This window comes from Kitasatospora sp. NPDC091207 (assembly GCF_044768625.1).
Taxonomy (GTDB): Bacteria; Actinomycetota; Actinomycetes; order Streptomycetales; family Streptomycetaceae; genus Kitasatospora.
Window position 1 is genome coordinate 31,255 of record NZ_JBIVVS010000021.1, and the last position, 112,709, is coordinate 143,963.

101 protein-coding genes and 1 pseudogene (1 of these 102 running past the window's edge) are annotated in these 112,709 nt (G+C 75.0%); 45 read left to right on the top strand and 57 right to left on the bottom strand.

The annotated features are described in order from the left end of the window. The first annotated feature begins 221 nt into the window (after nucleotides 1-221). The 4 genes from ACIQTO_RS28510 (at nucleotide 222) to ACIQTO_RS28525 (ending at nucleotide 4,781) form a co-directional block, all read left to right on the top strand. Nucleotides 222-1,115, top strand: a complete 894-nt coding sequence (locus ACIQTO_RS28510) for a hypothetical protein (protein WP_402393732.1) — start codon at nucleotides 222-224, stop codon at nucleotides 1,113-1,115. Beyond that, the gene (locus tag ACIQTO_RS28515) at nucleotides 1,112-1,918 is read left to right on the top strand and encodes a response regulator (protein WP_402393735.1); all 807 of its coding nucleotides are present in this window, start codon (nucleotides 1,112-1,114) and stop codon (nucleotides 1,916-1,918) included. Before ACIQTO_RS28510 ends, ACIQTO_RS28515 begins: the two co-directional genes overlap by 4 nt. Then, a complete protein-coding gene (locus tag ACIQTO_RS28520; RefSeq protein WP_402393738.1) occupies nucleotides 1,915-3,231 on the top strand; it encodes a sensor histidine kinase in 1,317 nt (438 codons plus the stop codon). The genes ACIQTO_RS28515 and ACIQTO_RS28520 overlap by 4 nt, the downstream gene beginning before the upstream one ends. Before the next feature lie 107 nt (nucleotides 3,232-3,338). After that, nucleotides 3,339-4,781: a hypothetical protein gene (locus tag ACIQTO_RS28525; protein ID WP_402393741.1), complete on the top strand. Its 1,443-nt coding sequence runs from the start codon at nucleotides 3,339-3,341 to the stop codon at nucleotides 4,779-4,781. A 202-nt stretch (nucleotides 4,782-4,983) separates the two neighbouring features. On the opposite strand, the gene ACIQTO_RS28530 is transcribed toward ACIQTO_RS28525, so the two are convergent. Further along, nucleotides 4,984-5,190: a hypothetical protein gene (locus ACIQTO_RS28530; RefSeq protein ID WP_380577901.1), complete on the bottom strand. Its 207-nt coding sequence runs from the start codon at nucleotides 5,188-5,190 to the stop codon at nucleotides 4,984-4,986. A 468-nt stretch (nucleotides 5,191-5,658) separates the two neighbouring features. On the opposite strand from ACIQTO_RS28530, the gene ACIQTO_RS28535 reads away from it, so the two are divergent. Next, nucleotides 5,659-6,528 (top strand): alpha/beta fold hydrolase, encoded by an 870-nt coding sequence (locus tag ACIQTO_RS28535; RefSeq protein ID WP_402394019.1) that lies wholly within the window; start codon nucleotides 5,659-5,661, stop codon nucleotides 6,526-6,528. An 82-nt stretch (nucleotides 6,529-6,610) separates the two neighbouring features. Here the strand turns inward: ACIQTO_RS28535 and ACIQTO_RS28540 are convergent, their stop codons facing one another. Further along, complete coding sequence (locus ACIQTO_RS28540; RefSeq protein ID WP_402393743.1) at nucleotides 6,611-7,042, bottom strand: hypothetical protein; 432 nt, start codon at nucleotides 7,040-7,042, stop codon at nucleotides 6,611-6,613. Between the two features lie 863 nt (nucleotides 7,043-7,905). Between ACIQTO_RS28540 and ACIQTO_RS28545 the strand changes: the two genes are divergently transcribed. The 10 genes from ACIQTO_RS28545 to ACIQTO_RS28590 all read left to right on the top strand — a co-directional run bounded on the left by ACIQTO_RS28545 (nucleotide 7,906) and on the right by ACIQTO_RS28590 (nucleotide 20,398). Next, nucleotides 7,906-9,534 carry an AMP-binding protein gene (locus tag ACIQTO_RS28545; RefSeq protein ID WP_402393746.1) on the top strand — a complete coding sequence of 543 codons (1,629 nt, stop codon included), beginning with the start codon at nucleotides 7,906-7,908 and terminating at the stop codon, nucleotides 9,532-9,534. After that, the gene (locus ACIQTO_RS28550) at nucleotides 9,531-9,875 is read left to right on the top strand and encodes an acyl carrier protein (protein ID WP_402393748.1); all 345 of its coding nucleotides are present in this window, start codon (nucleotides 9,531-9,533) and stop codon (nucleotides 9,873-9,875) included. The genes ACIQTO_RS28545 and ACIQTO_RS28550 overlap by 4 nt, the downstream gene beginning before the upstream one ends. Further along, entirely contained in the window at nucleotides 9,872-11,266 is a 1,395-nt protein-coding gene (locus ACIQTO_RS28555; protein WP_402393751.1) for a flavin monoamine oxidase family protein, read from the top strand. Before ACIQTO_RS28550 ends, ACIQTO_RS28555 begins: the two co-directional genes overlap by 4 nt. A 188-nt stretch (nucleotides 11,267-11,454) precedes the next feature. Beyond that, on the top strand, nucleotides 11,455-13,161 hold the full coding sequence (locus ACIQTO_RS28560) for a class I adenylate-forming enzyme family protein (RefSeq protein ID WP_402393754.1): 1,707 nt from the start codon (nucleotides 11,455-11,457) through the stop codon (nucleotides 13,159-13,161). Nucleotides 13,162-13,167: 6 nt separating this feature from the next. Further along, nucleotides 13,168-14,586, top strand: a complete 1,419-nt coding sequence (locus tag ACIQTO_RS28565) for a KamA family radical SAM protein (RefSeq protein WP_402393756.1) — start codon at nucleotides 13,168-13,170, stop codon at nucleotides 14,584-14,586. Beyond that, nucleotides 14,583-15,653 carry a RimK family alpha-L-glutamate ligase gene (locus tag ACIQTO_RS28570; RefSeq protein ID WP_402393759.1) on the top strand — a complete coding sequence of 357 codons (1,071 nt, stop codon included), beginning with the start codon at nucleotides 14,583-14,585 and terminating at the stop codon, nucleotides 15,651-15,653. Before ACIQTO_RS28565 ends, ACIQTO_RS28570 begins: the two co-directional genes overlap by 4 nt. Continuing rightward, on the top strand, nucleotides 15,650-16,882 hold the full coding sequence (locus ACIQTO_RS28575) for an AMP-binding protein (protein WP_402393761.1): 1,233 nt from the start codon (nucleotides 15,650-15,652) through the stop codon (nucleotides 16,880-16,882). Before ACIQTO_RS28570 ends, ACIQTO_RS28575 begins: the two co-directional genes overlap by 4 nt. Beyond that, nucleotides 16,879-18,195 (top strand): MFS transporter, encoded by a 1,317-nt coding sequence (locus ACIQTO_RS28580; protein ID WP_402393764.1) that lies wholly within the window; start codon nucleotides 16,879-16,881, stop codon nucleotides 18,193-18,195. Before ACIQTO_RS28575 ends, ACIQTO_RS28580 begins: the two co-directional genes overlap by 4 nt. Next, nucleotides 18,192-19,058 carry an SDR family NAD(P)-dependent oxidoreductase gene (locus ACIQTO_RS28585; protein WP_402393768.1) on the top strand — a complete coding sequence of 289 codons (867 nt, stop codon included), beginning with the start codon at nucleotides 18,192-18,194 and terminating at the stop codon, nucleotides 19,056-19,058. The genes ACIQTO_RS28580 and ACIQTO_RS28585 overlap by 4 nt, the downstream gene beginning before the upstream one ends. Nucleotides 19,059-19,132: 74 nt before the next feature. Beyond that, complete coding sequence (locus ACIQTO_RS28590; protein ID WP_402393770.1) at nucleotides 19,133-20,398, top strand: phenylacetate--CoA ligase family protein; 1,266 nt, start codon at nucleotides 19,133-19,135, stop codon at nucleotides 20,396-20,398. Nucleotides 20,399-20,464: 66 nt separating this feature from the next. Here the strand turns inward: ACIQTO_RS28590 and paaI are convergent, their stop codons facing one another. Next, nucleotides 20,465-20,902, bottom strand: coding sequence for a hydroxyphenylacetyl-CoA thioesterase PaaI (paaI, locus tag ACIQTO_RS28595; RefSeq protein WP_402393773.1), 438 nt, complete (start codon nucleotides 20,900-20,902; stop codon nucleotides 20,465-20,467). A 267-nt stretch (nucleotides 20,903-21,169) separates the two neighbouring features. Between paaI and ACIQTO_RS28600 the strand changes: the two genes are divergently transcribed. From ACIQTO_RS28600 to ACIQTO_RS28610, 3 genes are all read left to right on the top strand, one after another. Then, on the top strand, nucleotides 21,170-21,544 hold the full coding sequence (locus ACIQTO_RS28600; RefSeq protein ID WP_402393776.1) for a hypothetical protein: 375 nt from the start codon (nucleotides 21,170-21,172) through the stop codon (nucleotides 21,542-21,544). A 495-nt stretch (nucleotides 21,545-22,039) separates the two neighbouring features. Next, on the top strand, nucleotides 22,040-22,894 hold the full coding sequence (locus ACIQTO_RS28605) for a chitosanase (protein ID WP_402393778.1): 855 nt from the start codon (nucleotides 22,040-22,042) through the stop codon (nucleotides 22,892-22,894). A 246-nt stretch (nucleotides 22,895-23,140) separates the two neighbouring features. Then, a complete protein-coding gene (locus ACIQTO_RS28610; RefSeq protein ID WP_402393781.1) occupies nucleotides 23,141-23,572 on the top strand; it encodes a hypothetical protein in 432 nt (143 codons plus the stop codon). Between the two features lie 58 nt (nucleotides 23,573-23,630). On the opposite strand, the gene ACIQTO_RS28615 is transcribed toward ACIQTO_RS28610, so the two are convergent. After that, the gene (locus ACIQTO_RS28615; RefSeq protein WP_402393784.1) at nucleotides 23,631-24,227 is read right to left on the bottom strand and encodes a hypothetical protein; all 597 of its coding nucleotides are present in this window, start codon (nucleotides 24,225-24,227) and stop codon (nucleotides 23,631-23,633) included. On the opposite strand from ACIQTO_RS28615, the gene ACIQTO_RS28620 reads away from it, so the two are divergent. Further along, a complete protein-coding gene (locus tag ACIQTO_RS28620) occupies nucleotides 24,226-24,489 on the top strand; it encodes a hypothetical protein (protein ID WP_402393787.1) in 264 nt (87 codons plus the stop codon). The genes ACIQTO_RS28615 and ACIQTO_RS28620 overlap by 2 nt on opposite strands. Nucleotides 24,490-24,580: 91 nt before the next feature. Here the strand turns inward: ACIQTO_RS28620 and ACIQTO_RS28625 are convergent, their stop codons facing one another. Then, nucleotides 24,581-24,748, bottom strand: a complete 168-nt coding sequence (locus ACIQTO_RS28625) for a hypothetical protein (RefSeq protein WP_402393790.1) — start codon at nucleotides 24,746-24,748, stop codon at nucleotides 24,581-24,583. A 222-nt stretch (nucleotides 24,749-24,970) separates the two neighbouring features. Here ACIQTO_RS28625 and ACIQTO_RS28630 point away from each other — a divergent pair, with 222 nt between their 5' ends. Continuing rightward, nucleotides 24,971-25,858 (top strand): MBL fold metallo-hydrolase, encoded by an 888-nt coding sequence (locus ACIQTO_RS28630; RefSeq protein WP_402393793.1) that lies wholly within the window; start codon nucleotides 24,971-24,973, stop codon nucleotides 25,856-25,858. Between the two features lie 65 nt (nucleotides 25,859-25,923). Here ACIQTO_RS28630 and ACIQTO_RS28635 read toward each other — a convergent pair whose 3' ends face one another. The 5 genes from ACIQTO_RS28635 to ACIQTO_RS28655 form a co-directional block, all read right to left on the bottom strand. Next, nucleotides 25,924-26,652, bottom strand: coding sequence for an AIM24 family protein (locus ACIQTO_RS28635; RefSeq protein ID WP_402393796.1), 729 nt, complete (start codon nucleotides 26,650-26,652; stop codon nucleotides 25,924-25,926). 30 nt (nucleotides 26,653-26,682) lie between these two features. Further along, nucleotides 26,683-27,375 (bottom strand): AIM24 family protein, encoded by a 693-nt coding sequence (locus ACIQTO_RS28640; protein WP_402393799.1) that lies wholly within the window; start codon nucleotides 27,373-27,375, stop codon nucleotides 26,683-26,685. A gap of 33 nt (nucleotides 27,376-27,408) precedes the next feature. Beyond that, nucleotides 27,409-28,713 carry a TerD family protein gene (locus ACIQTO_RS28645; protein ID WP_402393802.1) on the bottom strand — a complete coding sequence of 435 codons (1,305 nt, stop codon included), beginning with the start codon at nucleotides 28,711-28,713 and terminating at the stop codon, nucleotides 27,409-27,411. A 179-nt stretch (nucleotides 28,714-28,892) separates the two neighbouring features. Continuing rightward, complete coding sequence (locus ACIQTO_RS28650) at nucleotides 28,893-30,257, bottom strand: FAD-dependent oxidoreductase (RefSeq protein ID WP_402393805.1); 1,365 nt, start codon at nucleotides 30,255-30,257, stop codon at nucleotides 28,893-28,895. Nucleotides 30,258-30,458: 201 nt separating this feature from the next. Beyond that, nucleotides 30,459-30,950, bottom strand: coding sequence for a MarR family winged helix-turn-helix transcriptional regulator (locus tag ACIQTO_RS28655; protein ID WP_402393808.1), 492 nt, complete (start codon nucleotides 30,948-30,950; stop codon nucleotides 30,459-30,461). A 113-nt stretch (nucleotides 30,951-31,063) separates the two neighbouring features. On the opposite strand from ACIQTO_RS28655, the gene ACIQTO_RS28660 reads away from it, so the two are divergent. Continuing rightward, entirely contained in the window at nucleotides 31,064-32,305 is a 1,242-nt protein-coding gene (locus ACIQTO_RS28660; RefSeq protein WP_402393811.1) for an alpha/beta hydrolase, read from the top strand. A 66-nt stretch (nucleotides 32,306-32,371) separates the two neighbouring features. On the opposite strand, the gene ACIQTO_RS28665 is transcribed toward ACIQTO_RS28660, so the two are convergent. Then, a complete protein-coding gene (locus ACIQTO_RS28665; protein WP_402393813.1) occupies nucleotides 32,372-32,851 on the bottom strand; it encodes a hypothetical protein in 480 nt (159 codons plus the stop codon). Between the two features lie 305 nt (nucleotides 32,852-33,156). On the opposite strand from ACIQTO_RS28665, the gene ACIQTO_RS28670 reads away from it, so the two are divergent. The 3 genes from ACIQTO_RS28670 (at nucleotide 33,157) to ACIQTO_RS28680 (ending at nucleotide 37,830) form a co-directional block, all read left to right on the top strand. Beyond that, a complete protein-coding gene (locus tag ACIQTO_RS28670; protein WP_402393815.1) occupies nucleotides 33,157-33,687 on the top strand; it encodes a hypothetical protein in 531 nt (176 codons plus the stop codon). A 36-nt stretch (nucleotides 33,688-33,723) separates the two neighbouring features. Continuing rightward, nucleotides 33,724-34,989 (top strand): sensor histidine kinase, encoded by a 1,266-nt coding sequence (locus ACIQTO_RS28675; protein ID WP_402393817.1) that lies wholly within the window; start codon nucleotides 33,724-33,726, stop codon nucleotides 34,987-34,989. Between the two features lie 465 nt (nucleotides 34,990-35,454). Then, the gene (locus tag ACIQTO_RS28680; protein ID WP_402393820.1) at nucleotides 35,455-37,830 is read left to right on the top strand and encodes a HelD family protein; all 2,376 of its coding nucleotides are present in this window, start codon (nucleotides 35,455-35,457) and stop codon (nucleotides 37,828-37,830) included. Between the two features lie 80 nt (nucleotides 37,831-37,910). Here the strand turns inward: ACIQTO_RS28680 and ACIQTO_RS28685 are convergent, their stop codons facing one another. The 3 genes from ACIQTO_RS28685 to ACIQTO_RS28695 form a co-directional block, all read right to left on the bottom strand. Next, the gene (locus ACIQTO_RS28685) at nucleotides 37,911-38,894 is read right to left on the bottom strand and encodes an aldo/keto reductase (RefSeq protein WP_402393823.1); all 984 of its coding nucleotides are present in this window, start codon (nucleotides 38,892-38,894) and stop codon (nucleotides 37,911-37,913) included. Between the two features lie 78 nt (nucleotides 38,895-38,972). Beyond that, complete coding sequence (locus tag ACIQTO_RS28690) at nucleotides 38,973-39,314, bottom strand: WhiB family transcriptional regulator (RefSeq protein WP_402393826.1); 342 nt, start codon at nucleotides 39,312-39,314, stop codon at nucleotides 38,973-38,975. Between the two features lie 147 nt (nucleotides 39,315-39,461). After that, nucleotides 39,462-41,114: an AMP-binding protein gene (locus tag ACIQTO_RS28695; RefSeq protein WP_402393828.1), complete on the bottom strand. Its 1,653-nt coding sequence runs from the start codon at nucleotides 41,112-41,114 to the stop codon at nucleotides 39,462-39,464. Between the two features lie 124 nt (nucleotides 41,115-41,238). On the opposite strand from ACIQTO_RS28695, the gene ACIQTO_RS28700 reads away from it, so the two are divergent. Continuing rightward, the gene (locus ACIQTO_RS28700) at nucleotides 41,239-41,685 is read left to right on the top strand and encodes an SRPBCC family protein (RefSeq protein WP_402393831.1); all 447 of its coding nucleotides are present in this window, start codon (nucleotides 41,239-41,241) and stop codon (nucleotides 41,683-41,685) included. A 231-nt stretch (nucleotides 41,686-41,916) separates the two neighbouring features. Continuing rightward, nucleotides 41,917-43,074 (top strand): peptidoglycan recognition family protein, encoded by a 1,158-nt coding sequence (locus tag ACIQTO_RS28705; RefSeq protein WP_402393834.1) that lies wholly within the window; start codon nucleotides 41,917-41,919, stop codon nucleotides 43,072-43,074. Nucleotides 43,075-43,163: 89 nt separating this feature from the next. Here the strand turns inward: ACIQTO_RS28705 and ACIQTO_RS28710 are convergent. Both ACIQTO_RS28710 and ACIQTO_RS28715 read right to left on the bottom strand, forming a co-directional pair. Then, a pseudogene (locus ACIQTO_RS28710) lies at nucleotides 43,164-43,686 on the bottom strand (transposase); the annotation flags it as partial. 84 nt (nucleotides 43,687-43,770) lie between these two features. Beyond that, nucleotides 43,771-44,148: a nuclear transport factor 2 family protein gene (locus ACIQTO_RS28715; RefSeq protein WP_387895003.1), complete on the bottom strand. Its 378-nt coding sequence runs from the start codon at nucleotides 44,146-44,148 to the stop codon at nucleotides 43,771-43,773. A gap of 97 nt (nucleotides 44,149-44,245) precedes the next feature. Between ACIQTO_RS28715 and ACIQTO_RS28720 the strand changes: the two genes are divergently transcribed. Then, nucleotides 44,246-45,127 carry an NAD-dependent protein deacetylase gene (locus tag ACIQTO_RS28720; protein ID WP_402393838.1) on the top strand — a complete coding sequence of 294 codons (882 nt, stop codon included), beginning with the start codon at nucleotides 44,246-44,248 and terminating at the stop codon, nucleotides 45,125-45,127. A gap of 72 nt (nucleotides 45,128-45,199) precedes the next feature. On the opposite strand, the gene ACIQTO_RS28725 is transcribed toward ACIQTO_RS28720, so the two are convergent. After that, on the bottom strand, nucleotides 45,200-46,585 hold the full coding sequence (locus ACIQTO_RS28725; protein WP_402393841.1) for a M20/M25/M40 family metallo-hydrolase: 1,386 nt from the start codon (nucleotides 46,583-46,585) through the stop codon (nucleotides 45,200-45,202). Between the two features lie 204 nt (nucleotides 46,586-46,789). Further along, nucleotides 46,790-47,710 carry a glutaminase gene (locus tag ACIQTO_RS28730; protein ID WP_402393844.1) on the bottom strand — a complete coding sequence of 307 codons (921 nt, stop codon included), beginning with the start codon at nucleotides 47,708-47,710 and terminating at the stop codon, nucleotides 46,790-46,792. Between the two features lie 111 nt (nucleotides 47,711-47,821). Between ACIQTO_RS28730 and ACIQTO_RS28735 the strand changes: the two genes are divergently transcribed. Next, complete coding sequence (locus tag ACIQTO_RS28735) at nucleotides 47,822-48,658, top strand: DUF1963 domain-containing protein (protein WP_402393847.1); 837 nt, start codon at nucleotides 47,822-47,824, stop codon at nucleotides 48,656-48,658. Between the two features lie 33 nt (nucleotides 48,659-48,691). Here ACIQTO_RS28735 and ACIQTO_RS28740 read toward each other — a convergent pair whose 3' ends face one another. The 8 genes from ACIQTO_RS28740 to ACIQTO_RS28775 form a co-directional block, all read right to left on the bottom strand. Then, nucleotides 48,692-49,699, bottom strand: a complete 1,008-nt coding sequence (locus ACIQTO_RS28740; RefSeq protein WP_402393849.1) for an LLM class flavin-dependent oxidoreductase — start codon at nucleotides 49,697-49,699, stop codon at nucleotides 48,692-48,694. Between the two features lie 109 nt (nucleotides 49,700-49,808). After that, nucleotides 49,809-51,260 carry a GH1 family beta-glucosidase gene (locus ACIQTO_RS28745; protein WP_402393852.1) on the bottom strand — a complete coding sequence of 484 codons (1,452 nt, stop codon included), beginning with the start codon at nucleotides 51,258-51,260 and terminating at the stop codon, nucleotides 49,809-49,811. 28 nt (nucleotides 51,261-51,288) lie between these two features. Continuing rightward, entirely contained in the window at nucleotides 51,289-52,125 is an 837-nt protein-coding gene (locus tag ACIQTO_RS28750; RefSeq protein ID WP_402393855.1) for a carbohydrate ABC transporter permease, read from the bottom strand. 5 nt (nucleotides 52,126-52,130) lie between these two features. After that, a complete protein-coding gene (locus tag ACIQTO_RS28755) occupies nucleotides 52,131-53,075 on the bottom strand; it encodes a carbohydrate ABC transporter permease (RefSeq protein ID WP_402393857.1) in 945 nt (314 codons plus the stop codon). 24 nt (nucleotides 53,076-53,099) lie between these two features. After that, complete coding sequence (locus tag ACIQTO_RS28760) at nucleotides 53,100-54,386, bottom strand: extracellular solute-binding protein (RefSeq protein ID WP_402393860.1); 1,287 nt, start codon at nucleotides 54,384-54,386, stop codon at nucleotides 53,100-53,102. Nucleotides 54,387-54,650: 264 nt separating this feature from the next. Continuing rightward, a complete protein-coding gene (locus tag ACIQTO_RS28765) occupies nucleotides 54,651-55,730 on the bottom strand; it encodes a LacI family DNA-binding transcriptional regulator (protein WP_402393862.1) in 1,080 nt (359 codons plus the stop codon). 227 nt (nucleotides 55,731-55,957) lie between these two features. Then, nucleotides 55,958-57,427: a glycoside hydrolase family 16 protein gene (locus ACIQTO_RS28770; RefSeq protein ID WP_402393864.1), complete on the bottom strand. Its 1,470-nt coding sequence runs from the start codon at nucleotides 57,425-57,427 to the stop codon at nucleotides 55,958-55,960. A 75-nt stretch (nucleotides 57,428-57,502) separates the two neighbouring features. Next, nucleotides 57,503-57,703, bottom strand: coding sequence for a hypothetical protein (locus ACIQTO_RS28775; RefSeq protein ID WP_402393867.1), 201 nt, complete (start codon nucleotides 57,701-57,703; stop codon nucleotides 57,503-57,505). A 218-nt stretch (nucleotides 57,704-57,921) separates the two neighbouring features. Between ACIQTO_RS28775 and ACIQTO_RS28780 the strand changes: the two genes are divergently transcribed. Together ACIQTO_RS28780 and ACIQTO_RS28785 are read left to right on the top strand one after the other, a co-directional pair. Continuing rightward, a complete protein-coding gene (locus ACIQTO_RS28780; RefSeq protein ID WP_402393869.1) occupies nucleotides 57,922-58,284 on the top strand; it encodes a DUF1304 domain-containing protein in 363 nt (120 codons plus the stop codon). Continuing rightward, on the top strand, nucleotides 58,281-58,835 hold the full coding sequence (locus ACIQTO_RS28785) for a TetR/AcrR family transcriptional regulator (RefSeq protein WP_402393872.1): 555 nt from the start codon (nucleotides 58,281-58,283) through the stop codon (nucleotides 58,833-58,835). The genes ACIQTO_RS28780 and ACIQTO_RS28785 overlap by 4 nt, the downstream gene beginning before the upstream one ends. A gap of 85 nt (nucleotides 58,836-58,920) precedes the next feature. Here the strand turns inward: ACIQTO_RS28785 and ACIQTO_RS28790 are convergent, their stop codons facing one another. After that, on the bottom strand, nucleotides 58,921-59,883 hold the full coding sequence (locus ACIQTO_RS28790; protein ID WP_402393874.1) for a JmjC domain-containing protein: 963 nt from the start codon (nucleotides 59,881-59,883) through the stop codon (nucleotides 58,921-58,923). 140 nt (nucleotides 59,884-60,023) lie between these two features. Further along, entirely contained in the window at nucleotides 60,024-60,212 is a 189-nt protein-coding gene (locus tag ACIQTO_RS28795; RefSeq protein ID WP_402393877.1) for a hypothetical protein, read from the bottom strand. A 317-nt stretch (nucleotides 60,213-60,529) separates the two neighbouring features. Here ACIQTO_RS28795 and ACIQTO_RS28800 point away from each other — a divergent pair, with 317 nt between their 5' ends. After that, the gene (locus tag ACIQTO_RS28800) at nucleotides 60,530-62,299 is read left to right on the top strand and encodes a BTAD domain-containing putative transcriptional regulator (RefSeq protein ID WP_402393880.1); all 1,770 of its coding nucleotides are present in this window, start codon (nucleotides 60,530-60,532) and stop codon (nucleotides 62,297-62,299) included. 140 nt (nucleotides 62,300-62,439) lie between these two features. Here the strand turns inward: ACIQTO_RS28800 and ACIQTO_RS28805 are convergent, their stop codons facing one another. Genes ACIQTO_RS28805 through ACIQTO_RS28820 form a run of 4 tightly spaced genes read right to left on the bottom strand, consistent with a single transcriptional unit; the run spans nucleotide 62,440 to nucleotide 67,295 of the window. Further along, on the bottom strand, nucleotides 62,440-63,102 hold the full coding sequence (locus ACIQTO_RS28805) for a GAF domain-containing protein (protein ID WP_402393883.1): 663 nt from the start codon (nucleotides 63,100-63,102) through the stop codon (nucleotides 62,440-62,442). A gap of 5 nt (nucleotides 63,103-63,107) precedes the next feature. Further along, nucleotides 63,108-63,965, bottom strand: coding sequence for a S8 family peptidase (locus tag ACIQTO_RS28810; RefSeq protein WP_402393885.1), 858 nt, complete (start codon nucleotides 63,963-63,965; stop codon nucleotides 63,108-63,110). Continuing rightward, nucleotides 63,962-67,099 (bottom strand): adenylate/guanylate cyclase domain-containing protein, encoded by a 3,138-nt coding sequence (locus ACIQTO_RS28815; RefSeq protein WP_402393888.1) that lies wholly within the window; start codon nucleotides 67,097-67,099, stop codon nucleotides 63,962-63,964. Before ACIQTO_RS28815 ends, ACIQTO_RS28810 begins: the two co-directional genes overlap by 4 nt. 16 nt (nucleotides 67,100-67,115) lie before the next feature. Continuing rightward, entirely contained in the window at nucleotides 67,116-67,295 is a 180-nt protein-coding gene (locus tag ACIQTO_RS28820) for a hypothetical protein (RefSeq protein WP_402393891.1), read from the bottom strand. Between the two features lie 271 nt (nucleotides 67,296-67,566). On the opposite strand from ACIQTO_RS28820, the gene ACIQTO_RS28825 reads away from it, so the two are divergent. From ACIQTO_RS28825 to ACIQTO_RS28840, 4 genes are all read left to right on the top strand, one after another. Then, on the top strand, nucleotides 67,567-68,751 hold the full coding sequence (locus tag ACIQTO_RS28825) for a radical SAM protein (RefSeq protein WP_402393893.1): 1,185 nt from the start codon (nucleotides 67,567-67,569) through the stop codon (nucleotides 68,749-68,751). Nucleotides 68,752-68,768: 17 nt separating this feature from the next. Continuing rightward, a complete protein-coding gene (locus ACIQTO_RS28830) occupies nucleotides 68,769-70,145 on the top strand; it encodes an MFS transporter (protein WP_402393896.1) in 1,377 nt (458 codons plus the stop codon). Continuing rightward, nucleotides 70,138-72,207 (top strand): prolyl oligopeptidase family protein, encoded by a 2,070-nt coding sequence (locus tag ACIQTO_RS28835; RefSeq protein ID WP_402393899.1) that lies wholly within the window; start codon nucleotides 70,138-70,140, stop codon nucleotides 72,205-72,207. The genes ACIQTO_RS28830 and ACIQTO_RS28835 overlap by 8 nt, the downstream gene beginning before the upstream one ends. Nucleotides 72,208-72,330: 123 nt before the next feature. Continuing rightward, entirely contained in the window at nucleotides 72,331-72,729 is a 399-nt protein-coding gene (locus tag ACIQTO_RS28840; RefSeq protein WP_402393901.1) for a DUF1801 domain-containing protein, read from the top strand. 98 nt (nucleotides 72,730-72,827) lie between these two features. Here the strand turns inward: ACIQTO_RS28840 and ACIQTO_RS28845 are convergent, their stop codons facing one another. Next, nucleotides 72,828-73,220 carry a ribonuclease domain-containing protein gene (locus ACIQTO_RS28845; RefSeq protein WP_402393904.1) on the bottom strand — a complete coding sequence of 131 codons (393 nt, stop codon included), beginning with the start codon at nucleotides 73,218-73,220 and terminating at the stop codon, nucleotides 72,828-72,830. 187 nt (nucleotides 73,221-73,407) lie between these two features. Beyond that, complete coding sequence (locus tag ACIQTO_RS28850; RefSeq protein WP_402393907.1) at nucleotides 73,408-74,328, bottom strand: LysR family transcriptional regulator; 921 nt, start codon at nucleotides 74,326-74,328, stop codon at nucleotides 73,408-73,410. 87 nt (nucleotides 74,329-74,415) lie between these two features. Here ACIQTO_RS28850 and ACIQTO_RS28855 point away from each other — a divergent pair, with 87 nt between their 5' ends. Together ACIQTO_RS28855 and ACIQTO_RS28860 are read left to right on the top strand one after the other, a co-directional pair. Next, nucleotides 74,416-75,366, top strand: coding sequence for an NAD-dependent epimerase/dehydratase family protein (locus ACIQTO_RS28855; protein WP_402393910.1), 951 nt, complete (start codon nucleotides 74,416-74,418; stop codon nucleotides 75,364-75,366). 1 nt (nucleotide 75,367) lies between these two features. Further along, complete coding sequence (locus ACIQTO_RS28860; protein WP_402393913.1) at nucleotides 75,368-76,249, top strand: aldo/keto reductase; 882 nt, start codon at nucleotides 75,368-75,370, stop codon at nucleotides 76,247-76,249. Between the two features lie 112 nt (nucleotides 76,250-76,361). Here ACIQTO_RS28860 and ACIQTO_RS28865 read toward each other — a convergent pair whose 3' ends face one another. Further along, entirely contained in the window at nucleotides 76,362-76,586 is a 225-nt protein-coding gene (locus tag ACIQTO_RS28865; protein ID WP_402393916.1) for a hypothetical protein, read from the bottom strand. Between the two features lie 424 nt (nucleotides 76,587-77,010). On the opposite strand from ACIQTO_RS28865, the gene ACIQTO_RS28870 reads away from it, so the two are divergent. Next, on the top strand, nucleotides 77,011-79,173 hold the full coding sequence (locus tag ACIQTO_RS28870) for a glycoside hydrolase family 27 protein (RefSeq protein WP_402393918.1): 2,163 nt from the start codon (nucleotides 77,011-77,013) through the stop codon (nucleotides 79,171-79,173). Nucleotides 79,174-79,226: 53 nt separating this feature from the next. Here ACIQTO_RS28870 and ACIQTO_RS28875 read toward each other — a convergent pair whose 3' ends face one another. Next, nucleotides 79,227-80,105 carry a carbohydrate kinase family protein gene (locus ACIQTO_RS28875; RefSeq protein WP_402393921.1) on the bottom strand — a complete coding sequence of 293 codons (879 nt, stop codon included), beginning with the start codon at nucleotides 80,103-80,105 and terminating at the stop codon, nucleotides 79,227-79,229. Nucleotides 80,106-80,109: 4 nt separating this feature from the next. Continuing rightward, nucleotides 80,110-81,036: a pseudouridine-5'-phosphate glycosidase gene (locus ACIQTO_RS28880; RefSeq protein ID WP_402393924.1), complete on the bottom strand. Its 927-nt coding sequence runs from the start codon at nucleotides 81,034-81,036 to the stop codon at nucleotides 80,110-80,112. A 117-nt stretch (nucleotides 81,037-81,153) separates the two neighbouring features. Here ACIQTO_RS28880 and ACIQTO_RS28885 point away from each other — a divergent pair, with 117 nt between their 5' ends. Continuing rightward, nucleotides 81,154-82,059, top strand: a complete 906-nt coding sequence (locus ACIQTO_RS28885; protein WP_402393927.1) for a LysR family transcriptional regulator — start codon at nucleotides 81,154-81,156, stop codon at nucleotides 82,057-82,059. A 22-nt stretch (nucleotides 82,060-82,081) separates the two neighbouring features. On the opposite strand, the gene ACIQTO_RS28890 is transcribed toward ACIQTO_RS28885, so the two are convergent. Continuing rightward, nucleotides 82,082-83,617 (bottom strand): S8 family serine peptidase, encoded by a 1,536-nt coding sequence (locus ACIQTO_RS28890; protein WP_402393929.1) that lies wholly within the window; start codon nucleotides 83,615-83,617, stop codon nucleotides 82,082-82,084. A gap of 91 nt (nucleotides 83,618-83,708) precedes the next feature. Here ACIQTO_RS28890 and ACIQTO_RS28895 point away from each other — a divergent pair, with 91 nt between their 5' ends. Both ACIQTO_RS28895 and ACIQTO_RS28900 read left to right on the top strand, forming a co-directional pair. Beyond that, on the top strand, nucleotides 83,709-84,320 hold the full coding sequence (locus ACIQTO_RS28895; RefSeq protein WP_402393932.1) for a PPOX class F420-dependent oxidoreductase: 612 nt from the start codon (nucleotides 83,709-83,711) through the stop codon (nucleotides 84,318-84,320). A gap of 258 nt (nucleotides 84,321-84,578) precedes the next feature. Then, on the top strand, nucleotides 84,579-84,875 hold the full coding sequence (locus ACIQTO_RS28900) for a hypothetical protein (protein WP_402393935.1): 297 nt from the start codon (nucleotides 84,579-84,581) through the stop codon (nucleotides 84,873-84,875). A gap of 68 nt (nucleotides 84,876-84,943) precedes the next feature. On the opposite strand, the gene ACIQTO_RS28905 is transcribed toward ACIQTO_RS28900, so the two are convergent. Together ACIQTO_RS28905 and ACIQTO_RS28910 are read right to left on the bottom strand one after the other, a co-directional pair. Then, nucleotides 84,944-86,323 (bottom strand): phospholipase, encoded by a 1,380-nt coding sequence (locus tag ACIQTO_RS28905; RefSeq protein WP_402393938.1) that lies wholly within the window; start codon nucleotides 86,321-86,323, stop codon nucleotides 84,944-84,946. Further along, nucleotides 86,254-86,817 carry a hypothetical protein gene (locus ACIQTO_RS28910; protein WP_402393940.1) on the bottom strand — a complete coding sequence of 188 codons (564 nt, stop codon included), beginning with the start codon at nucleotides 86,815-86,817 and terminating at the stop codon, nucleotides 86,254-86,256. The genes ACIQTO_RS28905 and ACIQTO_RS28910 overlap by 70 nt, the downstream gene beginning before the upstream one ends. Nucleotides 86,818-87,139: 322 nt before the next feature. On the opposite strand from ACIQTO_RS28910, the gene ACIQTO_RS28915 reads away from it, so the two are divergent. Next, nucleotides 87,140-88,006: a hypothetical protein gene (locus ACIQTO_RS28915; protein WP_402393943.1), complete on the top strand. Its 867-nt coding sequence runs from the start codon at nucleotides 87,140-87,142 to the stop codon at nucleotides 88,004-88,006. Between the two features lie 265 nt (nucleotides 88,007-88,271). On the opposite strand, the gene pgm is transcribed toward ACIQTO_RS28915, so the two are convergent. The 13 genes from pgm to ACIQTO_RS28980 form a co-directional block, all read right to left on the bottom strand. Continuing rightward, nucleotides 88,272-89,921 (bottom strand): phosphoglucomutase (alpha-D-glucose-1,6-bisphosphate-dependent), encoded by a 1,650-nt coding sequence (pgm, locus tag ACIQTO_RS28920; protein ID WP_402393945.1) that lies wholly within the window; start codon nucleotides 89,919-89,921, stop codon nucleotides 88,272-88,274. Between the two features lie 185 nt (nucleotides 89,922-90,106). Next, complete coding sequence (locus ACIQTO_RS28925; protein WP_402393948.1) at nucleotides 90,107-90,703, bottom strand: hypothetical protein; 597 nt, start codon at nucleotides 90,701-90,703, stop codon at nucleotides 90,107-90,109. After that, nucleotides 90,703-92,307 (bottom strand): DUF58 domain-containing protein, encoded by a 1,605-nt coding sequence (locus tag ACIQTO_RS28930; RefSeq protein ID WP_402393951.1) that lies wholly within the window; start codon nucleotides 92,305-92,307, stop codon nucleotides 90,703-90,705. Before ACIQTO_RS28930 ends, ACIQTO_RS28925 begins: the two co-directional genes overlap by 1 nt. Beyond that, nucleotides 92,304-93,419, bottom strand: coding sequence for an AAA family ATPase (locus ACIQTO_RS28935; protein WP_402393953.1), 1,116 nt, complete (start codon nucleotides 93,417-93,419; stop codon nucleotides 92,304-92,306). Before ACIQTO_RS28935 ends, ACIQTO_RS28930 begins: the two co-directional genes overlap by 4 nt. A 136-nt stretch (nucleotides 93,420-93,555) precedes the next feature. After that, nucleotides 93,556-94,188 (bottom strand): hypothetical protein, encoded by a 633-nt coding sequence (locus ACIQTO_RS28940; RefSeq protein ID WP_402393956.1) that lies wholly within the window; start codon nucleotides 94,186-94,188, stop codon nucleotides 93,556-93,558. Continuing rightward, a complete protein-coding gene (locus ACIQTO_RS28945; protein WP_402393959.1) occupies nucleotides 94,185-95,249 on the bottom strand; it encodes a DUF4129 domain-containing protein in 1,065 nt (354 codons plus the stop codon). Before ACIQTO_RS28945 ends, ACIQTO_RS28940 begins: the two co-directional genes overlap by 4 nt. Nucleotides 95,250-95,390: 141 nt before the next feature. Next, nucleotides 95,391-95,810, bottom strand: a complete 420-nt coding sequence (locus ACIQTO_RS28950; protein WP_402393961.1) for a GNAT family N-acetyltransferase — start codon at nucleotides 95,808-95,810, stop codon at nucleotides 95,391-95,393. 99 nt (nucleotides 95,811-95,909) lie between these two features. Then, nucleotides 95,910-96,971, bottom strand: coding sequence for a phosphatidylinositol-specific phospholipase C domain-containing protein (locus ACIQTO_RS28955; protein WP_402393964.1), 1,062 nt, complete (start codon nucleotides 96,969-96,971; stop codon nucleotides 95,910-95,912). 416 nt (nucleotides 96,972-97,387) lie between these two features. Continuing rightward, nucleotides 97,388-100,417 carry a bpX6 domain-containing protein gene (locus ACIQTO_RS28960; RefSeq protein ID WP_402393967.1) on the bottom strand — a complete coding sequence of 1,010 codons (3,030 nt, stop codon included), beginning with the start codon at nucleotides 100,415-100,417 and terminating at the stop codon, nucleotides 97,388-97,390. After that, nucleotides 100,414-102,093 carry a hypothetical protein gene (locus ACIQTO_RS28965; RefSeq protein WP_402393970.1) on the bottom strand — a complete coding sequence of 560 codons (1,680 nt, stop codon included), beginning with the start codon at nucleotides 102,091-102,093 and terminating at the stop codon, nucleotides 100,414-100,416. Before ACIQTO_RS28965 ends, ACIQTO_RS28960 begins: the two co-directional genes overlap by 4 nt. Beyond that, nucleotides 102,090-102,608: a hypothetical protein gene (locus ACIQTO_RS28970; RefSeq protein WP_402393973.1), complete on the bottom strand. Its 519-nt coding sequence runs from the start codon at nucleotides 102,606-102,608 to the stop codon at nucleotides 102,090-102,092. The genes ACIQTO_RS28965 and ACIQTO_RS28970 overlap by 4 nt, the downstream gene beginning before the upstream one ends. Further along, nucleotides 102,605-103,846 (bottom strand): AAA family ATPase, encoded by a 1,242-nt coding sequence (locus ACIQTO_RS28975; RefSeq protein WP_402393976.1) that lies wholly within the window; start codon nucleotides 103,844-103,846, stop codon nucleotides 102,605-102,607. The genes ACIQTO_RS28970 and ACIQTO_RS28975 overlap by 4 nt, the downstream gene beginning before the upstream one ends. Nucleotides 103,847-103,941: 95 nt before the next feature. Continuing rightward, nucleotides 103,942-104,478, bottom strand: a complete 537-nt coding sequence (locus ACIQTO_RS28980; RefSeq protein ID WP_402393978.1) for a DUF4240 domain-containing protein — start codon at nucleotides 104,476-104,478, stop codon at nucleotides 103,942-103,944. Between the two features lie 273 nt (nucleotides 104,479-104,751). On the opposite strand from ACIQTO_RS28980, the gene ACIQTO_RS28985 reads away from it, so the two are divergent. Next, entirely contained in the window at nucleotides 104,752-105,516 is a 765-nt protein-coding gene (locus ACIQTO_RS28985; protein ID WP_402393981.1) for an alpha/beta hydrolase, read from the top strand. A 104-nt stretch (nucleotides 105,517-105,620) separates the two neighbouring features. Next, entirely contained in the window at nucleotides 105,621-105,869 is a 249-nt protein-coding gene (locus tag ACIQTO_RS28990) for a hypothetical protein (RefSeq protein ID WP_402393984.1), read from the top strand. Nucleotides 105,870-106,045: 176 nt separating this feature from the next. On the opposite strand, the gene ACIQTO_RS28995 is transcribed toward ACIQTO_RS28990, so the two are convergent. Continuing rightward, nucleotides 106,046-106,594 carry a hypothetical protein gene (locus tag ACIQTO_RS28995; RefSeq protein ID WP_402393987.1) on the bottom strand — a complete coding sequence of 183 codons (549 nt, stop codon included), beginning with the start codon at nucleotides 106,592-106,594 and terminating at the stop codon, nucleotides 106,046-106,048. Nucleotides 106,595-106,983: 389 nt separating this feature from the next. Here ACIQTO_RS28995 and ACIQTO_RS29000 point away from each other — a divergent pair, with 389 nt between their 5' ends. Beyond that, the gene (locus ACIQTO_RS29000) at nucleotides 106,984-108,501 is read left to right on the top strand and encodes an MFS transporter (RefSeq protein WP_402393990.1); all 1,518 of its coding nucleotides are present in this window, start codon (nucleotides 106,984-106,986) and stop codon (nucleotides 108,499-108,501) included. 167 nt (nucleotides 108,502-108,668) lie between these two features. On the opposite strand, the gene ACIQTO_RS29005 is transcribed toward ACIQTO_RS29000, so the two are convergent. The 3 genes in view from ACIQTO_RS29005 to ACIQTO_RS29015 are tightly spaced (at most 11 nt apart) and all read right to left on the bottom strand, a layout consistent with a single transcriptional unit that may run on beyond the window. After that, entirely contained in the window at nucleotides 108,669-110,759 is a 2,091-nt protein-coding gene (locus tag ACIQTO_RS29005) for a PQQ-dependent sugar dehydrogenase (RefSeq protein ID WP_402393993.1), read from the bottom strand. Further along, complete coding sequence (locus ACIQTO_RS29010) at nucleotides 110,759-112,033, bottom strand: glycosyl hydrolase family 8 (protein ID WP_402393995.1); 1,275 nt, start codon at nucleotides 112,031-112,033, stop codon at nucleotides 110,759-110,761. Before ACIQTO_RS29010 ends, ACIQTO_RS29005 begins: the two co-directional genes overlap by 1 nt. A gap of 11 nt (nucleotides 112,034-112,044) precedes the next feature. After that, nucleotides 112,045-112,709: the 3' portion of a chitinase gene (locus ACIQTO_RS29015; RefSeq protein ID WP_402393998.1), read on the bottom strand. The gene runs 361 nt beyond the window's last position; the window shows 665 of its 1,026 coding nt (coding positions 362-1,026); the start codon falls outside the window, past its right edge; it ends in the stop codon at nucleotides 112,045-112,047.

A 112,709-nucleotide genomic window follows, 5' to 3' on the forward strand; every position in this document is an offset into this window, starting at 1 on the left:
GGGGGGCCGGGGGCGGGGGGCGCGGGGGGGGGGGCGGGGGGGGGGGGGGGGGGGGGGGGGGGGGGGGGGGCCGCCCCCCCCCCCCCCCCCCCCCCCACCGCCCTGCCCGCACGTTCCCCCCGGTGGGCGGCGCCCGGGCGGAACCGCCGGGTACCGTTCGGACGACCTATCAGCCGTGTGCGGACCGCGCATCACCGCAGACCAGCAGGAGGACGACCAGCGTGGCAGCAGCACTCCCACCCCGTCGAGGGCCCGGGGCGGCGGGCGGATTCGGCGTCGCCGTCCTCGGCCTGCTCGTGGCGCTGGCCGGGTGCGCGGCACCCGGGGAACTGCGGGACGCCGGGGCCGCCCGACCGGTGACGCCGCTGCCCGTACCGCAGCCGCTCTGGCCGAGCCTGGCCACCGCGCCGACGCCGACCTCCCCGGCCACGGCCGGCCCCACCGAACCGCCGCCGACGCCGGTGCCCGACATCACCGTGCCCGGTCCCGACCTCACCTCGGTGGACCTGCGCGCCCTGCTGGCCAAGGACCCGGCCGTGAGCGCGGACGAGCGGCGCGCGCTGGCCGGCTGCCCGGACTGCGAGGTCCGCAGCCCCGAGTACCGCGACCTCACCGGTGACGGCCGTACCGAGCTGATCGCCGCGGTCGCCACCGGCGGCTCGGTGGTCCTGCACGTCTACACCCAGGGCGGCAGCGGGGTCGTGCCCATCCTGCGGGTGGCCGTGCTGCCGGTGTTCAGCGCCGAGACCGTCGCCACCGACCTCTGGCTCCGCGAGCCGAGCACCGCCTCCTCCCTGAAGAGCAGCCACTACAGCTGGAACGGCACCCGGCTCTCCCTGACGGAGCAGCGGCTGGAGGCCCTCGGGCCGATCGCGGGGCCCGGTCAGGGCAGCACCGCGACCGCCGATCCGGTGATCACCGCCAAGCCGAGCGCCGGCGCGACCCCGCCCGCGCCCGCCGTCTCACCCTCCAGCGGGGTCGACGCGTCCGGCCGCACCGGCCGGCCGGTCCCCGCGCCCCGGCCGCCCGAGGCGACCCCGACCGCGTCCCCCATACCCACATCACGTCCGACCGCGGCGATCCAGCCCCCAGTGATCCCGGAGCCGAGGCCATGACCGCCGCCCCCGTCCACCCCCACATCCTGATCGTCGAGGACGACGAGGTGATCCGCGAGGCCACCCGGATGGCTCTGGAACGCTACGGATTCCCCGTCAGCACGGCCGCCGACGGGTTGGAGGGCCTGGAGGCGTTCCACAGGGCGCGCCCCGACCTGATCCTGCTCGACGTGATGCTGCCGCTCCTCGACGGGGTCGGCCTCTGCCGGCGCATCCGCGAGGAGAGCCAGCTGCCGATCCTGATGATGTCGGCCCGCACCGACCCCGTCGACGTGGTCTCCGGGCTGGAGGCCGGTGCGGACGACTACGTCGTCAAACCGTTCGAGAGCGCGGTGCTGGTGGCCCGGATCCGCACGGTGCTGCGCCGGATCCGGGTGGTGCCGACCGCCGAGGCGGCGGTGCCGGCCCCCCTGGAGGCCCCGGGATCGCCGGCCCTGCCGACCGCGCCCGCCGCACCCGCCGTACCCGCGGCACCGACCGCGCCGGCCGAGCCCGGGCCCGCGGCCCCCCGCGCGGTGCGCGCCATCGACGGCCTGGAGGTGGACACCGACAGCATGGAGGTCCGGGTGGACGGCCGCCTGGTGCCGCTCACCCCCACCGAACTCCGGCTGCTGCTGGAGTTCACCGCCGCGCCGGGCATCGTGCTGGAACGCTCCGGCCTGCTCGAACGGGTCTGGGACTACGACTGGGGCGCCGACACCCGGGTGGTCGACGTCCATGTCCAACGGCTGCGCGCCAAGATCGGCTCCGGCCGGATCGAGACCGTCCGCGGCTTCGGCTACAAGCTGCGGCGCCCGGCATGACCCTGCGCCGTCAGATCGCCACCGCCGTCGCCGCCATCTCCGTCCTGGTCGCGCTGAGCGTCGGCCTGCTGGTCCACCAGGCGATGGTGCGCCAGCACGTCGACCAGGCCCGGCGGTCCGCGCTCGGCGCGCTCGACTCCGCCCTCGTCGCCTACAGCCGCAACGACAAGACCACCGGCCAGAGCGCCGCGCTGGACGACCCGGCGCTGCCGCCCCGGCTGCGCGAACTCGCGGCGCAGGGCCGCCGGGGTTCCGTCCTGGCCACCGGACCGCAGGACGACGAGACGATGTGGGCCGCCGCGCCGGTCCAGGGCGCGGTGCTGTCCGTCCGGGTCGACTTCACCGCGGACCGGCGCTCCATCGGCGACCTCGACCGGATCATCCTGATCACCGTCACCGCCTCGGTCTTCACCACCGTCCTGGCCGGCGTGCTGGTCGCCGACCGGATCAGTCGCAGGCTCCGGACCGCCGCGACGGCCGCCCGCGAGATCGCCGCCGGGCGGACCGACACCCGGATCGGCGAGTTGGGCGACGGCCGGGACGAGGTCGCCGACCTCGCCGCCGCCGTGGACTCGATGTCCCAGGCGCTGCACCGCCGGCTGGAGGACGAACAGCGGTTCACCGCCGATGTCGCGCACGAGCTGCGCACCCCACTCACCGGGCTGGTCACGGCCGCCGAACTGCTCCCGCCCGGCCGGCCCACCCAGTTGGTCCGCAACCGGGTGCAGGCGCTGCGCTCCCTGGTGGAGGACCTGCTGGAGGTCTCCCGCCTGGACGCGGACGCCGAGACGCCGTACCTGTCGGCCGTGCCGCTCGACCGGGCCGTCCGGCGGACGGTCGGACTCACCGGCCTGACCGTCGCACTGTCCGTCCGGGCACCGGAGGTCGAGCCGGCGGGCGCCCCGGCCCGCCCGGCCGTCGGGGCGGGCCGCCCCGACGGACCGGTGGTGCGCACCGACCTGCGCCGGCTGGACCGCATCCTGGCCAACCTACTGGTCAACGCCGACCGCCACGGCCGCGGCCCGGTCGAGCTGAACGTGGACGGGCTGCGGATCACCGTCCGCGACCACGGGCCCGGCTTCCCCGACGACCTGCTGCGGCACGGACCGCAGCGCTTCCGCACCAGCGTGCGCGAGCGCGGCCGCGGACACGGTCTCGGCCTGACCATCGCCGAGGGCCACGCCCGGGTGATCGGCGCCGAACTGACCTTCGCCAACCACCCGGACGGCGGCGCGGTCGCGACCCTCGTCCTCCCGCCGGCGACCACCGACGGCCCCGAGGATCCCGACCCGCCGTACACCGGGGAGCCGTAGGCCGCACCGGGCCGAGACCGGTGCCGGGGTCCGGGCCTCCGGGACCGGGCCGTCCCGCAGGGAGAAATCGATGGTCCGATCGGGCCGAGAAGCCCGATCATGGGGCGGTGTCGGAGTACAGCCCGGAACTGTCCGGCTTGGCGGAGAACCCGAGTCTGCCGCAGCGTCTACTGGACCACCTCACCACCGTCGCGGACGAGGACCTCTGCGAGGCCCTCGTCCGGCGCGACGCCCTGACCGCCCGCCAGGCACGCAACCTGGCCCGGCGGTCCGACCCGTGGACGTTGCGCGAGCTGATCGCCCGTGGGGCGCTTCCGCTCCAGGACATACCGCCGGACGATCCGTGGTCGGCCGTCGCGGCGGCCGGTCGTGCCGACGTACCCGCCGCATGGATCCACGACCTGGCACGCCACAGCGACGCGTCGGTCCGGGTCGCACTCGTCGAATACGGCGGACACTCCGAGGACCTGCTGGCTCTGCTCGCTGACGACTCGCACCTCGCGGTGGTGTGCGCCGTGGCCGAGTCGGCCGCGCTCCCGGCCCGTCTGGCCCGGCGCCTGGCCGCGCGGCCGGTCCTACCCGTCAGGGACGCCCTCGCCCGGAACACGGCGACCCCACCGGACGTCCTGGCCGCGCTGCTCGCCAACGGTGGAGGCCCACCGGTCGAGCGGTGCGGCCGGTGCGCGGATCTCCCACGGGCCTGCGGGGACCACGAGGCCGGAGTCCAGGCTCTCCGGACCGCCGCGCTGCAGAACCCCGCCACCCCGGCCACCGGCCTGGAGCAGTTCCGGGACTCGCCGGACGTCCGGGTCCGCGCTGCCCTGGCCGGGCGGCCGGACCTGTCCGACGAGCTCTACCGCCGGCTCGCCACCGACCCCGACGACCTGGTCCGCCGGGAGGCCGCGGCCAACCCCGCCGTCGGGGAACCACTGATCCGCGTCCTTGCGGCCGACCCGGACCGCTCCGTCCGCACGGCTGTCACGGCCAACCCGGCACTCCCGATGTCCCTGCTCACGCGGCTGGCGCCCGCCGTCCGCCTGGGTACCGGGCTGTGGCCCCGCGTCGCCGCCGCGTCACCCGAGGAGCTGCGCGACCTCGCCCGCTCGACCACGGCCCAGCTCCGTGCCATGGCGGCGACCCGTCCCGACCTCCCGGCCGACCTGGCCGCCGCGCTCGCCCGCGACGCCGACCCGTCCGTGGCGAAGCGGGTGGCGACCCACCCCGCGCTCGCTCCGCACCTCCTCCACGGGCTGGCCGAACGCCACGGGCCGTCCCTGTACCCGTCGCTCGCCCGGAACCCCCGCTGCCCGCCCGACCTCCTGCACACCATGGCCGTCACCACCGCGCTCGGCCACGACGCGCTGCTCGCCGTCGCCCAGCACCCCTCGGCGTCCGCGGCGACCCTGCGGCTCTGCCTGGAGAGCCCGTACGAGCGGGTCCGGGCCGCGGCCGCGGCCAACCCGGCCCTGCCGGTGGCGGCGATGGTCCGGTTGCTGGAGGCGGCAAGGAAGCCGGCGGCGGAACGGAACCCCGGCGGGCGGGGACCGTAGGCGGTCGAAGGGCGGGCCGGCCACGGGCGGCGATGTGCGCGGCCGGGGCCCGGGGTGTCAGGGCGTCAGGGTGTCAGGCCGGAGCCGCCGACCAGCCGGTCCGACGCGGCCGTGGCGCGAGGACCGGAAGGGCGGCGGACACGACAGCGGGCACCCCCGCCGCGCGGTGCGGCGGGGGTGCCCGGTGTCGGGAAGCGGCCGGTCAGCCGTTGCTCTTGCTGAACGCCTCCAGCCAGGCGAGCTTCGGACCGAAGAGGCCGACCGAGGCCTGGCCCGCCGCGAGACCGGACTGCGACGAAGGCTGCGGGCTCTCGCCGTGCGCCAGCGCCACGGTCGGCACGGCGACTACGGCCGCGGCCGCCAGCACCGCGGTGACGGCGAACTTGCCAAGGGTTCCACGAACGGACATCTCACGCCTTCCAGGTCATCACTGCTCTTCGCGACCCGCCCTCGCGGACGGGCCCGGCCCGGAACGGGCCCCAGAGACGCCCGGTGAGGGGCGCCCGGGAAACGTTGGCACACGAACGCGGGCCGGCCCCGCCTTTCGCCACCCGAGCGGTACGAACGGGTGACAGACATACCCCGGTCGGGTGAGGCGGACGGGCGAACGGCGCAGCGGCCGGGAGGCGGTGACCGCGTCACGGCGGCCGGGCGACGAGGCACCGGGATGCCGAGGCCGGCGACTCCGGCCGGTGCGGGGGACCCGGCCGTCCTTCCGCCGTTCGAGACGGACCGTTCCGCCGTTGTGTTCGCGGCCGGTGGCCTGCCACGATCCCCTCAACCGAAAACCGTTCCACTTCAGGGGGATGACACCGTGACAGCATCAACCGCCACCGAACCCTCGACCCCCGGGCACCGCCCGGCCGGCCTTCCGCGGATCCCGGAGGTCCCGCGGATCCGGCACCGCTTCGCCGATGTCGACGGCCTGCGGGTCTTCTACCGGGAGACCGGCCCGGCGGACGCGCCCGTTCTCCTGCTGCTGCACGGATTCCCCTCCGCCTCGCACCAGTTCCGCCGCCTGTTCGACGTTCTCGGCTCCCGCTACCGCCTGATCGCCCCCGACTACCCCGGTTTCGGGCACAGCGACAGCCCCGCGCCCGGGGACTTCAGCTACCGCTTCGACTCGCTGGCCGATGTCGTCGAGGGATTCTGCCGGGTGCTCGGCCTCGACCGCTTCGCGCTCTACGTCTTCGACTTCGGTGCCCCGGTCGGCCTGCGGCTGGCCACCCGCCACCCCGAGTGGATCACCGGACTGGTGGTGCAGAACGGCAACGCCTACGAGGAGGGGCTCTCCGACCAGGCCCGGGGGTTCATCGCCAACCGGCACGGTGTCGAGGGCGCCGCCGAGCGCGCCCGCGCGATCCTCACCCTGGAGATCACCCGCGGCCAGTACGAGGGCGGCACCGGTGACCCGGAGCTGGTCTCCCCGGACGGCTGGACGCTCGACCAGCACTTCCTCGACCTGCCCGGCCGCAAGGACATCCAGGTCGAACTCGCCCTCGACTACCACTCCAACGTCGCGCTCTACCCGGCCTGGCAGGAGTGGCTGCGCACCCACCGGCCGCCCACGCTGGTCCTCTGGGGCCGCAACGACCCGTTCTTCACCGAGCCCGGCGCCCGCGCCTACCTGCGCGACGTGCCGGACGCCGAGCTCCACGTGCTGGACACCGGACACTTCGCGCTGGAGGAGCTGCTGCCCGCCATCGCCCCGCTGATCGACGACTTCCTCGACCGCACCCAGAGGTAACGCGGGCTGACCAGCCGACACGTGGTGGTCCGGGGGACGGCCGGAGCCGCGACGGTCGCGGACCACGGGAGCGCCGGCGGCCTCAGGCGTGCGGCTCGGCGGGCCGGCCGGCCGGATGGGCCGGCCCGAGCGGGGCCAGGACGGTCGCGGCCGCCGTCACCGCGTCGGCGACCAGTGCCGCGGTGCGGGCCGCCTCGTAGAGCTGTTCCCGCGCGTCGCGCGCGGCCCGCAGGGCGTCGTGGGCCCGCTCGCCGTCGAGCCCCTCGCCCCGGGCCGGGCCGATCCGGCCCGCCGCCTGCTCGCTGCTCAGGAACGAGGCCAGCTGGTCCAGGAGTTCGGGCAGCCGGGCCGTCACTCCGGCCAGCGCGGCCACGGCCTCGGCCGCGTCCGCGGGGAGCAACAGCCCGGGCACTCCCCCGGGTGCGCCGCTGCGCACCGCGGCGTTGAGCAACTCGGCTGCTCCTGAGGACAGTTCGGCGACGGACAGTGAGGGCTGCACGGAGTAGTCACTCACAGCTGTTCCCCCCTTCGGGACGGGCCGCCCGGGCACCGACCGCGCCCGGGCTTCGCGGCGCTCGTCTGCCCCGGGCGGGCGCGGCCAGTCCCCCGCTCGCCGGGTGTGGCCGGAACCGGTCCGCTCCGGCCCCCGGCGGCACCGATGGGACCGGGCCGCCGAAAGGGGCGTTGACCGGCACCCGCGGGTGCCGGCGAGCACCTCCCCCCGGCACCTCGACCGCTCGTGGCAGGAACCGGTCATCGCGGACCGGCGGGCGTCGCCGCCGTCGCCGGCGGGGGTACCGGCGCCCCGTCGGCGGGCCGGACCGTCGCGCGCGGGGGCGGGTGGCGCGCACACGGCGGCCGACACCGTGCGCCCCGGACACCCCGGGGGTCACACCAGGGGCACGGCCCCCGGGGCGGGCGGCCGGCCCCCGTCGCCCGTAGGCCCCCGCGACGGAGCCGCGATCGCGGGCAGGCCGCCCGACCGGCCGATCGGGCGGCTCGGGCCCGGCTCGGCGGGGTGCGCGACACCCGCCCCGGCCGGGCGCGGCCGGGCCCGGCCTGGGTCGCCGCACCGCACCGGGGACCGGCGGCGCGCTCGCGCGCGACCGCACCGGACCGCGGCGGATTGGACAGGACCGGGCAGGACCGGCCCGCGCCAAGAAGTCCGGGGCATGACTCGGCGCCATTCTTTCCCACCGTCGACAACGTCAATCCGGCCGTGGCGCAGATTCTTCGAGCGTGCGGCGTTCGTTCACCATTCAGGCACACCACGGCGCCGCAATACCCTCAACATCCATTGTGGGCCCCCATGTTCGAAGGTAGAGTCCCGGTCCGCCGAGCGCGGATGAGCGCTTGCGAGCCATTCTTGGGGCGGTCATGTCACTTGATAACGGCACCACCGGAGTTCCCTCCGACTTACTTGACGCGTTCACGGAAACCGCCGTTCGCTTTCCGGACCGCCCGGCGATCGTCCGGCACGGACGTACCGTGAGCTACCGCCGGCTGCACACGCTGGCGGGCGACCTGGCCGAGCGGCTGGGCCCCCGGCCGGGAGTGGTCGCCGTGCAGGCGAGCCGCATTCCGGAAACGGTCGTCGGACTGCTCGGCGTCCTCACCGCCGGAGGGGTCTACTGCCCCGCCGATCCGGCATTCCCGGCGGACCGGCTGCGGGCGATGCTCTCGACGGTGGACTGCCGCACAATGGTCGCGGCCGACCCCGCGACGGCCCACCGGCTCGGCCTGGATTGGGTCCCCTCGGCACCTTCGGCGGAATTCCCCGCAATCCCGGTGCCGACCGCCGGGCCCGGCCGTCCGATATCACCGGGCGACACCGCGGCCGGCACCCCGTCGGACACCCTTCGGCCGTCGGGAATCCACGCCGGCCGCACCGGGACCGGCGCCGGGGAACCGGCCTACATTCTCTTCACCTCCGGCTCCACCGGGCAGCCGAAGCCCGTCCTCACTCCCCGCCGGGCCCTCTCCGCCGTAGTGCCCTCGCTACGGGACCTCTTCGGCCTGACACTCGACGACCGCGTGCTGCAGTTCGCCTCGCTCAACTGGGACACCTGCTTCGAGGAGATCCTGCCGACGCTCCTCACCGGGGCGGCGCTCGTCCTCGACGACGAGGCGCACGCCGGGTCGTTCCCCCGCTTCCTGCGGATGGTGGAGCGCGAGCGGATCACCGTGCTCGACCTGCCCACCGCCTTCTGGCACGAACTGGTCCTCCACCTCACCGAGGACCGGACCCCGCTGCCCGACTGCGTCCGGGTCCTGGTGATCGGCGGCGAACCGGCGAGCGCGGCCCGGCTGGCCGACTGGGCCGCGCTGGACACCGGACGGATCCGCCTGGTGAACACCTACGGCTGCACCGAGACGACCCTGATCACCCATGCCGTCGACCTGCACGGCCCGCAGGCCCCGCCGGCCGGCTGGGACTGGCCCGGCGGCGCCCCGGCCCCGATCGGCAGAGCACTCCCCCACGTCGTCCAACTCATCAGCGACCAAGGTGAGTTGCTGATCGGCGGACCGTCCGTCGCGCTGGGCTACCACGGCCGGCCCGAGGCCACCGGCACCCGGTTCACCGTCATCGACGGCGAGCGGCACTTCCGTACCGGCGACCTCGTGAGCAGTTCGCCGGACGGCCTGCTCACCCACCGGGGCCGGCTGGACGGCGAGATCAAGGTCCGGGGCATCCGGGTCGACCCGGCCGAGGTCGAGGCACACATCACCGGCCACCCCGACGTGCGCGCGGTGGCCGTGGCCGCGGTGACGCTCGCCGGCCGGTCCGCCCTGGTCGCCTATGTGGTGGCGCGGGCGGGCGCGGCGGCCGGGACGCTGGACACCGATGTCCTGGCGTACCTGCGCGGGAAGGTCCCCGGCCACCTGGTGCCCAGCCGGATCACCGTGGTCCCCGAACTGGTGCTCACGGCGAGCGGCAAAGTCGACCGGGCCGGCTCGCACCGGCGGCACACGGCCCCCGAACAGGTCAAAGGAGACCTTCGATGAGCGTTGACACCACCTCCGCCGCCGGTGGCGGCCTGCCCACGGCGGCCGCTGCCCCGGACTCCCCGCACACCCTGGACTCCGCGCACTCCGCGCACTCCCCGCACGCCCCGCACTCCGCCGACGCCGTGACCGACAGCCTGGTGGCCGTCTTCCGCCGGGTGCTGGAGACCCCGGAGGTCGCGGCGGACTCCGACTTCTTCCGGCTCGGCGGCGACTCGCTGATCGCCACCCGGGTGCTCAGCGCGATCGCCCGCGGCCACGGTGTGGAGCTGTCCTTCGACGACTTCCTGCTCGCCCCGACCCCCCGGGCACTCGCCGCGAAGATCGCGGCCGGCAGATGACCGGCTCCGACCGCGCCACCACGCCACCCGGAACCGGCGGCGCCGGCACGACACCCGCGGCCGCCGGCGTCACCACCGCCGTCGTGGTCGGGGCCGGGCTGGCCGGCCTCACCGCCGCCACCGGGCTGGCCGCCCGGGGCGTCGACGTCACCGTGCTGGAGGCCCGCGAGCGGGTGGGCGGCCGCACCCACGGCCTGCCGGTCGCACCCGGCCACCAGGTCGACGCCGGCGCCGCCTACCTGGGCGAGCGTCACACCGAACTCCTGGCCCTGGTCAAGGACCTGGGGCTGGACACCACGCCGACCACGATGCTCGGTGCCGGCCGGTTCCTGCTCGGCCGCGAGGACACCACCCGGGACGGCCGGTTCCCACCGCTCAACGCCGTGGCGCTCGGCGACCTCTTCGAGCAGCTCGACGTACTCACCGCGGCCGTCCGGCTCGACGCGCCCTGGCTCACCCCGGACGCGGCCCGGCTGGACACCCTCACCGCCGCCGCCTGGGCCGACCGGCAGCTGACCCACCCGGACGCCCGGCTCTTCTTCCCGCTCTTCCTCGGCGAGATGATGGCCGCCGACCCGGCCGACGTCTCCGTCCTGCACATGGCCTTCTACCTGCGCTCCGGCGGCGGCATCCGCTACCTCAACGCCTTCGAGGGCGGCGCCCAGCAGGATCGGATCGCCGGCGGCGCCCACCAGGTGTGCGAGCGGCTGGCCGGCCGGCTGGGTGCCCGGGTGCGGCTCGGCGAGGCCGTCCACGCGGTCCACCAGGACGAGGACGGGGTGACCGTCCACTCGACGGGCGGCGCGTACCGGGCGAAGGTCGCGGTGATCGCGCTGCCGCCGCTGCCGGCCGACGCCGTCCAGTACCGGCCGGCGCCGCCGGTGCGCCGGGCGGGCGAACGGACGGCCCGGGGCTGCGCCGTCAAGGCGACCCTGGTCTACCCCGAGCCGCTCTGGCGCGCGCACGGGCTCTCCGGCTGGTCGGTCAACGCCGAGGGTCCGCTGCTGTCGACGGTGGACGACTCCCCGGCCGACGGCGGGGTCGGCGTCCTGACCGGGTTCATCACGGGGAACGAGGCCCGGCGGTTCGGCGCGCTCGGCCCGCGGGAGCAGCGCACGGCCGTGGTCGAGCAGGCCGCCCGGGTATTCCCGATGCTCCCGCCGCCGACCGGCCTGCACATCACCGACTGGGTCAACGAGCGGTACAGCCAGGGTTGTTACGCCGCCCTCCGGGGGCCCGGCGACTGGCTGCGGTACGGACCGACGCTGACCGCACCGCATCGGCGGGTGCACTGGGCCGGTACCGAGACGAGCACCGAGTACTTCGGCCTGATGGAGGGCGCCGTCCGCTCCGGCCACCGGGTCGTCGCCGAGGTCCTCGCCCGGGGCTGACCCCGGCACCCCCGAACCCCCGCACCCCCGCACCCCCTAACCACCCGCACCGGGCCGCGCCCTGCCCGTGCCCTGCCCGCGCACACCCCCGCACGCCCGGTCCACCCCCGCGTCCGCGGACCGATCCCCACCGAAGCCCGGCCCGGTTCCACAAGAACCCCGCCGGGCCACCCCCTCAGGAGACCGCCATGAGCGACCGGAGTCCCATCGCGCCCCTCGCCGCCAGGGAGCGGCTGATGACCGAACCCGCCCTGGGCGCGGGCAACTTCCTGGACCACGCCCTCGCGGTGAACCCGAACCGCGCGGTCCCGTTCGCCTACAGCCACCACACCGACCACCGCGGCGCCGTCGTCCTGCGCGGTCACAGCCTGCTCGACCTCGCCGCCCTGCGCGACCGCTACGCCACCTGGTACCGGGCCAACGGGGTGCGCCCCGGCGAGCCGGTCGGTGTCGTCGTCGGCGAGGGTCTGGAGCCGCTGCTGCACTTCCTCGCGCTCACCGCCCTCGGCGCCGTGCCCGCGCTGGTCAACGATGCCATGCGGCACGACGTCATGGTCCGCTACCTCGACCACGTGGGCGTGGTCGGCATCGTCGCGGACGACCCCACCCGCCTGGCCTCGGCCTACCGCGAGGATCCGCGGCGCCGCCCCCGGTTCATCGCCCTGGCGGCCGAGATCCAGGCCTTCGACGCCGGCGCGGCCCGGCTCCCCGAGGCCTACCCGTACCGGCACGCCGACGACGACGTGGTCGCCCTGATCCACTCCTCGGGCACCACCGGCACGCCCAAGTCCACCATGCTGGCGCACCGCCAGTTCTGGGACGGCAAGCAGCCGCGGATGGTGCGCTTCCCCGCCGAGCCCTACGACCGGCTGATGTCGCTGATGCCGCACACCCACGCGGGCGGGCTCAGCTACTTCCTCACCGCCACCCTGCTCGGTCTGCCGACCGTGGTGATGTCGGACTGGCGGCGCGCCGCCGTGGAGCCGGTGATGGAGGCCTTCCGGCCCACCATGGTCGCCTCCTTCCCGCGCACCTTCGTCGAGCTGGCCACCGGCGAACCGCCCACCAGGGGCGCGGCCGAGGTGCACTCCTGGTTCAACACCGGGGACAGCGCGCACTACGGGCACATCCGGCGGCTGGTGCGGCTCGGCCGGCGGCCGGCCGGGCTGATCAGTCCCTGGCTGCTGCCGGAGCAGCGGGCCGAGCAACCCGACCTGCCCGGTTCGCAGTTCATCGACGGCCTGGGGTCCTCCGAGATGGGCATGGCACTGTTCGGCCAGGTGACCACGCCGGAGAGCGCCCGCGACGACCGCTGCGTCGGCAAGCCGCTCGACGTGGTCCGGCGGGCCGCCGTGCTGAACGAGGACGGCGGCGAACTCCCGGACGGCACGGTCGGGTTGCTCGGTGTCGTCACCCCGTCCCGGACCCCCGGCTACTGGAACGACCCCAAGCTCACCGCCACCTTCGAGCGGGCCGGCTACTGGCTCACCGGTGACGTGGCCCGCCGCGACCCGGAGGGCTCGTTCTACCACCTCGACCGGACGGTGGACGTCATCGACACCGTGGCCGGGCCGGTCTACAGCCTGCCGGTCGAGGAGGTGCTGCTGGCCGACTGCGGCGACCTCGTCCAGGACTGCTCGGTGATCGGGGTCCCCGGAGCGCCCGGCGAGGGCCAACGGCCGGTCGCCGTGGTTCGGTTGCAGGCCGACGCGGCCGCGAGTACCGCCGAGGAGGTCCAGGAGGCCGCCAACAAGGCGCTCGCCGGCGCGGGGCTGGCCGCGCTCGCCGCGGTGAGCATCGCCCGCACCCCCGAGGACTTCCCGCTCGGGCCGACCGGCAAGGTGCTCAAGCGCGAGCTCCGGACCCGCTTCGCCACCCTCTTCACCCGCCAGTAGCGCCCGGTGGACCCTCACCCGACCCGGCAGCCCTACCAGTACGCCCGGACTCCGCTCACCGAACCCGACTGGCGCCGGCTGCCGGGCTGGCGCCACGTCACCGCGGCCCAGTGGCGGGACGCCCGGTGGCAGCGCGCCCACTGCGTACGCGACGCCCGGCAGCTGCGGGCCGTCGCCGGAGAGCTGCTCACCGACCACTTCTACGACGAACTCGCCGCCGACCAGGCTCAGTTCGCCACCATGTCGATGCTGCTGCCGCCGCAGATGCTGAACACCATGGCGCCGCACGCCCCGACCGGACCGCGGGCGTTCACCGAGGCGTTCCTGGCCGATCCGGTTCGCCGCTACATGCTGCCCGTGCGCGCGGACCGCCACCCGGGATGGCCGAGCCACCCCAAGGCCGAGCGCGACTCGTTGCACGAGGCCGAGATGTGGGTGGTGGAGGGCCTCACCCACCGCTATCCCACCAAGGTGCTGGCCGAACTGACCGCCACCTGCCCGCAGTACTGCGGGCACTGCACCAGGATGGACCTGGTCGGCAGGTCCACGCCCCAGGTCACCAAGACCAGGCTGGCGCTGCGCCCGGTCGACCGGCAGGAGCAGATCCTCGACCACCTGAAGCGCACCCCGTCGGTGCGCGACGTGGTGGTCTCCGGCGGCGACCTCGCCAACGTGCCCTGGCCGCAGCTGGAGACCTTCCTGCTGCGGCTGCTGGAGCTGGAGTCGGTGCGCGACATCCGGCTGGCCAGCAAGGCGGTGGTCGGCCTGCCGCAGCACTGGCTCCAGCCGCGGATCCTCCAGGGGCTGGGCCGGGTGGCCGCCGTCGCGGCCCGCCGCTCGGTCAGCCTCGCCGTGCACACCCACGCCAACCACGTGCGGTCGGTGACGCCCCTGGTCGCCGAGGCGGCGAGGGCCCTGCTGGACGCGGGCGTGCGGGACGTCCGCAACCAGGGCGTACTGCTGCGCGGCGTCAACGCCACCCCCGAGGACCTGCTGGACCTCTGCTTCGCCCTCCAGGGCGAGGCGAACATCCTCCCCTACTACTTCTACCTCTGCGACATGATCCCCGGCGCCGAGCACTGGCGCACGCCCGTGCACCAGGCCCAGCGGCTGCAGGAGGCGATCATGGGCTACCTGCCCGGCTACGCCACCCCGCGCATCGTCTGCGACGTCCCCCAGCTCGGCAAGCGCTGGGTGCACCAGGCGGTGGCCTACGACCGCGAACGCGGCATCTCCTCCTGGACGAAGAACTACCGCACCGCGCCGGAGGCCCGCGAGAGCGGCGGCGCCGACCTCGACACCGTGCTCGGCCGGCGCCACCTGTACTACGACCCGGTGGACACCCTCCCGGAAGCCGGCCGCCGCTGGTGGGCCGAGCGGTCCGGCGCCCCCGCGTCCCCACCCCCTCGGAAGGACTCGCCGTGACCCCACCCCGCACGACGCCCGGCGCCGCTCGCCCCCCGGCGGCCGGCACCGGGCCGCTGCGCCGGATGTGCTGGATCTTCCCCGATCGGGAGTCGACCAGGATGGCGGCGCTCTGGCACCCCTTCTTCTGGGACCTGTACGAAGAGGTCGCCGAGAGCCTCGGGATGAGCTGGACCAGACACGCCCCCGAGGCGGTCACGGTCGACGGGACCGTCCCCGGACGGCCCGTGGTCTATGTGGACGACGAAGCGGTCTCGCCGCGGGACACCCTCTTCGTCACCGCCCTCTACTCGCTGCCCTACCAGTCGATGGACGTCTTCAACCAGTACGCGCTCTACGCCGTGCTCGAACAGGCCGGGTTCTACCTGCCGTTCCCGCCGCGGATGTCGCTCATCGGCAACGACAAGCTGGCCACCCTGCTGTACCTCGCCGGCTCCCCCGTCCCGCCGATCCCGTCGGTCCGGATCGGCACCGGGCGCGACATCGCCAAACACCAGTACGAGGTGGCGCTGGGCGGCATGACCTACCCGGCCATCGTGAAGCCCGCCGGGTGGTGCGGCGGCGGCGGGATCAACCTGGCGCGCAGCGCCGAGGATTTGCGGGGCCTGGCCAGCCTGGCCCAGGGCGGGGACACCACGCTCGTGGTCCAGCCCTACCTCGGCGACGGAACGGTCGACTACCGGGTGTACGTCGTCGACGGCGAACCGTACGCCGTGATGAAGCGGATCCCGGAGCCCGGCTCGCCGGTGGCCAACGCCAGCCGGGGCGGCAGCATGGAGTTCCCGCCCGTGCCGGCCGAACTCGCCGCCGCCACGGCGTGGTTCGCCGAACGGCTGCCGATGCCGTTCTTCTGCGTCGACTTCCTCTTCGACGGCGAGCGGTTCTGGTTCTCCGAACTCGAACCGGACGGAGTGATCGCCCCGGACTTCGACGACCCGCGGCGCACACTCCAGCGGGACATCACCCGCGCCCGGTTCACCGCCTACCGGGACGCCCACGCCACCTGGCTGACCAACGGCGGCGGCCCCGCCACGCCCACCCCGGAAACGGAGCGCCCGACGCCATGACGGACTTGTTCTCACTCCCTCCGGCGACCGCCGAACCGCGCCTGCACATCGCCCGGCGCACGCTCGAACAGCTGCGCAGCGTCCCGGAGTTGGCGCACCGCTACGCGGGCAGCGGCGCACCGCGCACGCTCGACGACCTCGCCGCGCTCCCGGCGCTGGACAAGGACGGCCTCAACACCGCGCTGGCCCACCTGGCCCCCCGGGCCGACCGCGGCGCCGGCGCGACCTGGCTCTTCCAGAGCGGCGGCAGCACCGGAGCGCCCAAGGTCGGCTACGCCCCCACCGGCTTCTACATGGCCGGGGTGCACGCCCGGTGGCAGCCGCTGGAGCGCGACGACGTGTTCGTCAACGCCTGGGGCGCGGGCCGGATGTGGGGCGCGCACTTCCTCGCCGCCGCGCTCGCCGACCTCTCCGGGTGCCGGATCCTCGCGGTGGGCTCGGTCGCCACGGAGGAGTACGCCGACTGGCTGGCGTTCTTCGCGGCCGCCGGGGTGACCGCGATCGGCGGGACGCCGAGCGTGCTCCGGCTCTGGTTCGCCCACGCGCGGGCCGCCGGGCTGGAGTTGCCGGCCCTGCGCAAGGTGCTCTGGCTCGGCGAGGCCTGGCAGCCGCAGCTGGACGCCGACCTGGCCGCGGTCGCGCCGCGGGCGCGCCGGTGGGGCATGTTCGGCAGCACGGAGACCTGGGTGGTCGGCACCAACACCCCGGACTGCCCGGCCGACACCTTCCACACCCTGCCCGAGCAGCTGGTGCACGTCGGCGCCGAGGACCTGCTGGACTTCACCACGTTGAACCCGGACATGCTCAACCCGGTGCTGCGCTACCGGACCGGCGACGCGGGAACGCTGCTGGCCTGCCCGTGCGGCCGGCCCGGGGCCGCGATGCGGGTGCTGGGCCGCCGGGACAGCGTGGTGCAGGTGCGCGGGCTGGGGCTGGACGTGGACGGGGTCGTCGCGCGGGCGGAGCGGGAGCCGGGGGTGTCCCGGGCCCAGCTCGTGATCACCGAGCTGCGCGGCCGGGTCGCGACGGTCGACCTGCTGCTGCTCACCGCCCCGGGCGGCCCGCCCGACACCGAGCGGCTGCGCAAGGACCTGCTGTCCGCGACCTTCACCCTCAGCACCGCCTTCCAGCACGACCCGGAGTCCTTCCGGGTGCGCCGGGTCGACGAGCTGATCAGCAACGGCCGGACGGGCAAGACCGCCGCCCTGGTCGTGCGGGAGGGAGCGTGAAGCCGCGACGGCCCGTCTCCCTCGGGCGCGGGTTCAACCTGTTCTGGGCCGGGCAGACGGTCAGCACGGTCGGCGACCGGGTGACCCTGTTCGTCGTCCCGACCCTGATGATCTTCGTACTGCACGCGAGCGCCCTCCAGGTCGGCGTCGTGGCGATGGCCCAGTACCTGGGCATCCCCCTGCTCGGACCGGTCGCCGGTGTGCTGGTCGACCGCTGGGACAAGCGCCGGACGATGCTGGTCTGCGACCTCGTCCGGCTGCTGGCGGTGGCGGTCATCCCGTTGGCGTACTGGCGGGACGCCCTGTCCACGCCGCTGCTGGTGGGCTGCGTGGCGGTGATCAGCGGCGCGACGATCTTCTTCAACGTCGGCTACCTCGTCGCCGTCCCCGCCGTCGCGCCGAAGGACCAACTCGTTCGCGCCTACTCCCGCTTGGAGGGCAGCGGCTCGGTGTCGGAGGTGGCCGGCCCGTCGATCGCGGCCGGCCTCTACAGCGCGCTGGGCGTCGCGGCCCTGCTCGTCGACGCCGCCAGCTACCTGGTCTCCGCCGTCTGCTTCCGCCGGATGCGGCCCTGGGGCGAACGGACGGTCACCACCGGGTCCGTCCGGGAGCGGCTGACGGCGGGCTTCCGCCTCAACCGGGCCGACCCGGTGCTGCGGCGCGTGGTGGCCGCCGCGGTGACGCTCAACTGCGGCGGACCGGTCTTCGTCACCGTCCTGCCCGTACTCGCCTACCGGGGGCTCGACGTCCCGGTCGGCACCTTCGGCGCCGCCATGTCGGTCGCCGCGGTGGGCGCGCTGGCCGGCGCGGTGGTCGCCCCGAGGATCAGTGAACGGTTCGGCCTGGGGCGGACGTTGGCCTGGTCGCTGCTGCTGCACTGCCTGGTCGGACTCGGCGTGCTCGCCGCACCCGCGCTGCCGGCCGGGCCGGTGATCGCGGTCACGATGGGCTGCTACGGCTTCTTCATGTCGTGCATCAACGTCTGCAGCGCCCCCACCCGGCAGTCCCGGATGCCGGACCAGCACCAGGGCGTGATGCACGCCGCCTTCCGGACCGTCACCTGGGGGGTGATCCCGCTGGCCGCCCTGGTCGGCGGCCTGGCCGTCTCCCTGCTGACCGGTCCGCTGGGGATCCTGGACGCGGCACGGACGGTGATGGCCGGCGGCACCCTGCTGGCAGCGCTCTCCTTCCTGCCGGCGCTGCGGATCCAACCGCTGCTCGACGCCGCCGAGCGGGAGCGGACGCGGCCGGGAGGCGGCGGACCCGCGCCGGACGAGCCGGTCACCAGCGCCCCGGCGGAGCGCGCCTCATGACGCCGGACCGGGGAGTCGCGCTGGTGACCGGGACGTCCTCGGGCATCGGGCTCGCCGTGGCCGTCGCGGCGGCCGCGGCCGGATTCACGACGGTCGCGACCATGCGCCGGCCCGGCCGGGCCGAGGCACTGCGCGCGGCCGCCGACCGGGCCGGCGTCGCGGTGGACGTCCGCCGCCTCGACGTCACCGACGCCGACTCCGTCGCCGGCTGCCTCGACGAGGTGCGCCGGGTGTACGGACGGCTGGACGCGGTGGTCAACAACGCCGGCGTCTCCAACTCCGATCCCACCCTGGAGATGTCGACCACGGCCGCGCTGCGGGCCAACCTGGAGGTGAACTTCTTCGGCGTCGTCGCGGTCAGCCGGGCCGCGATGCCGCTGCTCCGGGCCGCCGGCGGGCGTCTGGTCACGATCGGCAGCGTGCACGGGGTCGTCGGCCAGCCGTTCAACGAGGCCTACTGCGCGGCGAAGTTCGCCGTCGAGGGGTTCATGGAGAGCCTGGCCCCGGTCGCCGCGGCGCAGGGCGTGCGGGTGTCGGTCGTCGTGCCGGGCTTCGTCCCGGACACCTCGTTCGGCGTCTTCCCGGACATCGACCGCTCGACCGTCCGGGCCGCCTCCGGGCCGTACGCGGACACCTTCACCGACTATGTCGACCGGATCGGCCAGGGCTGGGAGGCGGCGGGCCAGCCGGCCCGGGAGGTGGCCGAGGTCGTCGTCCGGACCCTGCTCGCCGAGCGGCCGGCCTTCCGCGTCCCCACCACTCCGTGGGCCGCCGCCTACCTGGACCGGAAGCTGGCCGACCGGGACGGCACGACCGTACAGACCCTCGCCCACGGCTGGATCGGCCGCCCGGACCTCTCCTGAACCGACCGCTCCGAGCACACGCATGTCCGACGCAACGTCACTCCTCGATCCACCACCGACCGACAGGAGAAGCAGTGCCCGCGAAATCGCTTCAGGAGCTGGTCGACTTCGCCCGCGTCCACTCGCCGTTCTACGCGGAGGCCTACCGCGACGTGCCGCGGACGATCTCGCACCTCACCGAACTCCCCCTCATCGACCAGGGCGCCTTCTGGGCCGCGAACACCTGGCCGGACAACCGCCTGCTCACCGGCCCGCTCACCGACGCCGGCGTCTACAAGACCGGCGGCACCACCGGGGTCCCGAAGTTCTCCCCCTGGTCGCGCGCCGAACACGCCGACTCGGTCACCGCCTTCGGCGCGGGCATGGTCCGGGCCGGCCTGAAGCCCGGCCACCGGGTGGCCAACCTGTTCTGCGCCGGCGAACTCTACGGCGGCTTCCTCTACATCGAGAACGCCCTGCACCACGCCCCGGTGGAGAACGTCCGCCTGCCGGTCGGCTGTGCCGCGCCCGACGACTACGTCGCCGACCTGATCGCCGGCTTCGGCGTCCACGTCCTCGCGGGCGAACCGATGAAGCTCAGCGCGGTGGCCGAGTGCCTCGTCCGCCGCGGGCAGAGCGCCGACTCCGTGGAGCTGCTGCTGTTCGGCGGCGACCTGCTCTTCGCCGACCTGCGGCCGGTCCTGGCGCAGGCCTTCCCGAAGGCCGCCGTCTCCTCGGTCGGCTACGCCTCCAACGACGCGGGCCTGGTCGGCGCGCCGGTGCCGGGCGACGACGTCCGCGTCCACGAGGCCTTCGCGGAGCGCACCGTGGTGGAACTGGTCGACGACGTGACCGGCGAGCCGATCACCGCCGCGGGCGTGCCCGGCCGGGTCGTGGTCACCAACCTGTTCCGCACCCTGATGCCGATCCTCCGGTACCCGACCGGCGACCGCGCCGAATGGGTCGACCCGGAGCGCGGGCGGTTCCGGCTGGTCGGCCGGTCGAACGAGGGCGCGCGCGTCGGCACGGTCGCCCTGCCGACCGAGGAGATCCGCGCGGTGCTGCTGGCCGCCGACCCGGACCGCGTCATCTCGGGCCTGCAGATGGTGCAGCGCCGCTGGGACGGGCGGGACGGCCTCGTCCTGCGGCTGGGGTACACCGGGCGGCCGCCGGCGGACCCGGGCGAGCTGGGCGAGCGACTCGTCGCGGCCGTGTACGCGGCCCTCCCGCTCTACCCGGCCGAGGTGGCGTCCGGCGCCATCCACCACCTCGCCGTCGCGTGGGTGCCCCGGGCCGAACTGGCCACCAACCCCCGCACGGGCAAGCTCCAGCAGGTGGTGGACGAGCGGCCCCGCGACTGAGGCCGACGGCCGGGGCACCGACCGGCCCGGCAGGCGCGGGGCCGGCCCGGTCGGCGGCCGGCCCGGTCAGCCCGCCTGCGGCCGGCCGGCGATGACCACGCTCTGCCCGCGGAACTCCGCGACGACCCGCCCCGCGGCCTGCCGGACGGTCACGTCGTAGATTCCCTGCCGCCCGGAGCGGGTCCGCTCGACCGCCTCGGCCACCAGCTCGTCGCCGACCCCGGCCGGGGCCAGGAAGGTCACCTGCGCGGCCTGCGCGACGGTCACCGGGCCGTGGCTGTTGCAGGCGTAGGAGAACGCCGCGTCGGCGAACAGGAACAGGAAGCCGCCGTGCGCCGTCCCATGGCCGTTCACCATGTCCGCGCTCACCCGCATGCGCATGAGCGCCCGCCCCGCGGACACCTCGTCGAGGGTGATGCCGAGTGTGTGGCAGGCCCGGTCGCGCGCGTAGAGCGCCGCGATCGCCGACTCGCCGGCCGCCTCCGGCCCGGTCTCCGCGTCCACGACGTCCTGCCTTCCCCGGGAGCGACCGCACGGGCCGGCCGTACCGCCGCCCGCTGCCTCCCTGCGCACCGGATTACACCGAGCCGCGCCACCGCCTGTCAATGACCGTGCTGTCCATGACCGCCCGGTCGCCGACGTCCGGGCCAGGGCGCCCCCGCCAGGAGCGCCGGCGCGGCTTCCCGCTCGGACGACGGAACGCTACTGTTCGGTAACCACGGCTGGGCGGGGCACGCCGCACACCTCGCACACCTCGTCCAAGGAGTGACTGTGAAGCGATCGAGAACCTCCGCCCGGCTCCTGAGCGGCCTGCTGCTCGGCGTCGGGGTGCTGCATTTCGCCGCGCCCCGCCCGTTCGACGCGATCGTGCCGAAGCGGCTGCCGGGCAGCCGGCGGGGCTGGACGTACGCGAGCGGCGTCGCCGAACTCGCCATCGGCGCGGCGGTCGCCGTACCGCGCACCAGGCGGGTCGGGGCGCTCGCCGCGACGGGCCTGTTCGTCGCCGTCTTCCCGGCCAACGTGAAGATGGCCCGCGACTGGCGACACCGGCCGGCACCGCTGCCGGCCCTGGCCGCGGCCCGGCTGCCGCTCCAGGTGCCGCTCGTCCTGTGGGCGTGGCGGGTCGGGCGGCGCCCGCGCGGCTGACGGACCCGGGGGCGCGGCACCGTCCGGGCCGCACCCCCGCCGTCGCCCCCGGCCCCGGCCCCGAGCCCCCGCCCCGCGCCGCACGCGGCTGCGAACCCCGCTGCCCGCCGGGCGGGTTGCCGCACCTCACGGCCGACGGCCGCCGTCGACCACTCACCCCCCGACCCTCACGGCGGCTTCGCCCCGGCCCGCGCCGCACCCCGAGCCCGCACGGTGACGCCACCCCGCGCCCGCCCGGCACACCCGGGTCCGACCGGAGACCCGCCCCGGCCCCACACCCGGCCCCACCTTCGCGGCGGGACGGCGAACGGGCGGCGCCGGAGCATTCCTGGGAGGTTCCTGGGAGATCCTGAGAAAACCCCGGCCATCCCCTTGTCACGGCCCGCACCCCTCACTACCTTTCGTTAGGAAAGTTACCTAACTATTCCGGACCTGACCGGCAGGCCCTGCCCCTGCCCGCCCCCCACCAGGCCGGACGACGAAACGGAGAAGCTCATGACCCACAGCCGGACCGACCGCGGCGGGCGCCGCCCCGCCCGCGCCGCAGCCGCCGCGCTCCTGGTGGCAGGCCTGACCGCCGGTGCGCTCACCGCCACCGCCGACGCCTCCGAGCCGCGCCCGGTCGCGGCCGCCGCCGCCCGCGCCGTCGCGGCCTCCGACCTCGGCAGCCCCGAGAAGAAGGACGTCGCGATGCAGCTGGTCTCCAGCGCGGAGAACTCCTCGCTCAACTGGCGGGCGCAGTTCGGCTACATCGAGGACATCAACGACGGGCGCGGCTACACGGCCGGCCTGATCGGCTTCTGCTCCGGGACGGGCGACATGCTCGACCTGGTCCAGCACTACACCGACGCCGTCCCCGACAACCCGCTGGCCTCCTATCTGCCGGCCCTGCGCCAGGTCAACGGCAGCGCCTCCCACGAGGGCCTGGACCCGGGCTTCACGGCGGCCTGGGCCGAGGCCGCCGGCGATCCCGCCTTCCAGCAGGCCCAGCTGCACGAGCTCGACCGGGTCTACTTCGACCCCGCCGTCTCCCGGGCCAAGCAGGACGGGCTCCGCGCACTCGGCCAGTTCGCCTACTACGACGCGGCCGTCGTCCACGGCCCCGACGGTCTGGCCAAGATCCGCCGGGAGGCGCTGGCCAAGGCCACCCCGCCGTCCCAGGGCGGCGACGAGACCGCCTACCTGGAGGCCTTCCTCGACGCCCGCAACGCCGAGATGGTCACCGAGCCCGCGCACAGCGACACCAGCCGCATCGACACCGCCCAGCGGGTGTTCCTCCGGGCCGGCAACCTCGACCTCGACACCCCGCTCCACTGGGCCGTCTACGGCACGCAGTTCAGCATCTCCTGACCACCGGCCCGCTGCGCACCGGGGCCCCGGTGCGCAGCGGGGTCCGGGGCCGGTCGGCGCGCGGCGCGGAGCGCGGGCACCGCGGGCCGCGCGCTCCCCGCCGTCAGCCTCCCGGCCCCGGACACCACCCGATCGACCGAGTCGGCAGCCGCCGTCCGAGTGGGTCCCGGCCGAAAACGGTCCGCACCCGCATGGCCGGATCGTTCTGCCGTACATGCCCACACCGACCGATCCACCGAGGCCCCGGTGCGCCTGATCGGACGGGTCGCCTCGGCGGTCCTGTCCCTGACGATCCTGATCCTCCCGGCGGTGGCCGCCGGCGGCGACCACCCGGCCGAGGCGCGCCCCGGGCCCCGGCCGCCCGAGAGCGGCCACGCCGGCTGGGAGGTCGCGGCCGGCGCCGCCAACGTCCGCCGCGACCACTCGGTCAACGACACCGTCCTCGGCCTGACCCACTGTGGCGACCGGGTCGAGATCCTGGACAGCTGGACCTCACCGCTCGGCACCCGCTGGGGCAAGGTCGCGGTCACCCGCACCGGACTCACCGGCTGGGTGCTCTGGTCGCTGCTCACCCGGCACGAACCGGCCGTCGTGCCGGTCGCCGACTGTCCCGAGTGCCGCCGCGCCGCTCCCCCGTGCGCCGGGGGCTCCGCCGAGATCGGCCCCGCCCGGCTCTGATCCGGGCGCCCTCACGGGCGACCGCCGCCCCCGCCCGCGCGCGGGCCGGCACGACCGGTCAGAGCTCGTCGACCGCCGCGCCGGCGACCAACGCGCACCCGGCCATGACGACCAGCAGCAGGACGGGCACCGTCCAGTCCACCGCGTCGGGGCGCGGGCCCAGCCGGGGGGCGACCGTGCCGCGCGGATCCACGGTCACCCGGAGCCGGTCGCCCAGAGCCGGGTGGTCACCCCTGGTCCCGATGCCCCTGACCGTCGTCCCGTCGGCCAGCCGCACGTCGACCGCGGTCACCGCCGGTCCCTGCCCGGCCATCGGGTCGGAGGTGACGGTCGTCCGGACCACCTCACCGTCCGAGACGACGCCGCGTTCGTGCAGGAGCCGCTGGTCCTGCACGTTGAGCCCGGAGACCACCAGGATGATCCACGCCGCCAGCAGGCAGAACAGGGCCACCGCCGTCCGGCCCGCGTCGTTCTTGAGCAGCCGGACCACGCCCACCAGCCAGCCCAGCACGATCACGCCGAAGCCCACGGCCGCCGCCGGGGCCAGGCCGTGGTCCCGCAGCGCGAAGATCCCCCAGGCACTCAGCACGGCGGGGGCCAGCCAGCAGACCGCCACCGCCGGAACCACGAGTACCGCCCCCGGCCCACCCCGCATGCTCCTCACCCCCGTGGGCTCCCCTTACCCGGGCCGGGCCCCGGCGACGCGCGCGGCGCAGGCCCGCGGCCGACCACGCCCGGCCGACCACGCCCGGCCGCCGAGCCACCTGGGCAAGCCGCAGGTGCCGAACCTGTACGGCGGCTACCTCCACCCCGGCAGCGCGGGCCCCAGCAGCCTCACCCTGATCGTCTCGCAGTGGCCCGGGGTGGTCCACGAGCCGCCGTACTGGGTCCGCCAGTTCGACGGCATCAACCCGTAGGCACGCCCCCGCCCGGGACCCTCCGGTCCGGCGCCCTTCCGCCCTCCCCAGTGCGGAGGGGGCCGCCGGGGCGAGGGGTCGCCGGCCCGGCTCAGCGGCGGCCGAACAGCCGTCCCAGCCAGCCGCCGCCCTTCCCGGCGCCCTTCCCGCAGTCACAACGGTCGGACGGGCGCACTCCGGCCAGCACCTGCTCCACGTGCAGGCCGCAGCCGGCATAGCCCGGCTTGCCGCAGGTCCGGCAGACAACGCGTCGACACACGACGCTCTCCTCTCTCGACGGCCCGACGGGCCACTCCCGGCAAATATACCGGAGGGGGTATCCCGACCGCCCGGAACCGGTCCGGACCGGGACCACTCCGACCCCGGCCGACCCGCCCGGAGCCACCTGATAGGTTCGCGACGGCGGCTCCCGGCCGAGCCGGCACCGGACGGGGGGCGGATCGCGTCCCGGCCGGTGCGAACGACACCGACGGGAGACCTGATGACCTCCGCACCGAACCCGATCGACTTCACGGACCCGGCCACCCGGGACGCGGGACGCTCCCTCGACGTGCGCTGGATCCACGGGTCGGAGTCGGCGAAGCACAACACCGACCCGGAGCTCCAGGTCCACCACTACGACGAGCACACCGTGATCCTCCGGCAGAACATGGCCGTCAACTACGAGGCCCCGTTCCTCTTCCTGCTCTTCGGCAACCACCGCGCGGTCCTGCTCGACACCGGCGCCACCGCGTCCCCCACGTACTTCCCGCTCCGCCGCGTCGTCGACGAGCTGGTCGCACGGTGGCTCGCCCGCCATCCGCGGGCCGGCTACCAGTTGCTCGTCCTGCACAGCCACGGCCACGGCGACCACATCGCGGCGGACGCACAGTTCGCCGGACGGCCCGACACGGTGGTGGTGGACGCGGCGCCCGACACCGTCCGGGCGTTCCTCGGGCTGGGCGAGGACCCCGACCGGCCGGCCCGGCTGGACCTCGGCGGGCGGGTGCTGACCTGCCTGACCAGTCCCGGTCACCACGAGGCCGCCATCACCTACTACGACGCGTTCACCGGCTTCCTGCTCACCGGCGACACCGTGTACCCGGGGCGGCTCTACATCGCCGACTGGGACGCCTATGTCGCGACGATCGACCGGCTGATCGCCTTCACCGCCGCGCACCCGGTCACCCATGTCCTCGGCTGCCACATCGAGATGACCGACCAGCCGGGGGTGGACTACCCGATCCGGTACACGTACCAGCCCGACGAGCCGCCCCTGCAGATGACGGTCGCCCAGCTGCACGACATCCGCCGCGCGCTCGACGAGGTGGCCGCCCGGCCCGGACGGCACGCCTTCGACGACTTCGTGATCTCCTACCGCACGGGCTGACCTCGCCCGGCAGCCGCTCGGCCCGGCCTCGGAGCCCACCGGGCCGCGGCCCGGGACGGCGGCCGTCAGCGCACCGGCACCCGCTGCGGCGGCAGGAGTTCGCTGGGCTGGACGATGACGAAGCCGTCACCGGTGAAGGACAGTTCCCAGCCCTCCGTGGCGGTGCCCCGGCGGCGCCAGGCCTCGGTGTTGCTGCTCTGCGCCTGGAGTTGGACGTCCAGGGCAGAGGACCAGCCGACCACCGCGTCGGCGTCCGCGTAGACGTACTCGCCCGCGCGCACCGGCATCACCAACGGCAGGCCGGAGGTCATCACCACCAGCGTGCCGCTGCCGGACAGCTCCAGGCTGTGCCGGCCGACGCCGGAGATCCGCTCACCGCCCTCGATGTCGACCGCCTGCCACTGGATGGTGGTGTCCAGGGCCAGGATGTAGCTGCTGGTGATCGTCAGCCGCTCGCGCCGGAGGTCGAGGATGTGCAGGTGCTGGGCGAGGTTGGCGAGGTAGACCGTGCCGGTGCCGGCGCAGCGCATCAGGTCCAGGGCGGGCGGGCGCTGACCCGCCTGCGGGTGCTGGGGCTGATGCTGCTGGTGCTGGGACTGCTGCCGGTTGCGGCCCCGGCGGCCGGGCTCGGTCCACCCGGTGAACTGCACCCGGCCGGTGTGCGCGACCATCGCGCCGCTACGGGCCAGCACCTCGGCCCGCCCGTCCAGCGCGACCCGCAGCAACTGCGGGTTCTGGAGGGCGAAACGCTCGTCGCCGGCGAGGGCGGTGTGGTCGAGAAGGGGACTGCGCACGGTGATCGCTGCTCCTTGGCCGCGGGCTGCTCAGCCGCGGATCTTGAGTCGGTCGGAGGTGTCCTCACTGGGCTGGACGATGACGAAACCCGAGCCCTTGAAGCCCAGTTGGACCGCCTCCCCGCTGCCCCGGCCGATCAGCGAGCCGACCTTGAGGGTCCGCCGGGTCTTGATCTCCAGCCCGGTGGTCCAGGCCACCAGCGCGTCCGGGTCGACATAGGTCTCGGCCTCCGCGCAGTCCAGCACCACCGGGACCCCGCGCGAGGTGACCGACACCCAGCCGCTGCCGCTCACGGTGACGTTGTACAGGCCCGTCCCGGCCATCAGCGCCGGCCCCTTGACCTTCTCGACGGCGCAGCCCAGCGAGGCGTCCAGGGCCAGCAGGTGCGAGCCGTTGACGCTCAGCGACTCGTCGTCGAGCTGGAGGTTGAGCACGTCCGCGCCGAAGTCGGCCAGGTAGAGCGTGCCGTCGCCGAACCAGCGCAGCAGCGGGCTGCGCTCCCCCGACGCCCACTCACCGAGCGACCGGCGCAGCGACTGCGACACCGCCTCGTACTGGAGGAAGCCGTCGTAGGCCACCATCGCCCCGGGCTTGGCGAGCACGTCCTGCGTGCCCGTCACCACGACCCGGCACATCGCCCCGCCGTGGTTGCTCATCCGTGCCGTGACCGGCGAGGCCGCGTACCCCTGAAGGTACGTGCCCGAGAGCACCTGCCGCTCCATTCCCACCTCCTTGTACCCGGGCGCCGCGCCCGCTCAGATCTCGAACGGCTGGACGACGACGAAGTTGCCCGGCCCGCCCCTGAACTGAAGGCTGTACGACTCCGCGGCGTGTCCCGCGTAGGCCGAGCGCCTGATCCGGACCGGGGCCGTGGTGATCACCTGGGCCCCGCGCGACCACGCGACCAGCGCGTGGACGTCGGCGTACGTCTCGGGCGCCGGGGTCACCGGCAGCACCACCGGGATGCCGTTGGTCTTCACCACCACCGTGCCGTGGCCGCTGAACTGGAGCGTGAAGAAGCCTCCGTTCGGCAGGCCCTCGCCCTCGATCCGGCGGACCTCGTGCTCCAGGTTGGCGTCGAAGGCCAGCACCCGGTCGGAGCTGACGCAGATGGCGTCGCCCTCCAGCCGCACCACGTGCAGGTGGGCGGCCTCGTCGGCCAGGAACACCTGCCCCTCACCGGAGACCCGCATCAGCTTGAGCGTCTGGCCGGTGAGGTTGCCGGTCAGCTTGCGCAGCATGCCGGAGCTCTCGTGGGCGAACTCGGCCCTGCCCTGGTAGGCCACCATGCTGCCGTGCAGGGCGAGGACGTCCTGACCCTTGCTCAGGGTGTAGCGGACGAGGTGGTCGTTCTGCTGCACCCACCCGGTCCGCTCGGGGACCTCGGCGTACTTGACCAGGGAGATCCGGACGCCGGGCGGCGTGGGCGGCTGGACCGGCAGCTGCGGCGTGGCCACCTGGACGGCGGGCACCGGGGCGGCGGGGGCCGACGCGTCCTGGAGCCCGCCCGCGCTCTGCCCGGGGTCCTCCTCCAGTGCCTCGCCGCCGAAGTTCTCCAGCAGCGCCCGCAGCCCCCCGTCGAAGCCCTGGCCGACCGGCGTGATGCGCCACTCCCCGTCGCGCCGGTAGAGGTCCGCCAGCATCACCGCGCGCTCGGTGCTGAACTCCGCGCCGGTGAAGGAGTACCGGCCGACCTCCGTACCGTCCACGACCAGCCGCACGCACCCGGAGGTGACCTGCGACATCCGGCCGTCGCCGTCGATGGTCGCGGTCAGGCTCAGCCGGTCGACGGCCGCCGGGACGTCCGGCAGCACGATCCGGAACGCCTCGGTGTCACCGGACCGCGGGCCCAGCAGCCGCACCGAGCCCTCGGGACTGGCGGGCTGGTTGAAGAAGACGAAGTAACGGTCGTCGCTGAGCCGCTGATCCGCGTCCAGACCGAAGCAGCTGATGTCGAACACCAGCCCCGGTCCGCTCAGCCGGACACCGAGATAGAGGTCCGTCCCGGGCGTCAGATCGGCTATCCGCACGCGTGAAGCCTTGGCAAGTTCCCTGGTCATGGCGCCGGGCCGGCCCTCCCCCTGGGTCAACGGGTGTGGTCCGGCGACCCTACCCCACCTCGTTCGGACGCAGCAGACCCCCGCCCGGTTGCGGGCCCGGCGGACGCCGGCGGGGCGGACGGTCGGGCACCGTCCGCCCCGCCGGCGGTCCGTCGGGCGCGGTGACGCCGCGGGCGCTGTCAGGCGCCGCTGTGGCGGAGCATCTCCTCGCGGTCGACGACCTTGACGCGCTCGCGCCCCTCGGGGGTGCCGAGCTCGCGCTCGTGCGCGTCGAGCTCCTTCCAGCCCTCCCAGGTGGTGAACCGGACGCCCCGGTCCCTCAGGTGGGCCACCACCGCGTCGGGCTCGGGCTCGACGGCGCCGGGGAGGCGGCCGGCGGCGTGGTCGGCCAGCAGGCAGGCGACGGTCTCGTTGGCGTCGCCCTTGGTGTGGCCGATCAGACCGACGGGACCGCGCTTGATCCAGCCGGTCACGTAGGTGGCGTCCTGGTGGGAGCCGTCGGCGGCCAGGACGCGGCCGGCCTCGTTGGGCACGGTGCCGCTGATCGGGTCGAAGGGCACCTTCGGCAGCTCGTCGGAGTAGTAGCCGATGGCCCGGTAGACGGCCTGGACGTCCCAGTCGGTGAAGCGGCCGGTGCCCCGGACGTTGCCGGTGCCGTCGAGTTCGGTGCGCTCGGTGCGCAGGCCGCTGACCCGGCCGTCCTCGCCGATCACCTCGACGGGGGACTCGAAGAAGTGCAGGTGGACCCGGTGCGGCCGGTCACCGATGTCGCGGATGGCCCAGTTCTCGATGGTGGAGGCGACCATGTCGGCGTGCTTGCTGCCCCGGCGCTCGGCGATCGAGCCCTCGTCGTACTCGATGTCCTCGGGGTCGACGACGACCTCGATGGTCGGGGAGTGGTCGAGCTCACGCAGTTCCATCGGGCTGAACTTGGCCTGGGCCGGGCCGCGCCGGCCGAAGACGTGCACCTCCAGCGCCCGGTTGGCCCGCAGACCGGCGTGGACGTTCGGCGGGATCTCGGTGGGGAGCAGCTCGTCGGCGGTCTTGGCGAGGATGCGGGCCACGTCCAGCGCCACGTTGCCCGCGCCGAGGACGGCGACCTTCTCGGCCTCCAGCGGCCAGGTCCGCGGGACGTCGGGGTGCCCGTCGTACCAGGAGACGAAGTCGGCGGCGCCGTAGGAGCCGTCCAGGCCGACACCGGGGATGTCGAGCGGCCGGTCGGCCGTCGCGCCGGTGGCGAAGACCGTGGCGTCGTAGAACCGGTGCAGGTCGTCCAGGGTGAGGTCGCCCGGGTAGTCGACGTTGCCGAACAGGCGTATCCCGGGCTTCTCCAGGACCTGGTGCAGCGCGGTGACGATGCCCTTGATCCGGGGGTGGTCGGGGGCGACGCCGTAGCGGATCAGCCCGAACGGCGCGGGCATCCGCTCGAAGAGGTCGATCGAGACCCCGGGCTCCAGGGCGGCGTCGGACTTGAGCAGGGCGTCTGCGGCGTAGATGCCGGCGGGGCCGGCTCCGACGATCGCGATGCGGATCGGGCGGGGCATGGTGGTGTTCCTCCGGGCGGGCGAGCGGCAGACGGATGGTTGAAGCAAACCCGGGCAGTGTGCACCGGTGTAGGGGGTCCGGGGCTATGACCTCATAGATCCAACCTATGGCTGCGGCTCTGGCGGCGCCGGGCTCCGGCCGCACCGGCCGCCGGAGCCCTTCGCGGATCCCGCCGTCGGAGCCGCTCGTAGATCCCGCCGTCAGAGCCCGTCGTAGATCCCGGCGAGTCCGCGCAGCACCGTGGCCGCCGCCGCCACGGTGGCGTCGTCGAGCCCGGCGACCAGGCGGTCCAGATCGGCGTGCAACGCCTGCTGGCGCTGGAGGTGCCGCTCGCGGCCGGCCGCGGTGAGGCCGACGAGGACGGAGCGGCGATCGTGGGCCGGCCGCTCGCGGGTGACATACCCGGCCTCGACCAGGCCGTTGACCAGCTGCGTCGCCGCGGCGGCGGTGGTCTCCGTCCCGGCCGCGAGCCGGCTGACCGGAATCGGGCCCTCGTCGGCCAGGACGCGCAGGGCCCGGGCATGGGTGAGCGAGAGCGCGCCCGGCGAGCGGGTGGCGCGCCCGCGCAGGCGGGCGTCGGCGGCGCTGAGGCTGTACGCGGCGCGGGCCAGCGCGTCGAGCGCGGCGGCGCGTTCGGCCGGCTCCGCTCCGGGCCGGGCCCGGTCCGACCGGGCCGGATGCGATTCGGTCATGGGGTGATCCTCTCTCCTCGGGGGTCGGGGTTGACAGCCGGGTCAAGCATAAGTACTTAATAGTTAAGTACTTACCACCGAGTGCCGACACTTCTGCCGAAAGAGAGCAAGCCATGACCGTCCGATCGACCGGACAGAGCTGGGCCCTGGACACCGCCCTCGCCCAGGGCGGTTTCGACGCCCTGCACCCGCAGGCCAAGGGCACGATGGAGCAGCTGGGCCACGACCACACCGACTTCGACAAGGTCTTCGCACTGGTCCGCAGCGGCGCGATGCTGCCCAAGGCCTGGGCCACCGTCGCCGGACAGGCCGAGCAGCGGGCCGCCCACCACGAGCGCGAGGGCTTCGGCCGCACCGCCGCCGACCTCTACCAGCGGGCCGCCGTGATGTGGGGCCGTGCCCAGTACTCGTTCCTCGACGCCACCGACCCGCGCAAGACCGCCTTCCGCGAGCGCGCCGACCACTGCGTGGCGCGGCTCGGCGAGCTGCGCGGCCACCGCGTGCGCCGGGTGGAGCTGGAGTTCGAGGGACGGCACGTCTACGCCCTGCTCCACCTGCCGCCCGGGCGGGTCGAGCGGGCCTCCGCGGTCATCCTCGGCCCGGGGATGGACATGATCAAGGAGGACTACATCTTCGCCGCCGAGCGGTACTACACCTCCCGGGGCATCGTGGCGCTCTCCATCGAGGGGCCGGGGCAGGGCGAGTCCCGGGCGAACGGGCTGACCCTCGACCTCACCAACTACGAGCGGGCGGTGAGCCGCTACGTCGACTACCTGGCCGGCCTCCCCGAGGTCGACCCGGCGCGGATCGGCATGTTCGGCATCAGCATGAGCGGGTACTGGGGCATGCGCGCCGCCGCCACCGACCCGCGGCTCGCCGCGCTGGCCGCCTTCGAGGCCGTCACCGGCGACTTCCACACCATCTTCGAGCGGGCCCAGCCCGGCTTCAAGCACAACTTCATGTACATGACCGGATACACCGACGAGCAGGCCTTCGACCGCGAACTGGCCGACCGGCTGCCGCTCGGCGACCTGGTCACCGGGATCACCTGCCCGACCCTGGTGGGCATCGGCGAGTTCGACGAGCTGACCCGGCTGGAGCAGGCGCTGGCCGGCTACGAACTGATCACCGCACCCAAGGAGATGCGGGTCTACGAAGGCGAGTTCCACCCGTTGGGCGGCGTCGCGGCCGAGGTCTTCCGGTTCGGCGCGGAGTGGCTGGAGCGCGCGCTGGCCGGCGAACTGGCCGAGCCCGGCCGGGACGCCCGGTACTACGTGCACGACGACGGCCGGACCACCGACGGCACCGCCAACCCCGCCTGGTGGCTCGGCGCCGACCCGGTGACGGCGCGCTGACCGGCGCGCTGACCCGCACCGCCGGTGCCCCGGGAACCACCCGGGGCACCGGCGGACCCTCCTCGGTCACTCGATCCCCAGCGGGCCGATCCCCAGGTCCTCGCGCATGAGGCCGCGCATCCGGCCCATCGCCGTACGGCGCAGCGCGATCAGGGACGCGTCCTCGGCGGAGCCGACGGCGGCCCCGGCCGCGTAGGCGTCGCGGAGGCGGCGCAGGCTGCGGAACGCCTCGTTCCCGGCCGCGACGACCTGCGGCGGCCCGACCAGCCAGAGCCGCTCGCTCGCGGTGTAGAGGCCGGTGGCGCGGAAGGCCTCCCGCACGGCCGCGTCACGCGCCGACTCGGACAGGTGGTCGCCCAGCGCGACCGCCCGGATCTCCTCCCCCGCGGCCTTGAGCGCGCTGACGAACTGCGTGTACACCTCGCGCCGCAGGTCCAGCGCCTGCCGGGCCTCCTCACGCCGCCAGCGGGTGCGGTCGGCGACCAGGGTGGCGGTGATGCCGATCACGGCACCGGTCAGTGTGGAGAGCAGGGGCATCCAGTCCATGCGCGGCAGCCTGTCCGAACGGGCGCGGGCGCACCAGTGGCTTTTCGGCTTCGCCCGCCGCCGCCCGGGGCCGGGACGCGGGCCCCGGCCGGGACCAGGGGCTCATGTGTTCGGGACGTGGGAGGGGAGACGGTGGAGGAAATGTTCCACGGTCGCGCAGCCCCCATCGGGCCACTGCGCAGCGGTGCCCGGACCGCCTCCGAACCGACGGTCCGACCGGCCGCCGCATCCGCCCCGGCCGCGCCGGCCGGCCCCGATGCGCCCGGCAGGCACCGCCCGCCCGTGGCCGACCCCGAGGACACACCATGAACGACCGCTCCACCCCGACGTTCGATGTCGCCGTGCACCAGGCCGGAGCCGGCGGCGGGCCCGGTCCGGAGGTGGCCCACGGCTTTCTGCTCAGCGTCCAGACCGTCCTGGTGCCGCAGCCGCCCGAGACCCTGTCGAACCCCTGGCAGCGCCTCGTCGTCCGGATCACGCAGAACCCGGACCCGGCTCCGGAGCCGGCCGGGGAGACCATCAACGTCGCCGGCCTCGCCCTGTCCGCGGTCGCCACGGACGGTGTCACCGCGGCGGCGGCCCTGCTGACCCTGAACAAGCCCTCGCGGCACACCGACGCGCTCAGGGAGCACTCGCGGCGCGATCTCACCGCGGCCCTGCACACCCACGGCGGCGACCTGTGGGCGGCCTACGCCGATCTCGGCTACCCGATCGCCCGGCCGCCCGCCCTGGTGGCACCGGACACCTGGTGGCTCGCCTTCGCCGGCGACCTCACCGACTTCACCCGCGCCGAATGCTGCAACACCGTGCCGCAGCAAGCCTGCTGCTTCAAGTAGCGGGCCTGCCGCGCGAGGCGGGAACGGGACCGGCTGATGAACACCACCGCACAGCACCCCGCGGACCGGGCGGCGAACCGGCGCCGCCACCGGTCCACGGGGCCGCAGGACCTCGCCCTGGCGCTCGCGGCCACGGTGCCGGACGTCTTCTACTTCGGGAACCCGGCGTTTCCGGGCACCTCCTGGACGGAGCACGTCCAGGTCCTGGCACTCGCCTGCGTCCAGGCCGTCGCGCTGACCCTGCGCCGGCGCCGGCCGATGGCGGTGTTCCTCGTCGTCTGGGCCGTCACGACCGGCGCGTGCCTGCTGACGCTGGCCGACGCGCTGTCCTTCACCCCGTTCTTCGGCCTGCTGCTCGCGCTGTACACCGTCGCGGACACCTGCCGGCGCCCGGCCGCCTTCACCGCGCTGGCGCTCGGTCTCGCCGCCACCGGGCTGAAGACCTACTACCTGGTCGGCCTGGTGCCGACGACCGACAGCACCTCGATGCTGCTGTCCTCACTGGCCTTCTACGTACTGGTCACGGCCTCGGCCTGGGGCCTCGCCCGCTGGGTCCGGGCCGGCCGGATCGCCGCCGAGCGCGACCGCCGCGACCTCACCGAGGCCCGCCGGGCGGTGGTGCGCGAGCGCACCCGCATCGCCCGCGAGCTGCACGACATCGTCGCCAACGCCGTCGCCGTCATGGTCATGCGGGCCGAGAACGCCAGGAGCACGACGCCCGCCGGGCAGACCGGCACCATCGAGGCGTTCGGCCACATCGAGGACGTCGGCCGGTCCGCGATGACCGAACTGCGCCGGATGCTCCGGGTGCTGCGCAGCCCGGACGCCCCCGTGGAGGACATCGGCCGGCACGGCCTGGCCGACCTGCGGCCGATGCTGGAGGACGTCCGCAGGACGGGCATCCGGATCGACCTCGACGTCCGCGGCGGCCCGCTCCCCCTCGACGACAGCGTCGACCGGACCGCGTACCGGCTCGTGCAGGAGGCCGTCACCAACATCACCAAGCACGCGGGACCGGGCAGCCACGCGGCCGTCCGGATCACCTGGTCCGACGCCCTGCACATCGAGGTGGTCGACGACGGCGCCGGTCGCACCCTCGCGGTGCGGCGGGACCTCTCGACCGGCCACGGCCTGATCGGGCTCGCCGAACGGATCGCGGTCTTCGGCGGCGAGTTGACGGCCGGCCCGCACCGGTCCGGGTTCCGGGTGGCCGCCACGCTGCCACTCTCGCCGTCGGGCGTCGGCGCACCGGCCCCGGCCGTCGCCGGCGGCGGCGGCCTCCATCGGCACGGCAGAGTGTGAGAGGCTCCGGGAAGCCCGGCACGCCGTCCGCGTGTTGAGAGGCCCCAGGCCACCGGACACGGGACCGGTGCGGCGCGTGCGGGCGGCCCCGCGGCACGCGGCGATCACACCTCGCGAGGGGGTGTCCGACCGGGGCGGACCAGAAAGCGGAAAGGGGATTACCCACTCCTTTCCACTTCCAACTTATAGCGCACGGGGGGGCTTGCGGCAAGGCCCCGGTCGTGCCGCAGAATTGTCGGCCGAGGCCGGGACCTGCGCAAACGGGAGGTGCGGCAGTCCCGTCCTCGTCCCCACCGGTGCGCAGAGACGCCGGCGTCCAAGATCATTGTGCTGAGTGTTCCCACCCCCGGGCCCGTCGCCTGCGCGCCGGCCCGCCCCTGTCCTCCCGTGTTGTGCACGGCGGCCCTCGCGCCGCCACCCCCGACCGCCCGCCCGGTCGGGGGTCCTGAGTCAATGGAGCTGGCCATGGTCCCCACGTCGTCCTCGTCGTCGTCCTCGTCGTCCGAACCCACCACAGCCGTCGATGCCGGGCACCGGACCGGCCCGGGCGGCCAGGACGCCCGGGCCGCCGAGGCCTGGCACGCCCGGGAACTGCGGGCCGAGAACGCCTACGTCGGCGGGCTGTACGACCGGCTGGAGGAGCAGCGCGAGCTCGCGGCCGACCACCTGCGCGCGACCCACCTCCAGGAGCAGGGCGGCACGCTCCAGTCCCGCCTGGAGCGCGACACGATGGAGATCCACCACACCCGCCGGCTGGCCGAGCTGTACGCCGCCGAGTACGGGCTCTGCTTCGGCCGGCTCGACACCGCCGACGGCGAGCGGCAGTACATCGGCCGGATCGCCCTGGCCGACGACGACCACGAGCCGCTGCTCACCGACTGGCGGGCGTCGGCCGCGGAGCCGTTCTACCGGGCCACGCCCGCCGCTCCCGGCGGGGTGACCGGGCGCCGGCACCTGCGGAGCAAGGGCCGGACCGTCGTCGACTTCGACGACGACGCCTTCGGGGTGGGCGCCCTGGACGGCCGGGCCGGTTCCGAGCTCAGCGGCGAGACCGCCCTGCTCGCCTCGCTGACGGCGGCCCGGACCGGACGGATGGGCGACATCGTCTCCACCATCCAGGCCGAGCAGGACCGGGTGATCCGCTCCGAGCTGAGCGGCGTGCTGGTCGTCCAGGGCGGTCCGGGGACCGGGAAGACGGTGGTCGCCCTGCACCGTGCCGCGTACCTCCTCTACACCCACCGCGACCGGCTGGCCAAGCGCGGTGTGCTGGTCATCGGGCCGAACACGACCTTCCTGCGCTACATCGACCAGGTGCTCCCCGCGCTCGGCGAGAGCGAGGTCGTGCTGAGCAGCATCGGCGCGCTCTACCCCGGTGTGACCGGGACGGACACCGAGACGCCCGAGGCGGCCGCCGTCAAGGGCGACGCACGGATGGCCCGGGTGCTCGCCGCCGCCCTGGAGGGCCTGCGGCAGCTGCCGGAGGAGTCCTGGACCCTCACCGTGGGGCGGAACTCGGCCCACCGGGAGGAGCTGGTGATCGGCCGGGCCCTCTGCGAGCGGGCCCACGCCGCCGCGCACCGGTCCGGCGAACCCCACAACGAGGCGCGGGCCGCCCTGGTCGAGCGGCTCTCCTCGGAGCTGGCCCTGCGGATCGCCAGGGACCGCGGCGGGGAGATGGAGCTGGACGACGTGGTGGACCTCGCCGACGGGCTCGTCCTGGAGGCCGACTTCCAGGCGCTGGCCGAGCGGCTGTGGCCGCTGCTCGGCCCGGAGCAGCTGCTCACCGCGCTGTTCGGCTCCCCGGAGCTGCTGGCCCGGGCGATGCCGGACTTCTCGGAGGCCGAACGCGCCGCCCTGCTGCGCGAGCACGCGGGGCCGGACCAGGAGGCCGCCCGCTGGACCACCGACGACGTGCCGCTGCTCGACGAGGCCGCCGAACTGCTCGGCCCGCTGCCCGGCAGCGCCGTCTCCCGCCGGATCGACGCCGCCGCCGAGGCCGAGCAGCGGCAGTTCGCCCAGACCGTCCTGGAGGACTTCGGCGCGGGGCTGGCCGAGATCGACGCGGAGATGCTGACCCGCCAGTACCGCGGCGAGGGAGAGTTCCGTCCGCTGGCCGAGCGCGCGATCGAGGACCGGACCTGGGGCTTCGGGCACATCATCGTCGACGAGGCGCAGGAGCTGTCCCCGATGGCCTGGCGGCTGCTGACCCGCCGCTGCCCCGGCCGTTCCATGACCATCGTGGGCGACCTGGCGCAGACCGGCGCGCCGGCCGGGCTCAGCTCCTGGGGCGAGGCGCTCGACGAGTACACCGCCGGGCGCTGGCGCACGGTGGAGATGACCATCAACTACCGGACCCCGGCCGAGATCATGCGGATCACCGAGGGCGTCCTGCGGGCGGTCGACCCGGCACTCACCGCCCCCACCGCGGTGCGCAGCGGCGGGATCCGCCCGTGGAGCCTGCGGATCCCCGAGGAGGACCGGGGAGCGGCCCTGCGCGCCGCCGTCGAGAAGGAGATCGCCGGGCTGGACGGCCGCCGGGCGGCGATCCTGCACGCCCCCGGCTTCCCGGCCGAACTGCTCGACGGGCTGGCCGAGTTGGACGGCGTCGCGCGGGCCGACGGACCGGCGTCGCTGGACTCGCCCGTGGTCCTGATGACGGCCGCCCAGTCCAAGGGGCTGGAGTTCGACGCCGTCCTGGTCGTGGAGCCCGCGGAGATTCTCGCCGCGCACTCCCGCGGCGGGAACGACCTCTATGTCGCCCTCACCCGGGCGACGAGGAGCCTCGGGGTCCTCCACAGCCGGGAGCTGCCGGAGATGCTGGCGGGGCTGGACCCCCGCTGAGACGCCGGTGACGGGCCCGGCCCGGCGGGTCGCACCTGCCGGGCCGGGCCGGTCCGGCGCACGCCGTCACCGGCGGCGCGTCACCACCGGTCGTGGACCTGCGGGCGGATCCGGCGGTCGTACAGCTCCCGCACGGCGGCGAGGGTCTCCCCGGGCAGCGGCGCGAGGGCGGCGGCGGCCGCGTTCGCACGGGCCTGCTCGGGGTTGCGGGCGCCGGGGATCACCGTCGTCACGCCCGGCTGCTGGATGATCCAGCGCAGCGCGGTCTGCGCGGGGGTCGCGTCCCGGCCCGCGAGGGCGGCGAACTCCGCCGCCGCCTCGACCCCGGTCGCGAAGTCGACACCGGAGAAGGTCTCCCCCTGGTCGAAGGCCTCGCCGTGCCGGTTGTACGTCCGGTGGTCGTCCGCCGCGAAGGCGGTCCGCGCGGTGTAGCGGCCCGAGAGCAGCCCCGAGGCGAGCGGGACCCGGGCCAGGACGCCCACCCCGGCGGCCGCGGCGGCGGGCAGGACCCGCTCCAGCGGCTTCAGCCGGAACGCGTTCAGGATGATCTGGACACTGGCGACCCCGGGCCGGGCGATCGCGGTCAGCGCCTGCGCGCAGGTCTCGACGCTGACGCCGTACGCGGCGATCCGTTCCTCGGCGACCAGGGTGTCGAGCGCGTCGAACACCTCGTCGTCGGCGTAGACCGGCGTCGGCGGGCAGTGCAGCTGCACCAGGTCGAGCCGGTCCACCCCCAGGTTGGCCCGCGAGCGGTCCGACCAGGCACGGAAGTTGGCGAGGTGGTAGTGCTCCGGGCGCTGCTCCGCCCGGCGGCCGAACTTGGTGGCGACGAAGACCTCCGCGTCCGGGCGCCCCTTCAGGTAGCGGCCGATCAGCTGCTCGCTGCGGCCGTCCCCGTAAACGTCGGCGGTGTCGAAGAGGGTGACGCCGGCCGCGACGGAGGCGTCCAGGACGTCGAGCGCGTCCTCCTCGCGGACATCACCCCAGTCCGCGCCGAGCTGCCAGGTACCGAGCCCCACGACGGAGACGGGTCGGCCGGTGCGGCCGAGTACACGCTGTTCCATGGGGTGAGCCTCTCACAGGCGGTGGCGTCGTCGGGGGCGTCGGGCCGTGGCGCGACCGGCACCACCGGGCGGGGCCGCTCAGGACGCCGGGGCCTCCCGCCCCCGGGAGACGGCGGGACCGGTCGGCGGCCCGCTGTGCCGGGGCCTCCCCTGACTCCGCAGGCGCAGGCGTTCGTGCTCGCCGAGACCGCCCCAGACCCCGTACCGCTCGCGGGCCTCCAGGGCGTAGCGCAGGCACTCGCGCCGGACCGGGCAGCCCTCGCAGACGGCCTTGGCGGCGCTCTCGCGCGAGTCGTGGGCCTCGCCGCGTTCGCCGACCGGGTGGAAGAAGAGACCGCTGTCGGCGGAGCGGCAGGCACCGCGCAGTTGCCAGTCCCACCGGTGGTCGAGGGCTCCGGGCAGGTGCGCGAGGTTCGTCATGACGCGGACTCCGTTCCCTTCGGGGTGGTGTGCCGCCCGGCCGTCCCGGGCGGCACGCGCTCGCTCCCCGGCTGCCCCGGACGCGCCGCCCCACACCCCCTCCGACCCGGATCCCGCCCGGCCCGGCCGCCCGGCGCCGGGCGGCCGTCAGCCGTGCCCGGCGCCGGCCGCCTCGGCGAGGCCCAGCAGGACGACGGCCCGCTCACGCATCTCCACCTTGCGGACCTTGCCGGTGACGGTCATCGGGAACTCGTCGACGAGGTGCACGTAGCGCGGGATCTTGAAGTGCGCGATCCGCCCGGCGCAGAACTCCCGCAGCCCCGCGGCCGTCAGTTCGGCGGCTCCGGGGCGCAGCCTGATCCAGGCCATCAGCTCCTCCCCGTACGTCGCGTCGGGGACGCCGATGACCTGGGCGTCGAGGATGTCCGGGTGGGTGTGCAGGAACTCCTCGATCTCACGCGGGTAGATGTTCTCGCCGCCGCGGATGACCATGTCCTTGATCCGGCCGGTGATGCCGAGGTAGCCCTCCTCGTCCATCACCGCCAGGTCGCCGCTGTGCATCCACCCGTCGCCGTCCAGGACTTCGGCGGTGCGGTCGGCCTGCTCCCAGTAGCCGATCATCACCGAGTAGCCGCGGGTGCAGAGTTCACCGGGTGTGCCGCGCGGGACGGTGCGGCCGGTCCGCGGGTCGACGATCTTCACCTCCAGGTGCGGGCCGACCCGGCCGACGGTGGAGACCCGGCGCTCCAGCGGGTCCTCGGCCCGGGTCTGGACGGACACCGGAGAGGTCTCGGTCATGCCGTAGCAGATCGACACGTCCCGCATGCCCATCCGCTCGACGACCTGCTTCATCACCTCGGTGGGGCAGGGCGACCCGGCCATGATCCCGGTGCGCAGGCTGGACAGGTCGTGGTCGGCGAAGGACGGGTCGCTGAGCTCGGCGATGAACATGGTCGGGACGCCGTACAGCGAGGTGCAGCGCTCGGCGGCCACCGCGCGCAGGGTGGCGGCCGGCTCGAACCCGGCGGCCGGGATCACCACGCAGGCCCCGTGCGAGAGGGCGGCGAGGTTGCCCATCACCATGCCGAAGCAGTGGTAGAAGGGCACCGGCACGCAGATCCGGTCGAGTTCGGAGTAGCCGCACAACTCGCCGACGAAGAAGCCGTTGTTGAGGATGTTGCGGTGCGACAGGGTCGCGCCCTTCGGGAAGCCGGTGGTGCCGGAGGTGTACTGGACGTTGATCGGGTCGTCGGGGTCCAGCGCCGCGCCGGCGGCGGCCAGCGGGCCGCGGTCGGCGCGCCCGGCCCGGTCGAGCAGTTCCGCCCAGGCCGGCGAGCCGATCAGCAGGACGTCCTTCAGCGCGGGGCAGCGCGGGGCGGCCCCGGCCAGCATCGCCGCGTAGTCGGAGGTCTTGAACGCCGGCACGGCCACCACCGTGCGGGTGCCCGACTGGCGCAGCACGTACTCCAGTTCGTGCGCGCGGTAGCCGGGGTTGACGGTCACCAGGACGGCGCCGATCCGTGCGGTGGCGTACTGCGTGAAAACCCACTCCGCGCAGTTCGGCGCCCAGATCCCGACCCGGTCGCCGCGGCCGACGCCGAGCGCCAGCAGCCCGAGCGCGACCCGGTCGACCTCCTCGGCCAGCTCCCGGTACGTCCAGCGGCGGCCGGTCGGCAGGTCGACCAGGGCCTCGCGCCCGGGGAAGGCGCGGACGGCGCGGTCGAGGCTCGCGCCGATGGTGTCGTCCAGCAGGGGCGTGGTCGAGGTGCCGGCGTCGTGACTGGGGGACGGGGTGGGCATCGATCGGCTCCTGGACTCGCCCGGACAGCTGGCGAACGAGTCTATGCAAGGCCGCGCCTGACGTCATCACCCGCGCCCGCCTGGGACCATGACGGCACGTCACCCGTCCGTCGAAGGAGAGCCCATGGCAGGCCGGTTCGAGGCCACCGTCCAGATCGACCGGCCCGTCGAGGAGGTGTTCGCCTTCCTCGCCGACGGCCGGAACGACCCGGCGTTCAACCCGCGGGTCCTGGAGATCACCAGGGCGCCGGACGGCCCGACCGCCGTCGGCACCGTGTTCACCAGCACGGTCAAGGACGCCGGCATGAAGACCACACGAAAGATCCGGATCACCGGACTCCAGGCCCCCACCACGCTGCGCTGGACCGAGATCTCGAAGAACCTGGTGACCTCCGCCGAGGGGGGCTACGACCTGACGCCGGTGTCGCCGACCACCACCCGGGTGCGGATCTTCAACACCCTGGAGGGCCACGGCCTGGGCAAGCTCCTGGTGGGCCTCGCCCTCAGTGCCGCCCGCAAGGACGCGCCCGCCTTCGGTCTGCGCATCAAGGCCGCGGCCGAGGCCGCCTGACCCCGGCGGCGGCCCGGAGCAGGGTGGGCAGCAGGGAGCCGGCGGGCCCGGCGCCGGCCGTCCACCCCCCTCCCGACCTGCACTTTCGGGCAAAGATTCCTATGAATCGAACGGATGCACGGGGTCAATTGTGTACATTCGCCCTTGACTGATCTTCTGTCAGCGGGGGCATGGCATCCGGAGCGATTCGTCAGCCCTCCGTTCCCGATCACGCCCGAGACAGGACCACCCATGCCCCACCCGAAGCCCGCCGTCACCCGGCGCACCCTCGTCACCGCGCTGGGCGCCACGGCCGCCGCGCTCGCCGTCACCCCGGCGGCGTCGGCCGCCGCCGCCGGGACCGGCACCGCTGCCGCCGGGACCGGCGCGGCCGGGGCCCGGCCGCTCGCCGCCCGGACCACCCGCGTCCCCGTCACCCGGGCGCAGTCCGCGGCGGGCCGGGAGGCCACCACCGTGCGGGCGGGCTTCCCCATCCGCTACGTCGGCGTCAGCTGGGACGGTCCCGCCCGCGGCGCTGCCATCAGGCTCCACCACGACGGCGCGGCCCCCGGGGCCTGGCAGCCGCTGCCCGGCGGCTGTGCGGGCGGCCCCGACGACGCGGACCGCCCGGGCCGCGTCGCCACGGCGCTGGTCGCCGCCGACGGCGCGCACGGCTACGAGCTGCGCCTGCCCGACGGGGCCGGCAACGTCCGCTCCGCCGCCATCGACACCGTGCACGGGCCGGTCCGCACCGTGGCGATCGCCCCGACGGCGCCCTCCACCTTCTGCGGTGTCGAGTACCTCTCCCGGGCGGCCTGGGGCGCCGACGAGACCAAGCGCTTCAAGAACGGCGTGGAGAACTCCCCCGCGAAGTACTACCCGCTCCAGACCCTGACGGTGCACCACACCGACACCCCGAACGCCGACCCGGACCCGGCGGCCACCGTGCGGGCGATCTACGAGTACCACGCGATCACCAACGACTGGGGCGACATCGGCTACCACTTCCTGATCGACGAGGCCGGGCGGATCTACGAGGGCCGCTGGTCGGGCGACGACGGCATCCCGGCGCACGACGCGTCCGGGAACGTCGTCACCGCCTTCCACACCGCCGGCTTCAACTCGGGCAACCTGGGCATCGCCCTGCTGGGCACCCTCAGCACCCAGGAGCCCACCGCGGCCGCCCGTGCGTCGCTGACCGCGCTGCTCGCCGTGGTGGCCCGCGGGCACAACCTGGACCCCCAGGCGCACGTCACCTTCGTCAACCCGGTCAACGGCGTGACCAAGCCGGTCGAGATGATCAGCGGCCACCGCGACTGGATGGCCACCGACTGCCCCGGCGGCACGATGTACGCCGGCCTGCCGGCCCTGCGCGCCGACGTGGCCGCCCGCGGCACCGGCGGGCACTGACCCGGCGGGCAACGACCCGGCCGGGCCCGGCCACCGGAGGCCGTGCGGGGGGGGCGTCCCCCCCCCGCACGGCCTCCGCCGCGTCGCTAGTGCGCCTCGATCGGGTTGGCCCAGGAGGCGTTGGTCGGGGTGAAGCACGGGCGGACGTTGTTGTGCTCCGCCGAGCGGCGGATCTTCTTGCCGTTGTGGGCGGACAGGTTGTCCAGGATCACGCAGACCGGGGCGCCGTCCGGACGGGCCGTTCGGATCGACCGCGGTGCGGCCAGGGTGTTCGCGGTGCCCTTGCGTCGGCGGTTGATGCCCCACAGGGTGTCGTCGCCGGCCGAGGAGCAGCCGTGGAAGCAGGTGACGCCATGGGTGCGGTGGTAGGTCGCCGGCAGCCGGTCGGGTCGACCCCCGCTCGGCCCGGGCGCCGCCCGCGGTGGGGCGTATGCCGAGCGGGCCGAACTCGTCGAACGCGAACGTCCGGTCGGGGAAGCGCTCCATGACGTGCTCGATCCGGTCGGGTTTGGTGTCCCGTCCCGGATCGGTGGACTCCTTCCACGTCTTCGTCCGCTGAAGGGTGACGCCTCGTCCGGCGAGCAGGCAGCGCAGGGCCTCCCGGCCTGCTCGCCCGCCGCGGAGTCACCTTCCAGCGCACCAGGACTCGGCTGGGCAGACCCGGAGCCCCGAACGGGGCCGGTTCAGGAGAAGGACTCAGGAGGCGGACGGCTCGATCTCCCCCGCGAAGACGATGACCTGGTCGATGAGGTTCCGCCGCAGATGGACGACGTCCGTTCCCGACAGGCGGGGGCCTCCGTCCGGCGTCGTGAAGATCCACTGGTACCGGGCCCACTCGTCCGGCATGTCCACCGCCGAACAGCGCACCATCGTGCCGGTCCCCGCGGGGTGGCGCCGGATGTCCAGCACGAACCGCTCGACCGCCTCGATCCCCTCGGTGCGGCCCAACGGTCCCCAGAAGACCACGTCCGAGGTGAGGGCCCGGGAGAGCAGCGCAGTCACATAGCTGTCGTCCGAGGCGTTGAAGGCCGAGATGAACGTGTCGATCGCGGACTGCGCGGTCTCTTCCTGCATGCGCCATTCATACCAGTTGCCTCGCGGACCGCGCTCGTCCCGTGTGCCGTCTCCCGACCACGGTGAACCATCCCGGTCACAGCACTAGGCTGTGGGCATGCCTGTGGACCCGATGCCCGAGCCGACGGAGGCCGCGGCGAGCGTGCCGCCGGACGAGGGGCTGGCCGGGATCGGCCGGCTGCTGGCCGGCCGGGACGTGGCGGTCCTGACCGGCGCGGGGCTGTCGACCGAGTCCGGTATCCCCGACTACCGCGGCCCCACCGGGAGCCTGCGCCGCCGGACCCCGATGACCTACCAGGAGTTCACGGCGAGCGCGGAGGCCCGGCGCCGGTACTGGGCGCGCAGCCACGCCGGGTGGCGGTCGATCGCCCTGGCCCGTCCCAACGCCGGACACCGGGCGGTCCAGGAGCTGCGCCGGAGCGGCCTGGTGTCGGCGGTGATCACCCAGAACGTGGACGGGCTGCACCACGCGGCCGGCACCCTGGACGCGGTGGAGCTGCACGGCGGCCTCGACCGGGTGGTCTGCCTCGGGTGCGGGCGCGCCAGCACCCGCGCGGACCTCGACCGGCGCCTGCACGAGCTCAACGGCGCGTTCCGGGACGAGAGCTCCCCGAGGAACGCCGACGGGGACGTCGAACTCCCCGACGCGCTGGTGGCCTCCTTCCGGGTCGCGGCCTGCCGGGCGTGCGGCGGGATCCTCAAGCCGGACGTGGTCTTCTTCGGCGAGAGCGTGCCCAAGCCCCGCGTCCGGCACTGCTTCGAGCTGGTCGACGAGGCCCGCGCGCTGCTCGTCCTCGGGTCGTCGCTGGCGGTGATGTCCGGTCTGCGCTTCGTGCGGCACGCCGCGCGGGCCGGGAAGCCCGTCGCGATCCTGAACCAGGGCGCGACGCGCGGGGACGCCTACGCCGCCCTCCGGGTCTCGCTCCCGCTCGGCCGGGCGCTGACGGAGCTGGCGGACCGGCTCGCCGCCGCGCCGTAGGGCGGGAGCCCGGTCTCCCCGGCCGCGCCCGGACCTGACCGGAGGCCGCCGTGACCGGGCACCGCACCCGCGTCAGCAGTGGCGCAGGAAGCGGTCCAGCACACGGGTGCCGAACTCCAGGGCCTCGACCGGGACCCGTTCGTCGACACCGTGGAACAGGGCGGCGAAGTCCAGCCCCGCGGGCAGGCGCAGCGGGGCGAAGCCGAAGGTGCGGATGCCGAGGCGCTGGAACGACTTGGCGTCGGTGGCGGCGGACAGCATGTAGGGCAGCACCCGGGCGCCCGGGTCCTCGGCGGCCAGCGACAGCGTCATGGCCTCGACCAGCCGACCCTCGAAGGCGGTCTCGACGGCCGGCAGGCTGTTCCACTCCTGCTCGATGCCGGGCCCCAGGAGCGCGGCGACCTCGGCCCTGAACGCCTCCTCGCGCCCCGGGAGCACCCGCGCGTCGACCTCCGCGCGGGCGGTGCCCGGCACCACGTTGGCCTTGTACCCGGCATCGAAGCGGGTGGTGTTGGCGGTGTCGCGCAGGCTGGCCCCGATCAGCCGGGACGCGTGCCCGAACCGGGCCAGCGCCGCCTCGGGGTCGTTCTCGTCGAACGGCACCCCGGTGATGTCCGCGACCCCTTCCAGCAGTTCGCGCACGGCGGGGGTGAGGACCAGCGGGAAGCGGTGCGCCTCCAGCCGGGTGACGGCCGCGGCGAGCTTGGCGACCGGGTTGTCGTCGTGCGGCAGCGAGGCGTGACCGGCGGTGCCAAGCGCCCTCAGCCGCAGCCAGACCGCCCCCTTCTCGGCCGTCCCGATCAGGTAGGCACGGGTGGCGTCGGCGAAGGTGACCGAGAATCCGCCGACCTCGCCGACCGCCTCGGTCACGCCCTCGAAGAGCTCCGGCCGGTTGTCGACCAGCCACCGGGCGCCCTGGAAACCGCCCGCCTCCTCGTCCGAGACGAAGGCGAAGACCAGATCGCGCGGCGGCAGGACACCGTCGCGCCGGTGACCGCGGGCCACCGCCAGCATCATCGCCACCATGCCCTTCATGTCCACCGCGCCCCGGCCCCACAGGTAGCCGTCGGCGACCTCCCCGGAGAAGGGGTGGACGCTCCACTCGGCCGGGTCCGCCGGGACGACGTCCAGGTGCCCGTGGATCAGCAGGGCGCCGCGGGCCGGATCCGCCCCGGGCAGCCGGGCGACGACATTGCCCCGCCCCGGCGCGCCGGCCTCCACGTAGGTGAACTCGTAGCCGACCTCGGCCAGTTTGGCCGCCACGTACTCGGCGGCCGGGCGCTCGGTGCCCGCTCCGCCCGCGTCCGCGGTGTTGGTGGTGTCGATCCGGATCAGGTCGCTCGCCAGCGCGACCACCTCGTCCCACGGCCGGAGGGGCGGACGGCCGGGGCCCGCCGGGGCGTCGGCCGGCCCGCCGGTCCCGGGCGGCGGGGAGGGCGGGGTGCTGCGCGGCGTCATGCTGACGTGGTCCTCCCTGCTGGACGGGCGGAGCGGCGGCCCGCTCCCCCCGGTGGCCGGTACCCGTCGATCAGTACCACAGGACCGGCCGGCTCCGGGGGCGGATGCCGGGTTCGCCCGTCGGAGCGGCCGGATCCGCCCGGCCGGCGGCGCGCCGGCCGGGGCGTCACCGCCGGGCGCGCCGCCCCGGCCGGCGCCCGGCCCTCAGAACACGGACCAGCCCGTGGCCGTGGTCAGCGCGTCCAGGGCGGCGACGCCCAGCACCGAGTTCCCGGCCGCGTCCAGGCCCGGGCTCCAGACGCAGACCGTGCCCCGGCCCGGCAGCACCGCCAGCACGCCCCCGCCGACCCCGCTCTTGCCCGGCAGCCCCACCCGGTAGGCGAACTCCCCCGCCGCGTCGTACGTGCCGCAGGTGAGCAGCACCGCGTTGATCCGCTTGGCCTCGCTGCGCGACAGCAGCCGCGAGCCGTCGGCGCGGGTACCGTGCCGGGCCAGGAACAGCCCGGCCAGGGCGAGGTCGCGGCAGCTCGCCTCGATCGCGCAGTGCGCGTAGTAGTGCGCGAGCACGCTGTCGACGGGGTTGCGCAGGTTGCCGTAGCTGGCCATGAAGTGCGCCATCGCGGCGTTGCGGTGGCCGTGCCGCGCCTCGGAGGAGGCGACCGAGTCGTCCACCGCGACGGCCTGGTTGCCGGACTCCGCCCGGAGGAACTCCCGGACCGCGCCAACGGCGTCGCCGGTCAGCTTCAGCAGCCGGTCGGTGACGACCAGCGCGCCGGCGTTGATGAAGGGGTTGCGCGGGATGCCGTTCTCGGACTCCAGCTGGACCAGCGAGTTGAACGGGTTGCCGGACGGTTCGCGCCCGACCCCGCGCCAGAGTTCGTCGCCGCCGTCCGCCAGCGCCAGCGCCAGGGTGAACAGTTTCGACACCGACTGGATCGAGAACGGGTGCTCCCAGTCCCCGGCGCCGAACACCGCGCCGTCGACGGTGGCGATGGCCATCCCGAAGGCCGTCGGGTCGGCCTGCGCGAGGGCGGGGATGTAGTCGGCGGGCCGCCCCCGTTCGGGCGCCTGCCGGGCCGCCTCCATCGCCTGTTCCAGGAGCACCTGGTAGTCCGTGTCGTTCACCCGGCCATTGTCGGCCACCCCGCCGACCTGGGCGGAGCCGGGGGCCGGGTGTCGTCGGGACCCGGGCGGAGCCGGGGGCCGGGTGTCGCCGGGGGGTCCTAGAGTGGCGGCATGACACGTCCCAATCCGGTGACCGCCGAGGACGAGCGGACACTTCGACGGCTGATCGGCGAGGCCGGCCTCGCGCCCTGGGAGGCCGAGTTGACGGGGGTCGCCGAGCACGGCATCGCGCTGGGGCCGCGCCCCGCCGGCTTCGAGGGCCCCGAGCCGTTCTCCCGGTGCGGCGGGGTGCCCGCCGTGCCGCCCGGCTTCGTCTGGCCGGGCACCGGGGCCGGTCCGGACGCGGTGCCGGACTGCTTCGTCGCCCAGATCGACCTGGCGGAGGTCGCGCCGGCGGACGTCAACGGCCTGCTGCCGGACCGCGGCCTGCTCTACTTCTTCTTCCTCGGGCACGACGGCTTCGGCGGCCGCGACCCGGTCACCGTCCTCCACTTCCCGGACCACACCGCCGCCGACACGGCGCCCTACGACGTGGCCGCCGATCCGGCGTTCGCCGATCCCGACGCCGGCTGGGGCGCCCCGCCGTGGGAGTTCACCGGGCCGCCCACCCCGCTGCACGCCGCCGGCAAGGCCCTGGTGGCCAGGGTCGTCCGGTTCCACGACGCGCCGCTCGTCGACCTCCCGGACGAGGCGCTGGAGCGGCTGGCCGCGCTGCCCGCCGCCGCCCTGGACGTCGCGCCGCAGCACGGTGCCTTCATGGTGCTGCTCGGCCCCGACCGGGAGAGCGACCAGTACGTGGTGCCGCCGCACGGCCGCGGCCCGGAGCGCGTGCTGCTCGCCGCGGGGCGCCCGGAGTTCACCGGCTGCCCGCTCTACTACGTCATCCGGGACGAGGACCTGGCCGCCGCCGACTTCGGGGCGGTGCAGGCGGTCACCGTCCAGTACTGACCCGGCCCGGGGACGGGGCTGGGCCGTGCCGGGTCAGACCGGGCGGACCGCCTCGGCGAGCAGGCGGTAGGAGTCGAGCAGCGCCGCGCGGTCGTAGCTGCTGGTGGTCACCAGGAACTCGTCGGCCCCGGTGCGGGCCGTCAGCGCGGCGAGCGCCGCGGCGGCCTGCGGCGGGGTGCCGGCGATGTGCCCGCGCAGCGACTGCTGGTAGGCGGCCCGCTCGCGCGCGGTCATCGGGCGGTTCAGCACCTCCTCGGCGGGGGCGAGCGGCGGGAACTCGCCGTGGGTGCGGGCGTAGGCGCTCGACCAGGCCTCGGCGACCAGCAGCCGCTCGGCCTCCTCGGTCGTCCCGGCGACCGCCACCGTGCCGGAGACCACCACATGGGGGCGGGCCGCCTGCGCGGAGGGCCGGAACCGGGCGCGGTAGCGGTCGATGGCGGCCAGCATCCGCTCCTCCCCGCGGATCGCCCCGATCACCAGCGGCAGCCCGGCCTCGGCGGCGATGTCGGCGCCCGCGCCGGTGGCCAGCACGAAGGCCGGGACGTCCAGGCCCTCGGCGGGGCGGGCGTGAACGTCCCGATGGGTACCCGGCGACCCGTCGAAGTAGCCGAGCAGTTCGGCCAGTTGCCCGGCGAACCGGTCGGCGGCGTCCTTGTCCCGGCCGAGCGCCCGCCGGACGCCGTCGGTGAAGGCCACCGAGCGGCCCAGCCCCATGTCGATCCGGCCGGGGAAGAGCGCGGCGAGCACCCCGAACTGCTCCGCCACGACCAGCGGCTGGTGGTTGGGGAGCATCACGCCGCCCGTCCCGACCCGGATCCGGGTGGTGGCCGCCGCCACCGCCGCCGCGAGCACGGTGGGCGCCGACCCGGCCACCCCGGGCACGCCGTGGTGCTCCGACACCCAGAACCGGTGGTAGCCGAGCCGCTCCGCCTCCTGGGCGAACGCCACCGTGTCCCGCAGGGCCTGCGCCGGCTCCTTCCCCTGTCTCGTCCGGGAACGGTCCAGTACCGAGAGACGGATCGCGGGCGCGGCAGTAGTCACGTGAGCGGCAACGACCGCCGTCCCGGCCGGCATTCCCGGCGCCCCGGCGCGAGGCCCGGCGCCGGGTTCGAGCCGCCCGGTTCGGGCCGCCGGGCTCAGGACGGCGGGCTCAGGACGGCGGGCCGGCCGGGCGGAGCTCGCCGGTGCGGACGACCTCCGCGTACCAGCGGGCGCTGTCCTTGGGCGTGCGGCGCTGGGAGGCGAAGTCCACGTGGACGATGCCGAAGCGCTTGCCGTAGCCGTACGCCCACTCGAAGTTGTCCAGCAGGGACCAGAGGAAGTAGCCGCGCACGGGGGCGCCGGCCGCGATCGCACGGTGAACGGCGGCGAGGTGGGCCCGCAGATAGGCGATCCGCTCGGGGTCGCGCACGGCGCCCGAGGGGTCGCTGTAGTCGTCGTAGGCGGCGCCGTTCTCGGTGATCAGCAGGGGCAGGCCGGGCAGCTCGTCGCGGAGCCGGGTGAGCAGTTCGTACAGGCCGTCGGCGTCGACCGGCCAGCCCATCGCGGTGCGCTCGCCGTCGGCCGGCAGGAAGCGGATGCCGTGGTCGGCGGGCCAGGGGGACCGTTCGCCGCCGTGGCCGTCCTGGCGCGGGGCGGGGGCGGCCGGGTCGTCGGCGGCGACCACCGTCGGGGTGTAGTAGTTGATGCCGAGCGCGTCGAGGGGCCGGGCGATCTCGGCGAGGTCGCCGTCCCGGACGAAGGACCAGTCGGTGACGCCGGCGGTGTCGGCGAGCACGTCGGCCGGGTAGCGGGCGTGGAACACCGGGTCGAGGAAGATCCGGTTGGCCAGGCCGTCGATGCGCCGGGCGGCCTCGCGGTCGGCCGGGTCGTCGGTGCGCGGGCGCACGGCCGCCAGGTTGAGGGTGAGCGAGATCCGGGCCCGGGCCGGGAGTTCGGCGCGCAGCGCGCCGACGGCGAGGCCGTGCGCGAGCAGTAGGTGGTGGTGGGCGGTGAGGGCGGCGGCCGGGTCGCTGCGGCCGGGGGCGTGGACGCCGCTGCCGTAGCCCAGGAAGGCGCTGCACCACGGCTCGTTGAGGGTGGTCCAGGCCTCGACGCGGTCCCCCAGGCGGCCGGCGGCCAGGGCCGCGTACTCGGCGAAGCGCCAGGCGGTGGACCGCTCGGTCCAGCCGCCGCCCGGGGCGTCGCCGCCCTTCGCCGGGGTCTCCAACTCCTGCGGCAGGTCCCAGTGGTAGAGCGTGGCGACCGGGGTGATGCCGCGCTCCAGCAGTCCGTCGACCAGCCGGTCGTAGAAGTCCAGCCCGGCCTTGTTGACCGGCCCGGAGCCGCCGGGCTGGACGCGCGGCCAGGCGATCGAGAACCGGTAGGCGGGCAGCCCGAGTTCGGCCATCAGCGCGATGTCCTCGCGGAACCGGTGGTAGTGGTCGGTCGCGATGTCGCCGGTGTCGCCGTTGCGGACCTTCCCCGGGGTGCGGCTGAAGGTGTCCCAGATGGACGGGGTGCGGCCGTCCTCCCCGGCCGCGCCCTCGATCTGGTAGGCGGCGGTGGCCGCGCCCCAGAGGAAGTCGGCGGGGAACACGAGGGGGTGGGCGTGGTCGGTCATGTCGCCTTCCGGAGGTGTGGGTCGGGGGTCAGCCCTTGACGGCGCCCTGCATGATGCCGCCGACGATCTGGCGGCCGAGCAGGCCGAAGACCAGCAGGACGGGGAGCGTGCCGATCAGGGTGCCGGCCATGACGATCGACTGGTCGGGAACGTACCCCTGGCCCAGCGACTTCAACGCGACCTGCACGGTGGGGTTCTGCGAGCTGAGCGCGACGACCGGCCAGAAGAAGTCGTTCCAGGTGGCCATGAAGGTCAGCATGCCCAGCACCGCCATCCCCGGGCGGGCGGCCGGCAGCACGATCGAACGGAAGATCCGCAGCAGCGAGGCGCCGTCGACCCGGCCGGCCTCGATCAGTTCGTCCGGCAGCGCCTGGACCAGGTACTGCCGCATGAAGAACACCCCGAAGGCCGACACCAGGGAGGGCAGGATCACCGACGGGAGGGTGTTCTGCAGGTCGAGCCGGACGATCACCATGAACAGCGGGATCACGCCGAGCTGCGGCGGGATCATCATGGTGGCGACGGTGACCGCCAGCAGCAGGCCGCGGCCGCGGAAGCGCAGCTTGGCGAAGGCGAACCCGGCCAGCGTCGAGGAGAGCACCACGCCGGCCGTGACGGTGGCCGAGACGATCAGCGAGTTCAGCAGCGCGTCGCCGATCGCGGCCTGCCGCAGGGCCTCGCCGATGTTGTGCAGCAGGTTGGGACCGGGGGTCAGCGCCGGTACGGCCGAGCTGAGTTCGGCGTTGGAGCGGCTGGCGGCCACCAGCGTCCAGTAGAACGGGAACGCGAACACCAGGGTGGCGGCGATCAGCACCCCGTGGACGAGCGGGCCGCCGTGCAGCGGGGAGCGGGGATTCGGTCGCATGCGGGTCACCGGTCCGTACGGTTGCGCCGGGCGGCGATCGCCGCGTTCAGCAGGGCGAGGACGACGATCAGCAGGAACATCACCCAGGCGACCGCGGCCGCGCGCCCGAGGTGGAAGAAGCTCCAGCCCTGCTCGTACAGGTACAGGCCGAGGGTCTGGTACTGGTGGGAGATCCCGCCGCCCGCGTTGCCCTCGTACAGCAGCGGTTCGCCGAACAGCTGGGTGGCGCCGATGGTGGACACGACGACGGTGAAGACGATCGTGGGGCGCAGCCCCGGCACGGTGACGTGCCGGAACTGCTGCCAGCGGGAGGCGCCGTCCACCGCCGCCGACTCGTACAGCTCACCGGCGATGGACTGCATGCCGGCGAGGTAGATCAGCGCGTTGTAGCCCGTCCACCGCCAGGTGACGATGGCCGAGACGCCGAACTGCAAGGCCCAGGTGGAGGCCTGCCAGTCCACCGGGCTCAGGCCCGCCTGGCCCAGCACCCAGTTGATCAGGCCGTAGTCACGCCCGAAGAGCTGGGCGAAGACCAGGGTGGCCGCGGCCACCGAGGTCGCGTACGGCATCAGCATCGCGACCCGGTAGAAGGAGCGGCCGCGCAGCCGGTAGTTGAGCAGGTGGGCCAGGCCGAGGGCCATCAGCAGTTGGGGAACGGTGGAGAGCACCCCGATGGTGAAGGTGTTGCGCAGCGCGTTCCAGAAGAACGGGTCCGCCAGGAGGCGGGTGTAGTTCTGCGGGCCCAGCCAGTCCATCCGGTCGGTGGTCTGCAACTCGACGCGGTGGAGCGAGACGTACGCGGTGTAGAGCAGCGGGAACAGCCCGAAGGCGGCGAACAGGACGAAGAACGGGGCGAGGAACCCGTAGGGCGCGAGCCGGCCGGCGGCCCGGCGGGTACGGGGCTTCGCCGGGCCGGCCGCGGGCAGGCGGGCGGCGGAGGTGACGGCCATCGTGGAGGTCTTCCTGAGTTCTCGTCAGCTGCCGTTGGCCTTGCGGATGTTGTCCAGCGCGTGCTTCCAGGCGACGTCGGGCGCGGTGCCGGTCCGCTCGACCTCGCCGAGGGCGTCGGTGAAGGCCTTGCCGATCACGCCGTCGTCCACCCCGAGCACCTGGGCGGGCATGGCGGCCGCCGACTCGCTGAAGATCCGGCCGATCGGCGCGTCGCTGAAGTACGGGTCGGCCACGTCCTTGATCGCGGCCTGGGCGCCGGTGGACGACGGGAAGGAGCCCTGCTTGGTGAAGAGGGTGGTCTGCTGCTCCTTGGCGGTCAGCCAGGCGATCAGCGCGGCGGCCTCCTTGGGGTGCTTGGACGTCCTGGGGACGGTCAGGTAGGAGCCGCCCCAGTTGCCGGTCCGGCCGGGACCGGGGGCGACGTCCCAGGTGCCCGAACCGGCCTCGCCGGCCTGGCCCTTGATGTAGCCGAGCATCCAGGCGGGGCAGCTGAGGGTGGCGAACTTCCCGGTGCTGAAGGCCTTGTTCCACTCCGGTGTCCACTGCGGGAGCTTCGCGGACAGGCCGTCCGCGACCAGCCGGCCGGCGTCGGCCCAGGCGGTCCTCACGGCCTGGCTGGTGTCGAAGACCGGCTTGCCGCTCTCGTCGGCGTAGCGCACCTTCTGCTGGCCGACCTCGGCGGTGAAGAGACCGGCCGCGCTGTCGGTCCAGACGTTGCCGGCCGCGGCCTTGCCGGCGTACTCCTTGCCGAGGTCCAGATAGCCCTGCCAGGTCGACCAGCGGGCGGCCAGTTCGGTGCGGTCGGTGGGCAGGCCGGCGGCCTTGAACAGGTCGGTGCGGAAGCAGATCGCCTCCGGTCCGATGTCGGTGCCGGCGCCGAGCACCCGGCCGTCGGCGGTCGTCACGGCGGCGCCCTTCCACGGCACCAGTTCGTCGTTGACGGCGCCGAGGCCGAGGGTCCTCAGGTCGGTGAACTTGTCGGCCTGCTTCTGCAGCACGCTCGCCACCCGGCCGACCTCCAGGCCCTGGACGTCGGCCAGGCCGCCACCGCCCGCGAGCTTGGTCTGCAGGGCCTGCCAGTACTGGCCCTCGTCCTGGGTGTCGGTCTGCTTGACGGTGATCCCGGGGTGCAGCTTCATGTACTCCTCGTAGAGGCCGCTCTCCTTGAAGCCGAAGGTGCCGAAGAGGTCGACGGTGATGGTCACCTTGCCGTCGGCGGCGTCGGAGGAGCCGGCGGAGCTGCCGCAGGCGGTGAGCAGGAGGGCGGCGGCGAGGGCGGTGCTGCCGAGCACGGCGGCGGAACGGCGCATGAGGACTCCCTGGCGGGGCGGGTGGGGTGACGTGGCGGACGGCGCGGACGTGCGGGGGCGCGGGGCGACGGGGCGACGGGGGGCGCAGGGCCGGTCTGCATCTGAGAGCGCTCTCTTGAGAGCGCTCTCAGGCGCTGAGAGGAGAGTGCCGCGCGGCGGCGCGGCGGTCAAGGGGTCGAAACCCGAACGTAATCTCGGGGACACCACGAACCGGGCGTTCAGGACCTGAAGGCGACGGCGCGGACCCTCAGGCCCGCGCCGCGCTCAGGCCGAGGCGCGCAGGACCAGCCGGGTCGGGGTGATCACGGAGGTCGGACCGGCGGGCCGCAGGGCCGACGGGAAGACCGCGGCCGGTGCCGCCGACCCCGACCGTCCGCCGGCGCCGGCCAGGCGGCGCAGCAGCAGACCGGCCATCAACCGGCCCATCTCCTCGATGTCCTGGCGCACCGTGGTCAGCGGCGGCGCCGTCCAGGCGGCGATCGACTCGACGTCGTCGAAGCCGACCACGGCGACGTCCTCCGGCACCCGGCGGCCCGCCTCGCGCAACACCCGCAGCGCGCCCGAGGCCATCGCGTCGGAGGCGGCGAACACCGCGTCCAGGTCGGGCCGGCGGGCCAGCAGCTCGGCCATCGCACGGCCGCCGCCGTCGGGGGTGAAGTCGCCCTCGGCGATCAGCGCCGGGTCGCCGTCGGGCAGCACGTCCCGGTAGCCGTCCAGCCGGTCCAGCGAGGAGGTCTGGTCGAGCGGGCCGGTGACGGTGGCGATGACCGTGCGCCCGAGCGACCGGAGATGGCCGACCGCCAGCCGGGCGCCGCCGCGGTTGTCACTGTCGACGTACACCAGGTCGGGGTCGGACTCGGCGCCCGCCCAGCCCGGTCGGCCGCCCACCACGAAGGGCAGCCCGACCTTGCGCGCCATGGCGGGCAGCGGGTCGGGCTGGTGCAGCGAGAACAGCAGCGCGCCGTCCACGTGCCCGCCGGCCAGGTAGCGGCCGACCCGCTCGTAGTCGTGCTGGTCCTCGACCATCATCAGGACCATCTGGTGGTCGGCGGCGGCCAGCTCGCGGCCGATGCCGCGCAGTTGCTGGGCGAAGAACGGGTCGGAGAACAGCCGGCTGCCGGGCTCGGCCACCACGACCGCGACGGCCCGGTTGTGCCGGGTGACCAGCGTCCGGGCGGCCGGGTTCGGCACGTAGCCGAGCTCGTCGACGGCGCGCCGGACCTTCTCCCGCAGGGCCTCGCGGACTCCCTCGCCGCCGTTCACCACCCGCGACGCCGTGGCCCGGGAGACCCCGGCCAGTTCGGCGACCGACTCCAGTGTCGGACGCGGCGTCTGCTCCGGCACCGTGGACTCCTCTCGCGCGGACGCTTCGTCCCCAGAGCCTAGCGGGTCGCCGAACCCGGCGGTGAGAGCGCTCCCAGCCACCCCGTCCGGCACAGCGGCCGGGCCGGGCCGGCGGGGCGGCGGCAGAACCGGCGGGCGGCCGGGCCGGGCCGGCAGGACAGCGGCCGGGCCGGGCACGCCGGAGCGGTGGCGGACGGCACCTGTCCGCCACCGCCCGGCACCCCGCGTCAGGTGGTGCTGAACGTGAACCAGTTGACGTTGACGAAGTCCGCCGGCTGGCCGCTGGTGAACGTCAGGTAGACGTCGTGCTTGCCGGTGGTCGCGGCGATGTTGGCCGGGACGGTCGTCCAGTTCTGCCAGCCCCCGGTGTTGGCGACGGCGAACGAGCCGATCGGGGCGGCGGTCCGGCTGTCCAGCCGGACCTCGACCAGTCCGCTGACACCGCCCGCCGCGCCCGAGGCCACCCTGGCCTTGAACTGCCGGGCCGGGGTGCTCCCGAAGTCGACGCCGGGGTAGAGCGCCCAGTCACCGTTGGCGAGCGCGGCGAGGTCCTGGCCGCCGCCGGTGTCGGTGGTGGCCTCCAGCACGGTCCCGGACTGCCCGCCGTAGGCCTCGGCCTGGAGGGTGCCGTACGCGCTCCCGGTGCCGCCCGGCGGGGTGGTGGTCGGAGGTGTGGTGGTCGGCGGGGTGGTCGTGGGAGGCGTGGTGGTCGGCGGCGTGCTGCCGCCTCCCGAGCGGTAGACCGCGACGTAGTCGACCAGCATCGGGACACCCGAGGCGGTGGCGGCCGTGGGCGTCCGGTAGCCCGCCACCGGGTCGGGGAAGGCGCCGCCCATCGCGACGTTCAGCAGGATGAAGTGCCCGTGCGCGGTGGCCGCGTCCCAGGTGGCGGCGTCCATCTGGGCGGAGGTCACGGAGTGGAACTGCACACCGTCGACGTACCAGCGCAGTTGCTGCGGGCTGACACTGCGGTCCCACTCCAGCGCGTAGGTGTGGAAGTTGCCCTGGCAGGCCGAGCCCGGGCAGGCGTGCACGGCGCCGAGGCCGGTGGTCTCGTTGCACGGGCCGCCGGGGTTCCCGCCGCAGTGCAGCGTGCCCCAGACCTGGTTGACGCCGTTGACGTTCTCCATCAGGTCGAACTCGCCGATGGTCGGCCAGTTCCAGTAGTTGCCGCGGTACGGCGCGCCGAGCGTCCAGAAGGCCGGCCAGTAGCCGGCTGCCGCCGGGCCGGTCACGTTCGGCATCTGGATCCGGGACTCGATGCGCAGCTTCCCGCCGGCGGGCGGCTCGAAGTCGCTGCGGCGGGTCTCGATCCGGCCGGAGGTCCAGGTGCCGTTGGCGTCCCGGATCGGGGTGATGCGCAGGTTCCCGGCGCCGTCCTGGCGGAGGTTGGCGGTGTCGGCGGTGTACGTCTGGACCTCACCGGTGCCCCAGTTGGCGGCGCCGCCGGGGTAGCTGGTGCCGGTGTCGACGATCCAGTCGGCGGCCGCGGGCAGGCTGCCGGCGGCACCCCCGAAGTCGTCGCTCCAGACCGTCGTCCAGCCCGCCGCCGGGGGCGGGACGGCGGCCGTCGCGGTGCCGAGCAGCGCCGCGCAGAGCGCGGTGGCCGCGCCGGCGGCCGTCAGGACGGTGGCCAGCGCGCGGCGTGGGCGGCGTCGGCGGGTGGCGGTGGTTCCGGGTGTGGCGTTTCCGGACACGGTGGTGCACCTCCGTGGGTGGACGGGTGTGGGGGGACGGCGCAGGGGGACGGGCGGGAGGAGCGGTGCCTCGGACTACCAGCCGATGCCGAGGGTCAGCCGGGTGTAGTCGGCGGCCGCCCGCGCTCCGGCCGCCGTCCAGAGGCCGGCGAGCAGCAGGGCGAGCACGGTGAGGACCGCGACCGGGGCGCGGCGGCGCCCGGCCGGGCGGGCGGGGACGCGGGCGGGGACGGGGACGGGCGGCGGGACGGGCGACGGGGACGGGGGTGCCGACATGGGGGATGCCTTCCCTCGGCGATGGGAACACGGCGACGGCCTGAGAGCGCTCTCAGACGTCGACACACTGTCCCGCCCCTCCGGACGACGGTCAAGAGATGAAGCGGTGGAACTTCCTTGTGGAGGCCTTGACTTCACCTCTTGAAGCGAAGCCTGTCGCGGAGTTTCTGGACACATGTCTATTATTGTTGGACAACAGTCCAGAAAGGAGCCCCGGCATGGGCATCGTCGCGAGCACGCTGGTGGGCCTGGTGGCCGCACTGCACGGATACATCCTGGTCCTGGAGATGTTCCTGTGGGAGCGTGCGCCCGGGCGCGGACTCTCCGGCTTCGACCCGGCGATGGCGAAGGCGACCGCGCCGCTGGCCGCCAACCAGGGCCTCTACAACGGCTTCCTGGCCGCCGGCCTGGTCTGGGGCCTGGTCGCGGACGACCCGACCGGCTTCCGCGTCCAGGTCTTCTTCCTCTGCTGCGTGGTGGTCGCGGGCCTGTACGGCGCGGCGACCGCCAACCGCCGGATCCTGTTCGCCCAGGCCCTGCCCGGCGCGCTGGCCCTCACCGCGGTCCTGGTCGCCCGGTGAGCGACGCACGGGCCGACCGCACCCGGGCCCGGCTGCGCACCGCCCTGCTGGCCGAGTACGCCGAGCGCCCGCCCGCCGAGGTCAACGTCGCGGCCGTGGTCCGCCGGGCGGGCGTCGGGCGGGCGACCTTCTACCTCCACTACGAGGACCTGCGGGCGCTCGCGGTGGACGCCTGCGCCGAGGTCGTCCGGGACGGCGTCGACGCCCTGCACGCCTGGCGCGGCACCCCCGATCCGGCCGCGCCACCGCCCGCGCTCGCCGCGTTCCTCGCGGACGTGGAGCGGCACGGCGGGGTCTACCGCTCGCTGCTGCTGCCCGGCGGCACCGGCCCGCTGGGCGACCGCCTGCACCGGGAGCTCCGGGACCGCAGCCGCGCCGAACGTGAGCTGGCCGGCGCGCCGCACGCCGAGCTGGTCGCCACCGCCGTCGCCGCGACCTTCACCGCGCTGCTCGCCGACTGGCTGCACGGCCTCGTACCGGCCACCGCCGAGGAACTCGCCGCCCGCAGCTGGCGCCTGCTGATCTCCCTGCACCGCACCCCGTTCGCCTGAACCGGGCCGCGCCGGGCGGTGCGGGCCACCTGCGCCGCGCGCTGCGGGCCACGCGCACCGCGCCCGAGGGCGCGCGGCCGAACCGTCAGTCCCGCCCCCGGTCCGGCCGCGGGTCCGCGGCCGGCTCCGGGAGGGCGGCGGGCCGGCGCAGCGAGGCCGCCAGGCTGCCCGGCGCCGGCGCCGCCGGGGGCTGCTCGGCCCGGAGCGGGTCCAGCGAGACCCGCGACCAGTCGACGTCCGCCAGGTGCTTCGCCAGCAGGTCGACGCGCTCGCGGTAGAGGGCGGCCGGGTCGAGGTCCGAGAAGGCCGGCGGCAGGACTTCGCGCAGCGGCTCGAACCGCTCCGCCGCCCCGGCCAGCAGGCTGCGCAGGACCCGCTCCCAGGTGACTCCGCGCAGCCCGATCGACAGGTGCAGGGAGGGCTCGTCCGTGGTGTCGCCGACGTGCACGAAGCCGCGCGGCAGGTAGAGGCACTCGCCCTCCGTGAGGACGACGTCGAGCACCGGGTCGCCGACCTCCGACGGGTCCACCGCGCGGGCACGGCTCGGCAGGCGCCGCACGGGGGCGCTCACCCGCCAGCGCTTGGAGCCGTGCAGCTGCCGCAGGAAGATCCCCACCAGGTCGAAGTGCGGGGCCGCGCCGCGGGCCCGGGGCGGCGTCAGGAAGGCGGTGCAGTCGGCCTCGTAGCCGGTCTCGCGGGCCACGTCGGCCGCGAAGCGCGCCACCTCCGGGCTGTGGTTCTGGAGCTCCTCCAGGGTCAGCGTCGCGCCCTCGGCCACCAGGTCGGTGATCCTGGTGCCGTCGGCGAACTTCTCGCGGCTCCTCGGGTTGCTCCCCCGGTTGCGCAGAACGCGCTCCGCCGGGATCAGTTCGCCGTCGCGGAACAGCCGCACCGCCGTCATCGGCAGGCTGCTGTGGATCAGCCGCTCGGCGGTCTCCAGGGAGAACACGTCACCGAAGTCGCCCAGGCCGGTACTGACGAAGGGCTCGCGCTCCCACGCGGTTTCGAGCGTCGGGAGGTCGTCCACGAGCCGGAGCAGACTGTCCACGAAGGCCTCACAGGATGATCGGGTGCCGGGCGGGAAGGCGACGACCGGCCTGCGCGGTTGCACCCGCGCAGGCCGGTCCGGCCTCGTTCCGCCGGGGGCGTCCGGTCCGGCGGCGAGTCGGCCGATGACGAAGCGTCGGGCTACACGCCGGCGGGGCCGTCGGCGGCACTGGCGTTGAACTGGATCCCGCAGCCCGCCAGGTCCTCGTCCTCGTCGCCCACGCTGTGGGCCTGCACCTCTTCGTCCACGCTGGCGTTGAACTGGATGCCGCAGCCCGCCAGGTCCTCGTCGTCGCCGCCCACGCTGTGTGCCTGCACCTCGTCGGACATTCGGATCTCCTCTCGCTCGCGCTCGGACGTCGGCCGACGTCACGCTGCGACGCTAGGAGCCGCCGGTTGAACTCCGGTATGTGCGCGGCTTCCTGGCAGCTTGTCCCGCCCCTCCCGGCTCCCCGATACCGCTGTTCACCAATCGCTCACCACGTCCTTGCCAGACATCCTCTTCTCGGCGAAGCTACCGTCGGAGTACAGACGAGGGCGACCGGCCCCGATCGGGCCGGCCCGAGCTGTGCCCATGGCGTGGCGCACTCTGGGGGAGGGGCCATATGACCGGGAACACCGGCGCGACAAGACCGCTGCGTTTCACGATGCTCGGACCACTGCGGGTACGGTCCGGCGACACCCTGCTCGAACTCGGCCCGTACAAACAGCGATTACTCCTGGCCGCACTGCTGAGCAGGGCCAACACCGTGCTGTCGGTCGACCAGCTCATCGACGCGCTCTGGGACGGCGACCAGCCCCGGACGGCGCGCAAGAACCTCCAGGTGTACGTCTCCGCCCTGCGCAAGGTCCTGCGGGACCGGATCGGCCATGTGCCGTACGGCTACACCCTGACGGTGACGCCCGAGGAGTCGGACCTGCTGCGCTTCGACGAACTCGCGACGGCCGGGCGGCAGGCGCAGCGGGAGGGCAATCCGGCCGGCGCGTCGGCGCTGTTCGGGGAGGCGGTGCGACTCTGGCAGGACCAGCCGCTGGTCGACCTGCTCGGCAGCCCGTTCGCCGCCCGCGAGTCGGAGCGGCTCGCCGACCGGTTCCTGGCGGTGTACGAGGACTGGGCCGAGCTGGAGGTCGAGTCCGGCCGGGCGCTCGGACTGCTCGACCGGCTGGCCGAGTTGGCCGCCCGGCACCCGTTCCGCGAGCGGCTCATCGTGCTGCACATGACCGCGCTGGACCAGGTCGGCGGCCGGCGCCAGGCGCTCGCCTGCTTCGAGAACCACCGGCAGTTCATCGCCCGCGAACTCGGTCTCGATCCCAGCCCCGTCCTGCGGCAGACCTACCGGGCGATCCTGGCCGGCGAGCGGTCGGCCCGGCCGGACCGCGATCGCCGTCGCGAGCACGCCAAGCCCTCCCAACTCCCCCGCGATCTGGCGGACTTCGTCGGGCGTCGGAAGGAGGTCGAGACGGCCGTGGCGGCCCTCACCGACGGTCTCCGATGTACCGACGTCGCGGCGGTCTCCGGCCCGCCGGGCGTCGGCACCACGGCGCTGGCCGTCCACGTCGGCCACCGGCTCGCCGACCGCTTCGCGGACGGTCAGGTCTTCGTCCCGCTGGGACACCCCGACGGCGCACCCCGCGACTGGCACGAGGTGCTGACCGAGCTGCTGCGGAGCACCGGTCTCGACGTCACCCCGCCCCGCGAGGAAACCGCGGCACTGGCGCTGTGGCGGTCCTGGATCGCCGACCGGCAGGTCCTCCTCGTCCTCGACGGCGCGACCGGCGAGCCCCAGGTGCGCCGGCTGCTGCCGGGCCGCGGACCGAGCCGCACCCTGGTCACCTCGGCGCACCGGCTCAGCGGTCTGGAGTGCGTCCACCGCGTCGAACTCCACGAGTTCACCCCCGGCGAGGCCCGGGAGCTGCTGGCCCGGGTGCTCGGCGAGCAGCGGCTCGTCGACGCGGACCGCACGCTGCGCCGGCTTCGGGACGTGTACGGACTCTCCCCGCTGGTCGTCCGCGCGCTGGCCGCCAAGCTCACCGCGCTGCGCCACCTCTCGCTGCCGGAGTACGCCGAGCGGCTGGGCCGGCTGCCTGCCTGCCCCCACGAACTGTCGGTGGGGGGATCCTCCGTGCAGGACGGCTACCGCAGGTTCCACCGGGGGCTGGCCCCGCGGCAGCAGGCCGCGCTCGGCGCGCTCGGCGCACTGCCCGGGCCGGCCTTCGACCAGGCTGTCCTGCTGGCGGCGCTGGACGGCCTGGCGGAGCCGGCCGAGCGGATCGTGGAGGAGCTCATCGAGGCCCATCTGGTCACCGTGGCCGAGGGCGACGAGGTGCGGGCCCACGCCGTCCACTACCGCATGCCGAGGCTGGCCCACCGGTTCGCCGCCGCCCTGCACCGCGGCCCGCTGCCGGACGGCTGCTGACGCACCGGAGGGAGGCGGCCCACGGGCCACCCGGTCCGAACCGGGCGCGGCGGGCACCGGGCCGGACAGGCAGGCAGGCAGGCCGGCCGGCCGGACGGGGCGGGGCGGGCGCCGGCCCTCGGGAGCCGGTCCTCCCCCGCTCAGCGCGCCATCGCGGTGAGCACCTCGTGCAGCGACTCGACCAGCCGCAGCCCGCTGGCCCGCTGCTCGGGCGCCAGCTCGCCGAGGACCCGGACGATGCCGGCCAGCCGCTCGAACTCCGCGCCGCCGAGCGCCAGCGCGCTGCGGGCCGCCCGGTTGCGGACCAGGCCGTGCAGCGCGAGCCCGGCCTGACCGGCGAAGGCCACCAGCAGGTCCAGGTCGGCCAGGCTGGAGCGGGACTGCGGGTGCGGGTCGAGCACCTGGATGACGCCCAGGATCTCGTCCCGGTGGACGACCGGGGCCGCCATGATCGCGTCCGGCACGTAGCGGGTCCGCTCCGCCAGGTCCTGCGCGAAGATCGCGCTGCCCCGCAGGTCGTCCGCCGTCATCGGTTCACCGGTGTCGGCGACCCAGCCCGCGATCCCCCGGTGCGCCGGGAACCTGGTGCCGACCAGGAAGTCCTCCCCCTCCCCGGAGACGGCCTCGAAGACCAGTTGGTCCTGCTCCCGGTCGAAGAGGAAGATCGAGCTCGCGGCGGCGCCGAAGATCTCCCGCGCCACCCGCACGATGGAGTTCAGCAACTCCCGGTCGTCCGGGCCGGGATCGGCCAGGGCGCCCGAGATCGCCGCGATCATCGCCGTGGAGTCCGCCGGACGGTCCATGGATCTCACACTCCCCGCACGTTGGCTGCCGTCAGGTAGAGGATCGTCTTCAGCTCGAAGGTCGTCAGACGAGGGTGTTTGCCGAGGATGAGCGCGCTCAGTCCGGTGACGTGCGGCGCCGCGAAGCTGTTGCCGGTGTTGCGGGTCGTGCTGCCGTTCGGTCCGGCCACCCGCACCGCCTGCCCCCGGGCGAAGAACTCCACCGGCGGATCCGGGTTGTAGAGCACGAGGTCCGAGTCGTCCTCGGCGTGGCTGCCGACCGAGACCACCGAGGAGAACCGCCAGGGGAAGCTCTCGATCCGGGAGTTGTGCGCCGAGGCGACGATCACCGAACGGTTGAAGTAGGCGTCGTCGGCCATCTCCCGCAGCACCTGGCTGAACTGCGGGCGCGAGGTCGACAGACTCAGGTTGATCACGTCGAACCGCTGCTCGATGGCCCAGCTCAACCCGGTGAGCAGGGCGGCGCCCGTGCCGCCGCCGTTCTCGCCGAGGATCCGTACGCTGTGCAGCTCGCAGCCGGGGGCCACCCGCCGGACGATGCTGGCGCAGGCCGTGCCGTGGCCGCAGGTGTCCGCCGGTGCCACCTCCTCCACCGTCAGGCCGCCGTCCCGCCCGACGACGGCGTGCGAGCCGGCCAGCTCGCCCACCATCGGATGGCCCGCCTCGACGCCGCTGTCGACGACGCAGACCCGCACTCCGGCACCGTCGGCACCGCCGTAGGCCCACGCGGGGGTGACGGACGCCGTCTCGGAGCCGGCGAGGCGGATGTCGGCGGGGCGGCGGTCGAGCAGGTTCCAGGTCAGCGCGGAGGCCCGGGCCCCGGTGGCGGTGGCGGTCCGGGTGACGGGTGGCGTGGTGGTCATCGGCCGCCCCGCTCCCCCGCCGGGCCGGGCTCCTCCGGAGGGCCGGGCTCCTCCGGCAGACCCAGCTCCTCCGTCAGCAGCCGGCACCGGGCCGCTCCGACGAGGTGTCCCTTGGCGTCGAAGCGGCGCCGCGCGGCCCGCAACGCCGCCCGTGCCTGGACCGGCCGCCCGAGCAGGGCACCGGTGTACGCCAGGTCGAGGCAGGCCGTCGCCTGGTCGGCCGGGGAGTCGGTGCGGTGGGCCAGCAGGACGGCCCGGCGGGCCAGCGCGAGGGCCTCCCCGGGCTCGCCGCCCAACGCCCGGATCCTGGCCTGGACGCCGTAGCGGTTGGCCCGCACCACCGGATGGCCGTCGGCGACGGTCAGGTCCTCCACCAGATCGGCGGCCTGACGCCACTGCCCCGCCGCCAGGTGGACGCGGGCCAGTTCGAGCGCGGTGGTGCGGACGAGTCCGCCCGCGCGCAGCGCCCGGGCCGCTTCCAGCGCCTCGCGCAGGGCCGCCCGGGCCTGCTCCGGCCGGTCCGCCAGCGCGGCGAGCGTCCCGTCGAGCAGCGGCCCGAACACCGCGCCCTCGCCGTAGGCGAGCGCCGCCATCGCGCGCCGCACGCCGGCCAGGCACTCGGCCGCCCGGTCGGTGCGGCCCTGGAGGGCGTGCAGCACGGTGAGCGGGAACCCCAGCGTGACCTGCACGGCCAGCCGGTCGGCGCCGTGCGTGGCCAGCAGGGCCTCGCACCGGGCGGCGGCGGACGGCGCCGGCTCCGGGCCGTGCCAGAGCGAGAGCCCCATCGCGCCCAGGGTGTTGGCGAGCTCCCGGTCGGCCGCCGCGGCCAGCGAGTGGGTCAGGGCGTGGCCGAGCGCCGCCACCGCCTGGCCGTGCCGCCCCCGGCGCTGGCAGGACCCGGCGAGCACCAGGCGGCTGCGGGCCAGGCCGAGTTGGTCGCCGCCGGCACGGAAGACCGTGAGACCGTCGACGGCCGCCCGCTCCAGGGCGGCGTCGTCGTGCTCACAGGCGGCGAGGTGCAGCCGGGCGTGGACGGCCGTCCCCGCCGCCCCGTGCTCGTCGGCCTCGGCCACGGCGCGGACCAGCACGTCCCGCGCCTCACCGGAGCGGCCGAGCGCCAGCAGCACCTCGCCCAGCCGTTGCAGCACCTCGGGCCGCCCCTGGTCGGCCGGGTCGGCGAGGTCGGCGGCCCGCTGCAGGAGGGCCAGCGCCCAGGGCAGGTCCACCCGGCCGACCGCGCCGGCCCCGGCCCGGGCCAGGTGGCGCAGGGCCCGCCGGCGCAGCAGCGGGTCGTGCTCGGTGCGGCGGCCGACCGCGCTGCGGTACCGGTAGGCCTGCTCCAGGTGGGTGCCGACCAGCGCGTCCGGGCGGCCGACCCGCAGCAGGTACTCGGCGTAGCGCTCGTGGAGTTCGCCGCGCCGGGTCTTGGTCAGCCCCTCGTAGGCGACCCGCTGGGTCACGCCGTTGACGAAGCAGTAGGCGGCGCCGGCGCCGAACGGGCGGCGCATCGGCTTCACCAGACCGCGCCGGGTCAGGGTGCGGAGCACCGTCGTGCCGACGGCCGCCGGCCCGGGCCCGCCGGCCAGGGCTGCCAGGTCCTCGGCGTCGAACTCGCGCCCCACCACCGAGGCGTGGCGCAGCATGGTGCGGTCGGTCTCGTCCAGCCGGTCGATCCGGGCGGCGAGCAGCGCGTGCAGGTTGGGCGGCAGCCCCTCGGCCCCGCCCGCCTCCTCGACCGTCGCGGCGAGCTGTTCGAGGTAGAGCGGGTTGCCGTCGGCCTGGGCGACGATCTGTTCGGTGGCCGCCGCGGTGTGCAGGGCGAGGTCGACCAGGTGGGCCGCGAGGACGGCGGAGTCGGCGGTGGACAGACCGGTGACGGTCACCGTGGTCGAGTTCGCCCGGCCGGTGCCCCAGCCGGGGCAGGAGTCCATCAGCTCGGGCCGGGCCAGGCAGAGCACCAGGACGGGCAGCCGGCGCAGGTCCTCCACCAGCCGGTCGAGCAGGGCGAGGAACGGCTGGTCCGCCCAGTGCAGGTCGTCGACGACGAGCAGCACCGGGTGCTCGCCGGTGCGCACGGTCAGCACATGGGCGACCGCCGCGCAGGTGTCGTCCTCGGACGGGGCCGGCGTGCCGTCCAGCAGCAGCCCGGTGCGGAGCAGCGCCAGCGCCGCGGCGGTGGCCGACCCGTCGAGCGTGTGCCGCCCGGCCTCCTCGGCCAGCGGGGCCACGCACTCGGCCAGCGCGTGCAGCGAGCCGCCGGTGCCGGCGGCCCGGCAGCGGCCCGCGCCGACCGCCTCGACGGCCGGGGCCGCGCGCCGCAGCCATTCGTCCACCAGGCGGGTCTTCCCGATGCCCGCCTCGCCGAGCAGGGTGAGGACGTGGACGTCCCCCTCCTCGGCCACCCGCCGCCAGGCCAGGTCGAGTTCGCTCAGGTAGCGCTCGCGGCCGACGAACGGCACGTCGGAGCGGGGCGCGCGCTCGGGCTCCGAGAGGCCCAGCAGACGGCCGGCCTCGATCGGCCCGGCCACCCCCTTCAGCCGGACCGGGCCGACCTCGGCGACGGTCAGCCCGGAGCCGCAGGCCCGCCAGGTCTGCGCGCTGAGCAGGATCTCCCCGGGGCCGGCCGCCTGCTCCAGCCGGGCGGCGACGTTGACCACCTCGCCGGAGACGAGCGCCTGCCGCCTGGCCGGATCGGCCGTGGTGACCACCTCGCCGGTGTGCACGCCGATCCGGACCCCGAGCCGGACCCGGTGGTCGCGCTCCAGCTGGGTGTTGAGCTCGTCGAGCGCGGCCAGCATGTCCACGGCCGTCTCCAGCGCCCGGCGCGCGTCGTCCTCCTGCGTGGCGGTGAGCCCGAAGACGGCCATCACGGCGTCGCCGATGAACTTCTCCACGATCCCGCCGTGGGCGCCGATCCGGCGTTCCATCAGCGCGTAGTAGCGCAGCAGGATCGACCGGAGCACCTCGACGTCGAGCCGGCCGGACAGTTCGGTCGACCCGACGAGGTCGCAGAACAGCACGGTGACGACCCTGCGCTCCTCGGCCGCCGGCCCCGGGGCCGTCACCGGGGCGCCGCACCGGGCGCAGAACCGCGCCTCCGCGGGGAGTTCCGTGGCGCAGGACGGGCAGCTCATCGGTGGGGCCCTCCGGTCAGTACGCCGTCATATCGCCTATGCACCAAGGGGTTTCGCCGTCGTCCCCGGCCACGGAGTGCAGGACGACCTCCGGTTCGCCGTCGTCGGCCGGTTGGTCCGGCGCGGCGCCCGGGTACGTGGCGAGCAGGTCGGCCGGTGGTTCGGCGGACCGTTCGGCGGGGGTCGGCTCGGGCACGTCGATCAGCCCTCTCCCATGACATCGGTCGGGCACTCTGGTCGTCTCCGGGAGCTTAGGAGCGGCCAGTTGGGGTTCGGTTTACGTCCGGTATGCCCGCGCCGGGGGCCCGCGCCGGATCGGAAGTCACCCGGGCCGGGCCGGAAGCCGCCCGGGCGGGGCCGGAAGCTGCCCGTCAACCTGTCGCATACCGGCGGCAAACCACGGCTGCCTAGCCTCGCGCTGTCAGGGCCCGCCGACGGCGGCCGTGCCCGCCGACCCAGGGAGAGCGATGATCGGCACCCGGCTGGACGAGGTGGACGCGCCCCGCCTGATCAGGAGCGACCGCGGCTGGTGGTTCATCGGCAACCGGACGTGGACGCTGCTCAAACCCGAGCATGTCGCGGCCGACGGTCAACTGCGCCCGGACATCGACGAGTTCCTGCGCGACGCGGGCGCCTACCGGGAGCGCACCGCGACATCCTTCGCGCTGACGGTGCTGACCAGCACGGCCTGCAACCTCGGCTGCGGCTACTGCTTCCAGAACACCGGCCAGGACCCGAAGGGCGGCCACCGCCCGCCCCGGATCAACCTGCGCCGGCTGAACACCCGGACCATCGACCGGATCGTCGAGTTCACCGGCGAGCGGATGGCGCGGGCCGGCCTGGACCGGCTCTACCTGCTGCTGTTCGGCGGCGAGCCGCTGCTCAACCCGCGCGGCTGCCTGGAGTTGCTGGAGCGCTGCGCTCCGCTGGGGCTCGGCACCGCCGCCATGACCACCAACGGCGTGCTGCTGACCGGCCGGCGGGCCGTCCAGCTCGGCGCCGCCGGGCTGCGCGCCGTGCAGATCACCTTCGACGGCAGCCGGGAGGACCACGACGCGACCCGGGTCACCCACGCCGGCGGGGGCACCTTCGACGCCATCGTCACCAACGTGGCGGCGGCCACCGAGGCCACCCGGCTGTCCTGGAACTTCCGGGTGAACGTCTCCCACCACAACGTGGACCGGATCGGCGAGCTCTTCGGCCAGCTCGACGGCAAGGTGGACCCGAGCCGCTGCACGTTCACCTACGCCTGGGTCGGCGACTCCGGGATCGGCTACCGCAACGACCTCGCCCGGGCCCGGCAGGTGGAGGACCACTTCGTCGAGTGGGCCGTCGAGGCGCTCGAACGCGGCTACCGGTTCGCCAAGCCGAGCATGCGGACGACCTGCCAGATCTGCTCGGCGCCCGGCGGGCGCGAGGGCGCCGTGGTCAACGCCGACGGCACGCTCTTCAGCAGCTGGCAGTCGGCCGGCAAGCCCGGCTTCGAGGTCGGGCACGTGGACCACGGCTACCTGGACACCGGCACGGTGCCCGACCGCTGGGTGACCTGCGGCTACGAGTACGAGCAGGCCGACACCGAGGTCATGACGCGCTTCCAGGACAACGTCGACGCGCGGATCCTCGACCACCTGCACGCCACCGGCCGGTTGTAGCCGGGGAGGGAGGGACAGTGCTGGCAGGCGTGCTGCGCACCAACCGCGACTTCCGGCGGTCCTTTCTCGCCGACCTCACCTCGGCGCTCGGCTCGGCGATGTCGACGATCGCCTACCCGCTGCTGGTGCTGAGCCTGGGCGGCAACGCGGCGCAGGCCGGCGCCGTCGCCACCGTCGCGCTGGTGACCAGGCTCGGCTTCCGCCTCCCGGCGGGCAGCCTGGTCGACCGCTGGAACCGGCGCCGGGTCATGCTGACGACCGACCTGGTGCGGCTGGTGGCGGTGGCCACCATCCCGCTGGTCGCCCTCTGGGGGTCGCCCTCCTACGCCCACCTGCTGCTGGTGGCCGCGGTGGAGGGGACCGCCACCGCGCTGTTCGGGCCCGCCAACACCGTCCTCACCCGGGACGTCGTCGCCAAGGAGGACCTGGCCGACGCGCTGGGCATGGGCCAGGCCCTGCAGGCGGCGGTCAGCCTGGCCGGGCCGGCGCTCGGCGGTGTCCTGTTCGCGGCCGACCGGATGCTGCCGTTCGCCGTCGACGCGCTCTCCTACGCCGTCTCGGCCGCCCTGATCCGGCGGATCACCGTGCGCCCCTCGGCGGCGGAGCCCCCCGCCGAGGACCGCGGGCTGACGGCGGGCGTGCGCTGGCTGGTGCGGCAGCGCGAGCTGTTCGTGATCCTGCTGTACGCGGCCGTCATCAATCTGGTCGCGGCCGCCATCGATGTGGTCGTCATCCTGGAACTGCGGGCGGACGGGGCGTCCGGCTGGGTGATCGGGCCGGTGCTGTCCTGCGCGGGCATCGGCGGGATCGCCGGCTCCCTGCTCGCCCCGTGGCTGGTCAAACGGCTGAGCGTGCCGACCATCCTGCTCGGCATCGGCGTGGGCTGGACGGCGGTGCTCGCGGTGTTCACGCTGACCTTCCAGCCGGGCGTGGTCGCCGCGCTGCTGACCCTGCTGATGACGCTCTCCCCGGCGGCCGGCGTGGTGGTCGGCCAGGCGCTGTTCGGGCAGACGCCCCGGCACCTGATCGGCCGGGTGAGCGCCGCCACCGGTCTGCTGCTCAGCGGCCTCGCGGCGCTGGGCCCGGTCGCGGCCGGCTCGCTGCTGCAGGGGCTCGGCGGCGCCGGCACCTGGGCGGTGCTCGCGGTGCTGACGGCGGCGGTGACCGCGGGCGGCTGGATCCCGCTGCGGGTCACCCGCCGGCTCGGCGCCGGGGCCGGGGCGGAGCCGGAGTCAGCTCCGGCGTCTGCCGCGGGGCCGGCGGCGGAGCTCCGCGAGCCCCCGGAACCGGCCGTGGTCGCGCACGCCGCTCCGCCCGGCCCCGCCCCGGGCCCCGCCCCCGACACCGCCTCCGCCTCCGCCGGCACCGACCCCGGGAGAAGCACGGATGACTGACGCCCTCCTGCCGCCCGACCCGTACCGCTGGCTGGAGGACGCCGAGGATCCGGCCGTCCTGGAGTGGACGGAGAAGCAGGACGCCCGCTACCGCGCCGCCGCCGACGGCTGGCGGGCCCGCGCGAGCGCCGGGGCGCGGCTCACCGAGCTGTCCGAACGGCTCGGCGCCCGGTCCGCCCCCCGCCCGGCCGGCGCGCGGCTGTTCCTGACCCGCTCGCGCCCCGGGGCCGAGCACCCAGAACTCGTCGTGGTCGAACCGTCCGGCGCCGTCCGGGTCCTGGTCGATCCGGCGCTGGTCGACCCGGCCGGCGGCACCACCCTGGAGGAGTGGGAGCCGTCCTGGGACGGCCGTCTGCTCTCCTACCAGCTCGCCGCGGGCGGCACCGAGAACGCCGCCCTCTTCGTCCTGGACGTCGACACCGGCCGGCTCCTGGACGGTCCGATCGACCGGGTCCGCCGCAGTACCGTCGCCTGGCTGCCGGACGGCAGCGGCTTCTACTACGTCCGCCGGCTGCACCCCGCCCTCAACCCGGGCGAGGGCCAGTACCACCGCCGGGTCCGGCTGCACCTGCTCGGCACCGACCCCGAACAGGACACGGTGGTCTTCGGCGCCGGCCGGGCGAAGACCCAGCACTACACCGTCCGGATCAGCGCGGACGGCCGCTGGCTGGTCGTCGGCGCCGCGGCCGGCGCCGTCCCCCGGCGGGACCTCTGGATCGCCGACCTGACCGAGGACCGCCCGGACCGGCCCCGGCTGCGGCCCCTCCAGGAGGGGCTCGACGCGCGGTCGCAGCCGCACATCCGCCCCGGCACCGCGCCGGACGGCCGCTGCTACCTGACCACCGACCTGCACGCGCCCCGGGGACGCGTGGTGGTCACCACCCCGGGCGCCCCCACCCCCGACACCTGGACCGAGCTGATCCCGGAGGACCCGCGGGCCGTCCTGGAGGACTTCGCGATCCTCGACGGCCCCGATCCGGCCCGGCCCCTCGCGCTGGTGGTCCGCACCCGGCACGCCGTCGGTGAGATCACCCTGCACGACCTGGCCGACGGCCGGCTGCTCGGCCCCGTGCCCGTCCCCCCGCTGGGCACGGTCGGCAAGGTCCGGGTCGCCGCCACCGACGCCCACCGGGCCTGGTTCGTCCACACCGACTTCGCCACTCCCCCGACCGTGCTGTGCTACGACGCGCGCACCGGCGCGGTGGACCGCTGGCCCGTCCCCGGCGCCGCCGCGTCCGGGCCGGGCGGCGACCTCGCCGAGGACGTCGAGACCCGCCGGGTCACCTTCACCTCCCGGGACGGCACCGCCGTCCGGATGTTCCTCCTCGCCCGGCGCGGCGCCCCGGACCGCCCCCGCCCGGCGATCCTCACCGGCTACGGCGGCTTCGGCCAGTCGCTGACCCCCGGCTACGCGCCGGAGGCCCTCGCCTGGGTCCGGGCCGGCGGGGTCTACGCCGTCGCCAACCTGCGCGGCGGCGGGGAGGAGGGCGAGGAGTGGCACCGCGCCGGGATGCTCGACCGCAAGCAGAACACCTTCGACGACTTCCACGCCGCCGCCGACCACCTCGTCGCGGCCGGCTGGACCACACCCGGACAGCTCGGCATCTGGGGCGCCTCCAACGGCGGACTGCTGGTGGGCGCCGCCCTGACCCAGCGGCCCGCGAGCTTCGCGGCCGCGGTCTGCGTGGCGCCCCTGCTCGACATGGCGCGCTACGAACGCTCGGGGCTCGGGCCGAGCTGGACCGGTGAGTACGGCACCGCCGCCGATCCGGCGCAACTCGCCCGGCTGCTCTCCTACTCCCCGTACCACCACGTCCGCGCGAACACCGACTACCCCGCCGTGCTGTTCGCCGTCTTCGACGGCGACAGCCGGGTGGACCCGTTGCACGCCCGCAAGACGGCGGCCGCCCTCCAGGCCGCGACCACCAGCGGGCACCCGGTGCTGTTCCGGCTGGAGCGCGGCGCGGGCCACGGCGCCCGGGCCGCCTCGCGCCGCACCGCGCTCTTCGCCGACCTGCTCGCCTTCTTCGCCGACCGGCTCGGCCTCGACGACGGCTTCTGAGCCGGCGGCTCGCGGCCGCCCGACTTCCGAGCGCCGACTTCCGGCTGCCACGCAGCGCGGCGCACTCGGGACGTCGCTCCCGCGCGCGACGATGGCGCCGTCCGCGACAGCAGGAGGCACGCCATGGCCGGCTACCAGACCGATCCGCGCGTCGATGCCTACATCGACGCCCTGCCCGCCTGGCAGCAGGGGATCTGCCGACGGGTCAGGGACTTGGTGCACGCGGCCGATCCGGAGGTCACGGAGACCGTCAAACGGACCGTCCGGCCGTACTTCGTCCTGGCGGGCAACATCTGCGCACTGCTCGCGGCCAAGGACCACGTCAACGTCTTCCTCTACGACGGCGCCATCGTGCCCGACCCGCACGGGATCATCACCGGCGGCCACGACAACAGGACCGCGCGCACGGTGGCCGTCGGCGAGGGCGAGGAGTTCGACGAGGCCGCACTCCAGGCCATGTTCCGCCAGATCATCGCCAACAACCGGGCCGGTGGCTGGCGGGCGCTCAAGCGCGGCGAATGACCGGGCCCGACCGTCCTCGGGCCTGGTGCCCGGGCACGGTGCCGGCCCCGACGGGCTCGTCGGGGCCGGCACACGGTGGTCGGGGGCGGGTCGGCCCGTCAGCAGCCGAAGTCGATCAGGCGGAAGGTCACGTAGTGGTCGCCGGTGTAGTAGTCCTCCCGGTACGCCTGGCCGGTGACGATCCGGCGGGCGCCGCGGGTGGGAGAGCCCGGAGTGACGACGGTGTACTCGTGGTAGTAGCCGGTGGACCTGCTCGGCAGGACGCGCTCGCGGTTCTGGAAGACGACGCCGTCCTGGGAGTACGGGAACGGGCCGTCGCTCGCGATGAGGTCGAGGGTGTCGTCGGCCTCGGGCGGGAGCACCGAGAGGCAGACCGAGCCGCTCACCGCGGCCTGGGCCTCGGTGGCGGTCACGACGGGGGCGAGGGTCAGCAGGGCGACGGCGGTGACGGCGGCAGCGCGCGTCTTCCACGCGCGTAGAGTGCGGGTCATGACAACAGTGTGACCAGCCCCGGACCGGCACCGGAAGACCCGATCCAACTCTTCACCTGCGGGTAAGTCCTTGGACGGGCGGGCGACTTGAACCGTCTTCGGACGACGGCAGGCAGCACCGGCGTGGGACCTGCGTGGGACCTGCGTGGACCTGCGTGGGCCTGGCTGGACCGGCGCGACCGGCCGGTCAGCCCCGGGCCTCGTCCGCGCCGCCCGCCGCCTGCTCCACCAGCAGCCGGGCCAGCGCCCCGGCGGACGGCGGCAGCCGGCGGCCCCGGGCCACGGCGATCCCGACGTGCCGGGCGGGGCGGGGCCGCGTCACCGGCACCACCCGGGTGCCCGGCAGTGCCGGGTCGAGCGCGACGAACGGCACCAGCGAGACACCCACACCGGCCGCGACCAGGGAGCGGGCGAAGAAGTAGTCGGTCGTGGACCCCGCCACCCGCAGCTCGAAGCCCGCCACGGCCGCGTACCGGCGCAGGAAGGCCTCGGTCTTCAGGCAGCCCAGCACCCAGCGCTCGTCGGCGAGTTCGGCGAGGTCCAGGGCCTCGCGGCCGGCCAGCCGGTGGCCGTCGGGCAGCACCACCGAGAGCGGATCGTCCATCAGCGGGGTCCAGTCGAGGCCGGAGCGGTCCCCGGGGAGCACCGGCAGGGGACCGTCGAAGTGGTAGGCGAGCGCGAGGTCGGCGGTCCCCTCCCGCACCATCGGCAGACTGTCCTCCGGTTCCCGTTCCAGGATGCGCAGTTCGACCTCCGGGTGCTCGGCGGCGAACCGGGTCAGCGCCACCGGGAGGAGGTGCCGCCCGCCACTGGTGAAGGTGGCGAGGGTGAGCCGGGGCCGGGCCGCGCCCAGCCGGCCGATCTGCTCCTGGGCGTGGCGCAGCTCCGCCGCGACCGCGGTGGCCGCCTCCACCAGCAGGCGCCCGGCCTCGGTGAGCCGCACGCCGCGGGTGGAGCGTTCCACCACCACCGTACCCAGGCCGCGCTCCAGTGCGGCGATCTGCTGGGACACCGCGGACGGGGTGAGCCGCAGTGCGGCGGCCGCGCGGTTGAAGCTCCCGTGCTCGGCGACCGCCCGCAGCACGCCGAGCCTCCGGACGTCGATCATCGCGCTCCCTCGGTCGACAGTTCCGCTGATGACTGGTTCAGCAGGTCGGTAGTTCCGCTGGTGACGATACGGCAGCAGAGTGGGGGCATGCGAAACGTCTGCGTCATCGGCGGAAGCCGGTACTTCGGCCTGCACCTGGTCACCCGGCTGCGAGACTCCGGGATCCGCGTCACCCTGGTCAACCGCGGCTCCACGGCGCCGCCGCCCGGCGTCGACCACGTCCGCGCCGACCGGTCCGACGAGGCCGGGCTCGCGGCCGCGCTCGGCGGGCGCGGCTTCGACGCGGTGATCGACCAGGTGCTCTACACCCCCGTCCAGGCGGCCGTCGCCCGCCGGGTGTTCGCGGACCGCACCGACCGGTACGTGATGACCTCGACGATGGAGGTCTACGACCCGGCCACCTCGCCCCGGGTGCGCACGACCCCGGGCGTGCCGGTGCCCGAGGAGGCCGTCGACCCGTCCGACCGGGCGCCCCGGCCGGAGCTGCCCCGGCACGATCCGGCGGCGCTCGCCCTGCGCGCCGACGAGGCGACCCGCTACGCCGAGGGCAAGCGGCAGGCCGAGGCGGTGCTCGCCGAGGACCCGCCGTTCTCCTGGGCGAGCGTCCGCAGCGCCCACGTCCTGGGCGGCGGGGCGAAGGACTTCACCGGCCGGCTGGCGCACTACACGGAGCTGATCGCGGCCGGGCGGCCGGTCGCGGTGCACGAGACGCCGCAACCCACCTCCTTCGTCCACCACGAGGAGATCGCCGACGCGCTGGTGCGCACCGCGGCCTCCGGCGCCGCCGGCCCGCTGAACGCCTGCTCCCCCGAGGCCCTCGACGTGGTCGCGCTCTGCGAGCTGATCGCCGACCGGCTGGGCACCACCGCCCGCTACCGGATGGCCGCCGGGGCGGACGCCTCACCCTTCTCCTTCGACCGCTGGTACCCGATGGACAACCGGCGCGCGGTCGCCGCCGGCCTGCGGTTCTCCCGGGCGGCCGACTGGCTGCCCGGCGCCGTGGCCGAGGCGGCCGCCCTGCCCGTGCGGGAGGCCTGACATGCGGCAGCGTCTCATCGGCGGCACGGCCGTCGGCGCGATCGGCCTGGGCGCGATGCCGCTCTCGGTGGAGGGCCGCCCGGACGGGACGGCCGCCCTGACCACCCTGCACGCCGCGCTCGACGCCGGGGTCACCCTGGTCGACACCGCCGACTCCTACCACTGGCACGCCGGCGAAGTCGGCCACAACGAACGGCTGGTGGCCCGCGCCCTGGCGGCCCGGCCGGCCGCGGACCGGGCCGCCGTCCTGGTCGCCACCAAGGGCGGGCGCGGCCGGCCCGGTGACGGCTCATGGACGGTCGACGGCCGCCCGGAGCGGTTGCGGCAGGCCTGCGAGGACTCGCTGCGGCGGCTGGGCGTCGAGGCGATCGGCCTCTACCAACTGCACAAGCCCGACCCCGGGGTGCCGTGGGCCGAGTCGGTGGGCGCCCTGCGGGAGTTGCTGGACGCCGGGAAGATCCGGGCCGCGGGCGTCTCCAACGTCGACGAGGGGCAGATCCTGACGGCCCGGGACATCCTGGGCGACGGCCTGGTCTCGGTACAGAACCGGTTCTCCCCGGCCGTCCGCACGGCCGAACGGGAGCTGCGGCTCAGCGAGCGGCTGGGGCTGGCCTTCCTGCCGTGGAGTCCGCTGGGCGGACTGTCGCGCAGTGTCCTGGACGACCCCGCGGACGGCCCCGTCGCGTCCGGCGCGTTCCACCGGATCGCGGCCGAGCGCGGTATCTCGCCCCAACAGGTCGGCCTGGCCTGGCTGCTCGCCCTGTCCCCCGCCGTGGTCCCGATCCCGGGCGCCCGTCGCGCCGCCAGCATCCGTGACTCCGCCGCGGCCGCCGACCTCGTCCTCGACGCGGACGAACTCGCGGCGCTCGCCCAGCCGTTGTGACCACCCGAGCGGCCGGGGCGTCCCGCCCCGCGCCACGCCCGTGAGCCGTGACGCCACCGCGGTCCCGCGCCTGGGGATCGGAACCGCGGCGGCCGGGCCCGGGCCGTGGAGTTCAGGACGTGCCGGCGGCCGGCGCCGCGTCCGGCCGGACGGCGCAGGCGGCGCCGACGCCGCCCTGGCCGAGCAGCAGGGAACCGCCGACCAGCGTGCCCAGCACACCCCGGCAGACGGCGGCCTCCTGGGGCGTCTTCGGCCCCTCGGCGGCAGCCGGCTGCGCCGCCAACAGCGGCGCGGACAGCAGCAGGACGGCACCGGCCGCCCGGACCACGGACGTCACCGAAGCCGACGTCGACGGAGACTTCGACGTCGGCTTCGACAGCGACGTGGACAGCGACTTCGAGCTGAGCGGGAACATGGGTCGGCCTTTCGGGTCGGCGATGGACGAGCCATCCCTATCCGACCGGCCGGGCGCGCTGCCGGACTCTCCGCCGTCCGTGGGCGTGTCAGCCGCCGCTGCCCACCGGCCCGACCCGCGACCCTCGGCCCGGCCGGAGATGACGCGACGTCACGATCCCGGCGACCACGGCCCGGTGACTCGCCGAAGCCGGGCGGTCGCCCCGCCGGCCGGCCCCGTGGTCCCGCCCGGCCCGGTGTCCGTGCGTCGGCGGTGAGCGTCGAAGGCCACGCGGCGGTGCCCGCCGGCGTACGAACCTCCTGATGGAATGGGGCCGCTGTGGAGATGTGAGCAGAGGGAGGACACCGTGAATCCGATCCGCGGACTGCGGACGCTCGGCACCACGATGGCGCTGGCCGTGACCCTGACCGCCGTACCGGCCGCGCTGCTGGTCGGCAGCGCGCCGCAGGCGCACGCCCTCGACAACGGCCTGGCGCTGACGCCCCCGATGGGGTGGAACGGCTGGAACGCGTTCAAGTGCGACGTCGACGAGGCGAAGGTGCGGAAGACCGCCGACATCCTGGTCTCCTCGGGCCTGCGGGACGCCGGGTACCAGTACGTGAACCTCGACGACTGCTGGATGCGGTCGGCGACCGGCTTCGACGACCCGACCGGGGGCCGGGACGCCGCGGGCCGGCTGCAACCCGACCCGGTGAAGTTCCCGAACGGCATCGACGGCCTGGCCCGGTACGTCCACGCCAAGGGCCTCAAGCTCGGGATCTACGAGAGCGCGGGCTGGCGCACCTGCGCGTTCCCCGCCGTGCCGGACACCGACCGCTACTTCCCCGGCAGCATGGGCCACGAGGCCGTCGACGCCCAGACCTTCGCGGACTGGGGCGTCGACCTGGTGAAGTACGACAACTGCGGCAACTTCTCCAAGCCGCACGACCCCTCGGTGAGCGGCAAGGACTGGGCGTCCCGGTTCCCGGTGATGGGCCGGGCGTTGAAGGACACCGGCCGCCCGATCGTCTACAGCCTCTGCTCACCGACCGAGCCGAACGTCGGCATCGCCCCGCAGGTCGGGAACATGTGGCGGACGTCCAAGGACATCGCGCCCACCTGGTCGATGCCGGCCGACAGCGACTACGGCTCGCTGCTGCAGAACTACCACGCGAACGTGAACCTCGCCGCCTCGGCGGGCCCCGGCGCGTGGAACGACCCCGACATGCTGGAGATCGGCACCACGACCGAACACGGCACCCTCACCCCCGACGAGGCGCGCTCCCAGTTCAGCCTCTGGGCCGTGATGGCCGCGCCGCTGATCGCCGGGACCGATCTGCGCGACGCCGCCCCCGAGACCCTGGCCGTCTACGGCAACCGCGACGTGATCGCGGTCGACCAGGACCCACTGGGCAGACAGGGCGTGCCGGTGCCCTCCTCGCCCGGGACCTCGGTGACGGCCAAGCCGCTGGCGAACGGCGACGTGGCGGTGACGCTGTTCAACGAGAGCGGGACGACGAGGACCATCGCCACCACCACCTCGGACCTCGGCCTGCCGGCCTCACCGTCCTTCCGCCTGAACGACCTGTGGACGCACACCACCAGCACCACCGACGGGGTCGTCTCCGCCACCGTGCCCCCGCACGCCACCGTGATGTACCGGGTGTCGCCCGTCGTACCGGGCAAGGTCGCGCTGCAGCTGGCGGACCGCGGCGGGGCGATGTCCGCCCAGGTCGGCGACCTCGCCACCGGGGGTTTCGCCCCGCGGTGGACGCACCCGGACGGCGCCGGCCTGACCGGTCTGACCAGCGTCTCCGTCGGGACCCTGGTGCACGTCTACGGCGTGGCGGGCGGCCGGGTGTTCGGTGAGGACCTGGACTCCGTCACCGGTAGCTGGAGCGGCTGGCAGGAAGTCCCCGGAGGCGGCACCGGGGTCCGGGACATCACCGCGAGTGTCGTCGGCAACGTGGTGCAGCTGCTGATCGCGGGCTGGGACGGCTCGCTCTGGCTCCAGCACGGCGACTACGCCGCCGGGCACTTCGACGCCGGGTGGACCATGCTCGACAACGCCCCGCTGTCCAGGCTGACCAGTGTCGCGGCCGGCACCCGGGTGCACGTCTACGCCATCGCGCTGGGCCGCGTCTACGGCGGCGACCTGGACGCCACCACCGGCGCCTTCGGCGGCTGGGCACAGATCCCCGGCGGTGCGACAGGGGCCGCGGACCTCACCGCGAGCCTCGTCGAGGACGTCGTCCACCTGGAGATCGTCGGCGGCGACGGGAGCATGTTCGGCCAGCGCGGCGACTACGGCGCCGGCCGCTTCGACCCGGCCTGGACGCAGCTGCCGGGCAGCGGCCTCGGCGCGCTGACCAGCGTCGCCGCCGGTACGCGCGTGCACGTCTACGGCACCGCGGGAGGGCAGGCCTACCACTGCGAGCTGGACACCGTCACCGGCCGGTGGGCCGACTGGACCCGGATCCCGGGCGACGCCGCCGACCCCGCCGATCTGACGGCGGCGGCCTTCGCCTGACGCGGTGACCGCCCGGGAGGGGCCGGTGTGTCCCTCCCGTCGGTGGTCCGGGGTCACCCCTCGCCGAAGGAGGCTTCCGGTGAGGCCAGCACCTTCGCCGCGCACCGGTGACCGCGCTCGGCGGCCTCCCGCGGGCCGGCGCCGGACAGGTGGGCGGCGAGGAAGCCGGCGGCGAACGCGTCCCCGGCGCCGGTGAGGTCGCGGACCTCGCCGACCGGCGGGACGGGCACCGCGAAGGGTGCCCGCCCGGGCACGTCGACGGTGGTCGCCGCCGCCCCGGCCTTGGTGACGACCGTGGTGGCCGCCAGCCGGGCGCGCTCCGGCCCGGGACGGCCGTCCACCAGGAGTCCGAGGAACGCGGCCTCCTCCCGGTTCGCGAACAGCAGCGTGGGCGCCAACCCGGCCGCCAGGGCGAGGAAGCGCTCGCGGCCGAACCCGGTGAGCATGCCCGTCGAGGAGGCGTCCAGTGAGGTGCCGCCGCCCGCGCGGCGCACCCGCCGCAGGGCATCGACCGCCGTACTGCCGACCGGCTCCCCGTCGAAGGAGTAGGCGGGCACGTGCAGATGGGCCAGCCCGGCGAGCCACTCGTCCGGCACCGCGTCCAGCAGCGTGGCCGCGCCCCGGTCGGGGAGCATCGTCCGCTCGCCGGCGTCGTCGATGAGGACGACGATGCTGCCCGTCTGCCCCTTCCTCATGACCCGGACGTCGACGCCGTGGCCGGCCAGTTCGGCGACCACACCGTCCCCCGCCGGGTCGTCGCCGACGCAGCCGATGAACCGCGCGGGCCACTGGCCGGCCGCGAAGCCCGCGACGTTCGCCGCGCTGCCGCCGCGCCGCCGGAAGACCCGGGCCGTGGAGTCGGTGCCGTGCCGCAGCGGCCCGTCGACCCAGACGACGACGTCTTCGACGAGGTCGCCGAGTACCCCGAGCACCGGCCTACGCCTCGTTCCGCAGCGCGGCCAGGGCGGTGGCGATCCGGCCGCCGAGCCGGACGTTGCCCCGGTAGACCGCGACGTTGACGTCCAGGCTGCGGCCCCCGGTGTCGCGCTGGATGAAGTCGAGGAGGAACGGCGTCGAGGCGTTGCCGGTGATGCCCCGGCGTTCGGCCTCGGCCCAGGCCCTGGTCAGCAACGCGTCCAGCTCCTGGGGCGGCAGTTGCTCGGCCGGGTCCACCGGATTGGCGATCAGCACGGCCTGGGGCAGCTCCAGGCCGTCCCGGGCCGCGATGACCCGCGCGGCCTCCTCGGGGGAGTCCACCCGGTAGGCGATCTCGTGCCCGGAGTCGGTGACGTAGAAGCCGGGGTACTTGCGCGTCCGGTAGCCGATGACCGGGATGTTGAGCGTCTCGAAGCGTTCCAGGGTGGCCCGGATGTCCAGGATCGACTTCACCCCCGCGCTGATCACGGTGACGGGCGTGGCGGCCAGTGTGGTCATGTCGGCCGACTCGTCGAAGCTCTCCGCCGCGCCGAAGTGCACGCCGCCGAGCCCTCCGGTGGAGAAGACCCGGATCCCCGCCCGGTGGGCGAGGAAGGCGGTCGCCGCGACGGTCGTCCCGCCGTGCCGGCCCAGCGCGGCGACCACCGGCAGGTCGCGCAGGCTCGCCTTGTCCAGGTCGTCCGACTCGGACAGCTCCCTGATCTGGTCGGCGCCGAGCCCCACCGTGGGCACCCCGGCGAAGACGCCGATCGTCGCCGGGACGACCCCGGCGGCCCGCAGCCGCTCCTCCGCCTCCAGCGCCACCTCCAGGTTGCGGGGGCGCGGCAGCCCGTGCGTGAAGATGGTCGACTCCAGCGCGACGACGGGGGTCCCGTCGGCGACGGCCCGGGCGACGTCGTCGGAGATGCGGATGGGCAGTCCGGTCATGGGAAGCACGAGCTCTCTGTCGGATGCCACCACGATGTGGCAACGTGCCGGTCAGCCTAGGGATCGTTCGCATCGGGATCCAGAATGAGTAACGGGCCTTCCCATAGGCTCCCGGCTATGGGATTCACCTTGCGTCAACTCGAAGTCTTCCTGGCGGTGGCCGACGGTCTGCACTTCGGCCGGGCCGCCGAGCGCCTGCACATCTCGCAGCCGACGGTCAGCCAGGAGGTCGCCCGGCTGGAGCGGGCGGTCGGCGTCGAGCTCTTCGACCGCAGCCGCCGGGCGGTCGCCCTCACCACGGCGGGCGAGGTGATGGCCACCGAGAGCGCCCGGCTCCTCGCCGGGGCCGACGCCCTGCTCGCCCGGGTGCGGCTGCACGAGGAGTCGCGGACGCGCACGGCCCGGATCGTCGCCTCCCCCAGCGTCATGAACCGGCTGCTGCCCGCCGTGGTCAGCCGCGCCGAGCGCGAACTGCCCGCGCTGGAGACGGCCGAGGTCTCCGTCGACACCGGCCGTGTCTCGTCGACGCTGGCCGCCGAACTCGCCGACATCGGCCTCGGCCGCTTCCTGGACGACGTGCCCGGCTACCGGCGGGAGACGATCGCCGACGAGCCCGTCCGGGTGGCGCTCAGCCGCGGCCACCCGCTCGCCGGGCGCGGCGCCGTCCGCCTGGACGAGCTGCGGGACCTCCCGCTCCTGCTCTGGCCCCGGGAGCAGCACCCGCGCTACTACGACCACGTCCTCGGCCTCTGCGCGGAGCGCGGCGTCGAGCCGCCGGTGCTGGTCAGCCCGCCGCGCATCGTCGGCTCACGGCTCTATCTGCTGTCCCAGAACCGCGCGTTCTCGCTCGTCCCCCGCTCGATAGCCGGGCACCTCACCGAGGAGGTGGTCACCGTGCGGCTCGCCGACCGGGCCACCCTGCCGCTGGAGATGCAGTGGCGGACGGACGACGACCGGCCCCGGCTCGCCGCGCTGCGCGAGCTGATCCGCCAGGAGGCGGCGGGCACGCTCCGGGACACCTGAGCGCGCCCGCCCGCACGGGCCGTCAGAACCGCAGGGCCCAGCTGTCGATCGTCCCGGTCCAGTAGCCGAAGAGGTCGGTGACCCGCAGCCGCCAGACGCCGTTGGCGGTGCTCGCCGAGGCGTCGGCACCGAAGATCCCGGTGATCGCCGGGGCGCCGTCCCAGATCTTCTCCTCACGCAGCAGCGACACCGCGCCGTTCGGCGCCACCAGCTCGACCCGCAGGTCGCCGCGCCACGCGTACGCGATGTCGAGCCGGACCTCCAGGTCCTTCGGCGCCTTGCCGGGCACCCCGGAGACGGTGATCGGGGACTCGTGGACGCCCACCGCGTCGATCGGCACCGGGGTGGAACTGGTGAACTGCGTGCGCGGCCGGGCCGGGACGGACCCGGTGTAGAGCAGCCGGTCGGGCGAGCCGGGCCCCGCGTCGACCACCGAACCGGTGGTGGCCGCACCGGTCAGCACCGCGGCCACCTGGGCGGGCGTGGCGGCCGGGTGGTCCGCCAGGTAGAGCGCGGCGGCGCCCGCCACGTGCGGGGCCGCCATCGACGTGCCCGACATGTCGAGGCCGATCCCGCCGTAGTCGTTCCAGTTCTGGGTGGACGTGATGTCCACCCCCGGTGCGAAGAGGTCCACCAGCGGACCGTAGTTGGAGAACCAGGCCCGCTGGTCGTCCAGGTCGGTGGCGCCGACGGTGAGCGCGGTGGGCACCCGCCCGGGCGAGTGGGCGTCCGCGTCGACGCCGTCGTTGCCGGCCGCCACCACGTAGGTGAGGCCGGTGGCGATCGAGTGGGCCACGGCGGCGTCCAGCACCGGATCCGGATCGCCGCCGAGGCTTAGATTGACCACGGCGGGCTTCACGGCGTTCCGCGTCACCCAGTCCAGACCCGCCACGACCTGCTCGGTGGTGCCGTAGCCGTCGTCGTCCAGGACCCGCACCGAGACGATCTTCGCGTTCTTCGCGACCCCGAACGTACTGCTGGCCACCGTCCCGGCCACGTGCGTGCCGTGCCCGTAGCCGTCCGGCGCCTCGTTGTCCCCGTCGATGGCGTCGTACCCGTAGGACGCCCGCCCGTCGAACTCCTCCTGGGTGATCCGCACCCCGGTGTCGACGATGTACGCCGTGACCCCGCGCCCGCCCGAGTCCGGGGAGGCGTACTGGTGGTCGTACGGCTGCCGGCGCTGGTCGATCCGGTCCAGCCCCCACGACTGCGGATCGGGCTGGACCGCGTCCACCCGCAGGCGCCGGTTCTGCGAGACCAGGGCGACCGACGGGTCCGCGGCCAGCCGCCGCGCCTGACGCTCGGTGAGCTCGGCGGAGAAGCCGTTCAACGCCGCGTCGTACGTCCGCCGGACGGTGCCGCCGTAGGCACGGGTGAGCGCCGTCGCACCGCTCGCGATCGAACCGCTGCCGCCGGCCGGTGCCTTCAGCACGACGAGGTAGCTGCCCGGAACGGCGCTCCCCGGCCGGGCCTCCCGCACCACCCCCTCCGGCGCGGCCGCCGACGCGGGCAGCACCCCGCCGGCGCCGAGCGACAGCGCCGTGACGACACCGAACACGGCGCAGACACGACGAAGACCTTGCCTCGGGCCCATGGGCCCACCCCCTCCGACACTCCCGGAGGGAAAAGCCTGAGGTGTCGTCAAGTCGATGACAAGACAGGAACGTTGGTGGTTTCGACCGATACCGGGAGGCGCCGGACCGCATCCGCGGGCCGAGCAGGCCGGTCCCTGCGGCCGCACCGCACCGACTCGCCCGGCGCGCTGGACCCTTGACCTCAAGTCCGCTTCACCCTCTACGGTCGGCGCGGTACCCGACGCTACCGAACGGAGCGCAACAGTCACGGTCTTCACCCCCGAGGAGCGCGCCTACCTCTCCGGTCAGGCACTCGGCCGACTGGCCACCAGTGGCCCGCGGGGAGCACCCCAGGTCCGGCCGGTGGGCTTCCGGCTCAACGAGGACGGCACGATCGACATCGGCGGGCCCCGGATGGCCGCCAGCCAGAAGTACCGCAACGCCGCCCGCGACCCCCGGGTCTCCTTCCTCGTCGACGACCTGACACCGGCCGACGCCCCGGACGCGCCCGCGCCGGGGTGGGGCCGGGGCGTGGAGATCCGCGGCCGCGCCGAACCGCTGACCGTCGACGTCCCGCCGGTGTCCCCGGACACCTTCGCCCACGAGATCCTCCGGATCCACCCCGAACGGGTCATCAGCTGGGACCTGGCGGCCCGGGGCAGCACCGCCCGCGACGTGACCGGCTGACCGGCGGGGCTCCGGCGTTCTGCTGCTCTGCCGGCCCGCCCTTGCGCCGTTCCGCCGTTCCGGAGCAGGGTTGTGCCGGTGCCCCGGGGGGCTCACTGTCCTGAGACACCGCCACTGCGTCGCCACCGCACCGCCACCGGCTCGCGCCACCGCTCGCGCCACGGCGGAGGCGTCCGGAGGGGGCGCGCACCACGGGGTTCGCCACCGAAAAGAGGGCGTCGACCAGAACTGGCCGGGTGGCCGGAATGTTGCACCTGCGTGAACCGGCTCCACAGACTCTGGCACCACGCAACCCACCGCACCGACCTGACCTGCACCGCCGTCCTGCGCGGCGGCCGCACCCTGGCGGCCGCCGTCGAACGGCTCGACAACCGTGTCATCGCCGCGCTGCGAAGGCGGGTCCGCCCGCTCACCGCCCGGCTGACCGCCCGGCTGCGTCGGGCGGCCGCCGCCAACTGCGGTGACGCGCTGAGCCGTCACCTCCCCTGCCGGGCCCGGGACCGCGCCCAGGAGCGGTGGGGCGACGACGAGCTCGGGCGCCGGGACGCCGGCTGACCTTTCGGGGTCACGACGCCCCGACCCCCGACCCCCGGCCCCCGGCCGCACCGCGGCGGGCCCGGCGCTCAGGCCCGGCAGAGCCCGGTCGACCAGTCGACGGTCGCGGCGGCCTGCGAGTACGTCCACTGCGGTGCCAGCAGGTCGCGGTCCAGCTGGGCCGCGGCGCCCTTGTCCTCGACGAGGTAGCCGAAGTCCTGCAGCCAGGCCGGGTACAGGTTCTTCGAGCCGATGTAGAACGCCGAGCCGTCGACCGCGACCAGCTTGTGGTGCAGCGCGTACGGGTGCCCGTCCGCCCAGGTGGCGGTCGGCGCCGCGCGGAAGGAGGCGAGCTGGAGGTTGCCACAGAGCGCGGCGCCGGCGACCGCCGGGTCGCCGGTCAGGGTGGTCAGCCGGGCGCGCAGCACGTCGGAGACCTCGGAGAGCGACTTGATCTGCGAGTAGCCCCCGCTGCCGACCGTGCCCCGGTTGGCCGGGTCGCTGACCACGATCCGCACCTTGACCCCGGCGGCGAGCTTGGCCGCCAGCAGGTCGTACAGCCGGGCGTCGTAGCGCGGCAGCGGCGGGCAGGTGCCGTTCATGTCCTGCTGGGAGATCTCGATGTGGTCGCGGGCGCTGCCGACGAGCGCGCGCAGGGCGTTCTCCTCGGGGTTGACCGTCTCGTAGTCCCGGTCGGCGTTGGTGTTGTCGTGCAGCGCGAGCGGACCGCACTGGGTCTGGGCCACTCCGGCGACCGGTCCGGGCCGGTAGGCCGAGGCGGGGTCGGCGGCCTTGATGCCGACGCCCAAGCCGCCGACGGCGATGACCGGGACGGTGCCGGTGGCGGGCGCCGCGGGGTTGAGTTCCCGCTCCATCGAGGGCCGGCAGGCGCCGCCGTCCGAGGAGGCGAACCACGCGTTGTCGAACACGCCGGTGCGGCCGCAGGTCCACTCCCACAGGGTGTCCAGGTAGCGCGCGGCCGAGGTGGCGGCCGGGCCGGTCAGGGCGAGGTCGACGTCCGAGACCGGGTGCGCGGTGTCGAGGTAGTCGTCCTTCCACCCGTTGATGCCACCGGCGATCACGCTGCGGCCGTCGACCACCAGCAGCTTGGAGTGGTTCCAGGACAGCGCCGTGCGCGAGGTGGTCATCGAGGCGACGTTCAGGGTCACCGAGCCGGCCGCGGGGCCGAGCTTGGCGAGCAGCTCGTCGCGGTAGCGCGAGGGCAGGATGTTCGCGTTGTAGAGCGGCGCCGCCCCGACCAGGATCCGGACCTGGAGGCGGTGGCCGGCGGCGGCCGAGGCCTTGAGCCCGTCCACCAGCCCGTCCTGGAAGCCGCCGTTGGGGAACGGTGCCAGGGTGGAGACGTCGACCGTCCGGGTGGCGGCGGCGACGTCCGCCCTCATCCGGGCGAGCAGCGCGAAGACGCGGAGCGGGAGGCCGGACCAGCCGGCCTCCCGCTCCGCAACCACTCCCCGTGGCCCGCGGCCGGACGCCCTCCGCGGGTGGCGGCGAAGTCGCGGACGGCGCGGAAGTCGGCCGGCGTGAGCTGCTCGCCCTGCTGGTCGGTGCGGCCGTTCATGGACGAGACGCCGGTGTGGCGCCAGGCCTTGTCGTCGTCCCAGTCGTAGGCGGCGGCGACGCGGGTGCCCCGGCGGTCGGCGCACGCGGAGTCGCCCCAGCAGCCGGGCGTCTGGAGCAGCCAGCCGGCCGGATCGTCGGTGGCGGAGGTCAGCGCGTTGCCCTCGGTGCGCTCCCAGACCGAGCCCTCCAGGCCGGGCGACACCTCGCGCAGCGCGCGCTCGACCGCGTCGAGGTGGGCCGTCCCGCTGTCGGCGCCGGCTCCCTCCGCGGGGGCCGCGTGGGCCGACGGGGGCGGAACGGCGGCGAACAGGGCGGTGGCGGCGACGACGGCCAGGGCCGATCGCACGAGGCGGCCGGACCGGTGGGACCAGGGGAGGTGCACGTGAGGTTCCTTCAGGAAGCGGCGGGTGGGTTCACCCGTGGGACGACCTGAGATTACCCAATAGTAACTTCACGTCCAATTGCACATGACAATCAGTCACCGGGCCGGAAACAGACCTGCCGTTCGACCCCCGCCGATCGGCCGACGCGACGTCAGGACGACGGCCGCGGGAGCGGTCGGACCTCCCGGCCCGACGATGCGCCGGGACGTCCGGGGCCGTCCAGGATGTCCGGGCGTCCGGGCGGGTGACGGCGACGGCGAGCCGCACCGCCCGACCGGCGAGCCGGGCGCCCGGCCGACCCCCGGTCCGTACCGTCGGCCCATGTCCCTCGGCCTGCTCGCGGCACTCCTGGCCGCGCTCCTCACCGGCTCGGCCACCGTCCTCCAGGCGGTGGGCGCGCGCCGCGCCGCGGTCGGTCACGAGCCGGGCGAGGCCGCCGCGCTGGCCGGGGCGTTCCGCGAGTGGCCGTTCCTGGTGGGCGTCGGAATGGACATGCTCGGGTTCGCCGCCGAACTGGTCGCCCTGGAGCGGCTGCCGCTCTACGTGGTCGAGGCCGCCCTGGCCTCCGCGCTCGCCGTCACCGCCGTCGGAGCGGCCCGGGTGCTGCGGATCCGGCTGCGCCGCAGCGAGTGGGTCGGGGTGGCGTCGGTCTGCGCCGGGCTCTGCGTCCTCGCCCTCACCGCCGGGCACGACGGCAGCGGGACGGGCGATCCGCCACTGCGGCTGGGAGTGCTGCTGGCCTCCCTCGCCCTGACGGCCGTGGGGTGGGCGGTGGTCCACCTCGCCGGTGCGCGCCGGGCCCCGCTGCTGGGCCTGGTGGCCGGCCTTCAGTTCGGCGTGGTGGGCGTCGCGGTGCGGGTGCTGCCGGAGCCGCGGCTGCCGCACCTGCTCGGCGAGCCGTCGGCGTACGCGATCGCCGTCGCCGGGCTCGGCGGCTTCACCGCGCTGACCTGGGCCATGCAGAGCGGCTCGGTCACCGCCGCGACGGCGGCGATGGTGCTCGGCGAGACCCTCGGCCCGGCCGTCGTCGGGGTGCTCGTGCTCGGTGACCGCACCCGCCACGACGCGACGCCGCTCGCCGTCGCCGGCTTCGCCGCCGCGATCGTGGGCGCACTGACCCTGGCACGCTTCGGCGACGCCGAACAGCCCGCCCCGGCCACCGGAGACCACGCCCGAACGGCGCCTTGATTCCCCGTCGTTCCCTTGCCGCCGAACGGATGTGACGATTCGTCATGTCCGTACCCCGCGCCCCGGGAGCGACCGTGGGGTGACGGGTGCGGGGTCGATCGGTCACGGCGCGGTTCTCCCGACCGGGACGCCCCCGTCACGCTCTGGTGCGCCGTCCCGCCACGCCCGCCCCGGTGAGCGGAGCCGCCGGCAGGCACCCGGCGACGGGTCCGGGCCCGGGCGGCGGACCTGCGCCCGCCGCCCGGGCCCGACCCGCGACGGGGTGTCAGACCGCCGGCCCGGCGAGGACCTCGTTGACCAGTTCGCGCGCCTCGGCCTGGACCCGGGCGAGGTGGTCGGCGCCGTGGAAGGACTCCGCGTAGATCTTGTAGACGTCCTCGGTGCCCGACGGACGGGCCGCGAACCAGGCGTTCTCGGTGCAGACCTTGATCCCGCCGATCGCCGCGCCGTTGCCCGGCGCCGCGGTGAGGACGGCGGTGACCGGCTCGCCGGCCAGGTCACCGGCGCGGACCTGCTCCGGCGACAGCCGGGCCAGCAGGGCCTTCTGCTCCCGGTCGGCCGGGGCGTCCACCCGGGCGTAGGCGGGGGCGCCGAACCGGCCGGTGAGGTCGCGGTAGTACTCGCTGGGCGTGCGGCCGGTCACGGCGGTGATCTCCGAGGCCAGCAGGGCCAGCAGGATGCCGTCCTTGTCGGTGGTCCACACCCCGCCGTCCCGGCGCAGGAAGGACGCCCCGGCCGACTCCTCGCCGCCGAACGCGATCGAGCCCTCCAGCAGCCCGTCGACGAACCACTTGAAGCCGACCGGCACCTCCAGCAGCTCGCGCTTGAGGTCGCCCGCGACCCGGTCCAGCATCGACGAGGACACCAGCGTCTTGCCGACGGCCGCGTCCGCCGGCCAGTCGGCGCGGTGACGGTAGAGGTAGTCGACGGCGACCGCCAGGTAGTGGTTAGGGTTCATCAGGCCGCCGTCCGGGGTGACGATGCCGTGGCGGTCGGCGTCCGCGTCGTTGCCGGTGGCGATCGCGAACTGGTCCCGGCGCTCGATCAGCGAGGCCATCGCGGCCGGTGAGGAGCAGTCCATCCGGATCTTGCCGTCCCAGTCCAGCGTCATGAAGCGCCAGGTGGGGTCGGTGACCGGGTTGACGACGGTCAGGTCCAGGCGGTGCGTCTCGGCGATCCGGCCCCAGTAGGCGACGGAGGCGCCGCCCAGCGGGTCCGCGCCGATGCGCAGGCCCGACGCCCGCACCGCGTCGAGGTCGAGCACCGAGACCAGGTCCTCGGTGTAGGCGGTGAGGTAGTCGTGGCGGCCGGTGGTCGCGGCGGTCAGGGCGCGCGCGTAGGGCACCCGCTTGACGCCCCGCAGGCCGTCCCGGATCAGCTCGTTGGCGCGGTCCTGGATCCAGCCGGTGGCCTCCGAACCGGCCGGGCCGCCGCTCGGCGGGTTGTACTTGAAGCCGCCGTCGCGCGGCGGGTTGTGAGAGGGCGTCACCACGATGCCGTCGGCCAGCGCCTGCGGGTGGCGCCGGTTGTGGGCCAGGATCGCGTGCGAGACCGCCGGAGTGGGGGTGTAGCCGTCGGCGCTGTCCAGCAGGACGCTGACGCCGTTGGCCGCCAGGACCTCGACGGCGGTGGCCTGGGCCGGCTCGGACAGGGCGTGGGTGTCCGCGCCCAGGAACAGCGGACCGGTGATGCCCCGGGCCGCCCGGTACTCGCAGATCGCCTGCGTGGTGGCGGCGATGTGGTCCTCGTTGAACGCGGCGTCCAGCGAGGAGCCCCGGTGCCCCGAGGTGCCGAACGCCACCCGCTGGCCCGGCTCCTCCGGATCCGGGTGCAGCGTGTAGTACGCCGTCACCAACCGCGCCACGTCCACCAGGTCGTCCGGCTGCGCCTGCTGCCCGGCCCGTGCGTGTGCCATCGTCTCTCCCACCAGTGTTCCTCGCCGTGCGCCGGCCACGCGGCCCGGCGCTTCCTTGCCCCGTGCTCACCGATCGTAGCCAGCGCGCGACCTTCGGCCCACACGGGGCGACGCCCCGGGCGCCGGGGCGTCGCGCGCGGGCCAGCCCGGCCGGGCCGCCGCGGCGGCGGCGGCTCCGGCGCCGCTCAGCCGCCGACGGGCGGGTCCGGTGTCCCCGCCCCGGGGCCGGACGGGGACCGCAGCGCCAGGAGGACGCCCCCACCGGCGGCCAGCAGGCCGGTCAGGGCGATCGGGCGTGACCACTCCCCCGCCCCGGTCGGCGCGAACGCGACGGCCAGCACCAGGCCCGACGCGGCGAGCGCGGCCAGCGCGTGCGCGGGCCGGACGCGGTCGCGCTGCGGGCCGAGGACGTCGACGAGCAGCAGGTAACCGAGCAGCAGCCCGGCCGTCACCGCGACCTGTCCGAGCGCGGGATCGCCCAGCGCCGCCGCCACCACACTGCCGGCGGCCAGCACGGTGGAGCGCGCGGCGGAGAGCCTGCCGAACCAGGTGTGCGCGCGGCGCGGCGGTTCCTCCAGTGGCGCAGCCGCCCAGAGCGCGAAGGCCCCCGCGGCGGCCGCGGCCGCCGGCCCCGCCCGGCCCACCACCCCGACGGCGGTGAGGGCCAGCGCGAGGCCGGCGCAGCGCAGCGCGGCCCGTTCGGCCCGCCCGGCCCACGGGGACCACCGGGCCGACCCGGCGGCGGGCCCGGAACCGGCGGCCTCGACAGGTGTCCCGGTCATCAGGCCCCTCCCCCCATCCGGCGGCGCAGCAACGGCGCGAGCGCCAGGTCGAGCGCCTCGCCCGGGACGTGACGGACCACCGGGACGCCCCGCGCCCGCAGCGCGGAACGCATCGCCTCGCGCTCGGCGTGCCAGAGCCGGCGAGCCACGGCGCCGATCTCGTCGCCCGGCTCCACCCCCGGTTCGCCGGCCGGGATCTCCACCACGACCAGCGGATTGCCGCGGTCGCGGACATGGCCGAGCACGTTCAGGATCCGCTGGTCGGCGAGCGAGGTGAACGCGTACACCAGCGCGTGGCCGGGCAGGGCGGCCGACGGGAGCCGGGGCACGGCGGGCGCCCGGTGGGACCGGTCCTGACGGACCTCCAGCACGCTCTCCACCATCCGGTAGAACTGCCGGTCGCCGCTGCCCGCGGTGAGCCAGCGCAGCTTCCCGCCGACCGCGATCAGGCCGACCCGGTCGTGCCGGCGCAGGTAGGCCCTGGTCAGCCCGGTGGCCGCGCGCAGCGTCTCGTCCAGGCTGGACAGGCCGGTGGCCGCGTCCCGGAAGTCGGCCAGGGTGTCCAGCAGGACGACCGCGTCGGCGGCCCGCTCGGCCGCGAACTGGTTGATCTGGACGGCGTCCCGGCGGGTGGTCGACGGCCAGTGGATGCGCCGCTGGCGCTCACCGGGCACGTGCGGGCGCACACCGACGACCTCGACCCCGGTGCCCTCCTGGGCGGTGGTGTGCTCGCCGAGGCGTTCGGGCAGCCGCACCGGGATCGGGGTGAGGCGGGCCGCGCCCGGCACCGGGAAGACGTCCACCTCGCCGAGGTCGGTGCGCACCGTCCGGCGGGTCAGACCAGCGGCGTCGTAGACGTCGACGTCCACACTGCCCAGGGTCCAGCGGCCCCAGCGTTCGGCGCGGACGACCAGGTCCACCTCGGTGGCGCCGACGGTCACGGCGCTCAGGGCGACGCCCGGGCCGAGGGCCACGGTCGGGTCGAGCCGGCCGATCCGGCCGTCGTGGCGGACGGTGATCCGGACGGTGATCGGCTCGCCCTCCAGACAGCGGCGCGGTGCGGCGGTGCTCTCGGCGGCCAGCCGGGACGGCCGGCCGCGCCCCGGAGCCGCCAGCGCGAGCAGCACCGCCGGGCCCGCCGCCAGGGCGAGCAGCCAGGCGTGGCCGGTGGCCGGCGCGGCGACGGCCGCGGTGACGGCCACGGTGAGCAGGCGCAGGGTCCGCTCGCCGGGCCGCCAGTGCGGCGAGGGCGGGGTGCTGGGCAGGCCGGCCTCCGTGGCCCGGGCGCTGCGGGCCACCAGCCGGGCCGCCGACCGGTTGGCGGCCCGGTCCGGGCCTGTGGTCCCCGGCCGGGCGGCGGGTCGTTCGGCGGTCCGCTCGGTGGACCGTGTGAGGGTTCGTGCGGCGGTCCGGTCTCCCTGCCGGGTCCGGTCCCCCTGCCGGGCCTGGCCGTTTCGCGCGGGGCCCGGCGCGGAGCCCGCCGCCGGGGTGGCGAGCCGCCGTACCGGGCGGCGGTCGGGGCCGGCGCTCTGGGCGGCGAGCCGGCGGGCCCGCTGCCCGGGCCGGTCGGCGGCGGTGGCGTCGGAGGAGCGCTCGGCGCTCACCGGGTGGCGCCCGGGGCGTCCACCGAGCCGCTCCCGGGCCCGGCGGCCGCGCGCGGTACGGTCTGCGGCGCCGGGACGGCGGCCACCAGCCGCGCCAGGACGTCGTCCGCCTCGATCTGGCGCACCCACAACTCCGGTGTCAGGGTGATCCGGTGGGCCAGCGCCGGGACGGCGAGCGCCTTCACGTCCTCCGGCGTCAGGTAGTCGCGGCCCTCCAGCATCGCGCGGGCCCGGGCCAGTTGGACCAGCGCGAGACCGCCCCGGGGAGAGGCGCCGACCTGGATCTGCGGGTCGTTGCGGGTCGCGTCGACCAGTGCGACCACGTAGTCGACCAGGTCGTCGTCGACCTCGACCCGCTCCAACGCCGCCCGCATCGCGAGCAGTTCGGCCGGGCTGCTGACGGTCTCCAGGACCGGCTCGGGCACGGCGCGGTCCAGCCGGGCGCGGAGCATCGAGGCCTCCAGCCCGGTGGAGAGGTAGCCCATCCGCACCCGGAGCAGGAAGCGGTCGAGCTGCGCTTCCGGAAGCGAGTAGGTGCCCTCGTACTCGATCGGGTTGGCGGTGGCGATCACCACGAACGGCTGCGGCAGCCGGCGGGTCTCCCCGTCGACGGAGACCTGGCCCTCGGCCATCGCCTCCAGCAGCGCGGCCTGCGTCTTCGGCGGGGTCCGGTTGATCTCGTCGGCCAGCAGGAGCTGGGTGAAGAGCGGCCCGGGGCGGAAGACCATCTCCCCGCTGCTCCGGTCGTAGAACGGCGCGCCGGTGACGTCCGAGGGCAGCAGGTCGGGGGTGAACTGGATCCGGCGGAAGTCCAGGCCGAGGGTGGTGGCGAAGGAGCGTGCCAGCAGGGTCTTGCCGAGGCCGGGCAGGTCCTCGATCAGCACGTGACCGCCCGCCAGCACACCGAGCATCACCAGTCGGAGGGCCTCGGGCTTGCCGACCACGGCCCGTTCGATCTCCGCGACCACCGCGCCGGCGCGCCGGCCGGCCTCCTGCGGCGTCAGCACGGTCGCCCCGGCCGGACGGCCCGGGGTGTGCGCGGCGTCCTGGGTGTGCCCGGTGTCCGGACCCTGCTCGGTGTCCGGGGCGGGGGCCTGGGGAACGGCGGTCATGGCTCTCCTGAAGGGCGGCGGTGACCGGCGATCGGCCGGACCGGCGGGGACTGCGGCGGACAGTGGGAACGGCGGGGAACAGCTGGGGACTTCGAAGCACGGGGGCGGCGGGGTCGCGGCCGAGCCGGCCGGAGGGCTAGAGCGATTCGAGCCGGTCGACGAGCGCGAGGAGGACCGGGCCCGGGACGACCGCGTCCGGATCGGCGGCGTCCGGATCGATCCACGGCCACAACCGGGGGCCGATCAGTTCGGCGGCCCGGTCACGGTCGGCGGTGAGCGACAGGCCGTGGGCCTCCGAGAGGCGTGCGGCGAAGAGCCGTCGGAGCCGGCTGCGCAGCGGCCGGGCGTCGCCCTTCGGGTCGAGGCCCTGACGGACGGTCCAGTGCCAGTCGCCGAGGCCGGGCTCGCGGGTGTCCATCAGCCGCGGCCGGGTGCGCAGGCCGATGTCGAGGAACCCGGCGCCGGCGACGTACCGGCCGGCGACCAACGCGACGACGGCCAGCAGGACCGCTCCGGCGACGGCCGCGGGCACACCGCCGACCAGGGCGAACAGGACCTCGGCCAGCACCGCGGTCACGGTCAGCTCGATCAGACTGTGCCGGATCGAGCCGGGTACCGCCAGGCCGCCGCGGGACGGAACCTTCGGGTCGGCAGGGTCGGCAGGGTCCGCCCGGTCGACGGAGGTGGCGCGGCGGACGCGACCGAGGCGCTCGGCGGGGCCGGCGGGAAAGGCACGGTCGGCGGTCGGCCGGTTCGGGTGGGTCCTCATCGACGGTCTCCGGTCCGGTCGGTCCGCGCCGCTCCGGCCGCGGCCGGCTCCGGCGGCTGCCCGGCCCGGTCCGCCAGTCGCTCGGCGAGGGCGTCGAGCGCGGCCTGCGCCCGGCCCACGTGGCTCTGGTCCATCGGGTGGGTGGAGTACCGGGCCTCCCGGAACAGCGCGGTGAGGTCGCGCGCGGGAACGGGGTCGACGCGGTCGTCGGCGATCGCCCGCTCCAGCAGTTCGGTCGGGCTGTCAGGGGCCTGGCGGGACACTCCGGACAGCGCCAGCGAGTCCTCCATCGCCGCGTAACAGGCGATCACCGCCGCCCGCGCGTCGGCCCCGGTCAGGGCGCGCCGACCGGTCACGACGGCGGCGGCGAGGGCGTCCTCGGTCCGGGCCGGCGCGGCCGGCAGCACCACCGGCGGCCGCCGCCGGACGAAGCGCAGCCTCCGCAGCACCAGCACGGCGAAGACCAGCACGGCGATCACCAGGGCGATGCCGAGGACGGCGAACAGCACCGGGATCACACCGATCAGACCGTCACTGCCCGGATCACGGGGCTCGGGCGGTGGCGAGGCGGACGGCAGGGTGACGATCTCCGGCAGTGGCTGGTCCCGTGGCGGACCGGCCCGCCGGGTGTCCGCGCGGTTGTGGAAGACGAACATCAGCACCGGCACCACGACGGCGGCCCCGGCCAGGAGCGCCGCGGTCGCCTCCCGCGTGCGCTCGGCCCACGGCGTCGGCCCCGTCAGCCGGCGGACCTCCTCGCGGAAGCGCACCGCGAAGCGGCCGATGACGATCAGCGCGCCGAGGGCGAGCAGCAGCACGAACCCGACGGCGGAGACCGGCACCGCGGCATGGGCCGAACCGAGCGGACCGCCGTCCGGCCGCAGCGCCGAGGCCGCGAGCACCAGGCCGACGACCACCAGCAGAACGCCCGCGAGTCGGCCGCCCGACCCGCCCGCGCGGCCGGTGGCCCCGTCGCCGTCCCCGTCGTTGTGGCGGACGCCGTCGTCGGCACGGCTCCGGCCGTCGCGCCGAGGTCCGCTCGGCTGCATTGCGTCGTTCAAGCGGCCGCCCCCGGTTCCCCCGCCACGCGGTCGGTCCCGCGTGGGGTGCAGCGTCGCACACCAACGGTCACGCTGTCACCCCGTCTTCCGGCCGTCGCGCCGGTCGCGGAAACCGGCCGGCGGCGGGCCGCCGCGCCCGGGTCAGACCAGGCGGTGCATACCGACGGAGTGCGGGGCGGTCTCGGTGAATCCGTAGCGGGCGTAGAGGCGGTGGGCGTCGCCGTCGGCGATCAGGGACACATAGGCGCCCGCCGGGGCCCGGCGCTCCAGTTCGGCGGTGAGCAGCGCCATGATCCGCCCGCCGAGGCCGCGGCCCTGGTGCTCGGGCAGGAGGCAGACGTCGGCGATCTGGAACACCGACCCGCCGTCGCCCACGATCCGGCCCATGCCGACCACCTCCCCGTCGTGGTGCACCGTCACACCGTGCCAGGTGTGGGGGAGCCCGGCCGCCACCGCCTCGGCGGGCCGGTCGCTCATCCCGGCACCGGTCCGCAGCCGCCGGAAGGTGTCCACGTCCGGCACACCGACGCGCAGCTCGTAATGGTCAGGTATCGCATTCATACCTTACATGATAGACCGTCCGGCCGCAGAGCCCGGCCCCCGCTCCCCCGGCCTGCGGAGCGACCGGGAGCCGGGGGCCGAGCGGGCCGGGCCCGACGGTCAGCCGCGCGGCAGGGCCAGGGACTGCACGGCGGGGAGCTTGCGCCAGTCGCTGGAGACGATGCTCGCGTGCGCCCGGGCGAGCTGCTCCGTGCGGCCGCGGGCCTGGTCGGCGGTGGGGTCGGTGCCGCTGATCGCGGGCGCGACGTTGTGCGCGTCCGTCATCGTGAGCAGGTAGTGCCGGCTGTCGTACCAGGAGGTGTCGATGCCGCCCAGGTAGGCGGCGGCGTCGCCGTCGAAGACCACGAACCACGGGCGGATCGCCGCCTCCGTGTACTTGGCGCGGGGGTCACCGGCCGCGGCGCCGTGCACGGCCGGGAACACCTGGGCGTCGCCGATCCGCCCGGCGGCGGCCAGGTCGCGCAGGTGGCGCCCGTACTCGACGTCGGTGGGCAGGGTGTCGAAGGGGTTGCCCTCCTCGAACGAACCGGGGATCACGTACACCAGCACCCGCCCGGCGAGCGACGTCCTGGTCGGCCAGTTTCCGGCGCGGACCGCCTCGTCGGGGTTCGCGTACGAGCCGCCGCCCGGCTTGGCCAGCAGGTCCGCCGGGCGCAGCACGGCCGAGCCCAGGTGACCGGCGATCAGGGAGTCGAGCTGGGCCGGGCCCATCCCGAGGTTGCCCGCGAAGCCCGCCTTGAGCTCCAGCTTGACCACCAGCGGGCCGGCGCCGGGGTGGGCGCCGAGCCAGACCCGGACGTCGTCCAGGCAGGTCTCCAGGTTCTTGTTGGCGCCACCGGTGTAGAGCTGGGCGGGCGTGGTCGCGCTGACGCAGTTGTTGGCGTTGCCCAGCGGGTTGGAGTGGCTGACCTTCCACTCCTTGGTCACGGTGTCCGTCCAGGCGTCCAGCTCGATCATGCCGGTGCCGGTGTCCAGCCCCTGGGCGAGGTAGCCGAACGCGGCCGGGTCATAGGTGTTGTGGAGCCCGACGGTGGTGGCGGAGCCGAACGGGAGCTCACCGGCGCCGGCGCTCGCACCGGCCGGCTGTGCCGGCAGGAGGGCGGCGGCCGCGGCGAGCAGACCGGTGGCGATGGTGCCGGCGAGGGCGCGGCGTGCGGTCACGATGGCTTGTCCCCTTGTCAGAACGCGGTCGGCGGTCGCTTCCGCCGGTCGGCAGGATGCCGCGCCCGAGCATCCCTCACATGAAGCGGACACAACAACGCCGTGACGGGGACGGGACGATCCTGCGGCGCGTCGGACCGGCTGCCGGTCGGGGCCACCGCGTCCGGCGGTGACCGGCGGTCAGGGCCGGCCCGCGCGACCACCGCGCCCGCTCGTGGACGGCGCCCGCCCGGGGGCGGCCGGGGCCGTGGATCGGGCCGGGTCCTCGGCGCACCCCGGCGGCGGAGCGGTGGCCTCGGCCTGGCGGCCGGCGTCGACCGGCACCTCGGCGGGGTTCTCCGCAGGCTCCTCCCGGACGCGCTCCGTTCCCGCCCCATTTCCGCCCCGTTCCCGCCCCGAGCCGGAACGGGGCGCTGTCAGTCGGCGGTGACCCGCAGGTTGGCGAGGACGGCGGAGCCGTCGGCGGTGGTGGCGAGCAGGCGTCCGGAACGGTGCCAGAGGGTCAGCGCGCCGCCGTGGTGGCGCAGGCCCACCGCGGGCGTGGTCGCGCCCGCCTCCCCCGGCGTGCTCCGCGCCGCGACCGCGTTCGGCAGGACCAGCGTCCGCGGCGTCGTCGTGGCGGTCGCGGTACCGGTGCGGACGTGGACGGTGCCGTCGGCGGCCGGGGACAGGGTCAGCGCCCAGTGCTCGCCGTCGACGACCGGGCCCGCCGGGGCGGTGCCCTCGACGAACCGTTCCGCCGCCACCTGCTCGCCCGACCACCGCAGCGCGGTACGGCCCTCGGCCGGCTCCGGCTCGGCGGTCAGCAGCCGGCCGTTCGCCAGCGGCACCGTGCCCTCGGTGAGGAGCCCGGCGTCCAGCCCGGTACGCGCGCGCAGCTCCCAGCCGGGCTGGTCCCAGCGCCACAGCTCCGTCAACTGCCCGCCTCCGGGCAGCCGGGAGGCGACGACGGACGCGCAGGACGTCGGCGTGCGGACGACGGGGCCGACCGGCCGCTGCTCGCCGCCGAGTTCACGCCACACCACGGTCGGGCGGGCCGCCAGGGTGTCGAGGACGGCGATACCGTCCTCGTCCACGGTCAACAGCTGCCGGCCGTCGAAGGTGGGCGCCAACCGGCGCACCCGCAGCGTGCTCCAGTACCGGACGGCCCGGGTGCCGAGATCCAGCCGCGCGACCTCGCGGACCTGCCCGTACCGGGCCACCAGCAGGGCGGCGCCGCCGTGGTCGGCCAGGACGAGTTCGTCCGCCGGGACGTCCCAGCGGGCCCGGACCCGGCCGTCGGGCCCCAGCAGCCGCACCCCCGCCTGACCGCAGGCCACCAGCAGCAGACCCGATTCCAGCCGTGCCGCGTCGAGGACCGGGAGCGTCCCGGGCCGGTCCACGAAGGCCTGGTCTCCCGGGCCGCCGGCCGCGGGCCGGGCGGTGCGGCGCGGGCGCGGCAGGTCGGCCGCCGCCAGCGGGTCGGCGCGCTTCATCAGCTGCCCGAACCAGGCCTGTTCGGTGCGCTGGTCGACCGTGCCGCCCGAGCCGCCCGCACCACCGAAGCCGCCGAATCCGCCGTCACGGACCACGGCACGGACCGCCGCCGTGGCGAGTTCACGATCACCCGCCGGGTCCGCGCCCGGCAGCCCGGCCAGCGCGGTGGCCAGCGCGGACCGGCCGGTCGTCCACGCGCGCTCGCGCCCGCCCGTTCCGTCGCGGTCGGCTTCGGTGCGGCCGGCTTCGGGGTCCTCGCCGGCGGCGGTGTGCTCGCCGGCGCCCGGGCCGTCGTCCGTCAGGACGGCCAGCGCGAGCGTCCGGGTCGCCTCGCCCGCGCCGAGGGCCAGCAGATGGGCCAGCGCCCGGCCGCGCGCCGGGCCGCCGAGCGCGACCGCGTCCCGCAGGTCGGCCACCACCGAGGGCCGCAGTGTCTCGTCCGGCCAGGCCGCTTCGACCGCGCCAAGCCGGTCCCCGCTCGTACGGCAGTGCTCGACCCAGGCGGTGCGCAGCTCGCGCCCGGCCCGCGGGTCGTCCGCGCCCAGCCGCTCGACCGCGACGGCGAAGGCCGCCCGGCGGTGCGCCGTCCGGATCGCCCGCTCGCGCTCACCCGCCCGCCACCAGAGCCGCACCACCAGATCGGCGGCCAGGTCCCGGCCCTCGGCGAGTTCGGCGGCCGAGGCGGCCCGGCCGTGCCGGTCCAGCAGGGCGACCGCCTCGGCCGGGGCGGCCAGCAGGTCGGCCAGCACGAACGCCGCCTCGTCGATCCGCCCCTCGCGCTCCAGAGCGGCGGCGGCCTGCCGGTAGAGACCGGACAGATGCTGCCGCACGGTCGAGCCGGACAGCGGGGAGACCCCCGCCGGCCCGCCGGTGACGGGGGTCGGGCGCAGCGCGCCCGCGAAGCGTCGGGGCAGGCCGAGCGAGAGCCAGCCCTGCTCGGCGGCGGGGGAATCGTCGGCCAGCCGGAGCGCGTCGCGCAGGGCGTCGTCCCAGCGGCGCTGCTCGAAGGCGTGGGTCAGCTCCCGCAGGTAGCGGGCGTGGCGGCCCTGGACGAGCCGGCCGGCGGGGGTGCGTACGACGAGCCGGGCGAGCAGGCCGCCCAGCAGCGGCCGGCGGGTGCGACGCGGCCGGGCGGCCGCCGGCGGGGCGGGCCGCGCGGTGGAGCGGGAGCCGCCGGGGGTGCCGCCCAGGCTGTTCCGGGCCCGGGCGATCGTGAGGGCGACGGCCAGGACGACGAGCAGCCCGCCGGAGGAATGGAGGCCCCGGTCCAGGACCAGCCGGGCGAACCAGAGGGACAGCAGCACGGCGCCCACGACGATCAGGACGGCCACCGTCACGAACGCCACCCGGCCGGACGCGTCGCCCCAGCGGGGCAGGCGGAACCACCGGAACAGGCCGGCCGGTCCCAGCCGGCCCGGCAGACGCAGCCGTGGGCGCCGCCGGCCGCCGGCCGGAGCCGCCTCGATCAGGCGGCGGGCGCGCGCGGAGCGGGCCCCGACGCCGGCCGCCGCCCGCAGGTCCGGCCGGGCCGGGCGGGCCAGGTCCTCGACGACGGGCCCGGGTTCGGCCACCACGCCGACCGGCGCGAGGCGGTGCGGGGTGAGCCCGGTCGGGTCGAGCCAGTCCGACGGGTCCAACGGCGGAAGGTCCGCGATCCGGTGGGTCGTCACCACGCCGGCCACGGCGAGGGCGAGCCGGCCCGCCGGCACCGGGAGGCCCTCGGTGCCGACGGCCGCCAGCCCGCCGCCGGAGCGCCGCACCGGCAGCCCGGGCGCGCGGTCCCCCCGTGTCCCGACCGGCTCGGCGAGGACGAGCAGCCAGCGGCCGTCCGGGAGCCGGCGCAGGTCGGCACCGTCCGCCCAGTGGGCCAGGACGCGCCCGGCGGCCTCGGCCGCGCCGATCACCGGGACGTCCAGGACGAAGCCCGCCGCGGTCACGGTGGCGCGGAACGCCGCGGCGGTCGAACTCACTGCTCGCTCCCGAGGTGGTGGTGGACGCGGCCGGTGTTGGCGTCGCCGACCACGATCCGGCCCGGACGCGGTTCGGCGGCGAGCAGCGGCAGGGTCGGGTGGACGGCGGGCGGGGCGGAGCCGCCGGAGAAGCGGCTGAGGGTGCGGGTGCCGTCCGCCCGGATGCTGCGCACCAGCCGGCCGCTGCGGGTGCAGGTGATCAGGGCCGGCTGCTCGCCGTCGTGGACGAGGCCGACCACGTCGGCGTTCTCCCGGAACGAGATCTCCAGCGGATCGCCCTGCCCGCACCGGAGCACCCAGTTCCTGCCGTCCTCGGACCAGCCCTGGGTGGCGCCGCCGTGGACGACGTGCCGGGCCCGCTCGGCCTCGGGCAGCAGGGGGTGCCCGGACAGCCGCCGCTCCCGGAACCGTTGGAAGCCGCGTTCCTCCGTGCCCGGGGCCAAGGGGCCGTCGTCGCGGGCGTTCCCGTTCCGCCCGATCCGCCACCACCGGCCGGCCAGCGGGCAGAGCAGATCGTCGCCCTCGCGCAGCACCGGCCGGACCGGGCCGCTGAGCAGGTCCTCCAGCCGGGCCCGGTCGAGGCCGAGGGCGCCCGCCTCGGCGGTGTACTCGCCGCCCTCCCCGAGCGGGCGGCCGCTGACGTACGGGACGAGCAGGTCCCCCCTGACCTGAAGGGCGATCAGGCGCCGGCCGGTCCGGCCGGCCGCGACGACCGGACCGTGCAGCTGGTGGCGGCGGACCTGGAGCGGGACGGCGTGCTGCGGCCCGACGGGCACGTTGACCGCGAGCAGGGTGGCGGCCCGGGCGCCCCGCAGCAGCAGGGTGCGGGCCTCGGTGGTGAAGGCCGGCAGCGCCCGCCCGGTCGTGCCGGCCGGAACCGGAAGCGGAAGGAGCGCCGGCGCGGCCCGGCGGAACTCGGCGCCGCGCAGCGCCCGGACGGCGATCTGCGTCGCGGGCAGCGGCAGCTCGACACGCGTCCCCGCCAGGTGCACGGCGACGCGGACGGCGCCGGCCGCGCCCCAGCCGCTCGACTCGCTCGCCAGGACGCGCCGCCGGGAGGCGAGCCGGTCGGCCAGTCGGGGTGAGGTGAGCACCCAGGCCCGGTCGGCGGCGTCCAGCCCCTGCCGGGCCCGCCGGACGTCCTCGGGCGTCGGGTCGGCGTGCCGGCGGGCAGCGAGCCACGCCGGCAGCAGTTCGGGGAGGTCGCCGGTGAGCCATTCGCCGGGCGGGTCACCGAGGATGCCGACGACCAGCTCGGTGCCGCGCGCGGCCGCCCGGCGGTGCAGCACCAGTAGGGCGGCGAGCTGGACGAGCCGGCCGGCGCCGGCCTGGGTGGGGCCGGTGTCGGCCAGCGCGACGATCCGGCCGCGCACCGTCGGGGCACGGAACTCGGGTGCCAGGTGGAGGAGTTCCCCCTCGGCCAGGCGACGCAGGAACTCGTCGGGGGCCTCGTCGGCGAGCAGCCACTCCGAGGGGAGCAGCTGGTCGGGCCGGCCGGAGCGGGTGAGCCCGCCGTGCCCGTCCGGCGTGCCGCGATCGTCGGCGGCGGGCTCGCTCTCGCCGATCAGGGCGTCCAGGCGGCGCAGCAACGGGCCCAGGGCGACGGCGAGTTCCGGCGTCAGGGCGGCGAGTCCGGCGGCCCAGGGGGCCAGTGCGGCGGGGAGTCGGGTGGTCATCGCGGGGCACCCCCGTGGTGCGGATCGCCGGACGCGTCCCCGTCGTGCGGTTCGCCGGACGCGTCACCGTCGTGCGGTTCGCCGGACGCGTCACCGGTGCACGCGCCCCTGGTGTACGGGTCCAGCGCGGCCGGGTCGGTGGTCGGGGGTGGCGGGTCGGCGACCAGCGCGTGGCCGGGCAGCAGGACGCAGAGCCGGTCGCCCTCGGCGCCGACGGCCGTGCGCCAGAGCGCGGCGGCCGGCCGGGGGCGGGCGGTGGTGGGCACCAGCACGCCGGCGTCGAGGCCCAGGTAGCGGATGCCGTCCGCCCAGGGCAGGTCGGACTCGGCCCCCAGGACCAGCAGCGCGCCGTCGCCGGCGACCACGCCGAGCCGGGCGCCGTCGACCAGCCGCTCGCGCGCGGCCACGGCCAGGGCGGGCACGGCGTCACCCAGGGCGAGCACGCCGGCGGCGGGCAGCGGCGGTTCGCGGCGCTCCCAGCGGAGCGGGAAGGACGGTGGAGCGGAGGCCGTCACGAGGGGGCGACCGCCGAAACCAGCTCGGCGCGTATCCCGGCCAGTGCGCCCGAGAGGTCGGCCGGGTCGAAGCCGGCGTCGATCTCGCGCAGCGCGGCCTCCAGCCGCAGCCGGGAGTCGCGTCCCTCGGGGAGCGCGCGATGCGCGGCCAGCAGCGCGGCACCGGTGCGGACCAGCCGCTCGGCCCGGGCCGCCGAGCTGCGGGACAGTTCCTCGGCGGCGTGCACCAGGCTGTGGTTGGCGGCCTTCTCGATCAGGTCGGCCAGGGTGTCGCGGGCCTGCGCCTGGGCGTCGGCGGTGGGGGCGACCAGCGGCAGCACCCACAGGTCGCGGGCCGAGGCCGTGCTCCGGCCGTCGAGCACGGCGGCGGCGGCGACCAGCTTCTGCGAGCGGACCGCCCGCCGGTCGCTGATCGGCACGCCCGCACCGCGCAGCCGCCGCAGTGCGGCGGCCACCAGCGGGGTGACCTCGTCGAGGTCGCAGGCGCGGGCGGCGGCGGCGAGCCGGTCGAGGGCGGCGAGCCGGTCCGCCGAGCCGGTGGCGCCGGCCGGTCCGGGCCGGCCGCCCGGGGCAGCGAGGTCGCGCGGGTGGGCGGGATCGCGCGGCTCGGCGGGATCGCGCGGGTGGAGCGGGGCCGCCACGGCCCGGCGGCCGGCCTCCAGCAGTTCCTCCAGCCGCGCGTCCGCCACCGGCTCGACGAACACCCGGGCCAGGAAGCGGTCGGCGAAGGCCGCGAGCGCCGGATCGTCCGGCAAGTGGTTGGCCGCGCCGACACAGACCCGCAACGGGCTGTGCAGCACGGTGCGACCGCGCCGGAAGACCCGCTCGTTGAGCAGCCCGAGGAGGGTGTTGAGGACGGCGGTGGAGCCGAGGAACACCTCGTCGAGGAAGGCGATCTCGGCCTCCGGCAGCATCCCTGCGGTCTCGAACTCCACCCGGCCCTCACGGAGTTGACGAAGGTCGACCGGGCCGAACAGCTCGTTGGGCTCGGTGAACCGGCCGAGCAGGTACTCGAAGTAGCGGCCACCGAGCTGCCCGGCGGTCCGGCGCACCGCCTCGGACTTGGCCGTACCCGGTGCGCCGACGACCAGGAGGTGCTCGCCGGCGACGGCACACAGCACCACCACCTCGGCCACGGTCTCGCGGTCGATCATGCCCTGCCCGGCGGCGGCGACGGCGGAGCCGATCAGCTCGGCGTCGGCGGCGCGGGCGGCTGCGGGGGTACTGGTCTCGGTCACGAGCACCGGAGTCTACGGGCGGCTCCGACCCGCCCACCAACGGGTTTCCCCGAGGCGGGCGGCGTGGACGGCCCGGCGCGGGCGGCCCCGGTCACTCACCCGTTCAGGCCGGGCCAGCCGTCCCGGTTCGCACACGACTCGTAGTCGTAGCGGGTGAGGAGGTCCCACTCCTCGCCGGTCAGCCGCTCGTACGCGTCCTCGTGAACGTAGAGCAGTTCCTCGCAGTGCCGCCCGACGAACGGCGCGAACCGCTCGGGGGCGCCCGACACCCCCTCGTAGACCTCCCGCCCGGCGGCCACCACCGCGGCCCGCGCGTACAGGAAACCGTCGTCGGACTGCGCCGACGGCCCGCCGGGAAACCCCGCCGACCGGACGGGCAGCGAGCCGAGCTCCTCCCGGTCCAACCGGTACAGCGCCTCCGCGAGGCGCTCGCCGAAGCCGATCACCTGCTCCACCGACCCGTCCACGAGAGCCTCCGTCAGCCGGGCGCAGCCCTCCGCGACGCCGTGGCACGTCGCCGTACCCGGCTCGCCGCCGAGGAGCTCCACGAGCTGCCAGAACCGCGCCCAGGCCATCACCGGCGGACCGGCGTCGGCCCCGCCGGGCACCTCGCGCACGTCGTTCTCGTTCATGCCCGCAGCATTCCACCCGGCACTGACAACCCGGCCGCCGTCCGTCCGGTGACGCCCTGCCCGGTGACACCCTGCCCGGTCGGCCGGGAAAACTGTTGGCAACGGCGCTGACCGGGCTGGTAGCTTGCGGTCGACCGTGACACCGCCCGAGGAGGTGAGACCCATGAACGCCGTACCGATATGGGTGCTCCCCCTTGCCGTCACGGCCGGGCGATCGACGTAGGTGTCGCCGGGAGCGCCTCGACCCCAAGGCACTCCCGAAAGGCACCACCCGTGCACTCTCCGCAGTTCACCGCCGAGTCGTCCGCGAACGGCATGATCGAGCGCGACTTCACCGTGGGCGACGTCCCCGGAGTTCTCTGGTCGCCGGCCTCCGGCGCCGACCGCGCCCCCCTGGTCCTGATGGGCCACGGCGGCGGCACCCACAAGAAGCATCCGGCGATGGCGGGCCGCGCCCAGCTGCTCGTGACCGGCTGCGGTTTCCACGTCGCCGTCATCGACGCGCCCGGTCACGGCGACCGGCCGCGCACCGCGCACGACGAGCGGGAGATCGCCGAGCTGTACCGGGCGAGGTCGGCCGGCGAGCCGGAGGGCCCGATCGTCGTCCGCTACAACGAGCACCTGGCGAAACTCGCCGTACCCGAGTGGCGGGCGACCCTGGACGCCCTCCAGGAACTCCCGGAGATCGGCACCGACGGTCCGGTCGGCTACTTCGGCATCAACATGGGCACCGCGATCGGAGTACCGCTCGTCGCGGTCGAGCCCAGGATCACGGCCGCGGTCTTCGGACAGCACTGGCCGGACGCCCTCGCCGAGAAGGCGCGGCAGATCACCGTCCCGGTCGAGTTCACCCTGCAGTGGGACGACGAGCACATCCCACGCGAGGCCGGCCTCGCCCTGTTCGACGCCTTCGCCTCGAAGGAGAAGACCTTGCACGCCAACGCGGGCCGGCACAAGGAACTGCCCAGGTTCGAGGCCGACAGCGCCGTCCGATTCCTCGCCCGGCACCTCGGCCGGCCGGCCACCGTGCCGGCCTGACCCGCACGGTCACGGCGCCCGGCCGGGCGCCCGATCGACTGTGCCGGCCTCGCTCCGCCCCCTTGGACCGGGCCTGGGCCCGGTGGGCGGCGGCCCGGACCCGGGTGGCGCAGCGGGGGGAGCCCGGATTCGCCCCGATCACGGAGGCCGACCAGAACGGCGCCCGGCAGCGGGCGGCCGCCGCCCCGAACGCGGCCGGGACCGCCGACGACCCGGCGATCCTCGACACCACGCCCCACACCGCCGCGACCCTCGACACCACGACCCTCAACGCCGCCCGCGAGTACGGCCGGCTGCTCCAGGCCTATGAGCGGCTCTTCTGGGAAACGCTCGCCACCCCGCCCGCAAGCTGATCACCGCCGCGCCGCAGAGCGCCCCGCCCCGGGCCGCCGACGACAGCGACACCGGCAGGAGCACCGAAAAGGGACACCGACAGGGACGCCGTACCGGCTCGGGACGACGAAGGCGCCCGGCAGCGCGGGCTGCCGGGCGCCTTCACCACCGCACACCGTCGACGCGGGCCGTCGGATCAGGCCTGCCAGTGCGGCTTGCCGCTGACCATCCGGCAGTAGATCACCCGGCCGCCGGCCTCGTGGGTGGTCTTGCCGAGGTCGTCGTCGCGGCAGAACTGGCCCGCCTTGTAGCAATTGCCGGCGTTGGAGCGGATCTCGCAGTCCCCGGCGGCCGTCTTGGGCTGCGTGGGCGCCGGCTCCGGGTCCGCCGGCGGCTTCACGGTGGTCGCCTTGGGCTCCGGCGCCGCCTTGGTGACGGGCGGCTGGGGCTTGGGGGCGGGCGACTGGGGCTTGGCCGTGGTCGGCACGGGCGCCGGCTCCGCGGGCGGCACCGGTGTGGCGACCGCCGGCGCGGGTGCGGGGTCGGTCACCACCGGGGGCTGGGTGGTCGGCGCGGGGGTGGTCGGCGCGGCCGTGGTGACCGGGGCCGGCGGGGCCGTGACGGCGGGCGGGGTGGCGGCGGCCGTGGCACTGGCGGCCGGCGACGGGTCGCACCCGGTCAGGGCGAGACCGACGGTGAGGACAAGTCCGGCAACGGCGGCCAGGCCGCGACGGCCGCCGCGCATCCGTGAAGACATAAGAGGAGAACGCTCCGTTCCGATGAAAAGATGTTCGTGATTCAATCAGGCTGGCGACACGCCACTCGCACACTTCCCACACCTCGTTGGCAGATCGAGATCTGACGGCCACGGAGCGTCAGCACCGGGCCTTCGCCGATCACCCTTCGTCGAACCGGGCGCGCCACCGAGCCGCCGGCCCAGACCCGACCGCACCCGGGCCGCTCCTGGGCCGCTCCTGGGCCGCTCCTGGGCCGCACCCGGACCCGCCGTCTCCGCCGGACAGGGCCTATATGCGCCTGCCCGGCCGTGTTTGCCCCGGTTCGCACCATGACGTTGCGTACGGTCGGTGCCTTCCCGACCGAGCCCCGGTCGGCGGGCCAAGGAGACCGGCTGCCGTGCAAGGCAAGTGGTGGACCCTCATCGCCGTCTCGGTCGCGACCTTCATGTTGTTGCTCGACATCACGGTGGTGAACGTCGCCCTGCCGTCGATCCGCAAGGACCTCGGTGCCGACTTCACCGATCTGCAGTGGGTGTTCGACGCCTATGCGCTGTCCCTGGCCGCGCTGGTGCTGACGGCCGGCTCACTCGCCGACCGCCTCGGGCGGCGCCGGATGTTCGCCGCCGGCCTGGTGATCTTCTCCGCCGCCTCGCTGCTCTGCGCCCTGTCCCCGAACCCGACCTTCCTCAACGTGTCCCGCGCGATCCAGGGCGTCGGCGGCGCGGTGATGTTCGCGGTGTCGCTGTCGCTGGTCGCCCAGGAGTTCCCGCCCGGCCGCGAGCGGGGCACCGCGATGGGCCTGTACGGGGCGACCATCGGGGTCGCGGTGGCGGTCGGCCCGCTGGTCGGCGGGGCGCTCACCGACTCGCTCGGCTGGGAGTGGATCTTCTACCTCAACGTCCCGATCGGGGTGGCGGCCCTGATCGTCACCTACCTGAAGCTGGCCGAGAGCCGCGATCCGAACGCCACCAGGATCGACTGGGCCGGGGTCGCGTCGTTCAGCAGCGGCCTCTTCCTGCTCGTCCTGGCGCTGGTGCGCGGCAACGCCGAAGGGTGGGGCAGCGCGCTGATCGTCTCGCTGTTCGCCGGATCGGCCGTCCTGCTGCTCGCCTTCGTGCTGATCGAACTCCGCGTCCCCGAGCCGATGCTGCCGCTCCGGCTCTTCCGCCGGCACGCGTTCACCGGCGTGCAGCTCGCCGCGTTCGCGGTGTCCAGCTCGCTCTTCGCCCTGTTCCTCTACCTGACGCTGTACCTGCAGAACTACCTCGGGCTCTCCCCGTTCGCGGCGGGTGTGCGCTACCTGCCCATCACGGCCCTCAGCTTCGTGGTGGCCCCGATCTCCGGCCTGATGCTCTCCCGGGTGCCGGCCCGGCTGATGCTCTTCGCCGGCCTCCTCGCGATCGGTGCGGGCCTGCTCCTGATGGGAGATGTCCAGCCCGGGGACGACTGGACCGGTCTGCTGCCCGGCTTCCTGGCCGGCGGCGTGGGCGTCGGCCTGATCAACCCGGTGATCGCCGACGTGGCGGTCAGCGTGGTGCCGAAGGAGAACAGCGGGATGGCGGCCGGCATCAACGACACCTTCCGGCAGGTGGGCATCGCGGTCGGCATCGCCGTCTGGGGGGCGATCTTCGTCGGCCGGGGCGCCGACAAGGTCCGCGAACTGACGGCGGGCACGCCGACCGCGGCGGGCGCCCACCCGCGCGAACTGACCGAGGCGGTGTCCTCCGGCAGCCTGCCGGAGGTCCTCGCCACCCTCCCCGAGCCGGCCCGGCAGGGCATCGAGGACGCCGCCCGCGCGGGGTTCCTGGACGGTCTGAACGCCGTGCTGCTGCTGGGCGGTGTGGTCAGCCTGGTCGGCGCGGTGCTCGCGCTCTGGCTGGTCCGGGAGAGCGAGATCGACCGCGACACGGCGTAGCCCGGGAGGTCCGGGCCCGAGCGGCCGACGCACCGAGCGGCCGACGCACCGAGCGGCCGACGCACCGAGCGGCCGACGCACCGAGCGGCCCGGGCCCGGCGGGCTGTGCCGCCGGACCCGGGCCGCTCGACCTCCTCGCTCCCCTCCAAGCCGATCGAGACCGTTCCCTAGCCGATCGAGACCGTGAAGACCTTGTCGGCGCCGTCCGCCGCCCCGCCGTTGTTGTCGGCGTTGGTGGTGGTGAGCCAGAGGCGGTCGGCGCCGGGCACCTTGGACACCGTCCGCAGCCGCCCGTAGGCGCCGACGTAGTACGCGGTCGGCGTGCCGACGTTCTCGGTGTTCCCGTCGATCGGGATGCGCCACATCCGCTCACCGCGCAGCGCCGCCATGTAGACCACGTTGCGGACGACGGCGATCCCGCTCGGCGAGGCCTCGTTGACCGGCCAGCTCGCCTTGGGGTTCGTCATCCCCGCCACGTCGCAGGTGCCTTCGCAGGTCGGCCAGCCGTAGTTGGCCCCGGGCTTGATCAGGTTGAGCTCGTCGCGCTTGGAGTCGCCGAACTCCGCCTCCCAGAGCCGCCCGTTGCGGTCGAAGGCCAGGCCCTGCGGGTTGCGGTGGCCGTAGCTGTAGACGTAGCTGCCGAACGGGTTGCCGGGAGCCGCCTTGCCGTCGGTGGTCAGCCGCAGGATCTTCCCGTTGAGGGAGTTCTTGTCCTGGGCCAGCGAGGACGTCTGGGCGTCACCGGTCGACGCGTACAGGTATCCGTCGGGGCCGAAGGCGAGGCGTCCGCCGTTGTGGTAGCGGTTCTTCTTGATGCCCTGGAGCAGCACCTTGTAGCCGCCCAGCGTGCTGCCGTCGTACGTCATCCGGACGATCCGGTTGCCCTCGGCGGCGGTGTGCATCAGGTACACGTAGTGGTTGCCCGACCAGTTGGGGTCGACGGCGATGCCGAGCAGGCCGCCCTCGCCGTCGGTGGTGACGGCGTTGGGCACGGTGCCGACCGCCGTCCTGGTGCCCCCGGTGGTCAGCCGGAAGACCTTGAAGCTGTCCCGCTCGGTCACCAGGGCGCTCTTGCCGTCCGGCAGCCAGCCGACGCCCCAGGGAATCGTCCACCCGGTGGAGAGGGCGGTCGGCGAGCCCGGGACCCCGCCGTCGGCGGGGCAGGCGGCGGTGGTGAAGGACACGGTGCCGGACGGTGCCGAGACGTTGCCCGCGGTGTCCCGGGCGACCACCGACAGGGCGAACGGGGCGTCGCAGGCGAGCCCGGTGACCGCCGTCGTGGTGGCCGGCGGGGTACCGGTCACGGTGGCCACCACGGCGTTGCCGCTGCGGACCTCGTAGCCGACCACGCCCTGGTCGTCCGTGGCGGCGCCCCAGGTCAGAGTGGCCCCGGTGGCCGTGACCGCCGAGACGGTCGGGGTGCCCGGCGCGCTCGGCGGCGGGTCGGTGCTCGCCGTGGTGGTGCAGTCGATCGCGACACTGGCCGGCGAGGCGTTGCCGGCGGCGTCCCGGGCGATCACGGTGAGGTTGTAGGTGGTGGCCGGGGTCAGCCCGGTGAGCTGCCAGGACGTCGCGGTGCCCGGCGCCTCGGCGAGCTTGTTGCCGTGCTCGTAGAGGTCGTAGGCGGTGACGCCGACGTTGTCGGTGGCGGCTCCCCAGCCGAGGGTGAGGCCGTTCGGTCCGACGGCGGAGCAGTTCGGCGGGCCGGGCCGGCTCGGCGGGGTGGTGTCGGCCGCCGCGTCCACCCGGAGGCGGTCGAGGTTGGGGCCGCCGTCGGCGGTGGTGGCGGTGGCCCGGATCCGGTTGGCGCCGGCGGCGAGGGTGACGCCGACGGTCCGGTCCGCCCAGGTGTCCCAGTCGGCGGTGGGCGGGAAGGCGACGCCGGCGGCGACGACCTTCCCGTTGACCGCGATGTCCATCGGGCGGTTCGCCGTCCCGGCGTTGGCGTACCGGAAGGCCAGCGAGGCGCTGCCGGCCGCCGTGGCGCTCACCGTGAACTCGACGGCGGAACCGGTGGTGTTGGTGTAGTCGACGAAGCCGGTACCGGTGTACCCGCTGTGGTTGGTGGCCGCCTTCGCCTGCGTCAGCACGGCGTCCTCGGCCTGGTGGTCGGTGCTCGCGGTGACCGCCGCCGGGGCGCTGGTCGCCGAGGCCGGCGCCGCCACCGCCCCGAGGACCAGGGCGGCCGCGGCGAGTACCGCGCCACCGGCCCTGGCGGCCGCCGTCCCCGTGTCGCGGGGCCTTCCTGCGGCCGCCACTACGGCACCCAGTGGTTGCCGGAGGCCACGATCATCGACTGGAGCTGCACGCTGCTCCCGTAGTAGAGCTTCTGGTCCACGGGGGTGGCCGCCAGCTTGGTCCAGAGCGCGTCCAGCCAGGCCTGCGAGCCCGGGTCGGTCATCGCGGTGACCACGAACGGGGCGGTGAACGCCATGTCGTGCCCGCTGTCGAAGGCCGAACCGTTCAGCTTGTAGCCGGTCACGATGTTCGCCGGGTTGCCGGCCGCCTTGCCCTTGATCCAGGAGTTGATCCGGCGCGCCGAGGCGAGCGAGGCGGCGTCACCGCTGGTGACGGCATCCGCGCCGATCCGCCAGGGGTCGCGGCAGGCGTTCCAGGAGTAGTCCCCGTCGTTGGGGCTCTCCAGGACCTCGCCGGCGGCCGGCTTGGCCGTGCCGTTGGTGTTGACCACGAAGTCGGCGAGCAGTCCGGTGTTCGGGGCGTAGCCGCTCTGCTGCTTGGTGATCAGGCTCTGGTGCGCGGTGCGGATCGTGTCCCACCCGGCGTCGCCGGTGGCGGTCCGGAAGGCACGGAAGTGGTCGATCATCCAGTCCGAGGAGCGGGTGACGTAGTAGGTCGAGTCGCCCTTGGTGGACCAGTCGCCGAGCAGCGTCAGGTGCGTGCTCGGGTTGATCTCGCTCGCCTTGATCGCCTTGATGTGCTTCACGGCCAGGTCTTTGTAGTTGTACGTGCCCGCGCTGCCCCACTGCCGGTCGGCGAGCAGCAGCCCGTAGGCGACGTCGAGGTCGCCGTCGGTGGCCGAGTCGGAGCCGTTGACGGACTTGCAGGAGGAGTCCTGCTCGGCCGCCAGCAGATCGGCGTTGTTGACCGACTTGTGGGCGAGCACGTACTTCACCAGGCCGTCGAAGACGGTCTTCGCGTTGGGGTCGGCACCGGCCATGGTGGCGGTGACGACCATGCCGTACCCCTGGGCCTCGGCCACGTACGGGTGGTCGGCGTCCGGCGAGATCACCTGGTACCAGCCGTTGCCGCAGTTCTGCTTGACGAACGCGGCCTTCCAGGCGTTGTAGACGGCGACGACCTTCTGGTCCAGGTCGGCCTGCGCGCCGGTGGGCTTGAGAATCCCGGCGGCGTACGGGTAGCGGTGGCTGCCGAACGGCACGGCGGGCGCGGCGGCGGCCTGCCCCGCGGCGGCGGACGCGGCGGGGGCGGCGAGCAGCCCGGCCGCCAGGCCGGCGCCCGCGAGCAGTCCGGCGGTCGTGCGACAGAGGCGCGTGGTGGTCAGCGGTGACATCGGCGTACTCCTCAACCCTGGTACTGGACGACGATCTTGGTGAACTCGTACGGGGACTGCGCGACGCCGCTGCAGGCGTCGGCGTCCGTGCCGGCGCCGCAGGCGCGGTCGCGGTTGACCGACCAGAAGGCGTACCGGGCCAGGTGGTGCTGCTGCGCGTAGGCGAGGATGGTCCGGAAGTCGGCGGTGGTGACGGTCTCGCCCGCCTCGTCCGTCTTCCCGTTCATCGAGGACACACCGATGTGGCGGTAGGCGGCGTCGTCGCTGTAGCCGTAGGCGCTCTTCACCGCCGCCTTGAGGCCCTCCAGCGCGCTGACCGAGGCCTGGCCCATGGTGCCGCTGTGGCCGCCGAAGTCGAACGGCATGATCACCCAGCCGTCGTTGGCGAGGCCGGCCGCCGCTCCGCGCTTGATCAGGTCCTTGCCGGTGGCGTCCGGGCCGCTCGGGGTGGTGCCCATGGTCACGTAGGTGACGATGCCCGGGTTCTTGGTCTTGACGATCTTCAGGGCGTCGACGACGCGCTGACGGACCGTCGCGTTGGAGAACTCGGTGTCCTCGATGTCGATGTCCAGCGCCTTGAGCTGGTAGGCGTCGATGACCTTCTGGTAGGCACCGGCCAGCGCGCTCGCGCTGGAACACTTCTCGCCCAGCTTGTTGCCGCTCCAGCCGCCGACGG

Bases quoted from the DNA above. Each gene is read 5' to 3' on its own strand.
- ACIQTO_RS28845 (WP_402393904.1), bottom strand. From the start codon at position 73,220: ATGACCCGCACTCTACGCGCGTGGAAGACGCGCGCTGCCGCCGTCACC.
- ACIQTO_RS28680 (WP_402393820.1), top strand. From the start codon at position 35,455: ATGGTCCCCACGTCGTCCTCGTCGTCGTCCTCGTCGTCCGAACCCACC.
- pgm (WP_402393945.1), bottom strand. From the start codon at position 89,921: ATGGCACACGCACGGGCCGGGCAGCAGGCGCAGCCGGACGACCTGGTG.
- ACIQTO_RS28750 (WP_402393855.1), bottom strand. From the start codon at position 52,125: ATGCGACCGAATCCCCGCTCCCCGCTGCACGGCGGCCCGCTCGTCCAC.
- ACIQTO_RS28545 (WP_402393746.1), top strand. From the start codon at position 7,906: ATGTCACTTGATAACGGCACCACCGGAGTTCCCTCCGACTTACTTGAC.
- ACIQTO_RS28650 (WP_402393805.1), bottom strand. From the start codon at position 30,257: ATGCCCCGCCCGATCCGCATCGCGATCGTCGGAGCCGGCCCCGCCGGC.
- ACIQTO_RS28950 (WP_402393961.1), bottom strand. From the start codon at position 95,810: ATGAATGCGATACCTGACCATTACGAGCTGCGCGTCGGTGTGCCGGAC.
- ACIQTO_RS28530 (WP_380577901.1), bottom strand. From the start codon at position 5,190: ATGTCCGTTCGTGGAACCCTTGGCAAGTTCGCCGTCACCGCGGTGCTG.
- ACIQTO_RS28800 (WP_402393880.1), top strand. From the start codon at position 60,530: ATGCTCGGACCACTGCGGGTACGGTCCGGCGACACCCTGCTCGAACTC.
- ACIQTO_RS28640 (WP_402393799.1), bottom strand. From the start codon at position 27,375: ATGGAGCGGCAGGTGCTCTCGGGCACGTACCTTCAGGGGTACGCGGCC.
- ACIQTO_RS28840 (WP_402393901.1), top strand. From the start codon at position 72,331: ATGGCCGGCTACCAGACCGATCCGCGCGTCGATGCCTACATCGACGCC.
- ACIQTO_RS28670 (WP_402393815.1), top strand. From the start codon at position 33,157: ATGAACGACCGCTCCACCCCGACGTTCGATGTCGCCGTGCACCAGGCC.
- ACIQTO_RS28605 (WP_402393778.1), top strand. From the start codon at position 22,040: ATGACCCACAGCCGGACCGACCGCGGCGGGCGCCGCCCCGCCCGCGCC.
- ACIQTO_RS28685 (WP_402393823.1), bottom strand. From the start codon at position 38,894: ATGGAACAGCGTGTACTCGGCCGCACCGGCCGACCCGTCTCCGTCGTG.
- ACIQTO_RS28745 (WP_402393852.1), bottom strand. From the start codon at position 51,260: ATGACCGACCACGCCCACCCCCTCGTGTTCCCCGCCGACTTCCTCTGG.
- ACIQTO_RS28810 (WP_402393885.1), bottom strand. From the start codon at position 63,965: ATGACCACCACGCCACCCGTCACCCGGACCGCCACCGCCACCGGGGCC.
- ACIQTO_RS28780 (WP_402393869.1), top strand. From the start codon at position 57,922: ATGGGCATCGTCGCGAGCACGCTGGTGGGCCTGGTGGCCGCACTGCAC.
- ACIQTO_RS28660 (WP_402393811.1), top strand. From the start codon at position 31,064: ATGACCGTCCGATCGACCGGACAGAGCTGGGCCCTGGACACCGCCCTC.
- ACIQTO_RS28925 (WP_402393948.1), bottom strand. From the start codon at position 90,703: ATGACCGGGACACCTGTCGAGGCCGCCGGTTCCGGGCCCGCCGCCGGG.
- ACIQTO_RS28895 (WP_402393932.1), top strand. From the start codon at position 83,709: ATGACAAGACAGGAACGTTGGTGGTTTCGACCGATACCGGGAGGCGCC.
- ACIQTO_RS28940 (WP_402393956.1), bottom strand. From the start codon at position 94,188: ATGAGGACCCACCCGAACCGGCCGACCGCCGACCGTGCCTTTCCCGCC.
- ACIQTO_RS28665 (WP_402393813.1), bottom strand. From the start codon at position 32,851: ATGGACTGGATGCCCCTGCTCTCCACACTGACCGGTGCCGTGATCGGC.
- ACIQTO_RS28835 (WP_402393899.1), top strand. From the start codon at position 70,138: ATGACTGACGCCCTCCTGCCGCCCGACCCGTACCGCTGGCTGGAGGAC.
- ACIQTO_RS28615 (WP_402393784.1), bottom strand. From the start codon at position 24,227: ATGCGGGGTGGGCCGGGGGCGGTACTCGTGGTTCCGGCGGTGGCGGTC.
- ACIQTO_RS28825 (WP_402393893.1), top strand. From the start codon at position 67,567: ATGATCGGCACCCGGCTGGACGAGGTGGACGCGCCCCGCCTGATCAGG.
- ACIQTO_RS28995 (WP_402393987.1), bottom strand. From the start codon at position 106,594: ATGCGCGGCGGCCGTCGCGGCCTGGCCGCCGTTGCCGGACTTGTCCTC.
- ACIQTO_RS28815 (WP_402393888.1), bottom strand. From the start codon at position 67,099: ATGAGCTGCCCGTCCTGCGCCACGGAACTCCCCGCGGAGGCGCGGTTC.
- ACIQTO_RS28645 (WP_402393802.1), bottom strand. From the start codon at position 28,713: ATGACCAGGGAACTTGCCAAGGCTTCACGCGTGCGGATAGCCGATCTG.
- ACIQTO_RS28850 (WP_402393907.1), bottom strand. From the start codon at position 74,328: ATGATCGACGTCCGGAGGCTCGGCGTGCTGCGGGCGGTCGCCGAGCAC.
- ACIQTO_RS28735 (WP_402393847.1), top strand. From the start codon at position 47,822: ATGACACGTCCCAATCCGGTGACCGCCGAGGACGAGCGGACACTTCGA.
- ACIQTO_RS28915 (WP_402393943.1), top strand. From the start codon at position 87,140: ATGTCCCTCGGCCTGCTCGCGGCACTCCTGGCCGCGCTCCTCACCGGC.
- ACIQTO_RS28795 (WP_402393877.1), bottom strand. From the start codon at position 60,212: ATGTCCGACGAGGTGCAGGCACACAGCGTGGGCGGCGACGACGAGGAC.
- ACIQTO_RS28885 (WP_402393927.1), top strand. From the start codon at position 81,154: ATGGGATTCACCTTGCGTCAACTCGAAGTCTTCCTGGCGGTGGCCGAC.
- ACIQTO_RS28550 (WP_402393748.1), top strand. From the start codon at position 9,531: ATGAGCGTTGACACCACCTCCGCCGCCGGTGGCGGCCTGCCCACGGCG.
- ACIQTO_RS28705 (WP_402393834.1), top strand. From the start codon at position 41,917: ATGCCCCACCCGAAGCCCGCCGTCACCCGGCGCACCCTCGTCACCGCG.
- ACIQTO_RS28980 (WP_402393978.1), bottom strand. From the start codon at position 104,478: ATGAACGAGAACGACGTGCGCGAGGTGCCCGGCGGGGCCGACGCCGGT.
- ACIQTO_RS28620 (WP_402393787.1), top strand. From the start codon at position 24,226: ATGCTCCTCACCCCCGTGGGCTCCCCTTACCCGGGCCGGGCCCCGGCG.
- ACIQTO_RS28555 (WP_402393751.1), top strand. From the start codon at position 9,872: ATGACCGGCTCCGACCGCGCCACCACGCCACCCGGAACCGGCGGCGCC.
- ACIQTO_RS28520 (WP_402393738.1), top strand. From the start codon at position 1,915: ATGACCCTGCGCCGTCAGATCGCCACCGCCGTCGCCGCCATCTCCGTC.
- ACIQTO_RS28760 (WP_402393860.1), bottom strand. From the start codon at position 54,386: ATGCGCCGTTCCGCCGCCGTGCTCGGCAGCACCGCCCTCGCCGCCGCC.
- ACIQTO_RS28860 (WP_402393913.1), top strand. From the start codon at position 75,368: ATGCGGCAGCGTCTCATCGGCGGCACGGCCGTCGGCGCGATCGGCCTG.
- ACIQTO_RS28700 (WP_402393831.1), top strand. From the start codon at position 41,239: ATGGCAGGCCGGTTCGAGGCCACCGTCCAGATCGACCGGCCCGTCGAG.
- ACIQTO_RS28715 (WP_387895003.1), bottom strand. From the start codon at position 44,148: ATGCAGGAAGAGACCGCGCAGTCCGCGATCGACACGTTCATCTCGGCC.
- ACIQTO_RS28775 (WP_402393867.1), bottom strand. From the start codon at position 57,703: ATGTCGGCACCCCCGTCCCCGTCGCCCGTCCCGCCGCCCGTCCCCGTC.
- ACIQTO_RS28675 (WP_402393817.1), top strand. From the start codon at position 33,724: ATGAACACCACCGCACAGCACCCCGCGGACCGGGCGGCGAACCGGCGC.
- ACIQTO_RS28720 (WP_402393838.1), top strand. From the start codon at position 44,246: ATGCCTGTGGACCCGATGCCCGAGCCGACGGAGGCCGCGGCGAGCGTG.
- ACIQTO_RS28965 (WP_402393970.1), bottom strand. From the start codon at position 102,093: ATGACCACCCGACTCCCCGCCGCACTGGCCCCCTGGGCCGCCGGACTC.
- ACIQTO_RS28585 (WP_402393768.1), top strand. From the start codon at position 18,192: ATGACGCCGGACCGGGGAGTCGCGCTGGTGACCGGGACGTCCTCGGGC.
- ACIQTO_RS28560 (WP_402393754.1), top strand. From the start codon at position 11,455: ATGAGCGACCGGAGTCCCATCGCGCCCCTCGCCGCCAGGGAGCGGCTG.
- ACIQTO_RS28755 (WP_402393857.1), bottom strand. From the start codon at position 53,075: ATGGCCGTCACCTCCGCCGCCCGCCTGCCCGCGGCCGGCCCGGCGAAG.
- ACIQTO_RS28855 (WP_402393910.1), top strand. From the start codon at position 74,416: ATGCGAAACGTCTGCGTCATCGGCGGAAGCCGGTACTTCGGCCTGCAC.
- ACIQTO_RS28515 (WP_402393735.1), top strand. From the start codon at position 1,112: ATGACCGCCGCCCCCGTCCACCCCCACATCCTGATCGTCGAGGACGAC.
- ACIQTO_RS28575 (WP_402393761.1), top strand. From the start codon at position 15,650: ATGACGGACTTGTTCTCACTCCCTCCGGCGACCGCCGAACCGCGCCTG.
- ACIQTO_RS28805 (WP_402393883.1), bottom strand. From the start codon at position 63,102: ATGGACCGTCCGGCGGACTCCACGGCGATGATCGCGGCGATCTCGGGC.
- ACIQTO_RS28655 (WP_402393808.1), bottom strand. From the start codon at position 30,950: ATGACCGAATCGCATCCGGCCCGGTCGGACCGGGCCCGGCCCGGAGCG.
- ACIQTO_RS28630 (WP_402393793.1), top strand. From the start codon at position 24,971: ATGACCTCCGCACCGAACCCGATCGACTTCACGGACCCGGCCACCCGG.
- ACIQTO_RS28725 (WP_402393841.1), bottom strand. From the start codon at position 46,585: ATGACGCCGCGCAGCACCCCGCCCTCCCCGCCGCCCGGGACCGGCGGG.
- ACIQTO_RS28880 (WP_402393924.1), bottom strand. From the start codon at position 81,036: ATGACCGGACTGCCCATCCGCATCTCCGACGACGTCGCCCGGGCCGTC.
- ACIQTO_RS28695 (WP_402393828.1), bottom strand. From the start codon at position 41,114: ATGCCCACCCCGTCCCCCAGTCACGACGCCGGCACCTCGACCACGCCC.
- ACIQTO_RS29010 (WP_402393995.1), bottom strand. From the start codon at position 112,033: ATGTCACCGCTGACCACCACGCGCCTCTGTCGCACGACCGCCGGACTG.
- ACIQTO_RS28690 (WP_402393826.1), bottom strand. From the start codon at position 39,314: ATGACGAACCTCGCGCACCTGCCCGGAGCCCTCGACCACCGGTGGGAC.
- ACIQTO_RS28935 (WP_402393953.1), bottom strand. From the start codon at position 93,419: ATGACCGCCGTTCCCCAGGCCCCCGCCCCGGACACCGAGCAGGGTCCG.